At 30.9% G+C, this 115,343-nt stretch carries 105 protein-coding genes, 2 tRNA genes and 1 pseudogene (2 of these 108 cut by a window edge); 29 read left to right on the top strand and 79 right to left on the bottom strand.

What is annotated here, in order from left to right; translation table 11 throughout:
• Positions 1 to 1,780: the 3' portion of a glycosyltransferase family 9 protein gene (locus LX78_RS07975; RefSeq protein WP_109682135.1), read on the top strand. Its footprint begins 317 nt before the window's first position; only the last 1,780 of its 2,097 coding nucleotides appear in the window; its start codon lies beyond the left edge, outside the window; it ends in the stop codon at positions 1,778 to 1,780.
• 21 nt (positions 1,781 to 1,801) lie between these two features.
• Here LX78_RS07975 and LX78_RS07970 read toward each other — a convergent pair whose 3' ends face one another.
• The 17 genes and pseudogenes from LX78_RS07970 to mraZ form a co-directional block, all read right to left on the bottom strand.
• Positions 1,802 to 2,671, bottom strand: a complete 870-nt coding sequence (locus LX78_RS07970; RefSeq protein ID WP_109682134.1) for a zinc-dependent peptidase — start codon at positions 2,669 to 2,671, stop codon at positions 1,802 to 1,804.
• Positions 2,672 to 2,885: 214 nt separating this feature from the next.
• Positions 2,886 to 2,959, bottom strand: a tRNA-Arg gene (locus tag LX78_RS07965).
• Between the two features lies 1 nt (position 2,960).
• Positions 2,961 to 3,143, bottom strand: a pseudogene (locus LX78_RS07960) (GIY-YIG nuclease family protein); the annotation flags it as partial.
• Between the two features lie 55 nt (positions 3,144 to 3,198).
• Entirely contained in the window at positions 3,199 to 3,648 is a 450-nt protein-coding gene (locus LX78_RS07955) for a GatB/YqeY domain-containing protein (protein ID WP_109682133.1), read from the bottom strand.
• 147 nt (positions 3,649 to 3,795) lie between these two features.
• Complete coding sequence (gene ftsZ, locus LX78_RS07950) at positions 3,796 to 5,742, bottom strand: cell division protein FtsZ (RefSeq protein ID WP_109682132.1); 1,947 nt, start codon at positions 5,740 to 5,742, stop codon at positions 3,796 to 3,798.
• Positions 5,743 to 5,833: 91 nt separating this feature from the next.
• Positions 5,834 to 7,141 carry a cell division protein FtsA gene (ftsA, locus tag LX78_RS07945; RefSeq protein ID WP_109682131.1) on the bottom strand — a complete coding sequence of 436 codons (1,308 nt, stop codon included), beginning with the start codon at positions 7,139 to 7,141 and terminating at the stop codon, positions 5,834 to 5,836.
• A gap of 3 nt (positions 7,142 to 7,144) precedes the next feature.
• The gene (locus tag LX78_RS07940) at positions 7,145 to 7,837 is read right to left on the bottom strand and encodes a cell division protein FtsQ/DivIB (protein WP_342766614.1); all 693 of its coding nucleotides are present in this window, start codon (positions 7,835 to 7,837) and stop codon (positions 7,145 to 7,147) included.
• Between the two features lie 16 nt (positions 7,838 to 7,853).
• The gene (murC, locus tag LX78_RS07935) at positions 7,854 to 9,209 is read right to left on the bottom strand and encodes a UDP-N-acetylmuramate--L-alanine ligase (RefSeq protein WP_109682129.1); all 1,356 of its coding nucleotides are present in this window, start codon (positions 9,207 to 9,209) and stop codon (positions 7,854 to 7,856) included.
• Entirely contained in the window at positions 9,209 to 10,312 is a 1,104-nt protein-coding gene (murG, locus tag LX78_RS07930) for an undecaprenyldiphospho-muramoylpentapeptide beta-N-acetylglucosaminyltransferase (protein WP_109682128.1), read from the bottom strand. Before murG ends, murC begins: the two co-directional genes overlap by 1 nt.
• A gap of 17 nt (positions 10,313 to 10,329) precedes the next feature.
• Positions 10,330 to 11,523: an FtsW/RodA/SpoVE family cell cycle protein gene (locus LX78_RS07925; protein ID WP_109682127.1), complete on the bottom strand. Its 1,194-nt coding sequence runs from the start codon at positions 11,521 to 11,523 to the stop codon at positions 10,330 to 10,332.
• Positions 11,524 to 11,555: 32 nt separating this feature from the next.
• Entirely contained in the window at positions 11,556 to 12,893 is a 1,338-nt protein-coding gene (gene murD / locus LX78_RS07920) for a UDP-N-acetylmuramoyl-L-alanine--D-glutamate ligase (RefSeq protein WP_109682126.1), read from the bottom strand.
• A 46-nt stretch (positions 12,894 to 12,939) separates the two neighbouring features.
• Complete coding sequence (gene mraY / locus LX78_RS07915; protein ID WP_109682125.1) at positions 12,940 to 14,181, bottom strand: phospho-N-acetylmuramoyl-pentapeptide-transferase; 1,242 nt, start codon at positions 14,179 to 14,181, stop codon at positions 12,940 to 12,942.
• Between the two features lie 2 nt (positions 14,182 to 14,183).
• Positions 14,184 to 15,647 carry a UDP-N-acetylmuramoyl-L-alanyl-D-glutamate--2,6-diaminopimelate ligase gene (locus tag LX78_RS07910; protein WP_109682124.1) on the bottom strand — a complete coding sequence of 488 codons (1,464 nt, stop codon included), beginning with the start codon at positions 15,645 to 15,647 and terminating at the stop codon, positions 14,184 to 14,186.
• Positions 15,644 to 17,596 (bottom strand): penicillin-binding protein, encoded by a 1,953-nt coding sequence (locus LX78_RS07905; protein ID WP_109682123.1) that lies wholly within the window; start codon positions 17,594 to 17,596, stop codon positions 15,644 to 15,646. The genes LX78_RS07910 and LX78_RS07905 overlap by 4 nt, the downstream gene beginning before the upstream one ends.
• Before the next feature lie 60 nt (positions 17,597 to 17,656).
• The gene (locus LX78_RS07900; RefSeq protein WP_109682122.1) at positions 17,657 to 17,974 is read right to left on the bottom strand and encodes an FtsL-like putative cell division protein; all 318 of its coding nucleotides are present in this window, start codon (positions 17,972 to 17,974) and stop codon (positions 17,657 to 17,659) included.
• Positions 17,975 to 18,871, bottom strand: a complete 897-nt coding sequence (gene rsmH / locus LX78_RS07895) for a 16S rRNA (cytosine(1402)-N(4))-methyltransferase RsmH (RefSeq protein ID WP_109682294.1) — start codon at positions 18,869 to 18,871, stop codon at positions 17,975 to 17,977.
• Positions 18,858 to 19,325 carry a division/cell wall cluster transcriptional repressor MraZ gene (gene mraZ / locus LX78_RS07890; RefSeq protein WP_109682121.1) on the bottom strand — a complete coding sequence of 156 codons (468 nt, stop codon included), beginning with the start codon at positions 19,323 to 19,325 and terminating at the stop codon, positions 18,858 to 18,860. Before mraZ ends, rsmH begins: the two co-directional genes overlap by 14 nt.
• Positions 19,326 to 19,620: 295 nt before the next feature.
• On the opposite strand from mraZ, the gene LX78_RS07885 reads away from it, so the two are divergent.
• Positions 19,621 to 20,385, top strand: coding sequence for an alpha/beta fold hydrolase (locus tag LX78_RS07885; RefSeq protein ID WP_109682120.1), 765 nt, complete (start codon positions 19,621 to 19,623; stop codon positions 20,383 to 20,385).
• A gap of 48 nt (positions 20,386 to 20,433) precedes the next feature.
• The gene (gene yihA / locus LX78_RS07880) at positions 20,434 to 21,039 is read left to right on the top strand and encodes a ribosome biogenesis GTP-binding protein YihA/YsxC (protein WP_109682119.1); all 606 of its coding nucleotides are present in this window, start codon (positions 20,434 to 20,436) and stop codon (positions 21,037 to 21,039) included.
• On the opposite strand, the gene LX78_RS07875 is transcribed toward yihA, so the two are convergent.
• Together LX78_RS07875 and LX78_RS07870 are read right to left on the bottom strand one after the other, a co-directional pair.
• Positions 21,036 to 22,130, bottom strand: a complete 1,095-nt coding sequence (locus LX78_RS07875) for an ABC transporter permease (protein WP_109682118.1) — start codon at positions 22,128 to 22,130, stop codon at positions 21,036 to 21,038. The genes yihA and LX78_RS07875 overlap by 4 nt on opposite strands.
• Before the next feature lie 6 nt (positions 22,131 to 22,136).
• Entirely contained in the window at positions 22,137 to 24,254 is a 2,118-nt protein-coding gene (locus tag LX78_RS07870; protein WP_109682117.1) for a carboxy terminal-processing peptidase, read from the bottom strand.
• A gap of 229 nt (positions 24,255 to 24,483) precedes the next feature.
• On the opposite strand from LX78_RS07870, the gene surE reads away from it, so the two are divergent.
• The 5 genes from surE to LX78_RS07845 are packed head-to-tail and all read left to right on the top strand — an operon-like array spanning position 24,484 to position 29,256.
• Positions 24,484 to 25,260, top strand: coding sequence for a 5'/3'-nucleotidase SurE (gene surE / locus LX78_RS07865; protein ID WP_109682116.1), 777 nt, complete (start codon positions 24,484 to 24,486; stop codon positions 25,258 to 25,260).
• Positions 25,253 to 25,537, top strand: a complete 285-nt coding sequence (locus LX78_RS07860; protein ID WP_109682115.1) for a hypothetical protein — start codon at positions 25,253 to 25,255, stop codon at positions 25,535 to 25,537. Before surE ends, LX78_RS07860 begins: the two co-directional genes overlap by 8 nt.
• Positions 25,538 to 25,547: 10 nt before the next feature.
• A complete protein-coding gene (lpxB, locus tag LX78_RS07855; protein ID WP_109682293.1) occupies positions 25,548 to 26,663 on the top strand; it encodes a lipid-A-disaccharide synthase in 1,116 nt (371 codons plus the stop codon).
• Between the two features lies 1 nt (position 26,664).
• Entirely contained in the window at positions 26,665 to 27,195 is a 531-nt protein-coding gene (locus tag LX78_RS07850) for a C40 family peptidase (protein ID WP_109682114.1), read from the top strand.
• A 21-nt stretch (positions 27,196 to 27,216) separates the two neighbouring features.
• A complete protein-coding gene (locus tag LX78_RS07845; protein ID WP_109682113.1) occupies positions 27,217 to 29,256 on the top strand; it encodes a ComEC/Rec2 family competence protein in 2,040 nt (679 codons plus the stop codon).
• Positions 29,257 to 29,263: 7 nt separating this feature from the next.
• On the opposite strand, the gene LX78_RS07840 is transcribed toward LX78_RS07845, so the two are convergent.
• The 4 genes from LX78_RS07840 to LX78_RS07825 form a co-directional block, all read right to left on the bottom strand.
• Entirely contained in the window at positions 29,264 to 29,809 is a 546-nt protein-coding gene (locus tag LX78_RS07840; RefSeq protein ID WP_109682112.1) for a thioredoxin family protein, read from the bottom strand.
• A 118-nt stretch (positions 29,810 to 29,927) separates the two neighbouring features.
• Positions 29,928 to 31,712 (bottom strand): peptide MFS transporter, encoded by a 1,785-nt coding sequence (locus LX78_RS07835; protein WP_109682111.1) that lies wholly within the window; start codon positions 31,710 to 31,712, stop codon positions 29,928 to 29,930.
• A 26-nt stretch (positions 31,713 to 31,738) separates the two neighbouring features.
• Positions 31,739 to 33,256, bottom strand: coding sequence for a peptide MFS transporter (locus tag LX78_RS07830; protein ID WP_109682110.1), 1,518 nt, complete (start codon positions 33,254 to 33,256; stop codon positions 31,739 to 31,741).
• A gap of 19 nt (positions 33,257 to 33,275) precedes the next feature.
• Positions 33,276 to 35,507 carry a S9 family peptidase gene (locus tag LX78_RS07825; protein ID WP_109682109.1) on the bottom strand — a complete coding sequence of 744 codons (2,232 nt, stop codon included), beginning with the start codon at positions 35,505 to 35,507 and terminating at the stop codon, positions 33,276 to 33,278.
• A 149-nt stretch (positions 35,508 to 35,656) separates the two neighbouring features.
• Here LX78_RS07825 and LX78_RS07820 point away from each other — a divergent pair, with 149 nt between their 5' ends.
• Complete coding sequence (locus LX78_RS07820; protein WP_109682108.1) at positions 35,657 to 36,979, top strand: hydroxymethylglutaryl-CoA reductase, degradative; 1,323 nt, start codon at positions 35,657 to 35,659, stop codon at positions 36,977 to 36,979.
• Between the two features lie 2 nt (positions 36,980 to 36,981).
• Positions 36,982 to 37,902, top strand: a complete 921-nt coding sequence (locus LX78_RS07815; RefSeq protein ID WP_109682107.1) for a GYDIA family GHMP kinase — start codon at positions 36,982 to 36,984, stop codon at positions 37,900 to 37,902.
• Between the two features lie 52 nt (positions 37,903 to 37,954).
• Here the strand turns inward: LX78_RS07815 and LX78_RS07810 are convergent, their stop codons facing one another.
• The 7 genes from LX78_RS07810 to LX78_RS07780 form a co-directional block, all read right to left on the bottom strand.
• Complete coding sequence (locus tag LX78_RS07810; protein ID WP_109682106.1) at positions 37,955 to 40,081, bottom strand: peptidylprolyl isomerase; 2,127 nt, start codon at positions 40,079 to 40,081, stop codon at positions 37,955 to 37,957.
• Between the two features lie 100 nt (positions 40,082 to 40,181).
• Positions 40,182 to 41,471 carry a hemolysin family protein gene (locus LX78_RS07805; protein WP_109682105.1) on the bottom strand — a complete coding sequence of 430 codons (1,290 nt, stop codon included), beginning with the start codon at positions 41,469 to 41,471 and terminating at the stop codon, positions 40,182 to 40,184.
• On the bottom strand, positions 41,471 to 41,665 hold the full coding sequence (locus tag LX78_RS07800; protein ID WP_109682104.1) for a hypothetical protein: 195 nt from the start codon (positions 41,663 to 41,665) through the stop codon (positions 41,471 to 41,473). Before LX78_RS07800 ends, LX78_RS07805 begins: the two co-directional genes overlap by 1 nt.
• Before the next feature lie 38 nt (positions 41,666 to 41,703).
• Positions 41,704 to 42,258: an LPS export ABC transporter periplasmic protein LptC gene (gene lptC / locus LX78_RS07795; protein ID WP_109682103.1), complete on the bottom strand. Its 555-nt coding sequence runs from the start codon at positions 42,256 to 42,258 to the stop codon at positions 41,704 to 41,706.
• Positions 42,258 to 43,640 carry a tetratricopeptide repeat protein gene (locus tag LX78_RS07790; RefSeq protein ID WP_109682102.1) on the bottom strand — a complete coding sequence of 461 codons (1,383 nt, stop codon included), beginning with the start codon at positions 43,638 to 43,640 and terminating at the stop codon, positions 42,258 to 42,260. Before LX78_RS07790 ends, lptC begins: the two co-directional genes overlap by 1 nt.
• Positions 43,641 to 43,657: 17 nt before the next feature.
• A complete protein-coding gene (locus LX78_RS07785) occupies positions 43,658 to 44,977 on the bottom strand; it encodes an outer membrane protein transport protein (RefSeq protein ID WP_109682101.1) in 1,320 nt (439 codons plus the stop codon).
• Positions 44,974 to 45,705: a type III pantothenate kinase gene (locus tag LX78_RS07780; protein WP_170109822.1), complete on the bottom strand. Its 732-nt coding sequence runs from the start codon at positions 45,703 to 45,705 to the stop codon at positions 44,974 to 44,976. The genes LX78_RS07785 and LX78_RS07780 overlap by 4 nt, the downstream gene beginning before the upstream one ends.
• Before the next feature lie 101 nt (positions 45,706 to 45,806).
• Here LX78_RS07780 and LX78_RS07775 point away from each other — a divergent pair.
• Positions 45,807 to 45,882: transfer RNA gene (locus tag LX78_RS07775), tRNA-Phe, on the top strand.
• Between the two features lie 254 nt (positions 45,883 to 46,136).
• On the opposite strand, the gene LX78_RS07770 is transcribed toward LX78_RS07775, so the two are convergent.
• From LX78_RS07770 to LX78_RS07670, 22 genes are all read right to left on the bottom strand, one after another.
• Positions 46,137 to 46,805: a hypothetical protein gene (locus tag LX78_RS07770; RefSeq protein ID WP_146192551.1), complete on the bottom strand. Its 669-nt coding sequence runs from the start codon at positions 46,803 to 46,805 to the stop codon at positions 46,137 to 46,139.
• 17 nt (positions 46,806 to 46,822) lie between these two features.
• Entirely contained in the window at positions 46,823 to 47,221 is a 399-nt protein-coding gene (locus tag LX78_RS07765; protein WP_109682098.1) for a hypothetical protein, read from the bottom strand.
• 38 nt (positions 47,222 to 47,259) lie between these two features.
• Positions 47,260 to 47,517 (bottom strand): hypothetical protein, encoded by a 258-nt coding sequence (locus LX78_RS07760; protein ID WP_109682097.1) that lies wholly within the window; start codon positions 47,515 to 47,517, stop codon positions 47,260 to 47,262.
• Positions 47,518 to 47,569: 52 nt separating this feature from the next.
• Positions 47,570 to 48,220 (bottom strand): hypothetical protein, encoded by a 651-nt coding sequence (locus LX78_RS07755; RefSeq protein ID WP_109682096.1) that lies wholly within the window; start codon positions 48,218 to 48,220, stop codon positions 47,570 to 47,572.
• A gap of 37 nt (positions 48,221 to 48,257) precedes the next feature.
• Entirely contained in the window at positions 48,258 to 50,021 is a 1,764-nt protein-coding gene (locus tag LX78_RS07750; RefSeq protein WP_109682095.1) for a hypothetical protein, read from the bottom strand.
• Between the two features lie 108 nt (positions 50,022 to 50,129).
• Positions 50,130 to 53,570, bottom strand: a complete 3,441-nt coding sequence (locus LX78_RS07745) for a DEAD/DEAH box helicase family protein (RefSeq protein WP_109682094.1) — start codon at positions 53,568 to 53,570, stop codon at positions 50,130 to 50,132.
• 116 nt (positions 53,571 to 53,686) lie between these two features.
• A complete protein-coding gene (locus LX78_RS07740) occupies positions 53,687 to 55,483 on the bottom strand; it encodes a GmrSD restriction endonuclease domain-containing protein (RefSeq protein WP_109682093.1) in 1,797 nt (598 codons plus the stop codon).
• 32 nt (positions 55,484 to 55,515) lie between these two features.
• Complete coding sequence (locus LX78_RS07735; protein WP_109682092.1) at positions 55,516 to 56,409, bottom strand: SIR2 family protein; 894 nt, start codon at positions 56,407 to 56,409, stop codon at positions 55,516 to 55,518.
• 13 nt (positions 56,410 to 56,422) lie between these two features.
• Complete coding sequence (locus LX78_RS07730; RefSeq protein WP_109682091.1) at positions 56,423 to 57,019, bottom strand: hypothetical protein; 597 nt, start codon at positions 57,017 to 57,019, stop codon at positions 56,423 to 56,425.
• 49 nt (positions 57,020 to 57,068) lie between these two features.
• Positions 57,069 to 57,218 (bottom strand): hypothetical protein, encoded by a 150-nt coding sequence (locus LX78_RS14820; RefSeq protein WP_170109821.1) that lies wholly within the window; start codon positions 57,216 to 57,218, stop codon positions 57,069 to 57,071.
• 166 nt (positions 57,219 to 57,384) lie between these two features.
• A complete protein-coding gene (locus LX78_RS07725) occupies positions 57,385 to 58,605 on the bottom strand; it encodes a restriction endonuclease subunit S (protein WP_109682090.1) in 1,221 nt (406 codons plus the stop codon).
• Positions 58,605 to 60,086: a type I restriction-modification system subunit M gene (locus LX78_RS07720; RefSeq protein WP_109682089.1), complete on the bottom strand. Its 1,482-nt coding sequence runs from the start codon at positions 60,084 to 60,086 to the stop codon at positions 58,605 to 58,607. The genes LX78_RS07725 and LX78_RS07720 overlap by 1 nt, the downstream gene beginning before the upstream one ends.
• Positions 60,087 to 60,092: 6 nt before the next feature.
• Positions 60,093 to 61,379, bottom strand: coding sequence for a DUF2130 domain-containing protein (locus LX78_RS07715; RefSeq protein ID WP_109682088.1), 1,287 nt, complete (start codon positions 61,377 to 61,379; stop codon positions 60,093 to 60,095).
• Positions 61,380 to 61,535: 156 nt separating this feature from the next.
• Positions 61,536 to 62,324, bottom strand: a complete 789-nt coding sequence (locus LX78_RS07710; protein ID WP_109682087.1) for a hypothetical protein — start codon at positions 62,322 to 62,324, stop codon at positions 61,536 to 61,538.
• A 33-nt stretch (positions 62,325 to 62,357) separates the two neighbouring features.
• Complete coding sequence (locus tag LX78_RS07705; protein ID WP_109682086.1) at positions 62,358 to 68,267, bottom strand: DEAD/DEAH box helicase; 5,910 nt, start codon at positions 68,265 to 68,267, stop codon at positions 62,358 to 62,360.
• Between the two features lie 4 nt (positions 68,268 to 68,271).
• The gene (locus LX78_RS07700; RefSeq protein ID WP_109682085.1) at positions 68,272 to 71,301 is read right to left on the bottom strand and encodes a hypothetical protein; all 3,030 of its coding nucleotides are present in this window, start codon (positions 71,299 to 71,301) and stop codon (positions 68,272 to 68,274) included.
• Positions 71,302 to 71,459: 158 nt separating this feature from the next.
• Entirely contained in the window at positions 71,460 to 72,461 is a 1,002-nt protein-coding gene (locus tag LX78_RS07695; protein WP_109682292.1) for a helix-turn-helix transcriptional regulator, read from the bottom strand.
• A 236-nt stretch (positions 72,462 to 72,697) separates the two neighbouring features.
• Entirely contained in the window at positions 72,698 to 73,138 is a 441-nt protein-coding gene (locus LX78_RS07690) for a hypothetical protein (RefSeq protein WP_109682084.1), read from the bottom strand.
• 210 nt (positions 73,139 to 73,348) lie between these two features.
• On the bottom strand, positions 73,349 to 73,642 hold the full coding sequence (locus LX78_RS07685) for a helix-turn-helix domain-containing protein (protein ID WP_109682083.1): 294 nt from the start codon (positions 73,640 to 73,642) through the stop codon (positions 73,349 to 73,351).
• Between the two features lie 97 nt (positions 73,643 to 73,739).
• On the bottom strand, positions 73,740 to 74,510 hold the full coding sequence (locus LX78_RS07680) for a hypothetical protein (protein ID WP_109682082.1): 771 nt from the start codon (positions 74,508 to 74,510) through the stop codon (positions 73,740 to 73,742).
• Between the two features lie 21 nt (positions 74,511 to 74,531).
• Positions 74,532 to 75,830 (bottom strand): site-specific integrase, encoded by a 1,299-nt coding sequence (locus LX78_RS07675; RefSeq protein WP_109682081.1) that lies wholly within the window; start codon positions 75,828 to 75,830, stop codon positions 74,532 to 74,534.
• Positions 75,831 to 76,077: 247 nt separating this feature from the next.
• On the bottom strand, positions 76,078 to 76,689 hold the full coding sequence (locus tag LX78_RS07670; protein WP_109682080.1) for a peroxiredoxin-like family protein: 612 nt from the start codon (positions 76,687 to 76,689) through the stop codon (positions 76,078 to 76,080).
• 160 nt (positions 76,690 to 76,849) lie between these two features.
• Between LX78_RS07670 and LX78_RS07665 the strand changes: the two genes are divergently transcribed.
• From LX78_RS07665 to LX78_RS07610, 12 genes are all read left to right on the top strand, one after another.
• Positions 76,850 to 77,185, top strand: coding sequence for an arsenosugar biosynthesis-associated peroxidase-like protein (locus LX78_RS07665; protein WP_109682079.1), 336 nt, complete (start codon positions 76,850 to 76,852; stop codon positions 77,183 to 77,185).
• Between the two features lie 93 nt (positions 77,186 to 77,278).
• Positions 77,279 to 78,340 (top strand): arsenosugar biosynthesis radical SAM (seleno)protein ArsS, encoded by a 1,062-nt coding sequence (gene arsS, locus LX78_RS07660; RefSeq protein ID WP_109682078.1) that lies wholly within the window; start codon positions 77,279 to 77,281, stop codon positions 78,338 to 78,340.
• Between the two features lie 17 nt (positions 78,341 to 78,357).
• On the top strand, positions 78,358 to 78,858 hold the full coding sequence (locus LX78_RS07655) for a rhodanese-like domain-containing protein (RefSeq protein ID WP_109682077.1): 501 nt from the start codon (positions 78,358 to 78,360) through the stop codon (positions 78,856 to 78,858).
• Complete coding sequence (locus LX78_RS07650; RefSeq protein WP_109682076.1) at positions 78,851 to 79,462, top strand: TIGR04282 family arsenosugar biosynthesis glycosyltransferase; 612 nt, start codon at positions 78,851 to 78,853, stop codon at positions 79,460 to 79,462. Before LX78_RS07655 ends, LX78_RS07650 begins: the two co-directional genes overlap by 8 nt.
• Entirely contained in the window at positions 79,455 to 80,267 is an 813-nt protein-coding gene (locus tag LX78_RS07645) for a purine-nucleoside phosphorylase (protein ID WP_109682075.1), read from the top strand. The genes LX78_RS07650 and LX78_RS07645 overlap by 8 nt, the downstream gene beginning before the upstream one ends.
• A 13-nt stretch (positions 80,268 to 80,280) precedes the next feature.
• On the top strand, positions 80,281 to 81,174 hold the full coding sequence (locus LX78_RS07640) for a sterol desaturase family protein (RefSeq protein ID WP_109682074.1): 894 nt from the start codon (positions 80,281 to 80,283) through the stop codon (positions 81,172 to 81,174).
• The gene (locus LX78_RS07635) at positions 81,164 to 81,877 is read left to right on the top strand and encodes a DUF547 domain-containing protein (RefSeq protein WP_170109820.1); all 714 of its coding nucleotides are present in this window, start codon (positions 81,164 to 81,166) and stop codon (positions 81,875 to 81,877) included. The genes LX78_RS07640 and LX78_RS07635 overlap by 11 nt, the downstream gene beginning before the upstream one ends.
• Positions 81,870 to 82,619 (top strand): TIGR04283 family arsenosugar biosynthesis glycosyltransferase, encoded by a 750-nt coding sequence (locus LX78_RS07630; RefSeq protein WP_109682073.1) that lies wholly within the window; start codon positions 81,870 to 81,872, stop codon positions 82,617 to 82,619. Before LX78_RS07635 ends, LX78_RS07630 begins: the two co-directional genes overlap by 8 nt.
• 112 nt (positions 82,620 to 82,731) lie before the next feature.
• On the top strand, positions 82,732 to 86,184 hold the full coding sequence (locus LX78_RS07625; RefSeq protein ID WP_109682072.1) for a pyruvate carboxylase: 3,453 nt from the start codon (positions 82,732 to 82,734) through the stop codon (positions 86,182 to 86,184).
• A 63-nt stretch (positions 86,185 to 86,247) separates the two neighbouring features.
• Positions 86,248 to 86,694 carry a hypothetical protein gene (locus LX78_RS07620; RefSeq protein ID WP_109682290.1) on the top strand — a complete coding sequence of 149 codons (447 nt, stop codon included), beginning with the start codon at positions 86,248 to 86,250 and terminating at the stop codon, positions 86,692 to 86,694.
• Positions 86,695 to 86,747: 53 nt separating this feature from the next.
• Positions 86,748 to 87,437 carry a glycosyltransferase family 2 protein gene (locus LX78_RS07615; protein WP_109682071.1) on the top strand — a complete coding sequence of 230 codons (690 nt, stop codon included), beginning with the start codon at positions 86,748 to 86,750 and terminating at the stop codon, positions 87,435 to 87,437.
• Positions 87,437 to 88,927 (top strand): cellulose synthase family protein, encoded by a 1,491-nt coding sequence (locus LX78_RS07610; protein ID WP_109682289.1) that lies wholly within the window; start codon positions 87,437 to 87,439, stop codon positions 88,925 to 88,927. The genes LX78_RS07615 and LX78_RS07610 overlap by 1 nt, the downstream gene beginning before the upstream one ends.
• Here the strand turns inward: LX78_RS07610 and LX78_RS07605 are convergent.
• On the bottom strand, positions 88,924 to 89,733 hold the full coding sequence (locus LX78_RS07605) for an amidohydrolase family protein (protein WP_109682070.1): 810 nt from the start codon (positions 89,731 to 89,733) through the stop codon (positions 88,924 to 88,926). The genes LX78_RS07610 and LX78_RS07605 overlap by 4 nt on opposite strands.
• Positions 89,734 to 89,744: 11 nt before the next feature.
• Positions 89,745 to 90,977, bottom strand: a complete 1,233-nt coding sequence (locus LX78_RS07600; protein WP_109682069.1) for a serine hydrolase domain-containing protein — start codon at positions 90,975 to 90,977, stop codon at positions 89,745 to 89,747.
• An 88-nt stretch (positions 90,978 to 91,065) separates the two neighbouring features.
• On the opposite strand from LX78_RS07600, the gene LX78_RS07595 reads away from it, so the two are divergent.
• Positions 91,066 to 92,403: a glycosyltransferase 87 family protein gene (locus LX78_RS07595; protein WP_109682068.1), complete on the top strand. Its 1,338-nt coding sequence runs from the start codon at positions 91,066 to 91,068 to the stop codon at positions 92,401 to 92,403.
• Positions 92,393 to 93,214 (top strand): alpha/beta hydrolase, encoded by an 822-nt coding sequence (locus LX78_RS07590; RefSeq protein WP_109682067.1) that lies wholly within the window; start codon positions 92,393 to 92,395, stop codon positions 93,212 to 93,214. The genes LX78_RS07595 and LX78_RS07590 overlap by 11 nt, the downstream gene beginning before the upstream one ends.
• On the opposite strand, the gene LX78_RS07585 is transcribed toward LX78_RS07590, so the two are convergent.
• The 14 genes from LX78_RS07585 to LX78_RS07520 form a co-directional block, all read right to left on the bottom strand.
• Positions 93,215 to 95,407: an amino acid permease gene (locus LX78_RS07585; protein ID WP_109682066.1), complete on the bottom strand. Its 2,193-nt coding sequence runs from the start codon at positions 95,405 to 95,407 to the stop codon at positions 93,215 to 93,217. It abuts the gene before it with no gap.
• Positions 95,408 to 95,430: 23 nt separating this feature from the next.
• Positions 95,431 to 95,628, bottom strand: a complete 198-nt coding sequence (locus tag LX78_RS15040) for a LapA family protein (RefSeq protein WP_109682065.1) — start codon at positions 95,626 to 95,628, stop codon at positions 95,431 to 95,433.
• Positions 95,629 to 95,634: 6 nt separating this feature from the next.
• Positions 95,635 to 96,081: a hypothetical protein gene (locus tag LX78_RS07575; RefSeq protein ID WP_109682064.1), complete on the bottom strand. Its 447-nt coding sequence runs from the start codon at positions 96,079 to 96,081 to the stop codon at positions 95,635 to 95,637.
• Between the two features lie 9 nt (positions 96,082 to 96,090).
• Entirely contained in the window at positions 96,091 to 96,915 is an 825-nt protein-coding gene (locus tag LX78_RS07570) for a head GIN domain-containing protein (protein WP_109682063.1), read from the bottom strand.
• Positions 96,916 to 97,039: 124 nt separating this feature from the next.
• Positions 97,040 to 97,867, bottom strand: coding sequence for a mechanosensitive ion channel family protein (locus LX78_RS07565; protein ID WP_109682062.1), 828 nt, complete (start codon positions 97,865 to 97,867; stop codon positions 97,040 to 97,042).
• Between the two features lie 13 nt (positions 97,868 to 97,880).
• Positions 97,881 to 98,063, bottom strand: coding sequence for a hypothetical protein (locus tag LX78_RS07560; RefSeq protein ID WP_109682061.1), 183 nt, complete (start codon positions 98,061 to 98,063; stop codon positions 97,881 to 97,883).
• Between the two features lie 4 nt (positions 98,064 to 98,067).
• Entirely contained in the window at positions 98,068 to 98,634 is a 567-nt protein-coding gene (locus LX78_RS07555) for an RNA polymerase sigma factor (protein ID WP_109682060.1), read from the bottom strand.
• A 95-nt stretch (positions 98,635 to 98,729) separates the two neighbouring features.
• Entirely contained in the window at positions 98,730 to 99,509 is a 780-nt protein-coding gene (locus LX78_RS07550) for an RMD1 family protein (RefSeq protein ID WP_109682059.1), read from the bottom strand.
• Positions 99,509 to 99,922 (bottom strand): VOC family protein, encoded by a 414-nt coding sequence (locus tag LX78_RS07545; RefSeq protein ID WP_109682058.1) that lies wholly within the window; start codon positions 99,920 to 99,922, stop codon positions 99,509 to 99,511. The genes LX78_RS07550 and LX78_RS07545 overlap by 1 nt, the downstream gene beginning before the upstream one ends.
• 11 nt (positions 99,923 to 99,933) lie before the next feature.
• Complete coding sequence (locus LX78_RS07540) at positions 99,934 to 100,164, bottom strand: hypothetical protein (RefSeq protein ID WP_109682057.1); 231 nt, start codon at positions 100,162 to 100,164, stop codon at positions 99,934 to 99,936.
• A 12-nt stretch (positions 100,165 to 100,176) separates the two neighbouring features.
• Positions 100,177 to 100,512 carry a hypothetical protein gene (locus LX78_RS07535; RefSeq protein WP_109682056.1) on the bottom strand — a complete coding sequence of 112 codons (336 nt, stop codon included), beginning with the start codon at positions 100,510 to 100,512 and terminating at the stop codon, positions 100,177 to 100,179.
• Between the two features lie 2 nt (positions 100,513 to 100,514).
• Entirely contained in the window at positions 100,515 to 101,489 is a 975-nt protein-coding gene (locus tag LX78_RS07530) for a deoxyhypusine synthase family protein (RefSeq protein WP_109682055.1), read from the bottom strand.
• Positions 101,479 to 102,420, bottom strand: coding sequence for an agmatinase (gene speB / locus LX78_RS07525; protein ID WP_109682054.1), 942 nt, complete (start codon positions 102,418 to 102,420; stop codon positions 101,479 to 101,481). Before speB ends, LX78_RS07530 begins: the two co-directional genes overlap by 11 nt.
• The gene (locus tag LX78_RS07520; RefSeq protein ID WP_109682053.1) at positions 102,410 to 103,810 is read right to left on the bottom strand and encodes a type III PLP-dependent enzyme domain-containing protein; all 1,401 of its coding nucleotides are present in this window, start codon (positions 103,808 to 103,810) and stop codon (positions 102,410 to 102,412) included. Before LX78_RS07520 ends, speB begins: the two co-directional genes overlap by 11 nt.
• Before the next feature lie 422 nt (positions 103,811 to 104,232).
• Between LX78_RS07520 and LX78_RS07515 the strand changes: the two genes are divergently transcribed.
• The 3 genes from LX78_RS07515 to LX78_RS07505 are packed head-to-tail and all read left to right on the top strand — an operon-like array spanning position 104,233 to position 105,924.
• Positions 104,233 to 104,949 carry a hypothetical protein gene (locus tag LX78_RS07515; RefSeq protein ID WP_109682052.1) on the top strand — a complete coding sequence of 239 codons (717 nt, stop codon included), beginning with the start codon at positions 104,233 to 104,235 and terminating at the stop codon, positions 104,947 to 104,949.
• A gap of 39 nt (positions 104,950 to 104,988) precedes the next feature.
• Complete coding sequence (locus LX78_RS07510; protein ID WP_109682051.1) at positions 104,989 to 105,420, top strand: GNAT family N-acetyltransferase; 432 nt, start codon at positions 104,989 to 104,991, stop codon at positions 105,418 to 105,420.
• 9 nt (positions 105,421 to 105,429) lie between these two features.
• On the top strand, positions 105,430 to 105,924 hold the full coding sequence (locus tag LX78_RS07505) for a MepB family protein (protein ID WP_109682050.1): 495 nt from the start codon (positions 105,430 to 105,432) through the stop codon (positions 105,922 to 105,924).
• 3 nt (positions 105,925 to 105,927) lie between these two features.
• Here the strand turns inward: LX78_RS07505 and LX78_RS07500 are convergent, their stop codons facing one another.
• The 8 genes from LX78_RS07500 to LX78_RS07465 form a co-directional block, all read right to left on the bottom strand.
• Complete coding sequence (locus LX78_RS07500) at positions 105,928 to 106,836, bottom strand: pseudouridine synthase (protein WP_109682049.1); 909 nt, start codon at positions 106,834 to 106,836, stop codon at positions 105,928 to 105,930.
• 64 nt (positions 106,837 to 106,900) lie between these two features.
• Entirely contained in the window at positions 106,901 to 107,803 is a 903-nt protein-coding gene (locus LX78_RS07495; protein WP_109682048.1) for a geranylgeranylglycerol-phosphate geranylgeranyltransferase, read from the bottom strand.
• 11 nt (positions 107,804 to 107,814) lie between these two features.
• Positions 107,815 to 108,744, bottom strand: coding sequence for a mevalonate kinase family protein (locus LX78_RS07490; protein ID WP_109682047.1), 930 nt, complete (start codon positions 108,742 to 108,744; stop codon positions 107,815 to 107,817).
• Between the two features lie 28 nt (positions 108,745 to 108,772).
• A complete protein-coding gene (locus LX78_RS07485) occupies positions 108,773 to 109,852 on the bottom strand; it encodes a diphosphomevalonate/mevalonate 3,5-bisphosphate decarboxylase family protein (protein WP_109682046.1) in 1,080 nt (359 codons plus the stop codon).
• Between the two features lie 8 nt (positions 109,853 to 109,860).
• The gene (locus LX78_RS07480; protein ID WP_109682045.1) at positions 109,861 to 110,388 is read right to left on the bottom strand and encodes a DUF1697 domain-containing protein; all 528 of its coding nucleotides are present in this window, start codon (positions 110,386 to 110,388) and stop codon (positions 109,861 to 109,863) included.
• Positions 110,385 to 111,596, bottom strand: a complete 1,212-nt coding sequence (locus LX78_RS07475) for a BaiN/RdsA family NAD(P)/FAD-dependent oxidoreductase (protein ID WP_109682044.1) — start codon at positions 111,594 to 111,596, stop codon at positions 110,385 to 110,387. Before LX78_RS07475 ends, LX78_RS07480 begins: the two co-directional genes overlap by 4 nt.
• Complete coding sequence (locus tag LX78_RS07470) at positions 111,593 to 112,279, bottom strand: glycerophosphodiester phosphodiesterase (protein WP_109682043.1); 687 nt, start codon at positions 112,277 to 112,279, stop codon at positions 111,593 to 111,595. The genes LX78_RS07475 and LX78_RS07470 overlap by 4 nt, the downstream gene beginning before the upstream one ends.
• Complete coding sequence (locus LX78_RS07465) at positions 112,279 to 113,142, bottom strand: acyl-CoA thioesterase (protein ID WP_109682042.1); 864 nt, start codon at positions 113,140 to 113,142, stop codon at positions 112,279 to 112,281. Before LX78_RS07465 ends, LX78_RS07470 begins: the two co-directional genes overlap by 1 nt.
• A gap of 105 nt (positions 113,143 to 113,247) precedes the next feature.
• Here LX78_RS07465 and LX78_RS07460 point away from each other — a divergent pair, with 105 nt between their 5' ends.
• Positions 113,248 to 114,060 carry an SdiA-regulated domain-containing protein gene (locus LX78_RS07460; RefSeq protein WP_109682288.1) on the top strand — a complete coding sequence of 271 codons (813 nt, stop codon included), beginning with the start codon at positions 113,248 to 113,250 and terminating at the stop codon, positions 114,058 to 114,060.
• Here the strand turns inward: LX78_RS07460 and LX78_RS07455 are convergent.
• The 3 genes in view from LX78_RS07455 to msrA are tightly spaced (at most 31 nt apart) and all read right to left on the bottom strand, a layout consistent with a single transcriptional unit that may run on beyond the window.
• Entirely contained in the window at positions 114,057 to 114,305 is a 249-nt protein-coding gene (locus tag LX78_RS07455; protein WP_109682041.1) for a glutaredoxin family protein, read from the bottom strand. The two genes, LX78_RS07460 and LX78_RS07455, sit on opposite strands and share 4 nt — an antisense overlap.
• A 5-nt stretch (positions 114,306 to 114,310) precedes the next feature.
• Complete coding sequence (locus LX78_RS07450) at positions 114,311 to 114,793, bottom strand: peroxiredoxin family protein (RefSeq protein ID WP_109682040.1); 483 nt, start codon at positions 114,791 to 114,793, stop codon at positions 114,311 to 114,313.
• Between the two features lie 31 nt (positions 114,794 to 114,824).
• Positions 114,825 to 115,343, bottom strand: partial view of a peptide-methionine (S)-S-oxide reductase MsrA gene (gene msrA / locus LX78_RS07445; protein WP_109682039.1) — the 3' portion only. Its footprint extends 33 nt past the window's final position; the window shows 519 of its 552 coding nt (coding positions 34-552); the start codon falls outside the window, past its right edge; its stop codon occupies positions 114,825 to 114,827.

Below are 115,343 nucleotides of genomic sequence, written 5' to 3'. Positions count from 1 at the left end.
GAGTTGTTGTAATCCCGATAAGTTTCATATATACAGAAAGTTATTTGCTAATGCAATACTTAACATTTTTCAATCTCCAAAACATTATGAAGCTCACTATGATTTTTATGGTGAAGCTATAAAAAACTATAAAACATATCCTCCAACAGTAGATGTCGATAATCTAAATATCAGTAAAAACAAAATTGATGATGTCATTCCATTTTTTGGAGATTTAAATTATTTGAAAGGAGGAAAAGCATACATAGAATTTGCAGAAAAGCATCCAGAAAAAAAATTTCCTGTTTATGGCAAAAATTATTTAAGACAAATAATTCCTAATAATGTTGAGTTTCATGAACCGATTTCTAATAATGAAGTATTAAATATTCTAGGTCGAACAAAAACTTTTTTTTGCCAACCTGTTTGGCCTGAACCATCTGGTAGATTAGCAGCAGAAGCTTTCCTTTCTGGTTGCAAAATTATTTCTAACGATAAGATAGGAACTTTTTCATTTGATTTTTACCCAGACAACAAAGCAAAAGCCATTGATGAAATGAAAGCTGTATTAGTTGATTTTTGGAAAGAAATTGACACTATATTAAATAACAAAAAACAGAACAAAAGTAAGTCATTAGGAAAAGTTTTGGTTTATAAAAGCTATGGTGGTTTAGGCGATATATTCTTTGCAATTCCAGCAATAAATAAATTAGCCAATGTTTCAGATAGTTTAAGTTTTGCTGTTGCACCAAGATTAGTGCCTTTTTTTTCTAAACACCTAAAAAACATATTAGTTATAAACGAAGAGGATGCAAAGAAGCAAGAAAATATATTTGACAACATATATGAATTAGGTAATTACCCAGCTTTTAGAGGTTTTGATTTGCCTCATGCACTAAAATACCCAACCCACAAAAAAGTAAAGCAACATGCTATACAACATTATATAGATACAGTTGCAAAGCTGCATATTGAGATAAGTAGTGAATATTATGGTTTTCCATATTTTGCAAAAACAAAAACAATAACTAAGAAGCATTTTGTAGTTCATCATGGTGCAGGATTTTTATTAAAAATATGGCCAACTGAAAAATATGCACAACTAATTGAAAGATTAGCCATTATATATCCACATTTAGATTGTAAGATAATAATGGGACCTAATGATCCTGAAATTAAATCTTACTTCACTAAACCCATGACACATGTTAGTTATATTACTGGTGGAATGGATGACGTTGGAGAAGCTTTATCTGGTGCATTGTTCCACATTGGTAATGATGCTGGAATTACACATGTTGCTGGAGCCTATAATATTCCTACAGTAGGTATTTATGGCCCAACTGGTCCTGGAAGTTGGGGAAGCTTTGCCCAATACAACGAATTGATATGGGGCAAAAAAGGTGTGTGCAACATTAGATGTAATTACGATGTTATCTTGAATTGCGAACATAAAATTTGTTTAAATTCCGTAACTATCAACAGGGTTCTTGAAGCTCTTTACAAAGTGTTACAAAAAGCCTATTCTAATGAAGAATCTATTTTAAAAACAAACCCACAAGCTACACTGGATTTTGGCAAAAACGATTGTTTGATAAAACTTTACGACAACGAATTTTTATTGGAATATCATAACAAAAACATGAAGTCTCAAGTTGAAACACTATTGAAAGATGAGGAGTTAATAGATACAAATGATGAAAACATAAAATTAGTGTTGGACGTTTTAAAACAACAACACATTATTTTTATTATTCCTAATTTCAAAAATCACAATAACGTATGTTGTCAAGAAATATAATAGAAACACTAAATATTTCAATTAATATCCAGAGAAATTGAAATTTAGCATTTGTTTTACCAGACCATAAATTTTAGGAAAATACTTTTTAAATTCATTAGGAGATTCAATAAAGGTTTCTAAAATAACGGCTAGCAACTCAAAGTCGTTAGTAAATGCATAATTTCTTAAATATTCGGAGTGAACCAAACGAGACCTCAAGCTATCGTTATTTGAAAGTAATTCTCTCAGTTCGTTGAAGGTATCCAAAAATATAACCGAATTTATATCGTTTTGGTATATACTGTTAAAATGAATGGCATGTGCAAACTCATGAATAGCCAGATTTAATTTATCGTCTTCTATTCTAAATCCATCCATAAAATTATCCCAAGACAACACCAATGTTTTTAGATTCACATGGAATTCCCCTTTGTGATAATCATCATTTACGGTTGAATAATATTGGGTTGGATAAACTATTATTGTTTTTATGGATTTAATAATATAATCCCTAAAACCAAAGGTAAGCATAACAGCAGTTGCAGAAATCAACACTTTTACTTCATCTGTAATTAAAAACCCATCGTTACCCACAAATTGTTTCTGTTTGATAAAAGCAGCTACCCTGTGTTTAAAATAAGCTCTTTTTCTTTTATTCAATCTATTATAAAAGGTAAATTGTTGTTTTAATATGCTTTCTTGCTTTGGCGATAACTTGTTTAAAAAGGGGTAGAAATAAATAAATACAGGACGTTTTGTTATAAATATAGAGCCCATTTCAATACCATCGAAAACACTCACAGCTATTTGTCTCAACCATATTGAAACAATAACAAGTAAAAACCCAAGCAGTACAACTAAAATAAATAGTCCTATATAATAATCTTGTTCTGGGGCAATTAAAAGCATGGTACGAAATTCTAATCATACAATAATAGAAAAAAATAAATTGAAAAAAAGAAAAAACGGCACTTACAAATTCAAGCGAATTTACTTACATAGCGATATTTAGAATTAACTTCGCTTTACCAGTTGACCCTTTAAAGCTAGGCTTAGAAAAAAAATTCCTAAACTTACAAATTCAAGTGAGCTTGATTTGACGATTAGGAATTTTGTTTATTCGTGACCTCGAGAGGATTCGAACCTCCAACCCTCAGAGCCGAAATCTGATATTCTATCCAGTTGAACTACGAGGCCATTAATAACTAATTATTTTTCCATTCAAAAACTCTCTCCCACTTCCAGTTTTAAAATACTTTTCACGAAGAATTGCTTCTGGTTTTGTTTTAAAAGTTTCAAAGTAAACTAATTTCCAAGGTAAATACCCTTTTGTAGATTTAGTTTTTCCTGCATTATGTTCTTTTAAACGCTTTTCAACATCGTCGGCGTGACCTTTCGACTGCGTTCAAGGTGACACAAATTATTATATTAGGAAATTAAGATAGCTTCCCTCTAACAATATTAGAAATGGTCTTCCCATCTGCTTTACCAGCTAATTCCTGACTTACTATCCCCATAACTTTTCCCATATCTTTCATGCCTTCTGCCCCAACACTTTCAATAGTCATAACAACTACTTTTTCTATTTCTTCTTCCGTTAGTGCTTCAGGTAAAAATTGATTGATAACTTCTGCTTCAGCTAATTCTGGAGCTGCTAAATCTTCACGACCTTGTTTTAAATATATAGCAGCACTATCCTTACGCTGTTTTACTTGTTTCTGTAATATTTTAAGCTCTTGCTCTTCAGTTAATTCTTCTTTAGCTCCACTTTCTGTTTGAGCTAATAATATAGCAGATTTTACAGCTCTTAATGCTGTTAATGCTGTTTGATCTTTAGCTTTCATGGCTTCTTTTAAAGCAGCCATAACCTCTTGTTGTAAACTCATTTTTATATTTTTTGGAAAGCACGAAGATACTAAGAAAAAAAAGATTCTTCTTTTAAGTGAGTTTTAAAAATTAGAAAACCTCAAAATTATCAAAGTGATAATTTGAGGTTTTCAAGAAGCTTAAACACTAAACTTGATCGCTATTAATTAATCTACGTTATCGTGTAAAAACGAATTATTACTTCTAAATTGTAAATCGTCGTTATCATCTGTACTAATACTTGTTCCAGACATACTAGATTCAGATGAATGCTGTGTTTCGTCTAGATTGATTCCTTGGCGTTTATAAGCTGGAATTTTTTCTATATCGTCAATTTTTGAATTATTGAATTTATAATTAAAATCTTTCATCTTACGTCTACGCTCTTCAGCTCTATCTTTTAGCAATTCTGAAATAGGCGTATTCATTGGGTCTATTTCTTCAGTTGCTGCTTCAGACTCTTCTTGATTAATAGTTTTCTTTTCGAATACTATTTCCTTGTCCAATTCTTCTGCAATTTCTAGAGTCTGTTCCTGCTTTTGCTTTTTATTAATTCCAGATTCTATTTCAATATAATCGTCAAGTGCATATCTGGTTTCTCCATGTTCGTTAGTTTCTGTAACAGGTATTAGCTCTACATAGTCGTTTACAGGAATTTTTTTAATGTTTTCCTCTAAATCATGTACTACAAAATCATCATCTTTATTTTCGATAGTTGATTCGCTTATAGGCATATCGAAAGTTAGAGTTATTTGTTGTTCTTCTTCATCTAATTCTAATGGTTCTTCCTTTTTTGTTTCAGATTGAATTTCAGTAATAATAAAATCTTCCTCTTTTACAGAATCCAGAACTTCATCATAAACAACATTAATATTTCTTATTAATTCTGAAGTAGGAATTAATTCATTTTCATTTGAAATATTTTTCTGATTAGTAAATTCATCTAGTTCTGTTAAATCTAAAGTATGTTTAACAATAGGTGTTTCATTTTTTTCTTCTAACTCGATATTTGGAGTTATAATAGCTGGAGCTTGTTCCTTTTTTGATAAATCTTGTTCAAAAGGCTTGTCTTCTTCTAAAGCATGAATTACTTTTTTTGCTTCTGTATTAGATATTTCGTCTTGCTGATCGATATTAAAACCCGTTGCAATAATTGTAACAGCAATAGACTCTTCTAACGATTCGTCTTCACCAACACCCATAATAATGTTAGCTCCATGACCTGCTTCGTTTTGAATATGGTCGTTTATTTCACCTATTTCATCAATAGTAATTTCTTGAGAACCAGAGACAATTAGCAGCAATACATTTTTGGCTCCAGTTATTTTATTATCGTTTAATAAAGGTGAATCTAATGCTTTAGAAATAGCCTCATGAGCTCTATTTTGTCCAGAAGACATTGCAGAACCCATTATAGCTGTTCCACTATTGCTTAATACTGTTTTAGCATCGCGTAAATCGATATTTTGTGTATAGTGATGTGTAATAACTTCTGCAATACCACGAGCAGCAGTAGATAGCACTTCGTCTGCTTTAGAGAAACCAGCCTTAAAACCTAAATTCCCATATACTTCGCGAAGTTTGTTATTATTTATAACTACAAGAGAATCTACAACATCTCTTAATTTTTCTACACCAATTTGTGCTTGTTGAATACGCATTTTTCCTTCAAACTGAAATGGCATTGTAACTATTCCAACAGTTAATATGTCTAAGTCTTTAGCCATTTTAGCAATTATTGGAGCAGCTCCTGTACCAGTTCCTCCTCCCATTCCTGCAGTAATAAACACCATTTTGGTATTTGAATCTAACATACGTTGAATGTCCTCGAAACTTTCTACAGCAGATTTCTCTCCAATATCTGGATTTGCACCTGCACCTAAACCTTCGGTTAAATTTAAGCCTAATTGAATTTTGTTTGGGACACCACTATTTTGAAGTGCTTGTGCATCTGTATTACAGATTACAAAATCTACTCCTTTTATTCCTTGCTGGAACATGTGATTGATAGCGTTGCTACCTCCACCTCCAACACCAATAACTTTGATGACATTTGATTGATTTTTAGGTAAATCAAATGAAATACTACTTTCGAATTCTTTGTTGCTGCTCATGAATTTCGGGTTTTAATGATCTATTACTTTTTGAGATATTATAAATATCTATTTGGATTAATTTTATATACTTTTTTTTTGATTTTTAGAATTACTCTGCGTTATCTAAAAAATCTTTCACTCTTTCTGTTAATTTATCTAAGAAAGAACGTCTTTCTGGTTTTTGCTTTGGTTCTTCTTCAACTTCATTTACTATATCTTCAATAACCTCTTCTTCTACCTTTTCTGCTCTTCTTCTTTCTTGTCTTTTTAAACCATCCATAACTAGTCCAACTGCTGTGGCATAGAGAGGGCTTGTAATTTCATCGTCACTATCTCCAGCCAAATGCTCGTTTGGGAAACCAATTCTGGTATCCATACCAGTTATATATTCTACTAGTTGTTTTAAATGCTTTAATTGAGCTCCACCTCCAGTTAGTACAATTCCAGCAATAAGTTTCTTCTTCTGCTCTTCGTGACCGTAATTTTTTATTTCTACGTATACTTGCTCAACTATTTCTACTACTCTAGCATGAATAATTTTTGATAGATTTTTAAGAGTTATTTCTTTTGGATCTCTACCTCTTAAACCAGGAATAGATACAATTTCGTTTTCTTTATTTTCTCCTGGCCATGCAGAACCAAATTTTATTTTTAATAATTCGGCTTGTTTTTCAATTATTGAACAACCTTCTTTTATGTCTTCTGTAATAACATTTCCACCAAAAGGTATAACAGCTGTATGACGAATTATGCCATCTTTAAATACTGCTAAATCTGTAGTTCCACCTCCTATATCAATAAGAGCTACACCAGCTTCTTTTTCTTCCTGACTTAAAACAGCATTAGCTGAAGCTAGTGGCTCAAGTGTAATGCCTTCTAAATTTAATCCAGCACTTTTAATACAACGTCCAACATTTCTAATAGATGACACTTGTCCAACTACCACATGGAAATTTGCCTCTAATCTGCCTCCATACATACCAATTGGCTCTTTAACTTCGGCTTGACCATCTACTTTATATTCTTGTGGTAATACATGGATTATCTCTTCTCCAGGAAGCATAACCAGTTTATGTACTTGATTTATTAATCTCTCAATATCTTCTTCATCTATAACTAATTCAGAATTTGGTCTGGTTATATAGTCGCTATGTTGTAAACTTCTAATATGTTGACCTGCTATTCCAACAGTAACATCTTCAATTTTAAATTCAGAAGCTGCTTCTGCTTCTTGAGCAGCAAGTTGTATGGACTGAATTGTTTGTGTAATGTTATTAACTACACCTCGATGGACACCAAGACTTTTAGATTTTCCTATACCTAAAATCTCTACTTTTCCATATTCATTTTTACGACCAATCATGGCCACAATTTTTGTGGTTCCTATGTCTAATCCTACTGCTATATTGTTTTCCATAGTTTATATTTTAGTACACACAACCTGACTTTCAAACTGTAAGTTTACATTCGCATAATTATTAAGAGATTTCTCTTTTAACGCTTTATTATAGAATGCTTTTAGATTCATGATTTTCTTGTCTAAATTTTTCAAACTTCCTAGTTGAACTGTAAAATTGTATTGTCTAAATTTTAAAAAAATTGTATTTTTTTCTGTTTGATGAATTTCAATAACATGTTTTTTTAAAAATTCATCTTCATTTACTTTCTGTGCTATTTTAAAAACATTTGCTAAATTATTTTTTTCAATTTGTCCAGTTACAAGAGGCACTCTAGCAGTATAATTTGATGACAAAGGCATATAAGTTCCCTGATCATCGATATAATATGATGCATTTGTACGTACTCTTGCTATAGGTTTTTTCTGTTCAATTTCGGCTGTAAGTATCCCATTTACTGATAAATGCACTTGAGCCGACTTAACCATTTGATTAGAATTCAGGGCAGTTTCTAATTCATTCAAATCTAAAGTTTCTTTCGACTTATTTTTAGCACTTTGATTTTTTTGTATTAACAATTTACTAACATTCTCATGTGTTAAGAAAAGGTTGTTATCTCCTTTGAATTTAATAACAGGTTCAGACACTTTTCTTTCAATATTTTTTACTGTTGAAAAAGCATATAGAAATATTACTATTCCTAGTAAACCAATCATTTTTATGTAGTTCCAATTAACTCGCAACACTTAAAGCTTGTTTTATATGTTTAACTTCTTCTCCAATATCTCCAGCACCAATTGTCAATATTATTTGTGCTTTGCTTTCTTTTATTTTTGAAATAATCTCAGATTTATTTATTAACTGTTTGTTATTGTTTTCAATTTTATCTAATAACCATTTCGAGCTGACACCTTCTATTGGTAGCTCTCTAGCTGGATAGATTTCTAATAATAAGATGTTATCGAACTTTGAAAGACTTTTAGCAAAATCGTCTGCAAAATCTCTGGTTCTACTAAATAAATGTGGCTGAAAAATTGCTAAAACTTGCTTTTCAGGATACATTTCTCGAACAGCCTGATGTACAGCATTTATTTCTTCTGGATGATGTGCATAATCATCAATAAAAACTAAATCTTCTGTTTTAATATGATAAGAAAATCTACGCTTAACTCCTTTGTAAGATGCTAAAGCTTTGGCGAGCTGCTGGTGAGGGCAACCATACTCTACAGCCATCGCCAAGGCTATTAATGCATTCGACAGATTATGTCTACCAGGTAGGTTAAATTGTAAATTTTCAAGTGTTGTTTTTGGTGTATTTACATCAAAAACATAGGCACCTTTTTCTATTTTTATATTTTGAATTGCATAGTCTGAACTATCTTCAATTCCATAAGTAATTCCTTTTAAAGGCAATCCGTTTTTAACAAACAGTTTACCGTTTTCCTTAACTCTTTTTGAAAAATCTTCAAAAGATTTTACTAATTCTGAAGCATCACCATAAATATCTAAATGATCTGCATCCATTGAAGTAATGCAAGCTAAATCTGGCGAAAGAGTTAAGAATGATCTATCAAATTCATCTGCTTCTACTACAGAAACTTCTGTTCCATTTAATATTAAATTTGAATTGTAATTTTCGCTGATACCTCCTAGAAAAGCTGTTACAGGAACGTTGCATTCGTTAAGCAGATGTCCTAAAATACTTGTGGTAGTAGTCTTTCCATGAGTTCCAGCTACAGCTAAACAGTATGTGTTTTCGGTAATTATTCCTAAAATTTGAGACCGTTTTAAGACTGTAAAACTTGGTTCGTTTTTAAAATAAACCAACTCCATATTATCTTTTGGAATTGCAGGTGTGTAAACCACCAAAGTGGTATCGTAATTTAAAAATGCATCAGGAATATTAGCTACAGAATCTTTAAAATGAACTTGAATACCTATAGATTCTAAACCATCAGTAATATCTGTTTGGGTTTTATCGTATCCTGCAACACGTTTATTTTTTGCATGAAAATATCTGGCCAAAGCGCTCATGCCAATGCCACCAATTCCAATAAAATAAACGTTATGTATATTGTCTAAATTCATTAATTCTTTAATAGCTTTTCTATTTCGTCCACTATTTGTTTTGTAGCATTTACTAATGCTAACTTTTTTATATTTTCACTTAATTCGTTTTGCTTTTCAACAGATAATATTAATTGCGAAAACTTATTTTCGAAATCAACTTCTAAATCGGCTTCTTTTATTAATAACGCAGCATTTTCATTAACAATAGCCATGGCGTTTTTTGTTTGATGGTCTTCAGCCACATTTGGTGAAGGAATAAAAATAACCGGCTTACCAACTATACATAATTCTGAAACCGAACTTGCTCCAGCTCTTGAAATAATAATATCTGAAGCTGCATAAGCAAAATCCATGTTATTTATAAATTCATGAACCTGAACGTGTTTGGTATTATTATATATTTTATACTTATCGTAATACAACTTTCCACATTGCCAGATTACTTGTATATTGAGACTTAGTATAAAGTCGAGTTCTTTTTCAATTAACTCGTTAATGCGTCTAGCTCCTAAACTTCCTCCTAAAACAAAAAGTGTTTTTTTATCTTTTTCAAGAGCGAATACTTTTTTAGCTTCATCTCTTTTAGAATCGATATCTAATAAGCCTTGTCTTACTGGATTTCCAGTTTTAATAATTTTGCTTTCTGGAAAGAAACGCTCTAAACCATCATAAGCCACACAAATTTTACTGGCCTTTTTAGATAATAGCTTATTTGTTATTCCAGGAAAAGAATTCTGCTCTTGTATCAAACTAGGAATTCCTTTTGAAGTAGCCACTTGCAACAATGGACCACTTGCAAATCCTCCAGTTCCAATAACTACATTTGGTTTAAACCTTTTGATAATTTTTCTTGCTTTAAACAAACTATTTATAAGTTTAAAAGGAAAGCTTAAATTCTTTATAGTAAATTTTCGTTGAATTCCAGAGATCCAAAGACCTTCAATCTGATAACCAGCTTGAGGCACTTTATCCATTTCCATTCTATCTTTAGAACCTACAAATAAAAATTCGGCATCAGGATAACGTTGCTTAATTTCATTAGCAATAGCAATGGCTGGATAGATGTGTCCCCCAGTTCCTCCTCCTGATAAAATAATTCTATATTCCTTTTTATTTGACACTTTTAATCTTTTATATTTTATAAAGCTTCCGAAAGAATTTCTAACGGATTGTCTTCTTTATCTTCTTGTTCTTTTATTTCTTCTCTTTTTGCACTTACACTTAAAATAATTCCTAATGCTAAGCAGGTCATCCAAATTGATGTTCCTCCACTACTTATTAAGGGTAAGGTTTGTCCAGTTACTGGAAACAATTCTACGGCAACTGCCATATTTATTAATGCTTGAAATACAATAGGCAAACCAACACCTAGCACTAATAGCTTACCGAAAATGGTATCTGCTTTTTGCGATACAATTACAATTCTAAATAGCAACCACAGATAAAATATCATTAATACAAAACCTCCAATTAAGCCATATTCTTCAACTATAATAGCGTAAATAAAATCTGAAGAGGATTGAGGTAAAAAATTCTTCTGTATACTTTTTCCTGGCCCAACACCTTGAATGCCTCCAGAAGCTATAGCAATTTTAGCTTTTTCAATTTGATAATCTGCTTCTGTATCTCCTCCATCTGAGAAATTTTCAATTCTACTCATCCAAGTATCAACTCTATTTGGCATGACATCTGGAAATGCTTTTGCTATTAAAACAAAAAACAGAAGCGCTACTATACCAGTTCCAATAATAACTGCTAAATATTTTATTGGATATCCACCTAAAAAAACTAACATAACAACCATTAAAAACATGATTGCAGCTGTTGAAAAATTAGCTGGAAGAATAAGGATTAAAACAAGAAACACTGGTATCCAAAGTGGTAAAATAGATTCTTTAAAAGTAATTTCTTTATCTTTTATTTTAGACATATATCTTGCCACAAAGACCATTAAAACAACAAAAGCAAATGTTGACGTTTGGAACGACATGTTTACTAATGGAATTTGTATCCATCTACTTGCATTTGCACCTTCTATAGTAGTGCCTTGTAACATAGTAATTACCAATAACACTAAAACAACAGGAATTAATACTATAGACAAACCTCTAAAATATCGATATGGTATTTTATGAACACCATACATAATAGTAAAGCCAAGAAATAAATGCATAAGGTGTTTTAAGAAAAAAGAAAAGGTATTTCCACTTTCACCAACATAAGCTAGATTACTTGCTGCACTATAAACAGGTAGGAACGAGAAAATTGCTAGCAATGCTGCAATTGCCCAAATTAATCTATCACCTTTTATGTTATTGAAAATACCTTTCATCCTTTTAGGACATTAATTCTATTATTTTGTTTTTATAAATTTCTTACTGCATCTTTAAATTGTCTTCCTCTATCTTCATAATTTTCGAATAAATCGAAGCTTGCACAAGCTGGAGACAACAACACATTATCGCCTGCTTCAGCTAACTTATAAGCTATTTTTACTGCTTCACTCATATATTGAGTTTCAATAATAACATCTACCATAGAGCTAAAATTTTCCAATAGCTTTTCGTTATCCACACCAAGACAAATAATAGCTTTTACTTTTTCGTTAACAAAAGGATATAATTCTTGATAATTATTTCCTTTATCTTGACCTCCAACTATCCAAACTGTTGGCGCATCCATACTTTCCAATGCGTAATATGTTGCATTTACATTAGTTGCTTTCGAGTCGTTTATATACTGAACTTTATTGATTTTCAATACATTTTCTAATCTGTGTTCAACTCCATGAAAATTCTCTAAACTCTCTCTAATTGTTTGTTTTCTAATTCTTAATAAATGTGCGACTGTTGAAGCAGCCATGGCATTTTTAATATTGTGTGTTCCTTGTAACGCTAAGTCCTTTGTTGACATGTCTATTTGGTTGTTATCTATTGTTATTTTAATATTATCATTTTCTAAATACGCGCCATTTTCAATTTTTTTCACTAATGAAAATGGTAATAATGTGGATTGAACTGGGTGTTTATCTAACCAATCTAAAATGACTTGATCGTCTGCATCGTAAATCAGATAATCTTCTTTTGTTTGATTTAAAGCGATTCTAAATTTTGAAGCGATATAGTTTTCAAATTCATAATTATATCTATCTAAATGGTCTGGAGTAATATTTGTAATTACTGCTATATATGGTTTAAAATCAACAATATCATCTAACTGAAAACTGCTAATTTCTAACACATAGTTTGGGTAATTTTTTTCTAAAATTTGTTTTGCAAAACTGTCTCCAATATTACCAGCCAAACCAACTTCTAATTCTTGAGTTAGAATATGATGCGTTAATGAAGCTGTAGTTGTTTTACCATTACTTCCAGTAATTCCAACAATTGTTGCATTGGTATATTTAGCTGCAAATTCAATTTCTGAAACTACTTGAATGCCATTTTCTCGAATTTGTTTTACCAAAGGCGCTTTATCTGGAATTCCTGGACTTTTCATTACCACATCTGCATTCAGAATCTTTGATTCTGTATGGGTTTCTTCTTCCCATTCAATCTCATTATGTATAAGAACTTCTTTATATTTCTCTTTTATTATTCCTTTATCTGAAACAAAAATTTCAAAGCCTTTTGCTTTTCCTAAAAGCGCTGTTCCAACACCACTTTCTCCTCCACCTAATATGACTAATCTTTGTTTTTTCATTTTTTTATATTTTGAGATGCTTCGACAAGCTCAGCATGACAAAACTCTATCTAATCTTCAAGGTCACAATTGAAATAATAGCTAACAAGATTCCAACAATCCAAAACCTAGTAACTATTTTACTTTCATGATATCCTGATTTTTGATAGTGATGATGTAAAGGAGACATTTTAAAAATGCGTCTTCCTTCACCATATTTCTTTCTGGTATATTTAAACCAACTTACTTGCATAACCACTGATAAATTTTCAGCTAAGAAAATACCACACAACACAGGTATAAGCCATTCTTTTCTAACTGCAATAGCAATTACAGCTATAATCCCTCCAATAGTCAAACTTCCAGTATCTCCCATAAACACTTGTGCTGGATAGGTATTGTACCATAAAAATCCAATTAAAGCACCAACAAAAGCTGCTATATATATGGTAATTTCCTCAACTCTCGGGATATACATAATATTGAGATAGTCTGAAAAAATGATGTTACCTGAAACCCAAGCAAAGATGCCTAATGTAAGTACTATTATTGCTGATGTTCCTGCTGCGAGGCCATCGATTCCATCGGTTAAATTGGCTCCATTTGAAACTGCAGTTATTATAAAAATGACAATTGGAATAAAAATAATCCAAGCATATTTTGCCCAAGCTGGATTGACCCAAGAAATAATATCAGCATAATCAAACTCATTAGATTTTACAAAAGGAATGGTTGTTTTGGTTGAGCGTTCTTCAGCTTCGAAAAGCTTTGAAGGAGACACATTCGCATCAGCAGCTAATATTACTTGCTGTTGCTCTATTGGCAACTTTTCTTTAAGTGTTACATCTGGATGGAAGTATAGTGTTGTACCAACTATTATTCCTAATCCAACTTGACCAAGCACTTTAAAACGTCCTTTTAATCCTTCTTTATCTTTTTTAAATTTTTTAATATAATCATCAATAAACCCAATGGTTCCCATCCATAGTGTTGTTACTATTAATAGGATTATATATATATTTTCCAGTTTCGCTAATAATAATACTGGTATAAGTGTCGCGAGAATAATGATGATTCCTCCCATAGTTGGAGTACCAGCTTTTTCTACTTGGCCTTCTAAACCAAGATCTCTTATGGTTTCTCCAACTTGTTGTTTTTGCAAAAATCTAATAATCCGTTTACCAAATATTGTAGAAATAAGCAATGAGAGAATTATTGCCATAGCAGCTCTAAAAGTTATAAAACCAAAGAGTGATGCTCCAGGAATCTGAAATTGCTTTTCTAAATATTCGAATAGGTAATACAGCATAGTTATTTTTGTAATTGTTTTAAAAATTCTTGTACTATTTTATAATCGTCGAAGTCAAATCTCTCTCCTTTAATTTCTTGATACGTTTCATGACCTTTACCTGCAATTAGAATAATATCGTTTGGATTTGCCATCTGGCAAGCCGTTTTTATAGCTTGTTTTCTATCTGTTATCGAAACTATTTTTTTGAAATTTTGTGGCTCTATGCCTTTTTCAATTTCATCAATAATGGTTTCTGGAACTTCGTTTCTAGGGTTATCGCTTGTAATGATTACTTTGGTACTTAAAGCAGAAGCAATGTGTCCCATTTTAGGACGTTTTGTTTTATCTCTATTTCCACCACAACCAAAAACAGTAATTAATTCTTCGTTTTTAGTACGAATACTATTTATGGTTTCTAATACATTTTTTAAAGCATCAGGTGTATGTGCATAATCAACTATAGCCGTAATTTTTTCATCTGAAATGAAATATTGAAATCTTCCATCTACACTTTCTAATTCACTTATAATTCTTAAGTTTTCTACTTTCTCAAGACCTAATAATTCAGCAGCTGCATAAATAGCCAGTACATTATAAGCATTGAAATTCCCAATTAATCTAGTCCATACTTCACTTTCATTTATTTTAAGCAACAAGCCATTTAACTGATTTTCTAAAATTTGTGCTCTATAATCTGCATAGCCTTTTAAAGCGTATGTAATTTTTTTCGCTTTTGTATTTTGAAGCATAACCAAACCATTTTTGTCATCTACATTTACTAAAGCAAATGCTGAAGCAGGTAGGTTATCGAAAAATGATTTTTTGACATCTCTATATTCTGAAAATGTGTCGTGATAATCTAAATGATCGTGAGATAAGTTTGTGAATATTCCTCCTTCAAAATGTAAACCTTCAGTTCTATTTTGATGAATACCATGAGAGCTTACTTCCATAAAACAATAAGCTACTCCTTCATCATTCATTTTCTTTAAATATTTATTAATTGTTAAAGAATCTGGTGTTGTATGCGTGGCTCTGTATTCTTTATTATCAACCATAATTTTTACAGTTGATAGCAAACCGACTTTAAAACCAGCTTTTTTAAATAACTGATATAACAATGAAGCTATGGTTGTTTTTCCATTTGTTCCTGTAACACCAACAAGCTTTAAATTTGTAGAAGGGTTCTGGTAATAGTTGGAAGCCATAATAGCTAACGCTCGTGAAGAACTATCTACTTCTATATAAGTAATTCCTTCTTTAATATTATCTGGTAATTCTTCACAAATAATTGCAACAGCTCCTTGACTAATTGCTTTATCAATAAATTCATGACCATTTGAAACGGTTCCTTTAATAGCTACAAATGCATCCTTATTAGAAATATTTCTAGAATCAAAATCAATATGCTTTATAGACACACTAGTACTACCAACAACTGCATTGAGGGTTACCTTATATAATATGTCTTTTAATGTCATCATGATGCTTGGATAACAACTGTTTGATTCTTTTTTATTTTTAATCCTTTATCAAGAGATTGAGACTTTACTGTTCCAACACCTTGAGATTGTACTTTTAAACCCATGTTTTCTAAAAGCGCTAATGCATCCATAAGTGGCAAACCAACTACATTTGGCATAATGGTTTTATATGTTTGGGCTGTTTTAAAATAACTATCAAACTCTTCTTCAACCTCTACATCTTTTACCTTTAAAGATTGAACTTCATCTATAATTGGTGTGTCTGTAAATATTTTTTGTGCAATTCGCTTAAAAACAGGACCAGAAACATCTGCTCCATAATATCCTTTTTTAGTACTAGGTTTATGAATAATTACAATACAAGAATATTTAGGGTTTTCGGCTGGAAAATAACCAGCAAAAGATGATACATATCGTGGATTTTCTTCCCAATCGTCCATCCAATATTCTGTTTTTGCAGTTCCAGTTTTTCCAGACATTGAGAAATAAGGTGAGTACAACGATCTTCCTGTACCACGAACTACAACATTTTTAAGAATCTCTTGTGTTTCCTTTATAGTTTTATCTGAACAAATTTTATTATTAATAATCGCTCTATCAAAAGTTTCTATCTGCTTATTTAATTCTCGTACTTCTTTAATAAATGTTGGTTTTACCATGACGCCATTATTTGCTATGGCATTATAAAACGTTAATGTTTGCAATGGTGTTAATCTTAAATTATAACCATATGCCATTGAAGGCAACGCATTTTTACTCCATAATTTATGCCCAGGCTCTGGAATTACTGGCTGACCTTCACCTAAAATTGGAAGTCCAAGTGGCTGGTTTAAAGACCAACCTTTTATTCGATTAATGAATTTTTTTGGGTTTTCAGAATAAGCCTCATCAATTATAGTTGCCAATCCAATATTTGAAGACACTTCAAGTGTTCTTGCTGCTGAAATTTTACCATAGCCTCCATGTTTTGAATCGTTTATAACGCGTCCATAAAATGTTTTACGACCATTTCTTGTGTCTATTATGGTAGATGTATCTACCACCTTGTCTTCTAAAGCAGCCATTAACGCCATGACTTTAAACGTAGATCCTGGTTCGTGAGACTCACCAACAGCATAATTTAATTTCTCGTAATAGTTACCTTTCTCTGTTCTTCCTAAATTAGAAATTGCTCTAATTTCTCCAGTAGCAACTTCCATAACTACCACACAACCATGATCAGCTTCATAATACTCTAACTGCTGTAATAATGCATGATGTGCTATATCTTGAATATTAACACTAATGGTTGTGTATAAATCATATCCATCTCTTGGTTCAACTTGGTTGTAATCTGCAATTGGTTTCCATTGTCCTTTACCAATTTTCTGTTTCAACCTTAAACCATCAGTTCCTCTTAAGTACTTTATACCATAAGCACCATCAATTCCTGGTCTGGTTACATTTCCATCTTCATCGAATCGCTCATATCCAATGGTACGTTCTGCAACGCCTCCCATTGGATGCTCTCTTTTTGTTGTTTGCTCTACAATAAGCCCTCCTTTATAAGCACCAAGATTTAATAATGGGAAATTTCTAATTCTTATATAATCAGAATAGCCAATATCTCTTGCTAAAAGATAGTATCTGTTTTTATTAGCTCTAGCTTTTCTAATTTCTTTCTGATAATAAGACGATGGTTTTCCTGAATATTTTGAAAGTGAATCTGATAAAGGCTTTAAGTATTTTTCGAATCTTGCTGTAGAAGGAGTAATTGCATCGATTCTTATATCGTATTTTGGAATGGATGTTGCCAATAAATTTCCATTTATTGAATACACATTTCCTCTGTTTGCAGGAATCACTACGTTTTTAATAGTGCGTTCATCTGCTAATTCTCTGTACTTATCTCCTTGAACAAACTGAATACTCAAAAGTTTAAACACAACTGCTAGAGCGAAGATGAACATACATCCTGCTATAAAATACAATCGGTTTAATATGTTCTTCTCGTTTACTGCCAAGCTGAACTAATTTTGAGATTTAACTTTAATTTTTGTTGGTGGTATCTCTGAAATGGCCAATCCTTTTTCTTTCATTTTCAGTTCTACCATTGACTCTTTTTTGAGCTCCATGAGTTTTTTCCTGCCATCTACAAATGCTGAACGCAATTCTTTAGCTTCGTTATTTAATCTGGCTATTTTATGTACTTTTTTATCTGCACTATGCGAACTAGCAATCATTACAAATGCCAATGAAGAAACAAAAAGAATCATGCGCCAATTCTTAAATGCATCATCATTAACTAGAAATGTTCCTTTTAATATGTTTAAAATCCCTTTCTTCATTTATAACTTTTCTGCTATTCTTAATTTGGCACTTCTTGCTCTATTATTTATTTTAATTTCTTCTTTACTAGGCACTATTAATCCACCTACTTTTTTTAATGGCACTTCGAAATTTCCAAAAACATCTCTTTCTGGCTCTCCTTCAAACATGCCATTTCTTATAAATCTTTTAACCAGTCTATCTTCTAGAGAGTGATAAGAAATAACACTTAATCTTCCTCCTTTTTTTAATAAGTCTGGTGTTTGCAACAGAAATTCTTTTAGAACTTCTATTTCTTGATTTACTTCAATTCTTATAGCTTGATATATTTGTGCCAACACTTTATTTTCGTGTTTTGGTGGCAAAAATTTTCTTAATACTTTTTTTAATTGATCACTTGTTTTTATTGGCTCTACTTCTCGATTAGCAACAATAACACTTGCCATTGCAGGTGCAGATCTTAATTCGCCATATTGCAACAACACATTTTTAAGCTGTTCTTCATCATAATCATTAACCACATGGTATGCAGACAGTTTGCTTTGTTGATTCATTCGCATATCTAAATCTGCTTCAAACCTTGTAGAGAAACCCCTTTCAGCAACATCGAATTGATGAGAAGAGACTCCAAAATCGGCTAAAATGCCATCAACTTCTTTAATTCCATAAAACCTTAAGAACCTTTTTGTAAATCTGAAATTTTCATGGATTAGGGTAAATCGTTCATCTTCAATTTTGTTTTCTAAAGCATCTGAATCTTGATCGAACGCAAATAATCTTCCTTTATCTCCAAGCCTCTTCAAAATTTCTTTGCTATGTCCTCCTCCACCAAAGGTGACATCGACATACACGCCATCTTCAACAATATTTAAACCATCAACAGATTCTTTTAATAAAACTGGATTATGATATTCCATGCTCATCGTCTTGTCCCATAACATCTTCAGCTAAATCTGCAAAGTCTCCTGTTGCATCATCTATAGCTTGTTCGTACTTATCTTTATCCCAAATCTCTACAATGTTAATTGCAGCCGAAACCACAATCTCTTTTGAGATATCTGCAAAAACCACTAAATCTTTTGGAACTAATAATCGACCTGTAGCGTCTACCTCTACAACTTTAACTCCTGCTGTAAAACGTCTAATAAAATCGTTGTTCTTTTTCTTAAAACGATTAAGCTTATTAACATTCTGCATCAAAGCTTCCCATTCCGCCATTGGATACAACTCCAAACATGGCTGAAAAACTGCTCGTTTTATTACAAACCCATTTTGCAAAACAGGAGACAATTGCTTTTTTAACGCAGCAGGAAGCATAAGCCTTCCTTTAGCATCTACTTTACATTCGTATGTTCCTATTAATGAGTTCAAAGGGTTTGGTTTTCAATTTTGTGTTTAAGTTTCAAATATATTGAAAAATATACCACATTTTACCACATTTTACCACTTTGTTGATAAATTTTCGATTAACAGCATGTTAAATTCGATTTTATATAACATTTAAGGCCTCTAAAAACTCAATACCAATTGATTATAACTTTTAAATAAACTTATTTACCTAATGTTGATATCTCATTAATAAAGCTTTCTAACACCAATAAATTAATATGGATATATTATGAATGATTTGACTATATTTGTTTTTATTGTAAAGACATAACAATTAATGGCGCATAGATTAAAAAAGGAAAAAGATTATAGATATATTGAAGTTGGAGAAGGCACACCAATAATTGTGTTGCATGGATTAATGGGTGGATTGAGTAATTTTGAATCTGTTACTAAGCACTTTAGCTCTATTGGTTACAAAGTAATTATTCCTGAATTACCTATTTACACGATGTCTTTACTTAAGACAAATGTTAAAAGTTTTGCTAAATATTTACATGAATTTATAGAGTTTAAAGGGTTTGATGAAGTTATTTTATTAGGAAATTCTTTAGGTGGACATATTGGGTTATACCATACAAAACAATATCCAAAAAAAGTAAAAGCTTTAATAATAACTGGAAGCTCAGGATTGTATGAGAGTGCTATGGGTGGAGGTTACACGAAACGAAGCGATTACGAAGTAATAAAAAAGAAAGCTCAAGATGTTTTTTACAATCCTGAAGTAGCTACAAAAGAGATTGTTGATGAAGTTTACGAAACTGTAAACGATAGAAATAAACTTATAAAAACTCTTGCCATTGCTAAAAGTGCTATTAGACACAATATGGCAAAAGATTTACCTAAAATGAAAACTCCTACTTGTATTATTTGGGGGAAAAATGACACTGTTACTCCTCCTGAAGTAGCAGAAGAATTTAATGAATTATTACCAGATTCTGAATTGTTTTGGATTGACAAATGTGGCCATGCAGCTATGATGGAACATCCAGACGAATTTAATGAAATTTTAAGTAACTGGCTTAATAAGAAAGGTTTCTAAAATAGTAAAATCCTTAAAAAGAGATTCCAACCTTCATAGAAATTTATTATGGAAATAAAATCGGCAGAATTTGTAATGAGCAATTCTGATGTTGCTAAATGTCCAAAAAATCTTATTCCTGAATATGCATTTATTGGCAGAAGTAATGTTGGCAAGTCTTCACTTATAAACATGCTTACAAGCAGAAAAAGTCTTGCTAAAACGTCTGGAAGACCTGGAAAAACACAGCTTATTAATCATTTTCTTATAAATAATAGCTGGTATTTGGTAGATTTACCTGGCTATGGTTACGCAAAAGTTTCGAAAAGTGCTAAAAAGACATTTCAAAAATTTATCACACAATATTTTAGTTTTCGAGAACAATTAGTTTCTGCTTTTGTTTTAGTAGATATAAGGCATAAACCTCAACCAATAGATTTAGAATTTATGCAATGGCTAGGCGAAAATGGCATTCCGTTTTCAATCATTTTTACAAAAGCAGATAAATTAAGACCGAAAGCTATAGAAAATCATATTGAAGATTATAAGAATATCCTTCTAGAAACTTGGGAAGAGATGCCTAATTATTTTATTACATCTTCTTCAAAAGATATTGGCAAAGAGAATGTTTTAAAATACATTGATGATTTAAATAATAATATGAAGATTAATTAACTCTTCACATCTAAAGCATCACGCAAGGCGTTACCAATAAGCATAAATGCCATAACCAAACTCATAATACACAACCCTGGAATTAAAGCTAAATAAGGTTTTCCTAGAATAATATAATTATAATGATCTTTAATCATGGCTCCCCAACTTGCCATTGGTGGCTGAGCTCCTATTCCTAAAAAGCTAAGCCCACTTTCAATTAAAATGGCTGCTGCAAAATTAGCTGCCGAAATAACTATAACTGGCGCCATAATATTTGGCAATATGTGTTTGGTTATTATTCTAAAATCATTAAACCCTAGAGCTCTTGCTGCTGTTACATATTGCATTTCTTTGACGCTAATAATTTGACCTCGAACAACTCTGGCCACTTCAACCCACATAGTTAAACCTACTGCAATAAACACTTGCCAAAAACCTTTGCCTAAAGCTAAAGTAATTGCTATTACTAGTAATAATGTTGGAATAGACCAGGTTACATTAATAATCCACATAATAAAAGCATCTACTTTTCCACCAAAATATCCAGCAATACTTCCCATAAAAATGCCAATGACAAGAGAAATAAAAACAGCAACAAAACCTATAAAAAAGGATATTCTTGCTCCAACCAATATTCTACTTAATAAATCGCGTCCATATTTATCTGTTCCGAAAAGGAATGTTTTTTCTTGAATTAAAGAACTTGCATTAACTCCTTGAAAATTGGATAAATGTATTGATTTTTCAGCTCCTTCAAGACCATCTGAAGCATATTCGGTATAAAATAAAGTTTCACCTGTAATTTGATAAGTTGAGATTGGAATTTCGGTTTCTGTATTTTTTTTTCCAAAAAACAGCTTATCAATAAAACTTTGATTGTTTTCTATGGAAGATGGCAAAATTAACATTTGCACTTTAAATCCTGGCTTTTTAGAATGAATGGCTAAATGCATCTGATTGGCATGCTGCGAATTATCTGGAGCAAATGCATATGCAAAAACTGAAATGACGCCTACTAAAACAATAAACCAAAAGCTAAAAACGCCCAAAAAATCTTGTTTGAATTTTTGGAGCGCTAATTGACTTAATGAGCTTGAGTTTTGACTCATTTATTATTATTCTTTGATTGTAGTAGCAACTTTTTTAATGGAATAAGACATTTTTAAATCTTCAAGCACATTAATAGCTTCTTCAATATATACATCCTGACTTAAACTTTTATGCCATCTATCTCTCTTTTCTTTTAAAATGGTGTCTGATAAAAACATTTCTTCTTCATAAGGTAAAGACTTGAAAGTTAGATTAGTTTGATAATCAGAGATTTTTTCGAAACGTTTTGCTTCTTCTTCATTTAAATCTAACTGAGCTTTATATTTATTATAATTTAAGGAATGAATATTTTCGTCCATTTTTGTTTTAATCCATTTCGCATTTTCACCAATGAGTTTTAATTGCTCATTATCACTCATTCTTTTTGTACTGTTTTCAATGGTTTCATTATAATCAAAATAACCATCCCAGAATGTGTAATCTACAGCCTCTATTTTATCCCATGGTAATGGATTTTCCTGATCTTTTTCGCCAATATCTATAAAACTATATCTATCTAAAACAACAACATCGCTCTTTACACCTTCTAATTGGGTTGAGCCACCATTAATTCTATAAAATTTTTGAGTTGTTAACTTTAAAGCTCCTAAATCGCCATTTTTATTATTACGAACCATATTGTTCAAATCTAAAAAGTTTTGAACAGTTCCTTTTCCATAAGTTTGTTTACTACCTATAACAATGGCACGTTTGTAATCTTGCATAGCAGCTGCTAAAATTTCTGAAGCTGAAGCAGATAATTCGTTTACTAAAATTACTAGAGGACCATCCCAAACAATAGATTTGTCTTTATCTTTTAATACTTCTTTAGGCTCTCCTGTTGCTCTAACTTGCACTATTGGGCCATCTTTAATAAACATTCCAGCAATATCTACAACAACTGGAAGTGAGCCTCCACCATTATTTCTTAAATCTAAAACCAGACCTTCCATGCCTTCAGCTTTTAAACGCTCTATTTCTTGTTTAATATCTGAAGCTGCATTTCTACTCTTATAATCTTCAAAATCTACATAGAATTTTGGTAAATTAATAACTCCAAAACTTTTATCGTCTTTTACCACAATAGATGATTTAGCATAAGTTTCTTCAATTTCAACTACATCTCTTGTAATGCTAATATCTTCAATTGTTCCGTCTACTTTTTTAACAGTTAAAACAACCGTTGTTCCTTTTGGTCCTTTAATAAGTTTAATTGCATCGTCTAAGCGCATACCAACAATATTTACTGGCTCTTCTTCTTTTTCCTGACGCACTTTCATGATAATATCTCCAACTTCTAATTCATTTCCACGCCAAGCTGGACCTCCAGAAATAAGTTCTACAATTTTCGTATTGTCCATACGCTTTTGCAGTCTAGCTCCAATACCTTCTAATTTACCAGACATTTGCTGATTGAAGTTTTCTTTATCTTCTGGTGCAAAATAATTGGTGTGTGGATCAAATTCTTCAACTATGGAATTAATGTACATAGAGAACCAATCTTTTCTTTCAAGGTCACCTATGTAATCATTATAATATAAATCGATTGATTTTAACGTTTCTGCACGAGCTTCTTCTTCAATTTGTGTTAAAGGTTTCTTTTCTTCACTTTTTTCTTGTTCAATCATCAAATCGTCATAATTAACCAAATTTGAGAACTTTAATTGTTGTCTCCAACGATCTTTCATTTGTTTTTTATTCTTAACATAATCCATATTCTCATAATCTGAATTAAATTCTTCATCAACAGAATAATCGAAAGGTTTATCTAAAACTTCTTTATAGATTGCTTTAGATTCTTCAATTCTTTGAACCAGTCTTTCATGAGTTAAATTAAAAAAAGAAATGTCGTATTCTTTTAATTGATCATCTATAAGAAATTTGAAATTCTCAAATTCTTCAATATCAGATTTATAAAAATATCTTTTTAATGGATCTAATTGATCTAGATAATCTGCATATACTTCAGCAGAAAAATCATCATTAATCTCTTTAGGATCGAAATGACCTCGTTGAAGTACATAAGTTATTACTTGTATTAGCAATTTATCTTTATCTGGATCTTGGAACGTTTTGGTTGTAAAACTGCAGGATGCGAATGCCAATAAAAGCACTAACATTAAAATCTTATAATTCCTTTTCATAAATCTTATCATGTTAATTTATTAATGTATTGTAGAAGTAATTTGATTTGAGCTATAATAATACATAAAACGCAACTACAATTCAAAAAGTATTTCAATTTATTTTACTAAATTAAAGAAAAAACTATGCCAATAATATCAATTGATACTAATTTTTTGTTAAACCAGATAAATTAATGGGTTACGTAGGAAATTATGTATTTTAGCAATGTTAATTTAATTTTTATTTATGGCTAAAAGACCACTTATTTTAGTAACTAACGATGATGGCATTACTGCTCCTGGAATTAGAGCTTTAATTGAGGTTATGTTAGAACTTGGAGATGTTGTTGTTGTTGCTCCAGATAGTCCACAAAGTGGCATGGGACATGCTATTACAATAAACTCTATGCTACATTTAGAGCGTGTGTTTATAGACAATGGCAAACAAAAGGAATATAGCTGTTCTGGAACTCCTGCAGATTGTGTAAAACTTGCAGTAAAAGAAATATTGGACAGAAGGCCAGATTTATGTGTTTCTGGTATAAACCATGGTTCTAATTCTTCTATAAATGTAATATATTCTGGAACTATGAGTGCTGCACTAGAAGCTGGAATAGAAGGAATTCCTGCTATTGGATTTTCACTATTAGATTATAACTACAATGCCAATTTTAATGCTTCAAAAAAATATGTAAAAAATATTGCCAAAAATGCATTAGAAAATGGAATTCCTAAAAACGTGGTACTAAATGTCAATTTCCCTAATTTGCCTGAAAAAGAACTTAAAGGCATTAAAATATGCCGTCAGGCTAAAGCAAATTGGGAAGAGGAATTTGATAAACGTCAAACGCCACAAGGAAAAGATTATTATTGGTTAACTGGAAAATTTGTGAATTTGGACAATGGAAAAGATACAGACGAATGGGCTTTGGAAAACGGTTATATTTCTGTGGTCCCTGTGCAATTCGATTTAACAGCACATCATGCCATATCCAACTTAAATACATGGAATTTTAATGATTAAAAAAGAAATATTTATAGGTTTTATTATAGGAATTATAGCAAATGCTATTGGGCTTTATTTTGCTGCTTTAATTTTTGGAAATGGTGACGATTTTTTAAACGTATTAAGCTCTGCTTCATCTGAAGGTATTCTGGGTAAACTTATTAGTTTAGGTGCCATTTTAAATCTGGCAGCTTTTTTTATTTTTATAAAAAAGAAACAAGATTATCGTGCAAGAGGTGTGCTTTTAGCAACTGTAATTGTTGCTATTTCAACTTTTGTTTTTAAATTTATATAGAAATATTTATATGAAATACTATATAATTGCTGGAGAAGCCTCAGGAGATCTACATGGATCGAACCTTATGAAAGCACTCAAACAAGAAGATGTTAATGCAACTTTTAGATTTTGGGGAGGCGACTTAATGAGTGAAACTAGCAATACTTTAGTAAAACATTATCGTGATTTAGCATTTATGGGTTTTGCTGAAGTGATTATGAATTTAAGAACAATAGCTAAAAATCTTTCATTCTGCAAAAAAGATATTGAGGCTTTTAGTCCTGACGTTATTATTTTTATAGATTATCCAGGTTTCAATTTAAGAATTGCCAAATGGGCAAAACAAAAAGGTTTTAAAACACATTACTATATTTCTCCCCAAATTTGGGCATGGAAAGAAAACCGAATTAAAGCCATTAAAAGAGATGTAGATAAAATGTATGTTATTCTACCTTTCGAAAAAGATTTCTACGAAAAAAAACACAACTATCCTGTTGAATTTGTTGGCCATCCAACCATAGATGCTATTGCAAATAGAACACAAGTAAATGAATATACTTTTCGTGCAGATTATGAATTAAATGAAAAACCGATAATTGCCATTTTACCAGGAAGCAGAAAACAAGAGATTAAAAAAATGCTCTCGGTTATGCTATCTGTTACAAAAGACTATCCAAACTATCAATTTGTAATTGCTGGAGCTCCAAGTCAGGATTATAGTTTTTACAAACAATTTATTAAGAAAAGTAATGTGCGTTTTATATCTAATAAAACATACGATTTGCTTTCAGTTTCAACTGCTGCTTTAGTAACCTCTGGAACTGCAACTTTAGAAACAGCATTATTTAAAGTCCCACAAGTAGTTTGTTATAAAGGCAATTGGATTTCTTATCAAATTGGCAAACGCGTAGTGAATTTAGAATATATTTCGTTAGTTAATTTAATAATGAATAAAAAAGTGGTTACAGAACTTATTCAGAATGATTTCAATAAAAACACATTAAAAAAAGAACTGGATAACATTCTAGACCCTTATGAACGCGCTAAACTTTATTTAGACTATTACGATCTAGAAAAGAAATTAGGTGGTAAAGGAGCCAGTGAAAAAACTGCTAAATTAATTTACAATTCGATAAAGAACTAGTATGAGAAAAATTACCTATTTACTATTTATTCTATTAACAATTTCAGCCTGTAAATCAACAAAAAACACTAAAAGTAATAGTCGAAAAAGCACAAATACTTCAACGGTTTCAAAGAACACTAATAACCATAGAAACACTGTCGATAATTCTACCATAGAGAATATAATTAAAACGGCAGAAGAATATAATGGTGTTCGTTATAAATATGGAGGTACAACTAAAAAAGGAATGGATTGTTCCGGACTTGTTACTACTGCTTATAACAGTGAAAATATTTCTCTACCTAGAACTACAGGAGACTTAGCAACAACTGGAGATTGGGTAGATGTAAAAGAAGTTAAAAAAGGCGATTTATTATTTTTTGCCACCAAAAAAAACAGCCGACACATAAATCATGTAGGATTAGTTACAGAAGCTAGACCTGGTTTTGTTGAATTTATTCATTCTACAACAAGTAGTGGTGTAATTACTTCAGAATTATCAGAGAAATATTGGTACTTTGCCTTTGTTCAAGCACGTCGTATATTGTAAGATTTTTACTATCTTACTTATGTGAAACTACTTGACTTTGTTATTCTTAAGTTAACTATATGCTTAATTGCAGGCATTCTTTTGTCTAATTACTTTCTCATTTCTTTATTTTATTCGAGTATAATAACAATCTGCCTATTTATTAGTTTAACTGTTGTATACTTCATTTCAAAACCATTACATTTTAAGAATATTTGGTTTGGTATTATTGCATATATAACAATGGTTTCAATTGGAATATTAGTTGTTAATGTTCATAATCACAAAAACTTTGAAAATCATTATTCTAACTTTGATTCCTATAAAAGAAATTCATCTTCATTCCTTACATTAAAGATTATAGACTTATTAAAATCTAATGGTTATAATGATAGATATGTCGTAAAAATTCTAAAAACTGATAGCATTAACACCAGTGGATTAGCACTTTTAAATTTAAAACTTGATTCACTTTCAAAACCTTTTAGTGTAGATGATGTTCTAATTATTCAATCAAAACTCAATCCATTATTTGAGCCTTTAAATCCTAGTCAGTTTAACTATAAAGCATTTCTTGAAAATAAGAATATCTATTCTCAAATATATTCAGACTATCAGTCAATATTTATTGTTAGCCAAACAAAGCATACGCTCTTTGGCTTTGCAGATGCTCTTCGTTCTAACATTAATGAAAAATTAAAAAACTACCAATTTAGCGCAAATGAATTAGCAATTATTAACGCACTCCTTTTAGGTCAAAAAAAAGAAATAAACGATGAAATTTATGAGGATTATAAAAGAGCTGGAGCTATTCATATATTAGCTGTTTCGGGTTTGCATGTGGGTATAATTTTACTGTTTCTAAATTTTATTTTTAAGCCCATAGAATATTTTAAATATGGCCATATTTATAAGATCTTACTAATTATTATTTGTCTTTGGAGTTTTGCTATAATCGCAGGTCTATCTGCTTCTGTTTCTAGGGCTGTTACCATGTTTAGTCTAGTAGCAATTGGGATGAATTTAAAACGTCCTAATAACACAATAAATACTTTAGCGTGTTCTGCTTTTGTATTACTCATTATAAAACCTTCATTTTTATTCGATGTTGGTTTTCAATTAAGTTATTTAGCTGTTTTTAGCATAGTCATTTTATATCCTATATTTTATAATTTTTGGAAACCCAAATATTGGGTTGCAGATAAGCTCTGGCAAGCATTTGTTGTTTCAATTGTAGCTCAATTTGGCATTTTACCAATTAGTTTGTTTTATTTTCATCAGTTTCCTGGATTATTTATAATTTCCAATGTAGTAGTGGTTCCTTTATTAGGTATTATTTTGGGATATGGATTGGTAGTTATTGGACTAGCTTTAATTAATTTATTGCCAGATTTTTTAGCTTTAATATATGGTAGTCTCATTAATTGGATGAATACCTTTTTTAAGTGGATTGCACAACAAGAGGCATTTTATTTTAATGAAATTTCGTTTAACCTGCTTGACGTTTTTGCAAGTTATATTTTTATAATAATGCTCTATCAGTTTTATAAATTAAGAACATTTAAAAATGGCGTATTGGTATTGATCGCTATTATAATATTCCAAAGTGTTCAGATTTATTCAACTTTTCTAAATCAAACCAATAATAGATTTATCATATTTCATAAAAACAGGTATACTTTAATAGGTGCACAAGAAGGCAAGACATTAAGTCTATATCATAACCTAGAAAAGTTTAATAAGTCTACAGATTATATTATTTCTAACTATTCGATAAAAAATAACATTTCTTATATTAAAGAAGATTTAGTTCAAACAGTTTATAAAATATCTGACAAGAAAATTCTAGTGATTGATAGCTTAAGTGTTTTTCGTGTTACTAGTTTCAAGCCAGATTATCTTCTTTTAAGAAATTCTCCTAGAATAAACTTAAAACGAGTATTAGACTCTTTAAAACCTGAACTTATTATTGCTGATGGAAGCAATTATAAATCTTATTTAAAACGATGGGAAAAAACTTGTAAAGAACAAAAAATCCCTTTTCACCAAACTAGTAAAAAGGGAGCTTTTATAATAAAATAACTTATTATTAATTTGAGAATTCTGGAGTAAATGAACTGTAATAAGCTGAAAAATCTTGTTGTGTTTTCATATCAACATGTTCGTTATTTTTAAAAAGTTTTAAATATAATTCCAACTGTTGTGGTGTTTTATAACCAATAACTGGAGATAAAAACTCTCCTTTTTCGTCTAAAAACAATATAGTTGGGTATGATCTTACACTAAAATATGTAGATAATTGATGAGCTGAATTACGTCTATTTGCATTTGCTGGATTATATCCTGGATTTGTAAAGGTATTCCCTTTAAAATTAATAGTTTCGTTCCCTTCAGCATTAAACTTAACAGCATAATAATGTTTGTTTACATAATCTGCAACATCTTTATTTTTAAAAGTATTTTTATCTAAAAGCTTACATGGACCACACCAATTGGTGTAGGCGTCAATCATTATTTTTTTTGGGTTTTTCTTTTGAAGCTCTGTAGCCTGTTCTAAAGTCACCCAGTTAATTTCTTGTGCTGAAATATTTGCAACAAACAAAAAAATAGTAAATACAGATAATATTTTTTTCATAGTAATTTATAATTTCTAACTTAATAATTAAGTTTAGTAGGTTTCAAAAATTGTTCCTAAAATATAAAAAACACTCCAATTTAGGAGTGTTTTCTATTTATTTTAACTATTTATTCGATTAACGAACTCCATGCATTAATTTTTTAAGTAAAGGATTTAATAAAATAGATATTAAACCAACACCAATAGGTATCAAGGTAAATATTAAAAAGAACGTTCCTAGAGAGTATTGTTCAGAAATTTTATCTATCATTCCTCCCATAGTTCCTGCAGCTTTTTGTCCTACAGCAATGGCTAAATACCAAACTCCAAACATAAAACCAATCATTCTTGCTGGAACTAATTTGCTTAAATAAGACAATCCTACAGGTGATAAACATAATTCTCCCATAGTGTGCAATAAGTACGCCAATATTAAGAAAATAATACTTACAGATGCCGTTTTAGCTCCTGAAGGTATTCCTGATGCTCCATAAGATAAAATAGCAAAACCTAGCCCTAATAAAATTAAGCCTATACCATATTTCATAGCTGCACTTGGATTATATTTACTCTCCCACCATTTTGAAAATAATGGTGCCAATGTAATAATAAAGAAAGAGTTTAATATTCCAAACCAAGTAGCTTCAATTTCATGTCCTGTTTCGTTAAATTTATTCACTAATCTAAAAATAACCAAAAACCAGATTCCAGCAAATGCAACTGCCAAAACAACGTTAGATAGTCCAATTTTTTTAAAAGTTTTCTTAGTCAACAAAATTAGCACCCATGTAATGATAATTAAAGGGACTGTTGTTAATAAGGCATCTACTATTTTAAATATCATGGCAGAATCTCCAACTAAGGTTCTATCTGTATAATCTCTAGCAAATAAGGTCATAGACCCTAATGATTGCTCAAAAAATGCAAAGAAAAATACTGTAAAAACACCAAAAATAGATACAGCAATAATCCTATCTCTAACTATGGGTAAATATCGAGCAATACGTGTTACTAATAAGATTAAGAATAAAACTAAAGCTAAAAGCACGATAACACTGGAGCCACTTAAACCACCTACTTCAAAAGGCATTAAACTAGTTCCTTCAATTTTTTCTAAAGGATCATTAAACAGATACAGTAAACCTCCAACAGACGATAAAACAATTAATATTTTATCAAACATTGTAAATGGATTCAATTTTTCTTCAACTCCAGCATCTTCTTGTTCTTTAGGAGCCTCTTCATTGATATTCTGAGGAATTTCAACCACATGTTTTATTGATGGTTTTCCTCCTACATTTCCAAATAAATCTTTAGCCAACCAAAATTGCAACATGCCTAAAAACATGAAAATTCCAGCTAAACCAAAGCCCCAGGACCAACCAAAATTTTCAGCTAAGTATCCACAAAGCATCATACCGAAGAAAGCACCTGCATTAACTCCCATGTAAAATATGGTATAAGCGCCATCTTTTTTTGACTCTTTACCTTTATACATTTCTGAAATAATCGAGGTAATATTTGGTTTAAAGAAACCGGTTCCAATGACAAGTAAAGCTAAACCAATATAAAAGGTTGTAGTAGTTTCTAAAGCCATAGAGGCATGACCTAAAGTCATAATTAAACAACCAATAACTACTGCAACTCTATAACCTGTAATTTTATCTGCAATCCACCCACCAACAATTGGTGTTAAGTATAGTAACGATGCATAGGTGCCTATTAAAGCTAAGGCATGCTCTCTAGGCCAATCCCAACCTGGATTGTCACTTAGAATTGGAGCTGTTAAAAATAACACCAATAAAATACGCATTCCATAAAATGAAAAGCGTTCCCACATTTCTGTAAAAAACAACACAAATAGTCCTGCTGGATGACCAATTACCTTGTCTTTAAATAGATTTTCAACATCTGTATTCATATATAATTAATTTAGTTAGTATATTTTTAGTGTACGTTACCCATTAACTTTTTCATTAATGGAGAAAATATTAAGACAACTAGTCCTGCACCTAGTGCATATTTTGCAATTAATCCAAAACCATCAGTATAAATAGCTAATGTTTGTAAACCACCTACATTAACGTCTGTGCTTTCTACAGCCAATTGTTTTGAAATAAAACCTACTATTTGAAAAGCATAAGCAGATGATAAGAACCAAATTCCCATCATAAAAGCAACAATTCTTTTTGGTGATAAGTCTGTTATTTTAGATAAACCTACAGGAGACATAAATAATTCTCCAATAGAAATAACTAAATACATAATAAATAGGTATGCAAATGGCACCATTCCATTTTCATCAGCACTACCAGCACTCAAAGCTAATATATAAAAACTTGCACCAGCTAAAACCAAGCCTAAACCAAATTTATAAGGTGTTCTAGGATTAAGATTTTTCTTAGATAGATAAGCCCAAAGTAATGAAATAGGAATAGCTAAAATAATGATAAACATAGAGTTTAATGCATTAGTCTGACTAGCATTAATTAGCGTTAAATCTACATTTCTGGAAGCAAATAATGTAATCACACTTCCAGACAATTCATGGAATCCCCAAAAAAGTGTCATAAAGAAAGTAATTAATACTGCCATGATTAATTTCTTTCTCTCTACTACAGTGGCTTTCATCATGATTCGAATTAGATAAATCAATATAGCAACACCTATAACTTTAAATATGATACTTACAATAGTTTCTTCACCAAGTATAGCTTTGTATTGTGATAAAACATATGCTATAATTGGAACTGCTAAAAACGAAATAATTGGAATAAGCGCCTTTTGAGGAATCCCAAAAACTTTCTTTTCATATATTTCATTATTTGGTGGTAATCCTCTATCTCCAAAAACATTCTTTCTAATACCACTCCAAAAGAAAATAAGCCCAGTTAACATGCCAACACCTGCTAATCCAAAACCATAGTGCCAACCGTATTCGATAGCTAACCATCCACAAAGCAATGGTGCTACAAAGCCACCAATATTAATACCCATGTAAAAAATGGTAAAACCAGAATCTTTTCTAACATCACCATCTTCATACAAAGAACCAACAAAGGTTGAAATATTAGGCTTGAAAAAACCATTACCAACAACAATGAACGCTAAGGCTATAAAAAATGCCATATTATTCTCAATTGCCAAAACAAAATGCCCTATTGACATTAAAACCCCTCCTAAAAATATAGAACTTCTCATTCCAAATATTTTATCGGATACTTGTCCTCCAATAACAGTTGATGCGTAAACTAAAGATCCATAAGAAGCATAAACAACTGCAGTTGCTGCATCTTTATCAATCAAGGCCTTGAAAATCTCTTGAACCATGTACAGAGTTAGTAGGGCTCTCATACCATAAAAACTAAATCGTTCCCATAGTTCTGCAAAAAATAAATAAAATAATCCTTTTGGATGACCAAAAAGTTGTGGTTCTTCTAAATTGTCTAAGTTAGTATCAGGCATTTGTTTTATAGTTCGTTTATTATCCTTTAATCTTTACTTTCTCGTCTTTATTCTCTTTGGTCATATCTCTTTTATCACCTAAAGTATCATCAATAAAATTGGACATCTTGGTAAATAAATGTAAGCGTGTGTTTCCACCATAGATTCCATGATTTTTATCTGGATATATCATCCATTCAAATTGTTTATTAGCTTGGATTAATGCTTCAACCATGCGCATGGTATTCTGTACATGTACATTATCGTCTGCTGTTCCATGAATTAATAAGAAATCACCTTGTAATTTATCGACATGACTTAAAGGTGAGTTTTCGTCATAACCAGATGGATTTTCCTGAGGCGTTGTCATATAACGTTCTGTATAAACAGAATCGTAAAAACGCCAGCTTGTTACTGGAGCTACTGCAATGGCCATTTTAAAGACATCGTTTCCTTTAAAAAGCGCATTACTGCTCATAAATCCGCCATAACTCCAACCCCAAATTCCAATTCTAGTTTCATCTATATATGGTAATTTTCCTAATTTTCTTGCTGCTTCTATTTGGTCCTCAACTTCGTATTTCCCTAATTCCTTTTGCGTAACTTTTTTAAATTCGGCTCCTTTATAACCTGTTCCTCTACCATCTACACAAACAACAATATATCCTTTTTGTGCTAAATATTGATACCAATAATCATTTGCTCCACCCCAACTATTTGATACACTTTGAGAACCTGGACCAGAATATTGATACATAAAAAGTGGATACTGTTTAGATTCATCAAAATTGGCTGGTTTAATCATCCACATGTTTAAATCGTTGCCATTAATATGAATTGTACTAAACTCTTTTTTTGAGGTCTTGTAATCTAACAGCTTTTCAGAAAGCTGGTCATTATCCTTAATACTTTTGATTAAGTTTCCAGATTTCGAATCGTTCAAGGTGTATTCTGGTGGTGTTGAAGCACTTGAAAACGAATTGATAAAATATGAGAAATCTGCACTAAATGAAGCTCTATTGTTTCCTTCACTTTTTGTTAATCGCTCTTTATCTCTTCCGTTAATTTTAACAGAATAAACATCTCTATTTATAGATCCATTTTCAGTAGATTGATAAAATATTTTATTGTTTTTTTCGTCGTAGCCATAATAGCTAGTCACTTCCCAATTCCCTTTAGTTACTTGATTAAGCAACTCGCCTTCATTAGAATAATGATAAATATGGTTGTAACCATCTTTTTCACTAGTCCAAATAAAACTATTATCTTTTAAGAATGTTAAATCGTCTGTAACATCAACATAAGCTTTATCTCTTTCTTCTAAAGCTAATTTAGCTGAACTATTTTCGGCATTAATCATCCATAAATCCAATTCGTTTTGATGTCTGTTTAAGTAATGAGCACTTAACACATCTGGATTATTTGTCCATTTAATTCTAGGAATATAGAAGTCGTTATAGTCTTTATTTACTTTAATTTCTGAAGCTTTATCATTTTTTAAATTATATAAATGAAGTGATACTATAGCATTAGTTTCACCTGCTTTTGGGTATTTAAAAGTATCTTTTGTTGGATATAATTCAGAACCATAAACATCCATTGAAAATTCAGGCACGTTGGTTTCATCGAATCGTATAAAGGCAATTTTATCACTATCTGCATTCCACTCGAATGCACGAACAAAACCAAATTCTTCTTCGTAAACCCAGTCTGTAATACCATTGATTATTTTATTCTTTTCACCATCAAATGTTATTTGAGTTGTTTTTCCAGAATTCAAATCTTTAACAAATAAATTATTATTATAACCATAAGCTATTTTCTTTCCATCTGGCGAAAATGTAGGTTCTTGAATTTTATCTTCAGCAACTAAAGTAACCTGATTTGTTTTAGTATCGAAAATGTAATATTTACCTAAACTAGAGCGTCTAAAAATAGATTCTACATCTGTAGCTAAAAGAATCTGGTTTTCATCATTACTAAAGGTATAATCTGTAAAATAAGTTATGGCTTCAATATTACTTGAGTTAACTAGTGTTTTTACTTTTTCTAAAGTTTTATAATCGTAAACATCTATGGTGGTTGTACCAGATTCTCGATCGAAATTAAGAACTGAATATTGTTGCCCATTTTTCATAGAATGTAAGGCATCCATGCGTTCTGTTCTAAAGGTGCCATCCCATATTTCCTCTAAAGAGATTTCTTTATTTTGTCCAGTTGAAAAAAGAGTTGTTAAAAAACAAAAAAGAAGAAGGTGCTTTGTCAATTTCATTAAAATATTTTTTTAATATAAAATAATGTCAAGTTTACTAAAAAATAAGCAAAAAACAGTAAATATTAACAGTTAAATAGGCTTTTGTATCTTAACTCAAACAATATTAGTACTAAGTACATTATCTTTGTGTTTTCAATGTTATTTTCATGAGTAAAACTATTTCAGGCTTTTCCAAATTATCAAAATCCAGTAAAATTGATTGGATTGTAGAAACATATTTCTCGAAAAATGCTGAAGCTAAACATATTATAAAACAGTATTGGAATACTAATATTAAGCTACAACAATTACACGACGAATTTATAGAAAACACCATTACCAATTATTATTTGCCATTTGGTGTTGCTCCTAATTTCTTAATTAATGGAGAAATGTATGCTATTCCAATGGCAATTGAAGAAAGTTCGGTAGTTGCAGCAGCTAGTAAAGCTGCAAAGTTCTGGTTAGATAGAGGTGGTTTTAAAACAGAAGTGTTATCAACAACCAAAATTGGTCAAGTCCATTTTATGTTTCATGGCAATTATAATACTTTAAATACTTATTTTAAAATTGTTAAACCCAAACTTATTCAAGCCACAAAACATATTACTAAAAATATGGAAAAACGTGGTGGTGGCATTCTAGATATTGAGCTTCGTGATAAGACAGAAAGCATTGAAGGTTATTTTCAGCTTCATGCAACTTTTGAAACGCTTGATGCCATGGGAGCTAATTTCATTAATTCTTGTTTAGAGCAATTTGCCAAAACCTTTAGAGAAGAAGCTCTAAATTATGATGGTTTTTCTGAAAATGAGAAGACTATTGATATTGTTATGAGCATCCTTTCAAATTATGTTCCAGATTGTTTAGTTCGTGCAGAAGTTAGTTGTCCTGTTAAGGATTTAACTGAAAACCCATCCATAAATCCTGAAGAATTTGCAAAGAAATTTATTCAAGCCGTTAGAATTGCAGAAATAGAGCCATATAGAGCAGTAACACATAACAAAGGCATTATGAATGGTATTGATGCTGTTGTTCTTGCAACTGGAAACGACTTTAGAGCAGTTGAAGCTGGTGTTCATGCTTATGCATCCAGAAATGGTAGTTATAGTAGTTTAACTCATGCTAAAATTGAAAACGATAGATTTTATTTTTGGATTGAAATACCTTTAGCTCTTGGAACAGTTGGTGGCTTAACCAGCTTACATCCATTGGTAAAACTAGCTTTAGAGTTATTACATAATCCTACTGCAAAAGAACTCATGCAAGTAGTTGCTGTTGCAGGTTTGGCTCAGAATTTTGCTGCCTTACGCTCTTTAACAACCACCGGAATTCAAGAAGGACACATGAAAATGCACTTAATGAATATACTTAATCAGTTTGATGCAACTGATGATGAAAAAAAGACATTGATAGATTATTTTAAAACACATACTGCTACACATAGTTCTGTTGTGGATGCCATTAAAAAATTAAGAGTAAATAAATAAAAGTGAAAGAATTCTATAGTAACGGAAAATTATTGCTCACTGGAGAATATGTGGTTCTTGATGGTGCTTTATCTTTAGCTATACCAACAAGTTATGGGCAATTTTTAGAAGTTACTTCTATTGATAAACCGAAGATAACATGGAAGAGTTTAGATTTTGAGAATCATGTTTGGTTTGAAAGTGAATTTGATATTAAAAATAATAAGATTACTGCGTCGCTTACTCCTCGCAATGACAACGACAAAGAAAAGCGTCTGTTGAGAATACTTCAAGAAGCTAAAAAGCTAAATCCAGAATTTTTAAATAGTCATTTAGGTTTTGAAGTTACTAGCAAGCTCGACTTTCCACAGAATTGGGGTTTGGGTTCTTCATCTACTCTTATAAATAACATTGCCAATTGGTCTAAGGTAGATGCTTACAAATTACTAGAACTAACTTTTGGTGGTTCTGGTTACGATATTGCTTGTGCTCAATATAATTTTCCAATAACCTATAAATTATTTAATAAAAACAAAAGGAGTGTTGAAAAAGTTGATTTTAATCCACCTTTTAAAGAGTCGCTTTATTTTGTTTATCTAAACAAAAAACAAAATAGTAGAGATGGCATTACACATTACAAAGCCAGTACATTAAATAAAACTGAAGCAATAAAAGAGATAAGTGACATAACGTTAAAACTTATTAATTGCTCAAAAATTTCTGAATTTGAAATGCTAATAAATAAACACGAAAACATTATTGCTAGCATTATTAAGCAAGTTCCTGTAAAAGAAAAATTGTTTGCAGATTTTAATGGTTCAATAAAAAGTCTTGGAGCTTGGGGAGGCGATTTTGTATTGGTTACTTCTAAAGAAAATCCGAAAGACTATTTTAATTCTAAAGGTTATCGGACTATTATTCCTTATTCCAAAATGATAAAATAAAAAAAAGCTTCACATATTTTGTGAAGCTTTTTTTATAAATATACTTAAATGCTTATTGAACTGTATTAGCTCTATTGTCTTCAATCTCTGAAGCCTCTTTTAATGCATTATATAGATTTGTATTTACATTGCTTATTTTAGCTGTACCAACCTGGTTAGCAAAACCTTGATAGTTATCTAATTCTGCAGCTGGTGTCTTTTTAGTAACTTGAACCATGTAAACGCCTTTTTCACCTTCAATTAATTTAGAAGTTTCACCTTCATTTAATCCAAAAGCAGTTCCAACAACAACACCTTCTTTTCCAGCTCCTGAAATAGTTGGGTTTTTCATGTTAATTGCTAGAGATGTTTTTACTGTTTGTCCTTCAGCAGCTGCTACATCTTCTAAAGTTGTTGCAGAGATTCTGTCTTTTATTAATTTAGCTTTCTTTTCCTTTCTAATTGCTGGCAATGCAGTAACAGATGCTTGTTCTGTATTCATTAAACCTTCAGCAAATTTTGCTGTAATTTGTACAATTGCGTAACCTCCATTTAAATTGAAACGTTTAGTATCACCTACTTCTGTGTTTTCTTCAAATGCCCAACGAACAATAGATCTTTGGTTACTTAATCCAGGTATATTTTCGTCTAAAGCTTTAACGCCATTTACAGGACGTACAACATAATCTTTTTCTTTAGAAGCTTCTTGAAAATCTCCTTTATCGATTGCTATTTCAAAATTTGAAGCATCTCTAAATACTTGATTAATGGTTGCTTCAGAAGGCTCAATAATTCTAGCAATAGTCCCAACTTTTATAGCACGTTGTGGATTTTTTTGACCTTCGATTTCTATAATGTGAAAACCAAACATGGTTTTTACAACATCCATATCTCCTACATTATTTTCGAAAACAAAATCTCTAAATTCTTCTACCATTGTTGGGTAAGTAAAGTAATCATAACTACCTCCCTTTTCAATACTTCCTTGGTCTGAAGAGTAAGTTGTTACAAATTCTGGAAATCTAGATTTATCTGATTTTAAAATAGTTAATAAACTATCTGCTGTTTTTTTAGCTTGATCTTCGGTTTGAGTAACTTCAGGTTGAGCACTTGCAGCTCCAACATAAGGAATTAATATATGTCTTGCTTTAACAGAGTCTGGCATTTGAACAACGGCAACCACTTTAGATAATTTAAAGTGAGTTCCGTCTTTATAAGGACCATATACCTCACCAACATTCATTTTAAAAATTGTGTCAGCTATTGCAGCTGGTAAAGCCGATTTAAATACAAAACGATCTTCAAATTTAATATCTGAATTCGAATTGATAAAAGTCTTATTATTCTTTACATGCGCAAAACCTTTAACAGTATCGTTATTTTTAGTTACCTCGTTATAAACCACTTGGTCATTTAACAAATTAACTAAGTCTTGTTTAATGTTATTCTCGTCTTCAACAGTAGCAACCTCTTTAAATTCTACATATTGAAGGTCTCTTGTTGCTTCAACTTCGTATTGTTTTTTATGCTTATTTATATAAGTAGAGATTTCAGATTTAGAAACAGAAACTGTACTATCTTCTATAGAAGTATATGGAATTTGAACGTACTTAATGTCAACAGTCTCATTTTCTAATGTATGCTCTAATTTCCCTTCAGCTAAAGTTCCAGACATACCAGCTTTAACCATATTAAAATAGTCTTGTTGTAAAGAGTTTACTGCAATACTATTTTCGTAATCTATCCATTGCTTATATGCAACTGCAGATGTTTCTTTTAAATTAGCGATGTATTCGTTTAATTTATTTTCATCAAAAAGACCAGCTTCATTTTGAAATTCTGGACTATTTGCTAAGTTAGTTCTTAACAAATCTCTCATTTGATCTTTCTCAACAGTTAGACCAAGTTCTTCGAATTGTGTTTCTAACACAGCTTGTCTTACTTCTTGATCCCAAACTCTGTTCATTGCTTGCATGTTGGTTCCATTTGGCCCAAGCTGTCTTTGTGCTGCTTCTACTTTTCCTAAAAAGTCTTCACGAGAAATGTCTTTTCCGTTGATAGTAGCTACAATGTTTTGAGATTTTCCTACTAATGCATCTGTATTTCTAAACAAATCTCCAATTACAAAAGAGAATAACGCTAACGCAATCACAATGATTAAGAAGAGTCCACGTTGTCTAATTTTATTTAAAACTGCCATTTTTTATTTCTATAAATTATAAATTATCGTGCGCGAAAATACCATTTTCTATTTAATAATAAAAGTAGAATGACGCATTAATTCTATTAAGGTTAGGAATTTAGTCGGAGTCTAATATTTTAAGTTCTACTAAATCGATTTTAGTATTAGAAACTTCGAGAATTGTAAAAAGAAATCTATCTATTTTAACAATTTCGTTTTGTTGAGGAATTTCCTCAGTATAATCGACTATTAAGCCTCCAAGTGTTTCGTAGTTTTCGCTTTCTGGTAGATTTATCTTAAAGGTTTCGTTTAGGTAATCAACCTCCAGCCTTGCTGAAAACTTATATAAATCGTCTTCAAGTTTTTCTTCTGTTAAAACAATTGTATCGTGTTCATCTTCAATTTCACCAAAAAGCTCTTCAACAATATCTTCAACGGTTAAAATACCAGACGTCCCACCATATTCGTCTAAAACTACAGCCATACTTTTTCGCTTCTTAATTAAAATACTTAAAATGTCTTTAATTAGCATCGTTTCTGGAACAAATTCTACTGGAACCAAGATGGATTTAAGGTTTTTTGGTTTTTTAAAAAGCTCGAAAGAATGGACATATCCCAATATATCATCTATAGTTTCTTTATATATTAAAATTTTAGAAAACCCAGTTTCTGTAAAAAGTCCATTTAAATTTTTTGATGATTCGGTAACATCTACAGCAGTAATTTCAGTTCGAGGTATCATAACCTCTCTTGCTTTTACTTCTGAAAACTCTAGGGCATTTTGAAAAATTTGAATTTCGGTATCTATATCGTCATGTTCTTCTACAGACTCCATTTGTTCACTAATATAATTGACTAGTTCTATTTTTGAAAAAACTAACTGTATCTGGTCTCCTTCGGTTTTAAAGAATTTTTTAAGAACAAAATCTGAAATCCAAATAACAAAATCTGAAATAAAAGTAAAAAACACATAAAACACATAAGCAGGAATTGCTAATAGTTTTAGAAATGAATTAGCATAAATTTGAAAAAATACTTTTGGTAAAAATTCTGCAGTAATTAAAATAATAATTGTAGAAATAATAGTTTGAGTTAAAAGACTAAAATCTACCAGTAAAAAATTAATAACGTGAGAACTTGAAGGAAGAAACGTATGAAACCAATCTACTAATAAATCTCCCATAAAAAATCCATAAATAACCAATGCAATATTGTTTCCAATAAGCATAGTTGCTATAAATTTAGATGGCCTAACAGTTAATTTGGTTAGTACTTTTGCAAGAATGCCTTGTTGCTTTTTTTCTATTTCTATGTGAATTTTATTTGAAGACACATAAGCAATCTCCATTCCTGAGAAAAAAGCAGACAAGATTAATGATACTATAATAATAATGACATCTGGGTTCATTATTTATTATCTCCTTTATTTTCGAATTTTTTGTTGAATCTCTTTCTAAAGAAAAACATAAAAACTGCTGCTCCTGCTAATAATAAAGACGTATATTCTATAGTACTAGATTCTATATATTTTGAAATAACATCATACAAGAAGATAATTGCAAACAGCAAATAGGCATATTGAAAAAACTTAAATATTTTCATTTGAATCGTTTAAAAAATGATTGTGTAAAGATACTGAATTATTCGTCAAGTGTAATGATACCATCAATTTCTAAAACTTCAGCTTTTGTAAATTTTACATCGGAATCGAAACCTTTACCATTTATAACATCTTGGCCTGTTCTAAAGGTTACAGGTTTGTTGGTAAAAAGCCATTCTCTGTTTTGGTCGTAGTAAAGTTGTTCTGCAAATAAGGTGTCTTTATTTGTTGAAGAAAGCACCACATTGCCTTGTAAATCTATAATTCCTGTTTTGTCGTAAACAATGGCATAATCTGCAATGACATTACTTTTTTGGTTTTGCTCGTCGAATAAATCTAAATCTATGCCATCTGGAAATTCGTTAAAAACAAAATTTCTATTAGAATAATCTAACATTTTAGGGCTTTTTAAATTGGCAGTTACACGACCAGAATCTGTGTATTTTAAATCTATATGTTCTGCAACACCAATAGGTTCGTTTTCTGATATACCTATTTTTTTAACTTCTTCGAAGTTGTTTTTACATGAAAAAAACATAGTCACAGCAATTGCTGTGACTATGTAATTAGTTTTATGTAAAAATGTTTTAATCATTATAAACTAGGTACTGTAACACTAGCTCCAATCCAACATCCAATATTGATTTTTTGCCCAGCATTACCTTCGCTAAAAATCTCAGATTTTTGTGGCGCTTTAGCTCTATAACTAGCTGCCGATTGCGCTGCTGCACTTGTTAAAGTTGGATCTACACGTCCTGCTTTTTCAGCTTCGTCTGCTGCTAACCAAAATACAGCTCTTTTATTAAAGTTTGTATCTCCACAGTTATTTGCGCTTCTATTATACATATCTGCAATTTTTAAATGTGGTCTTCCATTTGATGGATTGAACTTTAAAGCATTTCTAAAGTAACCTCTAGCAGGCCCATAACTTCCTTTCGCTTTTAATTTATCTCCAATTTTTTCATAAAGCTTCGCTTTCTTGAAACTATCAGATTCTAAACTAATTGCTTGTTCGTAAAACTTAATAGCTTCAGAAGTTTTCCCTTCTTTGTCTTTTAAGATTCCTAAGTAATAAGCTGAATTAGCTGAAGGACTTAAATTATGATATGCATTTACTAATTTAAAGAATAACGGATCGTCTGTACATTCTTTAGCAGACATATTACCTGCAGCTCTTTGTAACCAAACAGCATTTGATTTATTTGCTTCAAAATCTTTAGTATATAATGGAATTAGGTTTTCACAATTAGCTCTTGAACCTAATTTACTATCAATACTTCCGGCTATTTGATCGTAAGCCTTTAAATAACTTTCATAATATTTTTTATAACTTTTCTCTTTACTAGTTAATGCTGTACCTGCATCTTCTTTTTCAATAAGCGCATTTAAACTTTCAGAATAGTTACCTACTTCTTGTTCTACTTTTTCTACAACATCATCATATTTATTAAACAATTCTGAAGCAGATTTTTCTCCAGCATCATATAAATCTACCATTAATGAAAAATAAGTATAAAGAGATTTAGGATTAGTAAAAGTATCTGGATCTGATTTATAAGCTGCATCAAAACACGCATATAATTCTCCATCTGTTTTCTTTAACAACTCTTTATTATCATACATTAACTGACAAGCTTTTGCAGCATACTCACCTGTTGGAGTTTTACTAGCAAAATGTTGACTACGCTCTTCCCATAGTTTCATTAAATCGTTTAAGTAAGCAACTTTTTCGGACCCAGTAGTATTCTCAATTTTATAATCTAAAATATCCTCACCATAAGTATATATAGCTCTGTTTAATTGTGGACATTTAGTTCTAACTTTCATCCAAGTATCAAATGCAGCATCATAATTTTTTGCTTTTGCATATTCAGAGAATATAGACAAATTAGTCATACATTCTTCGTCTTGTTGTGCGTTAACAACATTGAATCCTAAAAACAGCATAAGAGCTAATAATGTAATCTTTGTTTTCATAATATCAAGTTTATTGTTTAATTAAATTTTCTTTTTTGGAACCATCTATCATTAAATGACAAACTAAGTTGGAATTTTATAAAATTCTCTTGAATAAGATTTTGATTGGTTGTTCCTTTTTTTCCAAACTCTACTCCAAAATTTGCATTAGAGAATGCGTTCCCTATTGGTAAACCTACTCCAAAAGATATGCCAAACTCATTTATAGCTTCGTCATTAATATTTAACCCAGTTTCTTCGAACCTTATTCCTGCTCTATAAACAACTCTTTTTAAATAGCTTGAAAAAGAATTATAATCTGGTATAAAAAATCCACCTAGTGAAAAAGAAGATGCATTTGTATATTTTACATTTCCTGCAGAATCGCTTGATTCGTATAAAACGTTTTTAAATTGACTTGTATTTAACAACGTATATTCTAATCCTACAAACCATCTGTTAGGCTGGCCTATTCCTGTGCCAACTGAAAGTTTTGCTGGAAGAGCTAACTCTGTTTGTTTTAAATTTTGTGCAGCAAGATCTGCTTCTATTGAATTAACAACATACTCGTCTCCATTAGAAGCATTAATTGTAATTGTGTTGAAAGTTCTTGAGTTTTTAGAAGTAAGATTCGTTTTTGGTCTATAAGTTAAACTTGACGTTAATTCAAAACCATTTGCTAAAACTGTTTTGTAAATAGCTCCAAAATTTAATGTTATACCTGCTAAATCTGAATTATTATCTTCTCTAGTTTGGTATTGAGCTAAATCACCTTCGTTTGTATAAACATACTGAATAGTATTATTTTTAATATTACCAAAGTTAAAACCAAAATCAACACCTAAGCTTAATTTATTGTTTACTAAATATCCTAAAGACGTATAAGCTTTATTTACACCACCTTTTCCTCTAAATTGACTGTAGAGTTCGCTATCATCATTTAAAGTTTCTAGTTTATAACCAACCGAAGTATAGGGAATAAGCCCAAGCCCAAGCCCAAATTTACCAATTGGGAAAGACATAGCTATATAATCTAAAGTGGTTGAATTTACTTCATCTGTCCCATTGTCACTTTTTAATTTCGCATTAGTATGACCTCCACCTATTGCAAATTTAACAGGTCTAGATTCATTATTATAAATGGCTAAATTTTTTGAAGCGTAAGAAGCTGGATTGCTTAAATTAACATGGATACTATCTGAGTATACAGTTATTCCTCCCATACTTCTATTTTCAACTGTTCCTTTAAATTTTAAGCTACCTATTCCGTAAAAAGAATAAGGAGAAGCAGTTCCTTCCTGAGCGTAACTTTGAATTGCAAACATTGCAATAAAAACTAATACAAGTTTTTTAATCATTCGGCTTTATTAAATTGTAAAATATGGTTCAATCCTTGTAAAAGGAAATTTGAGTTGGCAAATATGCTACTTTTTAATTGTTTAGACAAAAAATTAGCGTCTCCACCTGTTAAAATAACTGTTAAATCTGAATATTTATGCATATATTGATTAATTGCTCCTTCAATTTCGCTTAAAACACCAAAAACAACGCCTGAATGAATGGCATCTCCTGTCGTGTCTCCAATAAAGTGTTCAGGTAATTTTGTTTCTAATAACGGTAAATTAGCTGTTAAATTATTTAAAGATTTATAACGCATTCTTATTCCTGGAGAAATAGCTCCTCCTAAATAAGTGTTTTCCTTAGATATAAAATCGAATGTAATACAAGTTCCAGCATCTATTACAAGTACATTTTTTTGTGGAAACAGTTTTACAGCTCCACTAACTAGAGCTAATCTATCTACACCTAGGGTTTTTGGAGTCTTGTATTTGTTTTGAAATGGTAATTTTGTTTCTGAATCTAAAACGAGAACATGAATTGATTTTTGAATCAATTTGTAGTCATCTTTATTTAAATTCCCAACAGACGAAATAATACAATCTTTAATTTTACTGTACTTTTTCAGTATATTCTTAAATTCTTTTTCGAAATTAAATACCTCTGTTGAAGTTTGAAACACAATCTCATCTTCCTGAAAAACAGCAAACTTAACAAATGTATTCCCTACGTCTATTACTAAATCCATACTTATATTAATGGCTGTAAATTTACAAAACCATTTTTTATTTATTTTCTTTTGGCGAATAATAAAAATGAATATATATTTGCATCCGCAATTATGCGACTGGTGCCTTAGCTCAGTTGGTAGAGCAATGGACTGAAAATCCATGTGTCCCTGGTTCGATTCCTGGAGGCACCACCAAAAACCCCTGAAAACACAGTGTTTTAAGGGGTTTTACTTTTTTTAGTGACAACATAAGTGACGACATACTCATTAAATTTCACGCTTTTACGATAAGAGCTTTTTTAAAGATCCACAGAATAATTGGCCATATTATAATAACAATGCATCGTTCTTTATTGCATAATTGCTCATTTTCATCTTTTTCAAAACTATTTTCTTGAATATATGCGTCAATTTCAGAAGACAGAAACTAATAAAAGTCCCGATAATTATTAATCAGGCTTAAACAAATCTATTATTCTCTCCAGTTCTTTTAAAAATTCTGTTTCTTTTGTTGAATCGATAAAAATACAATCAGTAATGTCTGCATCTAGCACACCTTCACCTTGTGCAGAATATAATCCAAATGTTCCATCTAAAAAAACAGGCTCTCGAAAAAGCTTCCCATCTAATTCAAACCATTTGTTAGTAAAATCAGATAATGCTTTAGAACACACTATTTCATGAAATTCACTGTATTCATCTTTAACAAAATCAGCACCTATTTCAATTAAATCATTCTTTTGAGGTTTTGAGTTGCTCGGATTTTCATATTGAATTAAATCTCTCTTTTTATTGATTTTTCCATCAGGAATATTCTTATCAAAGAAACTTTTAGCATGGCCATAACTGTCTGGCATTTCGTGATTGAAATATTCATAATAGTATCTTTTTACAAATTCCACACATTGATATTCTAACCCAATATTATATCCATTTTTTGTATTTCTTTTAACTACATTTCCTACGTTACCATTGTAATAGACGTAAACGCCATTTAGGCTATCAATTTTTTGACCTGTTTCAAAATTATGGATCAATCTTCTAATATTTGTAGTTTTATATACTATAAAGCCACTAATTAAAAGTAAAATGATAATTATCTTTTTCATAACACTCATGGCCTATGTTTAGTGACTTATTTTGTTATAATTCTGGGATCAATTAATTCTGAATTTTCAAACATGATTGTTTCGTCCATATATTCAATAACAACTCTATTTTGTTCAAATTTATTCATCAAGGAATTGGTTAAATTTTCAATCTCAAATTTTAGTATTTTCACTTCTAAAGGGAATTTCGGATAGTTTATGAAATTTAAATTTAGATGTGGTTCGACTTGACCACTTAAAACAATCTCACAATCACTTAAAGAAACGCTTAAAATAACATCTTTTTCTTTAAGTAATTGATTTTGATAATCTTGTATGAATGTAATTATTGCCGATTTATTTATTGTCTTTTGAGTATAACCTATTTCAAGTCCTAAAGTGACTTTAGCGGAAAAAGGTTGTATAGCTGTTTTTTTTAAATTCATATCGTTTTTTTTATAAATGTAGTAGGTTCTTTAATGATCTAAATTTCTTTGATTATTTTACAATTTACAATTTTGACTTTATTCGTATAAGACATGGAATTTTCATGGCCAATTTCGCTATAATCAATTTTTCTTCTTATGAGTTCTTCCCTCATTGCATCCATAAATCCTTGAATAGCAAAATTGAAATACTTAATACCAACTTTGCAGTTAAATTCTTCAACTAATTCATTGTCAGTTAAATTTTTAAATTGCTGGAGGTATTTTTGTTTGTACTGGGATGAGTTTGTGATCATTGGATTTGATTTAACTTATTATATATGTTTTATTCCCATTTGGATCTATCATCTATTCTAATAATGCGTCTATTTTTGTAGCTAAATAGCCCTTATGTTTTTTCATTCCGAAAATTACTTTATCGCCTCTATGCTCGATAATCTTTGGTTCAAATTTGAGTTTATGTGGCTCGTGCTTTTCAAAGTATTTAATTAGAAGCATTTGATAATAACCAATAGAAAACTGTGGTTGATTTTCTAGGCGCCATTCCAGATAAGTTTCCCAATCTTCGATTTCTCTGTACCAGACAAAATTACCTTCCCGGGTAATTATACTTCCAAGCCATTCTACATCTTCCATTCCAGGGATATCTTTGTCTAATAATGGTGAAACATATCCATTTGCACCTTTTATGAGTTGTTCATATCCCAGGACAAAATCGTCATATTGCTTGAAGCCTAGAGGTTTTAAGGTTGTATAAATTAAATGATGTAGTCTGTCATGTGGTTGCACCATTTCATTTAAAATATATAATTTCCCATTCGTTTTTCCCCACAGATTATACTTGGCTACAAAATCGGCTAAATCGCCAAATTTTTTGTTGATGCTATCAACATTAAATATTAGATATGAAAATTCTACATTAAGAATTTCCTTATCTGAATAATGTATATACATTTTTGTTTCTTCCATATTAATTGGTATTCCTTCTTTGGTCTTCATCTCTAAAAATAAATATTAAACAGAGTATTAATTACAGTTATGCTGCCTCGTTATTATCATACATGGAATTGTTTTGTACGCTTGTCTCTTGATTACGCCATTCTTTCTTTCCAGATTGAATGATTTTTATTCCAGTAAAACCTAAGGTATTACGAACATCATCGCAAGGGTAATTGCTGATTAAAATTCCATATTGATATTGGATTTTTTTAAAGAAGATATTTCCAAAATCTGAAGCTAAATTGCATTCCCAGTTTTTATATACACGATTACTAGCTTGATTATAACCAGAAGCTATACGTACCGTTACTCCTTTCTGATTGAAGCGAACCCCTTTTGTAGAAACATTGTAAAAGGTTGATTCGAAATAATCCAGTAGGCGATGGTAAGCATCGTTATCAATAAATGACAGAGCCTCACGGCCTTTTTCACTTAATAGTTGCTCATAGGTCCATGTTTCTATTTGTTCAACAGGGATGAATGAACCTTCCACTTGTGTTTTTACAAACTTTGTATGTGTGCTCAAGCCTTTCACATTGTTGTTTAACAAGTTGTTACGCCATTCATCATCAGCAAAAATCTCCCAGTCTTGTTCAAATTGTGCATAATGTTCTAAAAGACCTCTACTCGCCATCAATTTGAAGTTCCGGTTAGCATGGTATCCGCAGAAACGACCAGTGATGCCTTGCGCACCATTAGCTAGTTGTTTATCTCTTGGTTCAATACCGAAACGAACTTTCTCTTTAAGAATGCCTAAATCTTTACCGGCTGTAAGTGCTTGTACAATTATAAGAACTACTCGTTGCCCTCTTTTTAGAATTAAATCTGAAAGCTCTTTTATTCCTTCATTAATACTAAAGTCACAAGCTACATCTGAGCCAATAAGAATTGTAGTACACTTATTTTTATATTGCTTTTTCAACAATCTCCTTAATTCAATTGCTCTTGAAGTATTTGATTCTCTTATGATGCCCAATCCACTTTCAAACGTGTTTAAATAGTTTACATATTCTTCAGTTTTTGGATGAACATTGTAGATCTCCTCACCATCAACATCTTGTGCTTGAATTGGTCTAAATCCTTCAGGAATATCTTCAATAACATTATCTTCTAGCATTTCAGAAATTCCATAATATTCTGGTGGACGAACCCCAACAATCACATCGACATCTGTGGCTCCTGTAAATTGAGCATCTAAAATATCATAAGGGGTTGCACTAACTGCTAAAAGTTTAATATCTGGAATACGACATCTTAGCTCTGCAAAAAAGGCTAACTCGAAAGAAGACTCTACACCAGAACCGTATTGATCCTCATCGCGAACTATCAATTGCACATCATATTCATTTACGATTTTGTGAGGATTCGGATGATTAAAGAAATCACTCATTTTCATAACCTTTAATACAGAAGGTTTCATATCACCAGAAATACAATCATAATATTCACGTTCTAACACACGGCAATTTTGGTCGTATAAGTCTGTATCTCTCATACTCGTTACAAATAAAATAGACTCAAATTCCTTAATTAGACCTATTGCTGGTAATACGTAATTACATAAAAAGTAAATAGTCCCAGATTTTCCACTTTGCATTGAAGCAACAAAAGCCATGTTTTGATTTCCTTCTTTTACAGAAAGTCCTATACGTAAGGCGTTAATAATTTGGTTTGGAAAAATCCCAGTTCTTTTAGAACTTCGTAACGTATCTACGATGTTATCTTCAAGGGATTGAGGTGCGTCTAATTGCTGAAGAAGTGTTTCTATTTCAGCATTCCAGAAATTTTGATATGAAGTCATAATTACAGTATTTAAGATTTATACTGCAATGATACAATAGAACTATGCAGTGTAATCGCACAGTTTAAAATCATCTTTAAGTTTTAATGGGAAAGCTCAATTTAATGATTAGCCAATATTTCCATTCACATTATCAATAATCGAAACGATTTTTCTAACATTATGATCGTCAAATAAACCAATGATACCATCATCGCTTGCTTCATTAAAAGGTGGTTGTGTCAATAGCTTTTTATCTAATGTACCGTTATGGTTTAGGTAGTTAATTAGAGTTTGTATAAAAGTTATTTGAACTGGTTTTAAATTTTCATCTTCAATAAAGTTGGCAAACAGCATATTAACCGTTTCAATATCTAAGCCTACTACGCTTCTAATGAATCTACCTAAAGGCTGTTCTCCATATTCATTCTGGTATTCCTCTTTTGTTCCTAATTCTTCATTAAATAAAAATGTTTCTAAAAGCTCTAGTTCTTTAGGTGTAATTGGGATGTTTTTATAAAGCTTATCGATTACCAAATGAGATTTGTTTTTTCTAATAAACGACTCTACTCTATCTTTATAGCTTTTTAACCTAGAATAGGTTGGCATAATATCTATTTCCTTTACCTTATGTAGTTGTATCTCATCTGCAAAGTCTGTGTACACAGTATTTACCTGTTCTTTTTCAATAAACTTTAATAAATCTCTTAATTCAACTCGTAAATTTTCTGCAATATTGACATTCGTATTTCTCCAAAACTCTTCTTCTTGAATCTGCCTAATTAAACCAAGTTTTTCATTTACTTTTGGGATATTTCTTTTCTTATATAGGTTTTTTGCTATGTTGTAAATTTGCTTGACATAAGTTTCTTCAGCCTTTTTATTGCCAGAAAGGATGACTAATTGAAAGTTTAAAACAAGCAAATCGAATCTTTTAGCTAATTCATTATCTTCTTCATTATAAGCTCCAAGACCAGAAAGATTTGCACTTAAATCATGGACATCTCCAATGCTTAAATTATCCCAACGATTTCTAATTTTAAATTCTGTAACCAAATTCCAATGCTTTCTGACTTCAAATCTATCTTGATTAAGATTACTAATAGCATCATGCAACTGATTGGTATAATTAACAGCCAAAGCATCTTCTTCTTGTGTCGATTCTGGATTATCTCTAATGGTCATTAACACATTTAATTTAGCTTCAAATATTTTTTCAGATAATGATTTTGAATTAGTGGCTTTAATACCATCTGGAAATTCATTAAAAAAACTAAAATTATCGCAAATATCGAAAATCATGAAATACTCCTTATCCATACCAGGACCAAACAAATCAAATCTTAACCTAGTACCACGTCCAATCATTTGCCAGAATTTAGCATAGGATTTTACCTGTTTAAAAAACACCAAATTGACTACTCTAGGTGCATCTACACCTGTATCCATCATATCTACTGATACTGCTATTTGTGGTTCTAATTCTTTTTTGTCTTCACAAAACTTTTCTAGAATGTCTTGTGCTTTGGATTCGTAATTATCAATTACTCTCAAAAATTTACCTGACCATTCTGGATAATTTTTATTAAATCTATCTTCAATAAAAACAGCATGTTTGTGATTTTTTGCAAAAATTATAGTCTTGCCAAGTTTATCACCACCTTCAACTTTTATTCCATGGTTCATTAGATAATCCAATACTACATCAACAGTTTCATTATTAAACAAAAACTTATTTATAGCTGATTTACTAATTTCAATATCTTCTTCGTCACCTGATGCACCATCTATAAATGTTTCTTCAAACTTTAATTTATCTGCTTCAGATAGCTCACTGTATTTTATCCCTTCATGTACAAATTTCACTGGTACATCTATGGCTTTAGGTGGTACCAAAAACTTGTCTTGAACGGCTTGATTTAATTCATAAGCAAAGGTTGGGTTGTCATCTTCAATATTAAATAATGAATAGGTATTATGATCAATATCTTTTTTGGGCGTTGCTGTTAAACCTATTAAAATGGAATCAAAATACTCGAAAATGGCACGATACTTTTGATAAACAGACCTATGAGCTTCATCAATGATTATCACATCGAAATGACCTGCACCATAAAACCTGCCATCATCATTTTTCAAGCTATCTATACGGTTCATTATGGTTGGGTAAGTAGAGAAAACAAGACGTGTTCCATTATCCTCTTTTTCTTTAGTTAAGTCAATAGCACTTAAATGAGGCACATGTTCTTTAAAAGCATTTTTAGCCTGTGTAACTAAAGCATTTCTATCTGCTAAAAATAATACACGTTTTGCCCAATTACTTTTAGTTAACATATCTACAATTGCAGCAGACACTCTAGTTTTACCACTTCCAGTTGCCATAACTAAAAGTGCCTCTCTATTTTTTCCTTTTAATTCACCCTGATTGGTCACTACCAAAGCTTCTGCAACACGCTTTATTGCCTCTAACTGATAAGGTCTTCCTGATATCTCTCTATTAACTTGAAACTGCCTTAAATCCTTTCTAGTACTCCTACGCTCAATAAGATATTGAAGCTCATCTTTAGTATAAAACCCACTTACTGGACGTTCAGGATAAAACAAATCATCCCATACGTGCGTGTCAAACCCATTGGTATAGAAAACGATTGGGCGTTGCCCTGTCATTTGTTCTAAACAATTGGCATATAAAAAAGCTTGATGCTTTCCCTTTTTAGGGTCGTGAAGTGTCTTTTTAGCTTCTACTACTGCTAAAGGCATTCCGTTGTCATCCCACAGCACATAATCTACATATCCTATTCCTGAAGGATTAACAGATACAGGCATTCCAGTGACTTTATATTCTAAGTCTCTACCTTGTTTCAAATCATCCCAACCAGCTTCTTTAAGCAACACATCAATAAATAACTTTCGTGTTTCAGTTTCAGAAGTTAACATTGGTACAACCTCTTCAAAATCCACTTCAATCTGACGCTCTACTTTACGCTCTTTTAATTCCTTTTGTTGTTGCTCAACTTGTAATTTTAGCAAGTTGTTTTCCTTTTGCAGTTCAATGGCTTTTTCAAGTTGCTGCTTCTTTTCAGACAACAACTTTTCAATAGCATCAGATTTTTCCTGAAGTTCTTTTGATGTTTTATCATTTACTTCTCCAGTTGGAATAAGCGCTTCATTAAACATTGGTAGAGTGGGACTTTCTTCATTGTAATTAATCCCAACAAATGATAATAATCTAAATACACTTCTAAGACATATAAGAGCCTCTTTGTTATTTACTCTTTTACCATGAGCAGCAGCATTCCCAATCTTTCTAACTAATGTTAACTCGTTAAGTAAGGAGTCTTTTATATCATGTTTAAAATCATCATGATACATTAAAGCAGCTAATGTTGTGTCGTAAGGTCTTTCATAATCTGGATCATTATCATACAACCAATTTACCGTTAACTCTAATACTATCCTACATTGTAACGCAGCATATTTAGGAGCTTTAAACACATACTTTTCTGCCTCGACAGATTGCTTGTATAGCTCTGGGAAATCTGCTTTAATAAAATCAAAATTATTTTGCATAGACTTAATTTAGGACAAACATAGTTCTTATGTGTGCAGTCTTTGTGCACATATAATATCAGCTATTACATACTTAAGGAGTGTTAAATATAAATAATGCATTTGTTTTAACCACTTTAAAGACTAAAATAATAGTCTTTCATTTTATTTGCCATTAACTTTCTTCTTGATAAAAGAAACTCGTCATAACTATCAATATTCATTGTAAAAATAACTTCTGGAATACAGTTCTGAATTAAGTTTGTTTTCAGTTCACCTAACTCATTTATGCCTCCATACTTTAATAAACCACTATTACACTGTTCTAATATCTCACCGAAATAGACATTTGGTGCTTTTGCCCCAACTTTAATATTTACTTCTTGTTGCATATAAACATAGTTGGCAATTTGATTGTATTTCCCTCTAGGTAATCCAGCATTTTTCAGATAGTTTCTTGGAAAAATATGATGTATATCTCCTCTATACGTAATTAAATCACCGACTGTGATTTCTTTTGATAAGAAGCCTTTATCATTAGCTCGAATTTGACTTGCTAGATATACATGAAAATAAGGGCTACTTGTTACTGAGGTATTTAAACTTTGAACTAACGAAGCATTCCAAAAGGCTTCTGATAACTCTCCATCTTCCTTCTCTTTTAAATAATCCTTAAATGACTTCAATTCAATTTGTCTTATATCGAAATCAAACATAGATTCTGGTGAGCCAGAATAGCGACCAGTTAATACAGAATATGCATACCACTTACGAACATAGGTTTCTATATTCGCTGGATTCTCACCTTGTGCTTTTAATTTTAGATACACTATATAGGCAAAGTTTATAGCATTTTGAGAACGAATCATCTTAGATGAAATGAATCCAGCAGATTTAATAATCATAACAAAACGTTTGAAGTTTGTTTCATTCATGAAATGATATACACCATCAGACAATTTCTTAAATGATGCTTCTGCAATTTCTTCCTCATACGTTCTAGTTTCAAAGTTTCTCCCAGAAAGTAAGCTAACTAAATCTGATAGCTTACCTCTATTGAACTGTGTTGTAAAAGCAACTCTCAAAACATCTGTATACTTTGGGTCATACAAATCTTCATTTTCATTTTTCAACCATGACATCTTTTGGAAATAATCAGTTTTAGAAAAGTCTGTATCATGGTCTGCAATAAACTGATAAAACTCTGGCGCAACAGCTAAATGACTAAAGTAATCTATGGCTTTACGTAGTTCTTGACCTCCATAAGTATCATTAGCAGCTATCTTACTCATTGCAAAGTCCGCTTGACTTAAAATAACACCCTGTGAATTAATACGAATAAATATCTCAGTTACGGTTTCTATATCTAACTCCCCATCGAGATCTATTAAACCAATTTGTTTTTTTGCTAAGTTGAACAGTTTGTTAATGGCACTAACAATATCATTTTGGTCTAAATCTGGGTTATTATTTATAAAGTCATTAGTAAAATTAAAAGAGTTTATTTCTCCACTTAGCACTTTTGATATGTCTGGAATCCATTGTTTGTCTTTAACAATTACTGGTGTTTGCACAGCGAACTTTTCTTTAATAGGATTAAAGGCTATTTTTATTTTAATACGCTTGTAATTTTTGTCAATAACATAGTTCCCTAAAATAGCAGCTGTTAGTGCAGTAACACGTTGTTGACCATCAATTAGTATCTTTTTACCTTCGGAAGTAGAGCCATCTTTAAGTCTAATATTTGGATTTCGCCATGTAATAATATAGCCAATTGGGTACCCTTGATACAAACTGTCCATGAGGTCACGTACTTTAGCTCCATCCCAAACAAAAGGACGTTGGATTTCTGGAATAGCTATTTCACCACTCTTAACCCAAGCTAATAGGGTTTCTATTAGATGTTGATTGACGTTATATTTTTGTATGTCCATACTTAAAATTTATTTAGAGTGGGTTTAATTTATTAATCCAATCTCAAAGCCTTTTCATAAAACCCATCATAGTCTTTATCATTCACTTTGATGACTTTACAATTAACGCTATAAGCCTTTAATAAATCAATTAAATTACTGTTTTTCTTTTTGGAAAAGGAAGGTAATAAAAAGTTAATCTTGTTATTAATTATAATGTTAGGATCAGATATTATTTTTTGGTTTCTATACGCTAATAGCCACCAAAGAGGATACTCCGTAAATGACATTCCTAACCCAATAATATTTATATTATGTGTGAAAAATAATTCAACCCAAGATGGGTTATTATGTTCTGTACTATTCTTTAACCCATTGAGAAACAATTCAGCCCTCGATTTTACTTTAGTGGCATAATTTATATAATGTCTAAAACCCAGTAATAAAGATCTAGAATCCGCTTGTTCACCATGTATATGCCACACCCTATTTGTGGGTGTCTTTTGGAATCTATAAATACTATAATAATACTCTAGTCTATTAATAGGATTCCTTTTCCAATTATAATCTAACTCTTGCTCAATTAAATAGTCATAATTTGTAGTTAAGATTTCGCAATTGCGTACTCTTTCAACTATCGAATATCTATTATTAGGCTTAATTTTATCAATTTTAGATTTAATAAAACTTTTCACATAACCCTCATTACTATTACCATTCCTTAATGAATAATTCACAATCTCATCATAAACCATAGGAAAAGGTTTCTCCTTAATATTAGAAACTTTATTATCTGCAAACCTATCGTTTAGATCATTTAATAAGTTCTCCCACTTATATCTATCCTCAATACTATTTAACGTTCTGTTAATTCCATTACCAAAAAGGTAAGCCTCCTTATTTACATAAGTTTTAATTGCATTTTTATTTTTGGTTTTATTTTCCATTATAAATTACTTATTACCAATCATCATCTTCTTGATCCTCTTCTTCACAGTCTGAACACAACTCATCACCTGCAAACATAAACGCATCATATTGACCACAACGACTGCATGTTTTATCTATCCTATCTTGGCAATCATCACAATAATCATCATACTCATATTTTGAAAAGCCACACCTTGGACAAGTGACAGCAGCTATCTCATCCTGTATGTCATTTTCAATTTGGTAACCATCATCAAATGAACATTCTGAACCTGTTATTTGAATTTCAAATTCTCGTCCATCATACAATGTAATAGAGCAATAACCATCTTCATCTAATTCTTCTGAAGAAAACTCACTACTATCGAGCCAACCACTTGAAAAAGATATTCTAATCACTTCATTATACTCTACATCTACATTTAACGTGTAATTATTACTAAAACCAGTATCTGGATTATAGTAATCAACATCTGCACAATAAGTGTCATCTGGATAAGCTTCCTCATATTCATTGTAATATCTTTCTGAATCATTGCTATAATTATTAGATCTAGACGTTTTCTTTTTACATGATTGAATAGAAACTACAAGCAGTATTAATAAAATTAATCTAATTATTCTCATACCAGCTCTCCTTAAAACGCCTTATGTAAAAGACTGTTAAACATTTTTTTTAAATTTTTAAGCCTTCTTTAATTGCTTTTAATTTTCTTCTTCTTTCCTCACCTCCCCATTTAGATTCATCTTCAAATAAAACATTATGACCAACAACAAGCAAAGTATTAATATCTATACCTCTATAATACTGTCTAATTAAATCCACATTCTTTGTGGTTATTTCACAGCAATATTCAAGCTCGTTAAGTTTGAATTTACGTTGGTCTAAACTCTTTCTGCGTTTTTATTAACCTCGCTGTGGCTATATTTTGGAAAATAATGTAGTAGTACTGCCTTAATATTTTCTAATGTCCTAGGATAAATGTCTGGTCTCATATTAACTCCCCTTTAAACGCCTTTTGTAATAGGCTATTAAACAATTCTTCACTTTTTTGTAGACTTTGTTGTGCTTGAGCTTTTTGGGCTTCTATGGCTTGAACGCGTTCTGCAAATTGGTTTTGTAATTCGATTGGTGGTATTATTACTTCTAAATCAGTTAACTGTTTTTTAGTAATAGCCTGCATTATAGCTCCACCACCAGAACCTACACCTAATAATTGATTTTTTACATTTTCAGAGATTAAAAAATGATTCAAAAACAGTGGATTTAATTTATTAATTAAAGGTCTTAAGATAGAAACATGCTGATTTACCCTAGCTGGTAAAACATCATTTGGAACAATTGTACTACGACAAATTGAAGCTCCAGTAATATTAAATAACACGTCATTTTCTTCAACAATTACGTTTTTTAATTTATTTGCTTGTTCATCACTAATATGAGCTAAATTCTTATACTTAAATTTATTATCATAAATATTTAAACTTCGGATTAGAGAAATCCCTTCTTCTCTATAAGATTCTTTGCCTCCTCTTGGCGTAGAACCACTACCAATTTTACTTGTAATTTTAACTAAAGGTTTATGTTCCCATCCTTTCGGATTAGCAACAGGATCCCCAAACATATCCAAAAAGAAGGATTGGGTAAGGGCATCATACTTTTCTATAAGTTGTTTATCCAGTTGGTGTAATTTGTCTGCTTCATCTAAAATAGCTGCTATCTTTTTTTGGGTGTTTAGTGGTGGAAGTGGGATTGAATTATTTAATATTTCTTTTTTTCCAACATTGATCTGTAAACCTCCTCCTGCAAACTTTTTATAGTAGCTTTTATTTATTGGTCTATTCAAAGCATACTGTAAAAAAGGAATGTGAACTTTTGAATTATCTTTTACAATCAATTTACCAACTCGTTGATTCTGTAATAAATTTTTCCCATTTGTTCTTACAATAGTTGGGACACCTAATATTTTAGGATCGCCAGCTAAATCTGTCATTGCAATTACTATGTCTCCTTCTTCAAGTAAATAATCAGAATATAATTCGACAAAATCATCAGGTAAAAATCTCTTATTATGTTCGAGATCAAAATTTCCACCAGGACGAATACTACTCATTCTACAACTTAATGTATTAGAGCTATCCACATAGTCTTTAGACTTAAATGCAAAACCGTTTTTTAAATCACAAATTTCATGAAGTTTAACTAAATCCATTAATTAAATAGGTTTTCTAAAGTTAATAATGCATTTGTTCTTTCTTTGTCCAAATCTTTTATAGCTTCAATAATGTCTTTAGGCGCATCATATTCAATTTCTTCATATACCATTTCTTTGTAGCGGTTAATGGATAAGTCCCAATCGTTACCCTTAATTTCATCAAAAGGCACTAAAAAGCTATGGTCTGTTCTGGCTCTGTCTATTTCAGCTTCTAAATTTTTATAACGCCCAAGAATATCTGGTATATCATTTTCTTTAATTTCATTACGCTTATCATCTAAACTATAACCATCTGCTTTCATATCGTAAAACCACACGTTATCTGTTCCACCAGAATTGGTTTTGGTGAAAAATAAGACTGCTGTACTTACGCCTGCATAGGGCTTAAACACACCACTCGGCATAGAAATTACTGCTTCTAATTTTTGGTTGTTTACCAACTCTTTACGAATACTTTTGTGGGCATTAGAGCTACCAAACAACACACCATCTGGTACAATTACAGCTGCACGACCACCTACTTTTAAAGTACGTAGCATTAAGGACAAGAATAGTAATTCTGTCTTTTTGGTTTTGGTGGTTTGTAATAGGCTGCTTTCTACCTCATCATAATCTAAACTACCTTTAAATGGTGGGTTTGCAAGAATTAAAGTATAAGCATTCTCTACATCACCATTAGCTTCACTTAAAGCATCCTTACCAACCAACACAGGTGTTTCCATGCCATGTAATTGCAAGTTCATAGCTGCAATACGTAACATGGAAGGGTCAAACTCGGTACCATGAAACATGTTAGAATTAAAATGTTCCCTAAAGGTTTTGTCTTGAAACCAGTCGTTATGGTTGTTGTAAATATATTCTCCTGCACTTACCAGAAATCCTGCTGTTCCACAGGCTGGATCACAGATAATATCATCTTTTTTAGGCTGCGCCATAGCTACCATCATGTTAATAATATGGCGTGGTGTACGGAATTGCCCATTAGTGCCTGCTTCTGCAATTTTAGATAGCATGTACTCGTACAAATCTCCTTTTGTATCTCTATTATCTAAAGGTAACTGATCTATTTGCTGAACCACTTTATCTAAAAGTTTTGGAGATTGTATCATGAAGATGGCACCTTTCATAAACTTGGCAAATTCTCCACCTTCAGCACCAATGGTTTTCATGAAATCAAAGGCTGTGACATCATTAAGCTCACGTTGTGGTCTGGTAAACAGATTGAACATCACTTCTGGATCTTTATTTTTAAAGTTACTCCAGCGTAAGGCACTTTGATCCTTGGTGTAAATAGGGTTTTCCATAGGAACACCTAAAAGATTAGCCTTCTTTTCCATAAGAATCTGTTTGTCGTCTAACTGCTTAATAAAGATTAAGTAGGTAAACTGCTCAATTACTGTAAGTGGGTTAGAAATGCCTCCAGTCCAGAAATCGTCCCAGATTTTATCTATTTTGCTTTTTATTTCTCCTGTGATCATATCTTATTAGTTGCTAGTCGTTTTTAAGTTGTTAAACTTTTCCTTCATGGTAGGGTTGCCATGGGTTAATTTCTTTATTGTTAAATCGTCTGCTTTATTATTTGCCAAGCGTAAATTATTTACAGACGATAATAATGCTTCTTTGGTTTTTTGTAGATGATCCATGGTTTTATCTATTTCCTTTATAGCTTCTCCAAACTGGCGACTTGCTAAATCGTAATTTCTTGCAAAGCCGGTTTTAAAATCATTTATTTTGTCCTCGAAATGTGTAATATCTACATTTTGATTTCTAATAATACTTAACTCTGATTTATATTCCAAAGACTTCATTCCTGCATTTCGAAGCAAAGTAATTATAGGAATAAAAAATTGTGGACGCACCACATACATTTTATCATATTTGTAGGATACGTCTACAATCCCGGTGTTATAAAACTCGTCATCTGATTCTAATAAAGAGACTAATACGGCATATTCACAGCCTTTATCTCTTCTGTCTTTGTCTAGTTTTGCAAAAAAATCTTCATTTTTCTTTTTGGTTGTCGTTCCATCATTTTCATTCTTCATTTCAAACATAATGGAAATGATTTCGTTGCCGTTTTCATCTTTTTCTTTAAAGATATAATCGCCTTTAGTTCCTTTAGAAGCATCATTGTCTTTTTCGAAATATGCTTTTTGAAAGGCAGAGGATCTTAGCTTGTTAAATTCGGTTTCGCAATGTTGTTCCAGCGTTTCACCAATCATTTTGGTAGATAGCTTTTGCTTGTAGTCCTTTAAACGCTCTATTTCTTCGTCCTTTAATTTTAAGTCTTTAGCAACGTGATCTAATTCTCTTCTAAAATCTTCTTTTAAAGATTTTTCTAAATTCTCTTTTTCAGACTCTTTGAGTTTCACATCATTGACCAGCTGGTTCTTTTGTTTTTCAAGCTCATTTACTGCGTTTTGAAGTTCTAATTTTTTTTCAGTTTCTGTTCTGTCAAGTTTAGATTGCAGTTCTTGAATTTGTTTTTCTTTTTTAGAAACCTCATCGACTAGCTCTGATTTGCTTTTATGTTTTAATGTTTCTATTTCACTTTGTTTTTCTGCCAACTTTTGGCGGAAAGCAATATTTAGTTCAGATTCTTTTAATAGCAAAGCAGATTGTTTTTCTTTTTGAGCAGTTTCCAAGAGATTATTTAATTCGTCTTGAAATTGCTGGTCTCTGACTTGTTTTACGATATCTGTATAAACACTATCATCTACTTTAAAGACTTCTTTACAGTTTGGGCATTTTACGTTTGTATTCTTATTCATAACTAACAATTAAGGTTAATAATAGTGTAAAGATAAGGTAGAGGTGTGCGAGGTTGTTGCATAGTTAGATGTTGCCTGATCGTTGTTACCAAAAACGAATAAATTTATTTTAAATTTTGAATACTATTAGCCTACTATTGAGTAATATTTATACTTTCAAATATCTAAGATTTTCATTTCGACATGATCAAATGCTCTAAATAATGATTGAACATTTTCTACGAACTCTTTTAAACCCTCTATATTATAAATTGGATGCTTGGAATCAGGATTAATATAAATAACTTCACGGGAGTGTGCGACCCAATTTCTTATTGTTGTTATTTTTTTTAGATTAACATCCCTCTTATCTAATATATTGGCATGATAGGAGAACAGTAATAAATCTCTTAAATAAAAAGCTTCAAATATATTAGAATTAAGAATTCTAGATTTACCACTTTCACTTTTATAATATTCAATTTTTTCTAAGAAAAAAGTACTGTTTAAAGATTCAATCTCAAAATATTCCAAAACATCTTCATTTTTCTTTCCGCATTTCTCTAATAGTTTTCTTACGTTTTTCTCGAACTTTAATAGTAATCTAAATAATTCAACATAAAGTTCATTATTGTTATAATCAACAATATGAACAACGGCTTTTATCATGCCTCTATCCATAACAAACATAACTTCATCATGGTTACCATTTGTAAATTTCCTAATTGTAGATTCACTAAAAATGAGGTCGTGGGGATAACAAATTAATTCTTCAGGTATTTTTTTAATTAGTTCAAATTTATTACCGTTTAATTTATAACAGCTTCGTCTATCTTTTCCAGGTAAATATGAAATATGATTTAGTTTACAAAATGAAATTAGATACTCATCATTAGTTTTCTCATAAAAAATTATATCACGGACACATATTGAACTTATTGTTGTGTATTTAATCGGTTCTAACATGAATTTAGTTTAATTTATAAATCTAATTAAAAGTTACTCACCCACAAAGCTCAAATTGTAAATAATGTCATGATCTACATCTTTCCTAATTTCAAAAGGTGTGTTATCATAAGTCATTTCATCAGAAGCTAAATACTTCATTGGTTTGAAGCCATGAGCGATACCTCCATCTATTCTACATTCAAAAGACATATTATTTGATTTAAAAATAAAGTACCTGTAATGAGGTAAACCCTTTTTTTCTTCTACTAAAACATTAAATGAAGCTTCATTTGAAAGCTCATTTAAATCATATTTATAATCTTCTACATCGGCATAATTATCGATAATATATCTAGGATGTCTATTCCTTTCAAAGGCTCCTTGTTCTAAATAAACTTTGAAGTTTTTTATAGAGATATGTGATTCTTTTTGAAACTCTTCGATAAACTGAAGTAATAATCTTAGCGAAAATTCAGATTGGTTATACTTATCATAATAAGACACAGAAAACTCTTGATTTTTTATTTTAGAAAGAAACTCTGAGGCATTACTAAGATCTCCTATCATTATTTTAGCCAGTGAATTGCTAAGACTCCGAAACGGGATTTTATTATATCTTGATTGAAACAGTTTTAAATTGGTTAAATCTGGAAGTTTTACGTCTGAATAAGTCTCCCATATGTTTTGTTCCACTTTATAAAAAGTATCATTTAAGTTTAAGGCCCAAAACTTATCTAAATTTGAATAATTGGCTTTGGAAACATAACTTACCACTTTATTATTATTTAATTGAATGGACAAGTGTACCGGATAGAGTGCTTTTGTAGCAGTGTTGTTTTGTTTTAACCCATATTTATGGAACAACATGTAAATTGATAATTTGTCTTGAGTATTAGAATATTGGATATCTCCTTCTGACACTAAGTTTACATTGGAGCAATTTCTTTTAATATTTTCTAACCATTTTAAGTCTTCCAACTCCCAGTCTGACAAACGATCATTGATGTGGATGTTTATTGCTTTTATTCCAAAATGATAATCCATACGGGAAATCTCACTAGCTAGATTTCCAAAAATACTACTTGCTTCGGGATTTATCTCTTTTAAGTCGACTGGAACCGTACTTTGTAGTGCTAATTCTATCCATGTATAGGCTATTTTTCTATCTAATTTATCTAAATGCCATTGGGTTGATCTATCCACTAAACATTTGGTGCAAGCCGACTGGCAATCGCAATTTTTCAAAACATTGTAAGCTTCTCTTAAGATTTCTTCGGTGTACATTGCGAATTGTGATGCATAACCTGCACCACCTTTTGCAGAATCGTAAATAAAGATGGTTCGATAGTTATTATAACGCTTTACCCCAAAACCTAATTCGTTTTCATTAATGGCTAAATAATTTGCGAGAGTTTTGGTAAATATGACACCTAATGAGTACATAAGTTTTTCATCATTAACAAAAGTACCATTGCTGTTTTTTAAACGAATTTCAGTAAAGTCAGTTTTTAAACGACTACCAAGAATAATTTTTTCTCGAATACTTGTTGCAGTACAGCTATTTTCATCATTTTCATTCCTGCCACCCCTTAAACGTTTATGTCCCAGAAGTTCATTATGTGAAGATTCTACACGTCCACAGTCTAAGCATAAGCTATAACCTTCACCTGAACCAGTATTATAGAAGAGGATTTCGGAGTTTTCCTGGTCGTTACTCATTCTAAAATCTAAATAAGTACTTTGGTCATTTTCCCAAGGCTTAATGTTTAATAATAGGGGTTCTAGATATTGTACTTTAGATCTTTCTGAAATTTTTCTTGAAGGTGTTTGAAACAAGTCGACAGCAAAACCTACCGGCTCCACAAGCTCAGTAAATCGACTTCTTTGTCCTCCTAAATCTACACCCATAAAACTATGTTGCGCTTCACACTCTGGACAAGTTTCGGCTTCATTATATGATTCTGTTCGTCTTTGATATCCACAATGGCTACAAGCTTGAATTAAGGTTCTTGAAGCAGAATCACCACGTGAGTTCTTCAGGATTATACCTGCTGATCTATAATTAAGGCCATCAATAAGTATGTTGTTCCCTGGTGCAAATTCTGTTAATGCCCGCTCACTAGAATAACTTGGGTTATCAACTGTATAATTTCTACCAATATCTTTTATGGTGGCTTTTTCAAATTCTACTATCCCTGTAGGCAAACCAGCATTTGGCAAAAAGCCTTTCTCAGATAAATAGGATAAAATAAATTTACGTTCAAATTGTCTTTTACGATAGGATACTGCTTTATAAGCGGGGCTGTTATTTCCAAACTCAGCTTCTAACTGTTCTAACTTAAGATCATAAGCCTCTAACTGACTTTGTACATCTGAAGCTAATTTTCTGAAGTTATCAGAAACTAAATGATTTAACTGTTCAGCACTTACGCCTTGTAATGGTGTGTCTTTGACAATTCTATTAAATGATTCTTTATAATCACTTATTACTATTATATTTTCTAACCAATTAAGAAATGTTTCACCAGTAGTAGGTGTTCCTGTAAAAAAGAAATTCTCTAAATTATCCTTTACATTAAGTCCGCGATTTTCATTGTCTGCATGACGAATAAAAATACCAAACAATAAAGAATTAATATGTCTTTCGACAATGGTTTTACTGTCAAACTTTAAATTTGGGGCCGCTATCTCATGATCTAATGCCCATTTGGGGTTATTCATGGTGCGTAAGCCAATAGGGTTAGGTGCACAAAATGTTAATGCCAAGGATTTATTTTCTGAGCGACGACCTGCTCTACCAGTTCTTTGTAAGTAATTGGCTGGCATAGGAGGTACATTACTCATGACCACAGCTGATATACCTCCGATATCAACACCCATTTCCATGGTTGTAGAACAACTTAAGACGTTAATTTCCCCTTTTTCAAATTGATCTTCCAACTGTTTGAGACGATCTGTTCCCTGTTGTGCTGAATGTTCTCCTGCTAAATATAATGGATTGTAATTAAAAATCCGCTCATGTAAATCATTCCACAATCCTTTGCCACGTGCTTCGACACTGTTAGTTTCGAGCCAATTATCTACTAATTCTTTTTCAATCGATACGTTATCTTCGTTTAAATGATGTGGATAAGGAAACACAGGAAATTGATTATTAGAGGTTGTATCTATATGATAATGACTTATGTTTTCTGGTGATAAAACACCTTTTATCCAAGGAGAATAACCTCTAAACACTTTATCTAACAATCTTTTCTTTACTGGGCACAAGTATTCAACACCTGCAATTTCAAATTTAGATTTATCTACAAGGTTTATTTTATATCCTCTATTATCTTCCGTTAAAAGTTTCGATCTAAGTACTGCCCATATTTTATTAAGCAACTCATTTAATTCATCTTCTCTATCTCTTGTGATTTCTTCTTGTGAATTCCATCCCAATCCAGCACACAATAATAAAACCAAGCGAGATTGGGTAAAACTTTTACGATTATATTGTGGCCATGTTTTGGCATTTGGTTCATCTGAATTAGGAGGGAAGATTAAATCTGAACGATGAAATGATGTTGAAAACGTATGTAATGTGGGTTCATAAATATAATGAAACGAAGAGCGAATAATATAATCTGTAGCTATCTTTAATAAGTCTTTCCATTCTTGTAAAACAATACCCAATCTTTCTGCTTGTTCTGGTAATGTTACATTATCCAAGGCTGGATATACTAAGTTTACCAAGCCCAAATTTTCTAAAGAACGTGTTCTTGGGATTCTGCGTGCAAATTGATCGAATAATAGAGAGGTCGCATAGGTGCGATTATCTATGACAAAGTTTTCACCTTTAGCTGCTTTAGAGAATAAGGTTTTAAAATCTTGTTTAATAACAATCCGTTCTATCAAATCTGTCCATGAAGAACGACTAGTAGCATTAGCATCTTGGCCACCTTTATTAAGTTGATTATTTATATTTTTAATTTGCTCTTCATATACACCTCTCATAAATGGCATAGAAGTCTCTAATTGTGTAATTAGAGTTGCTCTGGCTTCAAGAAGTTCCTCGTTATTAGCATTTATTCTATTTTCATTCATCCTTCCTAGCAAAAAATGATATACCTGATATCGTATCCAATCACTTTCACTATCTATATTTATTAATGCTGATATTTTAGCTGTGCCTTGACGACTATCGGTAAAAGAAATATATTTTCTTCCTTCGTGTAAGGTTAATGTAGTTTTATCTTTAGCAACTTGAGTTTGATCTAAAATAATATCAGATAAAATTCTATTGGTGAATGCTGAAGATATACGGAAATGCATTGGTTTTGTATTGTGAGAATTACAATGTGGACATCTCTCATTGTCTGTCATTAACCATTTTTCTCCAGCCTTTTTAAATCCATTAGAATCTATTTCAATAGGGGATAAATCTTGATTATGATATTTTTTATTTGCCGTATTTCTTACCAAAAATACAGAGCTATCTATTGCTGTCGGGTCTTCTTGGTCTTCCGAATCTTCATCTTCATTATCCATTAGAAATGCTTCATGACCAACACCTGCTTTTTGTCTGATAAGACTATGAGGTTTATTTTCAAAGGTGGTATTAATTTTTTCACCTTCTAACATCATATTTCCGCAGGAATTGCATGCTACCAATTCTAATAAGGGGTATCCACATTTACACTCTTTACCCGCAATAGTGTACATAGTACCTAAAGCTATTTCTGGTTTTTGATTTTTATGTTCATTACATTCTGTATTTGTGCACACATAAACACCACCGACTCCTCGAATAAAGAAATGACCACGAACAGGCAGAAGGTTTTCTTCATTTACTTTTGTATCAGCCAGGATGTCCATAGCCTCTAATTGATCTAACTTATTTGGAAGGTTAAGATATTCACCTATTTGACTTTGACTAATAGCATTGTTTTTTAAAAATTTCTCACGGATTATTTTGATATTATTTTTAGATAACGTATTTGATAATTTTGGAATATCGGTATCGTCAATTTGGTTATTAACTCGGTTACCCGAGATTAATTCAATTTGATCTTCAGAAATCCCACACATTTCAGACATAAACTTTTTTAATTTGCCTCCATCTCCACTACCAACAGTTGCAGAGGTAATAGCAAATCTTAAATTATTAATATCTACCCCAAAGGCATCAGCAACTCTTCGAATTAGAAGTGCCATTTCTGCCGCTTTTGATCCTGTTAGGGTGTGTGCTTCGTCTAGGAGAATCCAACGTAATTTTCCTTGAGAATTTTCTAATATGGGAACATCAGCGTTTCTTACTAACATGTATTCCAGCATTGTAGGATTAGCAAACAAAATTTGAGGAGGTGTTTCTCTAATTTGCTTTCTTGAAATTAATTGCGGAAGCGCCTTATTTCGTGCAGAGTTATCAGCCGTATTAGGGGTATCTCCTGTTAATAAAGCATAATTAATTCCTCCAAGAGCAGAGCACCAGGCATGCATTCGTTTTCTCTGACTTGCAATAAGAGCATTAAGAGGATATAAGAAAATAGCATTTACACCTTCTTGATTTCTACAATTCTCATAAATATCATGTAAAACAGGTAACATAAAGCACTCCGTCTTCCCCGAGCCTGTTCCAGTTGTTACAGCGATTGATTTGTTTTTATTAAGGAGCATATCCCAACTTTTTAGCTGGTGCTTATAAGGTTTTCTGTCTTTAGGAAATTGAAATTCTGGATCCTTAATCTTATCTAAGGCGTTAATAAAATGTTGTTTAAAAACGCTTGTTGTTTCACCAAAAGTGACTTGACCTTGTTCCCAAGGAAATGTATTTTGAAAAACAGCTTCAGCCATAATAGGTTCTTCGGCCAACAAGAATTTAAAATAATCTTGCATTTCTTTATCGCCTGTTGCCCAAAGTGATAAAATAGAGTCAGTTAGTCTGTTCTCTGTTTTGGAATAAAATTCTTTGAAATTCATGAATTTAGTTGGTATTTAAAACGTGTAAAATAGTCTCATTATAAAAATTAGGACTTATAAATTGACTGTATTGTATATTTCGTCTGATTAAATTTCCATAAGGAAAGTCTCCCCATATTGGATGTTCAGCAGATGAATTCTTAATAGATTCTGCTACTGCAATTGGTGATTTAACTAATAATCGTACTTGTTTATGTTGGTCTACTGGAATACTATAATTGCTAGTTGTTGGAGGTCTCAGCCCTGGCAGTTCTTTAAGGACTCTTTCTCCTAATTTCGCTCTAAGATCATTAATTCGCATATGGGATATTGCCGGGAACTTAACTGAGCTACCCATCATAGAGCGAAATATTTTATCAAAACCATTTTCCTTCATATATCCAGAAATCAATGCTATAAAATGTTGGTAATTTATAGGCTCTACTTTATAAAAATCAAATATTTCATTTAAAGAGCTATCCCAGTCATCTTTTGCAATCCAGTGGAAACAAATACCTAAATCTTTTTCCATTTCAGGAATATCTTTTTGCAATAATGTTTCTTGATCCCCTTGGTTAACGCTAATAAATAAAAATGCTTTAGCGGCAACCTTTGAACTTGAAGTAAGGGCTCTAAATTGATCGAAGGTAGAAAAGGGAATATCATATCCATTTTTAGAGCAAATGGTGAATAAGTCTAAAAGTTGCTTCCAGATATCGGCATCAAATGAACTCTCCAGGAGTTGTTTTCCGTATGTTTTAATCCTTTCATCTGGTTTTAACCCTTCATCAATTGGATCCATATTTATAAATCTAGGCATTAATTGGTTGCCATCTTCTTTAGATGATATGATGATCCACTGTTTAACGTACTCATGGGTAGGCACTTTATAATAAGCAGCTTCTTTAATTAATGGAATTGCCGATACTTCCTTGAGCCTATCATTCATCGGGATTGCAAATAATTCTAATGTATCGTTTGAATTTAATAGTTCTACGACTCCTTCTCTAGGATTAATTTCTAAGGTGTGTGAAAATCCAGATAACTCATAATTTTTTATTAGGTTACCTTCTCTTAATTCTAAACATATCCTGTTTCTATGATCCATAGCATCTGCCAAATAAAACAATCTGACCATTTCATCCCGATACGCTATTAGAGGTTGATAAGCTGGTATGATAGATTTCGAGATTTTAACTTCTGAATTGACTTTATTTTTTAAGGATAAGATAGATTCTCTTCCAGGTGTTGTTAATATTCGTAAACCAAATAAATTTCTTAAAGAGAGTCTTTCATTTTCATTTATAATATTACCATCTTTATCTACTAATGTCATGCCTTGGAAAGGTGACTCCATTTGGAAATGGAGCTTCCTTTGAGTTCCTATACCTAATGAACCTTTAACCATAGGAGGTATTTTAAAGTACTCTGTATTTAGCTTTAAAGTAAATTGGTTATTTTGGTTTCTAACATTAATTAGATTGGTTTCAACTAAATTAATGGCCATTCCTGACAAACCATTGACAGTTATTAATGCTTTATCAATTGTTGTTTCAGTATGTTCTATAGATAATTTACCTATATTATAAATCAAATCATACACCTTTAATCCATTGGCCTCAATTTTAATATCAATACAACCCAATGGTAAGATTTTAACTTCAGATAATTCTTGCCAGACCAAACCAGTTCTATTCGATTTTATCCAAACTTGATATTTGGATGGTGGAATGATTTTATTACTCGCATCATAAACAAAAATATTAAATTTATCCCTAACCACTGGCATATTGGATGTTTGCATCCATTGAGGCTTTCTATTCTCAATTGCCCAATCGAATGACTCAACATCACTTAAGTATTTTCTTTGTTTGCCATTTTTTTTAATTTGTACTTCGCCTTCAAATTCGACCCAAAGCATTTTATCTCCAAGAACTTCAACTATTTGTGAACCAGATTCTGATTCCCAGCTTATAGGCATCAAAATAACTGCGGATTTATCTGTACTACCATTTCCTTTTATTAGTCGCCATTCACTTTCAGAATATTTAGACCAAAGGGTCGGGTTGTCAAGTGATGGATTGATTTGAATAAAATCATGAATAGTTGTTTGTTTACCATCCGCAATAACATAGGTATTTGGCAGACTATCATCTCCATCCCAATTATGATTTTCTTGGTTAAACCAATCCGTTTTATAGCTACCAGAATGCAATCTTTTAAATACACAGATTAGCTTGTCATTAAGATAAAATTGATATTCACTTTCGTCAATTTCGATGCCCAGAATATTAGCTAGCCCCTCTTTGGTATAAACTGATGCTAAACCGAGAGTAAGATGAATATGTACTTTTTCATCTATTTTACTCATTAACCAATAGTTTTTTGGCTTGGTTAGTCTTGTTTTTCTTTCTAATTGATTTGCACGAATCTTTAATTGACTAGAAATACTCTTTAAAGTATCATCTGAATTTAACAAATCATCATAAACACTTTCTTTATTAAGAATAGAGCGAACTATTTCAAAACAATTCTCATAAATGGTATCATTTCTACTAGTTACAGGTAAGTGGTTTATGATATGTGGCTGAAAAATAAAGTCCTCAATAGTTTCTGGTTGCTCTTCTAACACGGCTAACAGAAAATTTAAATACCCTCCTTGATTTGCACTAATATGAGTTAAAGGCAAGCCTCCTTGAAGAAGCAATGTCTTAAATCGCAACGTATTTTGTTTAACAATCCATTTAAGACCTAGCATTTGACCGCCTTTCTTTGCTATTTGATAAAACTCATTATAATTATAGTTGTATCTTATATTGCCCCCAATAGATTCGAAAACACTTTCTTTATTTGGACTTCCTCCATTATAATTACGTTTCCACCATTCTGCATAATACAAAGCAGCATCTCTAGCATCTATATAATATGGTTTTGCATAACTTAAGGTTTTACGCAACTCTTGAAAATCTGGTTCGGTTAAAAAATACCTCCATAAAGGACGACCATCATGTGATGATAAATGGTTTGTAACAAGTAGTTTTTGGAAGTAAGACATATTAAGTATTTAACAGATTATATTTTTTAATTCACGAAATCTTCTCTCTCGACAATTACATCCTCACTTAAAACAGTAATAATAGTAGATGTTCTAGTTAATAGTTTTGATATTATAATGACAAACATAAAAACTAACTATGCTATAAAACTGCATAGTTATTTATTGTAATTCTGATACATTACCAAAGAATGTTCTCTTAAATGCACTTTTAGCACTTCAGGCTCTAACACTTGAACATCTTTTCCATAAGACAACAACTGTTGTACTAACTCTTTATTAATTATTGTGTTAAACCATACTTGGTCTTGCTTTTCTTCTTCAAAAAACTCTTCATAATCGGGATGAAAAGGTTTCGTGGTAAAGAATTTTTTTCTTCCATTAAAAAACTGAATTACAACACGTTCGATTTCAGCATTTTTTGGACGTACCACACCTACCATTGACCTAAAAAAATCGTCCCAATCCGTTTCGGACTCGATAAACTCTGCATCCTCCAGAATATTGAAATCGATTAATCTTTCATCAAGAGGAATACTCCATTGAGATATACCTTCGGTATTATTAAGCCCAAAAACAAACCATCTTCTATTATATTGTTTTAATAAATGTGGGTGAAAGTGGTATACTTTTGGGGCACTATCGTAAAAACTCTTATAAGTAATTTGTAGGACCTGTTTTTTCTTAATTGCAAGGTATAATGGCTTTAAATATTTAATCCCTTTATATTCTTCGTTTTGGTCGTAAAACAAGATTTTTGACGCATCAGTTTCTTGTTCTTCTTCATCTTGAAATTTTATTAATGCTTCTGCTAGTTTGTTATATTTTGGATGATTCTCAAATCGTTCTAATAGTTGTTGTGCCGCGTAGATTAAGTTTAGTTCTTGCTCTAAAAGTGGTCGTTTAGCTATTGAAAAGTTAGGATCTGAGTATTTTAAAATTCTAATATTATCGGGTAATGGTGCTGCAAAACCATTCACTTTGTTTCTAAATACTTTGAGGTCTTCTCGCAAGGTTCTCTTTGAAATACTTTCTCCAGTGTAAGATTCAGAAATTCTATTATTTACATATTCTAACAATTCATCAAAACTATATGATTTGTTACGAAAGCAATAGTCTAGAATATTATATCTTAAATGTGCGTGTGTACTATTTGCCATTTTATAAACTTTTACATTTAATAATTTTAAAAACAAACTAAATCTTTCATCTTTAGCAAAAAGATAAAAAATTTCACATGTGTAAACAGAAGCTTAAAAGATTACTAGCTTTTCTTCTAAATGTTGTATAAGTATTTTTATTTGAGTTATTATCAAAACATTAAAAATATAACATTTACAGAACAATGGGTTATGGGATTCCATAATTTTCAGAATTATTTACCCTTTTATAAATACTACCTGCTCTTCATCCTTAAAATGAATTTAAGGCTATTAATCTCCTTTTTTAATTCTTCAACATCACCTTTGGTAGCAGGCAAAGTTTTAGGAAAAAATATTTTCTGTGTAGTATAAATTGCAGCATCCGCAGTTGCAGAACCGATTGCTGCACTACCAATATCAGATGCATTTATACCTTTAGTTTCATTTTGGTAATCTACCAAAGAATTTATTTTAGTTTCTAATTCTTGGATTTGGTTATTTAGTAAAACTGGAGCCATTAATTTATCTTGCTCGTCGTTTTTGTCTTGCTCTTTTTTATAATGTCCAGAAATGTATTTGTATTCATTTCTTTTATAACTTGCTTTTGTTTTACAACTCGTTGTGCAGTACACATGATTACTTCTTCTTGACTCGAATGACTCATAACAATGCTTACAATTTTTGATTCTTTTCATGATTTTGTGGTCGATTTGGTTATTAATACGTTAAATAAGGTTTAATTTAACCTTTTACTACTTTCTTAAATTTTGTTTATGAAGATTCCTCACGATCGCTTTGCCCTATCGTTTACCTTAAGTAAGCAGTGAAAAAACAATTTACAGGCATTTAAATCTGTATACCATTCCCAATCAACTAACTCACGGTAAAGCATTATAAATCCTTGTCTAACCATTAAAATCTTGTTTTATAAGGTTTGAATAAATATCACTTTTCTTTAAGTAAACTCTATTACCTAAACGATAACTGGGCAGGATGCCCTCTTTTCTCCAATTCCAAAGAGTTTGATTGGAGCATTTTAAAATAATTAAGGCTTCTTCTAAAGTAAGCAGTTCTTCTTCATTTTTTGAAGGATGATACTTATCAAAAAACTCCTGAAACTTATTGTCAACACCTTTTAAGATATTTTCAGTAAGCTCTTCAGGAGTTGTCTGATAGAAATGTAATGGTTTTGTGTTCATTTGGTATAAATTTGGTTTATACCTACAAAATTACCACTATACCCTTGTTTTTCAGATATTTAGGAGTATACGCCGGTATATATACTCCTTGCTAAAATTATGTATATTCAGTAAATGGTATACTAAATCCAGCACTGTCAAATGACTTTCTTGCTTGAGCATGTTTTTTACTTCCACTATTCAAATAAATCTCTATAGATTTTGATGAATTGCAATCTTCTACTGAAAATGCCTTTAATAAATCCCTTGAAAGACTTGAGCAATTAATCTCTCCACGATATTTTTCAGCCTCAATATATCCCTTATCAATTAATTCTCTAATAATTATTCCTAAATTAGCAGGTCCAGCAATCCACTTTAATGGTTTTACTTCCCTTTTATCTATATATTCTGTAAGGAATGATGTAATAATTTCAGCTCTTTTACTTATATCATTTTGAAGACTCCCGAATGCTATATAATGATTTATAGTGCCATAATCATATGTTGAATTATGAATCACACCTTCACTTTCTACAAATCCATCTTCTAATTTAATTTCATCGTGGTAACCCCCACCTTCAAAACTGGGTATGGAAAACTCTACTATCTCTCTAATTTTTGGTATAATCTTATATTCCAAAATTGAAAAATAAGTGTCTGGATTGTCACAATAGTCAAATTGGTATTGGAGAAAATCTTTGAGTTCTAGAATATCTATTTCAATCAATAATTCTCTTGTAAAATATTTGAGGTAAAAGTCATCAACTAATTTAGGTTCATAATAATCGTAATTCTTTAATTCAAATTTATTAGCTTCATAGTTCCTGTCCTTTTTTCTTTCACTATAATGTATTTCATCTACAGCGAATGTATCTTTGTAATTCATAATTATATTTAGGGTTAAAATTTATTTATTAAAAAATGCACTGTCAGCTATTTTGACAGCACGTTCTTGTGGAGTTACTTTTATGTATTTATAAAATTCACGTTCTGTAGAATGCCCACTGATAGCCATAATATCTACAGTTGGCATTTTGGACAAATAGGCATTTGTACAAAACGACCTTCTTGCTGTATGAGAAACAATTAGAGTGTGTTTTGAAACAGTTTCTGTAATTTTTTTTCCTCCACTTGTTTTCTTTACTGTTATTTGCTCGTTTATTTCTGCTTTTCTACCTGCCTCTTTTATGTATTCATTAATATCTGGGTCATTTAGTATTCGAGGGGGAAGCCCATTGTATCTATCCTTCATTATGGCTTCAACACGAGGATGAATTGGCACATAAACAACCTTATTGGTCTTTTGTTGTTTAAACTCAAATACTCTTTTGCCATTGAAAGTTTTAATTTGGTTTTTGGTTATCCCATTATAGTCTGATACTCTCTGACCAGTATAGTAGCCTATCAAAAAAATATCTCTGGCTAATTCCCAATCTTTAGTTTTAGACAAGTCAACCTTATAAAGAGCATCTATATCTGATTCTGTTAAGTAAATTGAAACAGTATCTTCAGACAAGGCTTTAAACTCTCTATGTCTATATTTCAAATTGCTATTTAAACCATCTTCCGTGGCTCTATTCAATAATGTCGTTAAGTTTTTTATGTGTTTCCCAATGGTATTTACAGAGTAGTTGTTTTCCTCTAAATGCTGGACAAATGAATAATAAAATTTTAAATCGATATTATCAAAATCTAAATTGTATTTAACTTTTTTATTAAAATCTCTCAATCTATTTACTGTTTGTTTATAAGAACGAACAGTAATTGGACTTAACTTAACAGATTGAATATTTTTTGCTTGATTCTCTCTCTTTTCAATATAATCATCTGCAAATTCAAAAAAGGTCGTATTTGGCTTTTCTTCCTTTTCATCAACTTTTCGTATTATCTTTAACAATAAAGATTTTAATATGGTTTTATTCTGTCTCTCTACCTCCTCTAAATTAGAAACAGCCTTTGTAAATTGAAAAGAAAAATCTAATAAGTCACTGTTTACTTTTTCTCGATTCTTTATAGTTGATAGCGCTCTAATTCTTTGGTTTGATTCATCCCAATTTTTAGGGTGAACTTTATACCCAGTAGCAAACCTAATACGATTATTTCTTCCGTAACTATAGTCTAATATTATAGCAGTTTCTTCTTTTATTTTAGGATGCCTTAATATATATTTGACCGTCCCTGAGGTAGATTGAATTGCTTTGTTCATATTTAATTAAGAATATCTGAATTTAAAAAGTGACAACAAAAGTGACAACATAACGTTTAACTATTGTTATAACAATATTATAAAAATTAAATGAAACAGCCCGTATATATTGCAAATAAAGAAGACCTACATAAAAACACATAAAATGACATAACATGATATATAGCAAAAAGTGGTACTGGAGGCACCACCACAAAAAACCCGAACAAATGCTCGGGTTTTTTGGTTTCTATAATTTAAATAATCTTTATAATTCTGACTTCAGAGCCTTCAAACTGGCAAGTAGTAATTCTGAACTTAAACGAGTAGAATAATCTGGGTTTATATATTCAAACAAAATTTTACCTTTTGCATCTAAAATAAAAACAGCCGGAACAGGTAAAATATCAGTTGCCTCTTTATTAGTTTTCTTAAAAATATAACCTTTTGCCTTTTCTGGTGTTTCAAATCCAATACCAATTGCTTGTATTAATGTTGCACCTGAATCTGAATATATTTTATAATTTAACTTATCATCCTCAACTGTTGGCTTTAATGATTCTAAATGATCTGGACTTATTGCAATTATTTGATACCCTAAATCAATAATTTCTTTTTCTGTTTCAGCTAAACTCGATAATTGATTATTGCAATAAGGACACCAACCTCCACGATAAAAAACAAGAACAGTCGGTTTCTCTTTAAGAATATCTTGCAGTAAAACATTTTCTCCTTCAATATTTAAAAGATTTGCTTCAGGAAATTGTTCTCCAATAAGCAATGGACTAATGTCTTCAGCATTCATTGGCACTTGAGCCTTAAGGTTTGTTGTAAAATTTAAAGTGATAATAGTAAATACGAATAATAGATTTCTGGTCATAATGATTAGTTTTAATAATTTGTCAAATTTCTACATCAATCCTTACAATTAAAGTAATTTATAAATTCAATAGATTTGTTTCATGCTTTTTATGTAAACTTTAATAAATAGCTTCGACTTAATTCTGTACATTCATCCCTAATAAACAATAAATAGAAACATGCAAAAAACATATTACGATCCAGCCGATTTAAAGAAATTCGGTAAAATATCTGAATGGAATGAAGAATTAGGTTCTAAATTCTTCGAATATTACAATTCTGTTTTTATGGAAGGCAACCTTTCTGAAAGAGAGAAATCACTTATTGCCTTGGCTGTATCACATACTATACAATGCCCTTATTGCATTGATGCTTATACAGGAGACGGCTTGCAACGTGGCATTACTAAAGAAGAAATGATGGAAGCTTTACACGTAGCTGCTGCTATTCGAGGTGGCGCATCTTTAGTGCATGGTGTTCAAATGATGAATAAAGTGAATAAATTAGAAATGTAAGCAGACTGTTGATTTTACTTTGTAAAATCTTACAAGTGGCTATCCTGAGCGTAAACGAAAAACCTATTCAACAATATAGAAAGCACAAATCTTATAATGATTAAATCCCTACATAAACGCAAAAGCGAGCTTGCAAATAGCAACAAACAAGTTGAGTTTTTATCTAATGGTATTTTTAAAGGTGGCGAACTAGCCACTTTCAATACTAAAATAGCTGAAACAAATCAGTTCCCTTTACGTCCTAAGAAATTAGAAATTCTTCAAATTAATTTGGGTTATATGTGCAATCAAGTTTGCGAACACTGTCATGTTGATGCAGGTCCAGACCGAAAAGAGATTATGACAAAAGAAACTATGTTGCATTGTCTGGACGTTATTAAAACAACCAATGCTCACACTTTGGATTTAACTGGTGGAGCACCAGAAATGAACCCTAATTTTAGATGGTTTGTAGATGAAGCTTCTAAAGCTGGTATTAAAGATTTTATTGTGCGCTCTAACCTTACCATATTAAGAGCGAATAAGAAATATTACGACTTACCTGAGTTTTTCAAAAACCATAATATTCATGTCATCTCTTCAATGCCACATTGGACTAAAGGAAAAACAGATAAACAAAGAGGCTCTGGTGTTTTTGACAAATCTATTAAAGCACTCGAAGAGCTAAACGCTATTGGCTATGGCATGCCAAATAGTAGCTTAAAATTAGATTTAGTTTATAATCCTTCAGGTGCATTTTTACCAGGTAATCAAGTGGCTTTGGAAAAAGATTTTAAAAAAGCATTACATGATGATTTTGGCATCCAGTTTCATAATCTATTTGCTATTACTAATCTACCTATTAGTAGGTTCTTAGACTATTTAATTGCTTCAGAAAATTATGAAGACTACATGTACGCTTTAGTAGAGGCTTATAATCCTGAAGCCGTTAAAAACGTGATGTGCACCAATACCATTTCGGTAAGTTGGGATGGATTTTTATACGATTGCGACTTCAATCAAATGCTTGAATTGCCAGTGAGTAGTAAAGTAAAACACATAAGCGAATACAACGAAGAACAACTCCAAGAGAGAACTATAATAACATCTCAACACTGTTATGGGTGCACTGCAGGAGCAGGAAGTAGCTGTCAAGGAAATATCATTCCTGCATAGGCAGGAATCTCATAATCATGAAAAAAACCATTACATATCTATTAATTTTTTTCTCTGCAATTCAAACTGGATTTACGCAAGAATCCTTAGAAGAATTGCTTAACAAATACAATACTAGAAGTGTTCCATATATGTCTGTTGAAGAATTAGCTATGCCCAAAACACATGCTATAATTTTAGATGCTCGCGAACCTAAAGAATTTCAGGTTAGTCATATAAAGAGAGCCATAAATGTTGGTTATAACGAATTTGATTTAGCTGAAACAGCAAAATTAATAACAGATAAACAACAACCAATCGTTGTGTATTGTTCATTAGGTATTCGTTCAGAAGATATAGCCGAAAAGCTATTAAAAGCAGGCTACACCAATGTTTTTAACTTATATGGAGGTATTTTTGAGTGGGTAAATAAAGGCTTTTATGTTTATAACTCAACTGCTATTAAGACCGAAAATGTACATGCATTCTCAGCAGAATGGAGCAAATGGTTAATTAAAGGAAATAAAATATATGAGTAAAAACTTAATAATGGTTTTTACTCGAAATCCAGAATTAGGAAAAGTAAAAACCAGATTAGCAATAACAATTGGTAACAATTCGGCATTAAAAATTTATAATTACTTATTAAGTCATACAGAAAAAGTTATCAAACAAATAGATTCTGATAAAATTATTTATTATTCGGTAAAAGTCAGAAATAATGATATTTGGGATGATTCAATTTATAAGAAAAATTTACAAAAAGGTAATGACTTAGGTCTTAAAATGCAAAATGCATTTAAAGATGCTTTTGAAAATAATTATTATAAAGTAATTATAGTTGGTAGCGATTTATTTGATCTAAAACCAGAACATATTACTAATGCTTTTAAAAAACTTGATCAGCATGATATAGTTATTGGACCAGCACTAGATGGAGGATATTACTTAATAGGAATGAACAAATTACATTCGTGTATTTTTAAGAATAAAAATTGGGGAACATCTACTGTTTTAAAAGACACATTAAAAGATTTACAACATCTTGACGTTTTTCTTTTAGAAGAATTAAACGATATTGATACTTTTGAAGATCTAAAAGACAATAAAACACTTAAAGAATTAATTACAAAAAATGAATAAATACATAAAAGAAACAGCCGAATATCTAAATGAAAAAGGATTTTTAGCTCCAGAAATAGGCATTATTCTAGGAACTGGATTAGAAAGATTAATTGACGATATAGACATTCTTGCAGAAGTTAGCTACAATCACATTCCTAACTTCCCAACAGCAACAGTAGAATTTCATAAAGGTAAACTCATCTATGGAGATTTAGAAGGTAAAAAGGTTGTTGTTATGCAAGGTCGCTTTCATATTTATGAAGGTTATTCGCTTCGAGATGTAACATATCCTGTTCGAGTTATGGAAAATTTAGGCATCAATACTCTTTTAGTTTCAAATGCATCTGGAGCCATCAATAGTAATTTCAAAAAAGGAGAATTGATGTTAATTGACGACCATATAAACCTTCAAGGCAGCTCTCCATTAGCTTTTAAAGGCGTCGAACTTTTAGGCGAACGATTTACAGATATGAGTGAACCTTATAATAAATCTTTAAACCAAGCTTTCAAAAAAATTGCAAAATCAAATAATATCACTTTACACGAAGGCGTTTATGCAAGTGTTGTTGGACCTCAATTAGAAACCAGAGCCGAATACAGAATGTTGAAAATTATAGGAGCAGATGCTGTTGGAATGAGTACAGTTCCTGAAATTATTGTAGCTAATCATTTAAATTTAAAAGCTGCTGCTGTTTCAGTTTTAACAGACGAATGCGACCCAGACAACTTAAAACCTGTAAATATTAGTGAGATAATTGCTATGGCAGGAAAAGCAGAACCAGAAATGATTATCTTATTTAAAGAATTGATAAAGACACTTTAGTTAAAACAATCTTATGCAAAAATACCTTGAAATAATAAAAAACTCCTACAGTGGTTACTGGAATTATCTCAAAAACGAGATTATTACCATAAACCATTGGGATAATTATTTTTATGGGCTTATTTTAATCTCGCTATTAGTATGGATTCTAGAAATAGCTTTCCCTTGGAGAAAAGAGCAATCTATTTTTAGAAAAGATTTTTGGTTAGATACCTTTTACATGTTCTTTAATTTCTTTTTATTAAACCTTATTGTTCTTATAGCTTTATCTAATACTGTAGCCGAATTTTTTAATGACATCTTAGCATCATTTAATCTTTCAATTTCTAGTTTTCAACTATTAGATGTAGATAAACTACCTAAAGTTTTAGGCTTATTCATCTTTTTTATAGTGGCAGATTTTGTGCAGTGGAATACTCACAGATTATTACATCGTATCCCGTTTTTGTGGAATTTCCATAAAGTACATCATTCAGTTAAAGAAATGGGGTTTGCAGCACATTTACGCTATCATTGGATGGAACCTGTAGTTTACAAAACCATATTATATATTCCACTAGCTATTATTGGTGGATTTGATGCACAAGACGTTGCTATTATTCACTTCTTCAATATTACTATTGGTCATTTAAATCATGCTAATTTAGGTTGGGATTATAGCAAATTAAAATACATTTTTAACAATCCTAAAATGCACATTTGGCATCATGCCAAAAAGCTTCCAAATCATGTAAGATATGGTGTAAACTATGGAATTACTCTAAGTCTTTGGGATTATCTTTTTAAAACCAACTATATACCTCACGATGGAAAAGACATCGAGTTAGGCTTTAAAGGCGATGAAAAATTTCCAAAAGATTTTATTAGTCAAGAATTATATCCAATTAAATTTAAACATGAAAATTAGACCTTTATTAATTCTTATTTTTATTACTTTTTTAGCTGTTCTACAATCAGCAAAAGCACAAACAGTAAATTATAATTCTTGGAATAGTTTTCTTCAAAAGCATGTAAATAATTATGGTGAAATCAACTACAAAGCCATTACATTAGACAAACAATTGTTGCAAACTGTTTTAGATGAGTTCTCAAAAAATCAACCAGATAATTCTTGGACTAAAAACGAGACTCTAGCTTATTGGATAAATGCTTACAATGCTTTTACAATCAAACTTATTATTAATAATTATCCTGTTAAAAGTATTAAAAACATAAAAAAACCTTGGGATCAAGAATTTATTCCAATTGGCGAAGACCTTATGACTTTAAATGAAATTGAGCACGACATTCTTAGAAAAATGAATGAACCTCGCATCCATTTTGCTATTGTTTGTGCATCCATATCTTGTCCTAAATTATTGAACGAAGCTTATATTTCTTCAAAATTAGACTTGCAATTAACTATTGCTACCGAAGAGTTTCTTCTTGATACAAGTAAAAATAGACTCTCTCAAAACGACCTGAAACTTTCTAAAATTTTCAAATGGTTTGCTAAAGATTTTACACAAAATGAAAGTCTAATTGATTTCTTAAATCAATATTCAAATATTTCTATTTCTGAAAATGCAAAAATTAGTTATCAAGACTATAACTGGAATTTAAATGAATAGAATCTCTATCATTATTCCAATTTTAAATGAGGCAGAAAACATTGAAAATTTGCTAGGCCATTTAATTATTAATTCCAATCCTATAAATATTTCAGAAATTATTGTAGTCGATGGAGGTAGTACAGATGGCTCTCAGGAACTTGTTAAAACTTTCCGGTCAGGTCGAGCACAGTCGAAACATAAAACAAACCTTTCTACTGAGCTCAATGTGAATCCAATACAACTTTTAAACTCCCAAAAAGGAAGATCGAAACAAATGAATCTTGGAGCAAAAACAGCTCAAGGAGATATTTTATACTTTCTACATGCAGATTCTTTTCCCCCTAAAAACTTTGATCAATACATAATTAATGAAGTAGAAAAAAACCATTTTGCAGGCTGTTTTAGATTACAATTTAACCATACACATTGGTGGTTACAATTAGCCAGTTGGCTCACACAATTTTCCTGGAGAGCCTGTAGAGGTGGCGACCAAAGTCAGTTTATTACTAAAAATTTGTTTCATGAAATTGGTGGTTATGATGAGAAATACACTATTTATGAAGACAACATTCTTATTAACGAGCTTTATAAACGCAACCAATTTAAGGTCATTAATAAAAAACTATTAACTTCAGCAAGACGTTATGAAAAACATGGCATTTGGAAATTACAATATCATTTTTGGACTATTTATGTAAAAAAATGGTTTGGTGCTTCAGCCGAAGAACTTTATAGATATTACAAAAAAAATATTGCTTAAATCTTGTTAATAAGCTATAACTTTCTGATTAAAAAATCATTGCTTAATTAAATTGCGTTTGCTACATTTGTAGCGAACATTCGCTAACAGTTTTCAAAACACACAACTATATATGGAAATCAAAAAAGTACTTGTTGCCAACAGAGGAGAAATTGCCATTAGAATTTTTAGAGCCTGTACAGAAATTAATGTTAAAACTGTTGGTGTATACACCTACGAAGACAGATATTCTTTACATAGATACAAAGCAGATGAATCTTACCAGATAGGCGAAGACAACGAGCCTTTAAAACCTTATTTAAATATAAACGAGATTATTAAAGTCGCCTTAGAATGTGGAGCAAATGCCATACATCCTGGATATGGTTTCTTATCTGAAAATGCGCAATTTGCTCAAAAATGTGAAGACAATAATATTATTTTCATTGGTCCAAAGGTATCTGTTTTAAAATCTTTAGGAGACAAAATTACTGCGAAAGAAGTAGCAGTTGCAAACAACATTCCAATAATACGTAGTAACGAGAAACCTCTTAAAGATATTGAAACGGCTTTAAGTGAAGCTAAAAAAATTGGTTATCCAATCATGCTAAAAGCTGCTTCTGGAGGAGGAGGTCGAGGCATGCGTGTTATAAGAAAAGCTGAAGAATTAAAAGGCGCCTTTAACGAAAGTAAGCGTGAAGCATTAAATGCTTTTGGAGACGACACGGTTTTTCTGGAAAAATTTGTTGAAAATCCAAAGCACATAGAAATTCAAATAGTTGCAGATAAATTCGGAAATACTGTTCATTTATTTGAACGAGATTGTTCGGTACAACGTCGTTATCAAAAAGTAATAGAATTTGCGCCTTCTTACGATTTAAAACAAGAAACAAAAGATGCACTTTATCAATATGCTATTGACATTTGTAAAGCTGTAAATTATAATAATATAGGAACAGTCGAATTTTTGGTGGATGACGATGGCTCTATCTATTTTATAGAAGTAAATCCACGAATCCAAGTAGAACATACAGTAACCGAAGTCGTTACAAATATCGATTTAGTAAAAACACAATTATTTATTGCTGGAGGTTACAAGTTAGCAGATCAGCAAATAAAAATTCCAAATCAGGAAGCAGTAAAAGTTACTGGTTATGCTTTACAATGTAGAATTACAACTGAAGACCCTCAAAACGATTTCAAACCAGATTATGGCGAAATAACCACTTACAGAAGTGCTTCGGGTTTTGGTATTCGTCTAGATGCTGGATCAGTATATCAAGGAGCTATAGTCTCTCCTTTCTTTGACTCTATGTTAGTAAAGGTGACTGCAAATAGCAGAACTTTAGATGGAGCTTGTAGAAAAGTGCGTCGTGCATTAGCAGAATTTAGAATTAGAGGCGTAAAAACCAATATGTCTTTCCTTGATAATATTTTAAAGCACGAAACCTTTAGAAAAGGAGACGTTACTGTCAATTTCATTAAGAAAAATCCAGATTTATTTATTTTTAAAGCTCCTAGAAACAGGGCTACAAAATTAGTAACTTATTTAGGAGACGTGATAGTAAACGGAAATCCTGATGTTAAGAAAATAGATCCAACAAAAAACTTTGTAAAACCTATAATTCCAAAATATAATCCAAACGGAAGCTATCCTGAAGGCACCAAAGATTTGTTATCGAAATTAGGTCCTGACAAATTTTCTGAATGGTTAAAAGCTGAAAAGAAAATACACTTTACAGACACAACCATGCGTGATGCGCATCAAAGTTTATTAGCTACTAGAATGCGAACTTACGATATGCTTAAAGTAGCCGAAGGTTACGCTAAAAACAATCCAGACATTTTTAGCATGGAAGTCTGGGGAGGAGCTACGTTCGATGTGTGTTTCCGTTTTTTACAAGAGAATCCTTGGGAACGCCTACAATTACTACGTAAAGCCATGCCAAACGTGTTGCTTCAAATGCTAATTAGAGGTTCTAATGGTGTTGGTTATACTGCTTATCCAGATAATTTAATTGAAAAATTTGTGGAACAATCCTGGGAAAATGGCGTGGATATTTTCAGAATTTTTGATTCTTTAAACTGGATGAAATCCATTGCACCATGTATTGAACATGTTAGAAACAGGACGCAAGGCTTAGCTGAAGGCTCGATATGTTATACTGGAGACATTTTAAATCCTAAAAACACCAAATACAACCTAAAATATTACACAACATTAGCAAAAGATATTGAAAATGCAGGCGCTCACATTTTAGCCATTAAAGACATGGCAGGCTTGTTAAAACCTTATGCAGCATTAGAGTTAGTTTCGGCCTTAAAACAAGAAATTAATATTCCTATTCATTTACACACACACGACACGTCTTCTATTCAATCTGCAACTTATTTAAAAGCTATTGAAGCAGGTGTTGATGTAATAGATGTAGCTCTTGGTGGTTTATCTGGATTAACATCTCAACCTAATTTCAATTCGGTTGTAGAAATGTTAAAATTCAATGACAGAGAAAATCCTTTAAACATAGATTCCTTAAACGAGTACTCAAACTATTGGGAAACTGTAAGAGACTATTATTATCCATTTGAATCCGGTTTAAAAGCAGGCTCAGGCGAAGTTTTTAAACACGAAATTCCTGGTGGTCAGTACTCTAATTTAAAGCCACAAGCTCAAGCTCTTGGTTTGGAAGATAGGTTTCATGAAATCACGAAAATGTATGGAGATGTCAATATGCTTTTTGGAGATATTGTAAAAGTAACACCAAGTTCCAAAGTAGTTGGAGATATGGCTCAATATTTAGTAAGTAATAACTTAACCGTTCAAGATGTTTTAGAAAGAGGCGATACTATTTCTTTTCCTCAATCTGTAGTGAGTTTCTTTAAAGGAGATTTAGGACAACCTGTTGGTGGCTTTCCAAAAGATCTTCAGAAATTAATTTTAAAAGATGAAAAACCATATACAGATAGACCAAACGCACATTTAGAACCTATAAATTTTGAAGAAGAATATAAAGCCTTCAGAAAAATATTTGAAAAAGATTTAAGCAGACCTATAAATATTACAGATTTCTTATCATATAAACTCTATCCAAAAGTATTTACAGATTCGTATAACAAACATTTGAAATATGATAATTTAATGAATCTGCCTACTAAGAATTTCTTTTATGGTATGGAAAGAGGTGAAGAAATAATTGTTGAACTAGACAAAGGGAAAACGCTTTTAATTACTTTAGATTCTGTTGGAAAACCAAATAAAGATGGTATGGTTACAGTATATTTTAAAGTAAATGGACAAGGAAGATCTGTTCAAATAAAAGATGCTTCAATTAAAATTGATAAAGTTGAACATGTAAAAGCAGATAAATCTAATCCAAAAGAAATTGGCGCACCTTTACAAGGTTTACTCTCAACCATTTTGGTGAAAAAGGGAGAAAAAGTTAAAAAGAATCAACCTTTGTTTATTATTGAAGCCATGAAAATGGAAACCACAATAACTGCAAACGAAGCTTCTACAGTAAAACAATTAGTTTTAAAATCTGGAGTTATGGTAAATTCGGAAGATTTGGTGATATGTTTAGAATAAAATTACCATGTTAAATGAAAGGTCTGCCTGTTTTAAAAGACCAACTTTTAAAATATGCAACCTATGAAATCTGAAAATATAGAAAACCAAAAAGAACCAAATATTTTTAAATGGGCCTTTAAATTTGCTGCGTCTGCTGGTATTGCTGGCATTTTATGTTGTGTCGCGCCTGCAGTTCTTTTTATGTTTGGATTAATGGGAGGCGTTTACGCTATTTCTTTTGCAGATTTCTTTTATGCTGAAGATGGTTCTGTAGGATTAGGCTCTTGGATTTTAAGAGGTGTTGCAGTAATTATTGGTATTTATGGAATTTACTTGTACAGAAAAAAACAAAATCAATGTTCTGTTGACCCTAAACGCAAAAAGAAGAACATTATTTTGGTAACAATTATCACTATTATTCTTGGTGTTGGTATCTTTTTATCATTAGAAAAATGGTCATCGTGGTATTTCGATAAGCATATTGTTCCTGCACAACAAGAAGAATATCGAAAAATGAAACAGGAATAAGTTGATTGATTTAATTTTCAATTTATAGTTTTGTATCCACTTCTTGAAAAATTATGCCCAATATAAAAGTTATTATTCCAGCTTTTAACGAAGCCGATTCTATTGCCAAAGTAATTCATGACATTCCTGAAATTGTTGATGAAATTATTGTAGTCAATAATAACTCAACAGACAACACAGAAAAGAATGCAAAACAAACAGGAGCAACCGTTTTAAAAGAAAATCGTAAAGGTTATGGCTATGCTTGTTTAAAAGGAATGAATTATGTTTCTCAACAAGAAAATACACCAGATATTATTGTGTTTCTAGATGGCGATTATAGCGATTATCCCGATGAATTAAACAAATTAATTAAACCTATTGCTGAAGACAACGTCGATTTTGTAATTGGAGCTAGAGTAAAACAACTTCGTGAACAAGGCTCCATGACAAAGCCTCAAATTTTTGGAAATTGGCTAGCAACTATTTTAATGCGTCTTTTTTTTAAATCAACTTTTACAGATTTAGGCCCATTTAGAGCTATTAAATACAATAAGTTATTGGCTCTTAACATGGAAGACAAAACCTATGGATGGACAGTTGAGATGCAATTAAAAGTTATAAAACAGAAAATGACATATATTGAAATTCCTGTAAAATACAGAAATAGAATAGGTGTATCTAAAGTATCAGGAACTGTAAATGGGGCTGTTATGGCTGGCATTAAAATATTGGGTTGGATTTTTAAATACAGTTTAAAATGATGCTATTAATATATATTATTATCGCTATTTATACCATTACTCTACTACTAATATTTTTATATGCATTAGCACAACTCAACTTACTTTCTAATTACCTATCGGCAAATAAAAACAAAGCTAAAGACGCCAAATTTAATTTATCAAATCCAAATGAAATTCCTTTTGTCACCATACAACTTCCAGTTTATAACGAAATGTATGTCATGGAACGTTTATTGGAAAACATTTCTAAAATAGAGTATCCAAAAGATAAATTAGAAATTCAAGTATTGGATGATTCAACAGACGAATCTTTTGAAACTACAGCAATTCAAATAGCATTGCTTCAAACAAAAGGATTGAACATTACACATATTTTCAGAAAAAACAGAAAAGGCTTTAAAGCTGGAGCTCTTAAAGAAGGTTTAGAAGTTGCAAAAGGAGAGTTCATAGCTATTTTTGATGCCGATTTCCTTCCAAAACCAAACTGGTTAAAAGAAACCATCCCTTATTTTAAAAATGAAAAACTTGGAGCTGTTCAAACACGTTGGAGCCATTTAAATAGAGATTATTCAGTTCTAACAAAAATCCAAGCCTTTGCTCTTGATGCACATTTTACTTTAGAACAAGTTGGCAGAAACAGTAAAGGACATTTTATTAATTTTAATGGGACAGCTGGAGTTTGGCGTAAAGCCTGTATTCTAGATGCTGGAAACTGGGAAGGAGACACGCTTACTGAAGACTTAGACTTAAGCTACAGAGCTCAACTTAAAAACTGGGAATTCAAATATTTAGAAGATGTAGAGACTCCAGCCGAACTACCAATAATTATTAGTGCTGCACGCTCACAACAATTTAGATGGAACAAAGGTGGTGCTGAAAATTTTAGAAAAATGGCATGGAAAGTGGTTTCAAATAAAAACATTTCAGTTAAAACGAAAACACATGGACTCTTGCATTTATTAAACTCTACCATGTTTTTAAATATTTTAGTTGTTGCAGTTTTAAGTATTCCCATGTTATATATTAAAAATGAATACGCACATTTAAAACCATACTTCTATGTCATGAGCTTTTTTGTAATAAGCTCTGTTATATTCTTTGTGTGTTATTGGTTTATGTACAAGAAAATATATGGTAGTGGTTTAAAGAATTTTGTACAATACATCATTATGTTTTTTACCTTCTTCTCAATAGCCATGGGCTTTTCTTTACATAACTCTATAGCAGTACTTGAAGGATATTTTGGAAAACAAAGTGACTTTATTAGAACACCAAAATTTAATATCAACGCATTATCAGATAACTGGAAAAACAATAAATACCTCAATAAAAACATTCCTTCTCATGTGTTTTTTGAAGGTTTTCTTTGTCTATATTTTGCTTTCGGCATGTATTCGGCATTTATAGTTGGAAATCAAGGAGGCGATTTTGGGTTATTCCCGTTTCATCTTATGTTATTCCTTGGATTTGGCTTTGTATTCTTTAAATCTTTAACTTCTAGAGTTTAAAGTTTTGTAATATCAATTTTAAAAAGTTCAGCAGCATTTTTCCAAAGAATTAATTCTTTCTTTTCATCTGCAAGTTCTAATTGATCCATAAACTTTAAATACGATTTCATATTAGAAATTGGCCAATCTGTTCCATATAGCAAGTAGTTTGGATCTCCAGCATAAGTTATCATTTCTTCAATTTCCTTTTTCATATAACGTTCAAACTTATCGGAGAAATCTCCTAGAACTAATCCTGAAATATCTGCGTAGACGTTTTTGTTTTTATAGACAACTTCCATACAGTCTTTAATCCATGGGTTTCCAACATGGCAAATAACTATTTTTAAATCTGGATAATCTACTGCTAAATCGTCTATATGAATAGGATGTGAATATTTCACTTTACCTGTTGGAGCATAGGTGTCTCCAGAATGAAACATAACAGGAACATCATATTCTATAGCCATTTCATACCAAACTTTCAGTCTGATATTATTAGGATAAAATGGTTCATATCCAGGGTAAAACTTCAAGCCTTTTATCAAGCCTTTTTCAAGATATTCGCCTATTTCTCTTATATCTCTATGATTATAATTAAGATAACTAATACCTGAAACTACACCTAGATTATTTCTTCCCTTAATAGCCTCAACAACCTGTTTTGTACTTGGTCTATGCTCGTTAACTTTGTAGGATGATAAAACCAACGAATAATCCACTTTGTTATCTAACATGGTTTGTGAAAGTAGATTTAAACAATCTTCAAGGGATACTACTCGATCTTCATGGTAATTGTTAATGTGAGTGTGTACATCTATAATCATACGTAATATATTTATTCAACAATACTATTTATATCCTCATCGTTTCCAAAATATTGAAATGGTAAAGCAATGGCTCTAAAAAATTCTAAATGCGCAAAATCGTTACTTGGTACAAATGCTTTATCGTTATATTTTGGATTAGCTGACAATTTAACAATTACTGTTTTTGTAAGAGGATTTACATAAATATATTGTCCATAAACTCCCATGGCCATATATTCTCCATAATCACTTTGTGGAATCCACCATTGGTATCCATAACCTAAAACATCTTCTCCAGGTTGCACATGTGCACCATCTGGAATTACAGACGCTTCAACCCATTTTTTAGGAATTATTTGTTTGCCATTAAATTGACCTTCATTTAAAAATAAAGTGCCTAATTTGGCGTAATCTCTTAAGGTTAAATTTAATCCACCAAGAACCATTTCCATGTTTTCACCATCAAGCAACCAATAACCATCGTACTCCATCCCAATTGGGTTATAAAGTTTATCTTGCATGTATTCGGTTATGGTTTTTCCAGTAGCACGTTTAAGAATCATTCCCAAAACATGTGTATTGATGCTTACGTAATGGCAAACGGTTCCTGGTTCCAATTCACGTTCTAAACTTGCTGCAAATTTATCCTGCGAATTTCCCATGGCAAAACCTCTTCCCCAACGATTAATGTCACTGAAAAAATCGGCATAATCTTCATTAAATTTCACTCCTGTAGACATTTGAAGCACATCTTTAATTCGAACACCTTCATAAGCTGAACCTTTTAATTCAGGCACATAAACTTCAACGGTTTCTTCAATATTTTTTATATCACCTTCTTCAACGGCTATTCCCATTAAAGCTGAAATAACCGATTTTGCCATAGACCATGAAATGTTTCTAGTAGCTTCGGTATTTTCCAAATAGTAATTTTCGTAAACCAAACTATCATTTTGAATAACTAAAAGTCCTGTTGTCCAAGAATCTTCTAAAAAATTTTGGGTACTGAATTCATTTCCTTCATATTGAAAACTTTTAGGCAATTCTAATAGTGCTCCTTTTGGATACACAAACTTTTTGTTTGGTGCTATCATAACTGCTACTGGCCAAACAGAGTCGAAAGACCTGAAATTTGTTACAATCTGGTCTTCATCAAAAAGATGCATGGTTAAATTTAGCATTTTGTATTTTGGATAAAACCAAATACTAAAAACAACAAGTACAAATAAAAGTACTAATCCAATTTTTTTCCAAGTTTTCATGATAATATGGGATTAAAAAACAGTTTGTAAGATACTATCAAAAAAGTATTTTACTAAGTGAATTACCTATTTTATTTATCTTTGATTGATGCTATTGAATACAACCTTTTTAAAACTTCATAAGATTCCTCTTGCTTTAGCTATAACCAGCATCTTTTTCTATTTTAGTTTTGCATACGATTTACAAAGAACAGATTCAATTAATCTCATTTCCTTGTATGTAGCACTGTTTTTCTTGTTCTACAAACTGGTTCAAGTAAGTAAAAGCAATTTGAAATTTTTAACGATTTTAGCTTTTTTGTGTCGTGCTGTTTTTATTTTGGCAATTCCTAACCTCTCACAAGATTTTTACCGTTTTATTTGGGATGGACGTATGATTTTGGAAGGCATGAATCCATATCTCTTTACACCAGAATCTTTTATTATAAAAAATGAATTCCCATTTCCTCAAGCTGAAGAATTATATAAAGGTATGGGGAATTTGAGCGCTAGTCATTATACTAATTATCCACCATTAAATCAGTTATGCTTTGTAATTGCTAACATGTTTTCTGGACAAAGTATTTTAAGCTCAGTTGTTGACCTTCGATTGATAATTATTGCTGCCGATTTTGGTACGCTTTACTATGGGAAAAGACTTCTCGAAAAACTACATCTTCCTGCTTATTATATTTTTTGGTATCTTTTAAATCCGTTTATTATTATTGAACTCACTGGAAACCTTCATTTTGAAGGTGTAATGATATTCTTTCTAATTTGGAGTTTGTATTTATTACAAACGAATAAATGGAAACTGGCTGCTGTTATTTTTTCACTTTCAGTGTCCATTAAACTTATCCCACTTATATTTTTACCATTACTTTATAATAAGCTAGGTTGGAAAAAAAGTTTCTTGTTTTATGCCATTGTTGGTATAGTTACCTTACTCTTATTTGCTCCTTTTTATTCTTCAGAATTTATTTCTAATTATACCAATACAGTTGGTTTATGGTTTCAGAACTTCGAGTTTAATGCGAGTTTCTATTATTTAGCAAGAGAAATTGGATATATACTTACAGGCTACAATCAAATAGCCATTATTGGTTTATTTTCTGCTGGCTTGGTTTTTATTTTTGTGATTGGGCTTAGCTTATTCAGAAAAAACCACTCATTACAACTACTTATTACAGCAATGCTTTTTGCTCTATCTTTCTATTATTTTACTGCAACAACTGTTCATCCTTGGTATATTGCGACACTTTTAATATTAAGTATCTTTACCAATTACAAATTCCCATTGGTATGGAGTTTGGTAATTATATTAAGCTACTTGGCCTACACAAATACAAACAACTCAGAAAACTTATGGTTTATTGGTTTGGAATATATTATAGTTTATAGTGTATTTTTGTATGAATTTGTAAAAAAGAAATCTATTGAAAATTAATTTTTATAAAATATTAAGACGTTTAGTTAGAATTGTTGCAACCCTTTCTATACTCTATGTACTATCCTTAGTTTTTGTATACTTTAAGCAAGAGCGCTTTTTCTTTAACCCTAAGCAATTGGCTAAAGATTATAAATTTGAATTCAAAGAGAATTTTGAAGAGCTTAACATACCTGTTGCCAAAAACACAAACTTGAATGCTGTTTTGTTTAAAGCTGAAAAACCAAAAGGTGTTATTTTATATTTACATGGCAATGCTGGAGCCATCCATGATTGGGGAAAACGCGCACATCTATACTTAGAAAATAATTATGATATTTTGTTTGTAGACTACAGAAATTATGGGAAAAGTGATGGTGAATATTGTAATACAGACGAGTTGTTTAGCGATATGCAAAAAGTGTACGATTTCACAAAAACCCGTTACAATGAAAATGAAATTGTAGTCTTAGGATTTTCTTTAGGCTCAGGATTAGCAAGCTATTTAGCATCAAAAAATAATCCGAAAATGCTAATATTAAATGCACCATATTATTCTTGGAAAACATTAATTTCAGAAGAAATTGCACCTCCCATTCCAGAATTTATTATTAAATATGATATTCCTTCATATCAATTTGTGAAGCAAGTAACTTGTCCGATTAAAATATTTTATGGTACTCGAGATTTCTTAATTCATCCAGACACTAATGCTAAAAAACTACAAGCTTTACAACCAAATAACATTACAGTTTTTGCTATTACTGATGCTGGACACAATGGATTGCATATAACGAAACAGTATTACGAAGATTTAAAGAAGATTTTATAATTATACTAATGCATTTTCATTTAAGCTATCTAAACAATAAATTGCTGAAATTCTTGTCGTATTTACCATATCTATCATCTCTTTAATACTTTTTCCTTCTTGAATTTGAAAAATATTTATATCAGAAATATTCGATTTTAAGAGTTCAGCTTCCATGTCCAACTGATAATGTTCTATTACAGAATTAACGGGAAAACGAACTAAGTCATTCAATAATACAATGTCTTCTTCTTTAGTAATTCCAACATGATCTAAAGCTACTTTTACTTTAATTCTCCCTCTCCAATTTTTCTGCAATAATAAAGAAGTAAGAATTGATAAATCGTTATTATCAATATCGAATGTTGTTTTCCAATTTGAAGGGAAGTTTTTTAACCATAGAGTAATATCTTTCTCTAAAGAAAGACCAACGTTTTCAAATGGCACATACAACAATACACTATATTTATTAAGCTTAGCAAAAGCTATTAAGTTTTGATACGTGCTATGTAAAGCCTTATTTCCATTTACAGTTAAAAATAATGAGTTAGGTTTAAAAAAAGCTGCATTTAAAGATTGCATACTTATTTTTAGAGATTCTGAAAGGTCGTCTCCACTAATAAAGGTATAACTTGTTGCTATATTTTGTTTTTTTAAACGCTCACTAACATCTGGTAAAAACACATTTAATTTATCTTCCATGTCCTTATCATAACTCTTTACTGCTAGAAATTTAACCGAACCTTTTGGAGCAACAATACTTTCAATAAGTTTAAAAGCACTTCTAATATCTTTTGGCGCAGTAACTGGAATTAACAAGTCTGGTCTCCATGAACGCACTTCTCTATTTGGGCTTAATTGCGTTGTTTTTTTAGTAGACCACTCTGCTAAGGCCGTAAACAAACCACTTCTTGAATCGCCAGCTTCAGATTTTAGTTTCTTTTTTACTAAATAATAATAGAAAAAAACAATTAAGATAAAAGATGCCAAGGCAACAGCTGCATTAATAATAAACATAACTGTTAAGGATCCAAAAGCTCCTATTAATGGAACAATCAATGGGATTTTTAGAGTTGGCCGAAAACTTGGCAACGACAACGACTGCTCAATAAGTGCTACTATATTTACCATAGCATAAGTTATCATGAAAAACATAGTTATAAGAGGTGCAATTGTATTCAAGTTTCTTAAAGACAATCCAATTATTACAACAACAGCAGTAATTAACATGGCATTAAAAGGTTCCCCTTTTTTATTAGTTTTTGATAAAAAGTCACTTTTAGGAAGTATTCTTTTTTCGCCTAATGCCAATAAAATTCGAGGTGCTCCAACAAAAGAACTAAGCGCAGATGACAAAGTTGCTCCCAATAAACCAGCTAATACTATTGGAGCGTAAAATGCTTTGTCTATAAAAACATTGTAATTTTCCAGTAACTCCTGTGGTGTTGCTAAAAGTGCAGCAACAAAAACTAAGGCCATATAAACTATCGTGGTAATTATTACAGCACTCAATGTTCCAAATGGAATATTTTTTCTGGGGTTTTTTAAATCTCCAGACATATTTGCTCCAGCCATAACACCTGTAACTGCAGGAAAAAATACTGCAAAGACAAGCCAGAAAGATGTACCACTAAAATTATTTTCTTTTGAACCTTGAAAATCTCCAAGCCATACAAAATTATAATTGAGTTCGTTTACAAATAATCCTCCAACTATTGATGCAATAGATAGTATTATGATAGCCATAATAACATACTGTATTTTAAATGCAAAACTGGTACTAATAAATGCAATTATTAAAACCAGAGCAAAAACCAAACTATCTAAAATAAGAGGTGCTATTTCAGGGAACATAGCTTCTAAGCCTTCTCTAAATCCAAAAATATACATAGCAACTGCAATTGCTTGAGCAAAGAAAAAAGGAATGCCAATGGCTCCACCAATTTCAAGACCTAAAGATTGAGAAATTAAACTAAAGGCACCACCAGAACCAATACGAATATTTGTTGTAATACTAGATAAAGATAACGCAGTAGATAACGTTATAGCTACAGCTATAACTATAATTAGTAAAGCACCAAGTATTCCAGCATTCCCTACAACCCAGGGATGCCGTATATACATAATAACACCTAAAATGGTTAAAAAAGTTGGTGTAAAAACACCAGCCATAGTACCAAATTTTTGAATTGGATTACTTTTTTCTGATGCCATTTCAAATTTGTATTAATGTATAATTATTGCTTTCTTTTTTTTCTATAGGTTATTAGTACTCCTGAAATAAATCCAATTAAAAAACAACCTAGAATAACTAAAACTCTTGACATTGAAATATCGAACATTAAGAATTTAATAGTTACTACCTCTGTGTTCTGAATAGTAAAAATTACCACTAATAAGATAAGAATGATGGCTAATATCGATTTTGCATTCATAATTTCTTAATATCCTATATTTACCATATAAGGTTTCGACCATTTTGATGCTCTTGCAATTGCTGGTACTATAAACGCTAATACTTCTATTTTTTTTGCGTAATGTGCTTTTTGCTCATTCAGAATACCTAATTTTAAAAAAATATCTTTTTTAAAGTTAATATTTTTTTTGGAAGCGATTAAATCTGCTTTGTAAGTCCCTAAAAAATCATCACTACTATCTTCAAACGCTATAGGAAGAATATCACTATCATCCCAATTAGTAATTAATATAGGTATATCTATCTTACCATGTACATCATATACAAAAATGTACAACATATATTCCATTTCTAACTTTAAATCTATATCATGAAATTCAATATTAACATCTACAGTCAAGTCACTTTTATCATCTCCAATTACAATCAAATCAGGAACATTTGTCAACTTAACATCTATTATCTTAGCCATAATTTTAATTTATTTTTTTAATATTTGTGATTTATCACTTAACCCTTCAATTGTTATATCTGGATTACCATAAACATGAATGAAACTTTTGCCTCTAGCATAAATACTTAACATTTTACTCACATAAAGATAAATTTCTGAAGTATTTGAAGCATTTAATTTGGCATTGGTAGCCTTAAGATTTTTTGCATTTATGTCTGAAGAACCTGTTATTATAACACTTAAGTTTTCAACACTACCTTCTATCTTCATATCTGCACGTTTATTTACAGTAAGACTTAAATTATCAATAGACAATACACCTTTTAAGTACGCATTTTCATTAATAACCATTTTAGAATCTTGTCCTTTAAATTTAATTGTGCCATTAGAGCTTCCATCCAATTGAAAATAACTATTATTAGCATCAATATCAAGATTAAATTTGGCATAATTAGAACTATTAAGAGTGAAATCTACTAAATTGAATTTATTCTGCCCCTCTATTTCAGTGCTCTGATTAATAGTTAGTTTCTTTATATCCTGAAAAGTGACATAAATTTCAAGCTTTTTACTAGAAACAATTTTATGAGATGTATAAATTTTAAGAACGTCATCAATAACATCTAATTTAATAACTTCCACTAAATTGGAATCTGTATTAAGGTGATAGCCATTTGAGCTAGTTTGCATAAGAAATACTTCCAAATCATCTGTTACTTCTATTTGCGAGAAATTCTCTAGGTTCATATAAACATCCACGACATTTTTATTACCTTTAATCTTTTCTTTTTTTTGTGCAGAAATACAAATAGTAAACATAATTGTTATTGGAAGAAAAAAATATTTCATCATTTTATTTTAGAGGGTAATTTATTTAAAAATATTATGGGAATTGTTTAACAATAATTAATCAACCAACTTTTGCTATAAAATCTTTATCAATTAAAATCAATTCCCATTTTTTTAGTTATTAATTTTAGTCTTTAATTTCTACTTCACTTTCTGCAACTTCTTTTATAGGAATTACAATTTTACCAGTTTTTGTTTTTAATGTCATACAGATATTATTTATTGAAGTAATTTCACCTTCTATATCTCTAATTTTTAGAACCTGTCCTATTTCGTAATTTTTTCTTGAATAAAATGAATAGAGTAAATTTTGAATAATCTCTTTAGATCCAAATCCAAATGCTAAAGCAAATGCTAGTAAAAATGCACCTAGAATTATTGTGACATTGTTTGTAATAATACTAGTATCTATTCCAGCTTGATTAAGTGATGTAATAGTAATTATAATAGCTATAATATAGAACACTAAACCGCTAATTGCTTTTGAACCACTTAAGTCAAAAGACTCAAATACTCCAGAAATTGCTTTTCGTACAAAATTGGCTATATAAATCCCAATCATAAATAATGCAATTGCACTAAACAGTTTTGGTAAATATCTTAAAAGGTTTCCAATTTCATTTGAAACCACACTCCATTTCATGATATCTGAAGCAATTATCAAAAAGATTAAAAACATTATAAATTTTACAAATCCTAAAATGATTTTTGATAGTTTAAATTTGAAATCCAAATCTCCAAAAAATTTAGTGTCATTAATTTTATCTGTAAGTTGATCAATTTTAGCAACTCTCATTATTTTATTTAAAACATAAATAATGAATTTTGTTATAAGCCATCCAAAAAGCAAAATGAACAATGCTCCAAAGATATTTGGTAACATATCAGCAACTTTAGTACTCATATTCGCTATTGAACTAAATAACATGTCTTTCCAATCGTTTACTGTTTCCATATTTATATTGTTTTTATTTGCTTTCTTTATTTTTTTTGTCTTTTAAAAAACTTTTAGCTACTGAGGCATAGTTTGATGAAAACAAGCCTGTTATATCCATTAAAAGCTTTATTCCAGCAATATCACTCATCACCTTTCCTTTTAAATGCTCTGGAGCTTTTTTATTTTGCTCTATTTTTTTAAATGGGTTTTCCATACGTTTAAAGATTATTATATATTTCTACAATCTTTGCTTTGGCTCTTTTAAGTCTCATTTTTACTGCACTTTCACCTATTTCTAAAACAACCTCCAAATCTTTAATAGTTAAATCATCTTGATATTTAAGAAGAAGAATCATTTTATCTTCTGGATTAATTAATTTTAATGCTTTTTGTAACTTTTTAACTTTAAGCTGGAATAAATTATAATCGTCTGTATCAATTAACAAATGATCATATTGCTCTGAATTAACAGAATTTTTTTCAATTTTTTTTGCAGTATTCCTATTTATGTAATTAACACAAAAGTTATAAGTAAAAGCATATAGCCATGTTGAAAATTTAGATTCGCCTCTAAACATTGAAAGTTTTGTATACAGTTTTACAAAAACATCTTGAGTTATATCTTCCGCTTCATGTTCAGATTTTGAAAACCCATAACATTTGTTATAAATTATATGTATATACCTATCATAAAGAATTCCGAATAATAATGTATTCTCATCCTTTACAATTTGACTTACAAGCTCTTCATCTGTTAATTGAAGGTAACTTAAATCAGTTTTCAAATTTTCTATTATTAGTTATATTATTTTGACACAGATATATTCGATAAGTCACAATTTTATTTAAAAAAAATCTAATTATATAAGTTTAAAGAAATTTAGAAGAATATTTTAGCGATTATTAAATCAACAACTTCTATAACTATTAGAATAATAATTACCCATTCTAATCTACTACTTTCCTTATGATCCATGATATCTTTAAAAAGCTCAAGATTTTCTTTTATAATTTCTATTCTATCGTGGATTAGTCTGTATCTATCTTTTAGATCGAAAGTTTGTTTTAATTCAGAATTTAACTTGTTAAGCTGTTCGTTTTCCCAGGTAATTTCTGGTGAATCGAAGATATAAAGGTTTTCAGAAATTTTGTTTTTTATATTAAGTACCTTACCTATAAAACGTTTTAACTTATTTCCAGAAATATCTAATTTACCTTTTTTTTCAAGATATTTAGTATGTTTATTAGTTTCAATTAAAAGTTCTTCAGTAATTTTAGAATAGTCATTTAATGCCACAGATTGAGATGTGTTTAACATAACCAAACGAATCATCTCTTTATTTAAATCTGGTAAGATTACGTTATCGAATTGGACTTTTAAGGTTTGTGGCTGTATGACAATAAGAATTTCCTCAGAATTTCTCTTAGTAAAAAAAGTATCACAAAATGGCTTTATTTCTTTTAAAACTATTTCAATTTCAGCATTAGTCAAGTTAAAAAAACAGACCATACCATAATGAAATATATAAATAAATTTTTCAGGAGAACTTTTATAAAAAAGCTCGTCACTATCTTGAAACAACAACTGCCAAGATAATTGTTGTTTACTAGCTTTTATTTGGATAGTGTTTGCTACTTGATAAGCAACAACCTTATACATTAGGTCTTGAATATGTTTTTAGAATCTTTAAAGCATTTAAATTCTAACATATAATCGTTTGGATCTTTAATAAAGAAAGATGTATGTTCTCCAGATTTATTGCTTAAAAATGTGGTTTTTTCTACAACTTCTAAATCTAGATTATTAAGCTTAGAATAGATGTTGTTCCACGTGTTTTCGTCTACAATAATTCCAAAATGAAATGAAGGTAGAATTTTACCTTCAAACACATAATTAGGACTATTAAAATTGAATTTTTCGGCTTTTATAAACGTTAATTGATGTCCAAATAAATTTATATCTACCCAACTTTGGGTATGCCTACCAGTGGTTGCGCCAATACTGTTTTTGTAAAAGTTTTTAGTTTCTTTTACACTTAAACATGGTAATGACATGTGAAAAGACGTGTTCATAACAATATGTATTAGAGTGGTTTTAAACTTTCTACTCTGTAAATTACAGAATCTTCATCATTTTTATCATAAACTTCTATGAAAGTTATTTTAAAAGATTTATTAATTAAACTCTCATCATTTATTAAATCGAATTGTTTTAAAACTCTAGGGAGGACTTCGTCGAAAACTAGCTCCTCTCCATTTTCAAACAAAAAGGTAAAAAATCCATTTTCGTAAGATAAAAATTCGGCTTCTCTCATCACATTACATGATTAATCTTTGTCATCGTCTTCTTCATCAACTTCATCTTCAACTTCTATTTCTGGATCTTGTACAGCTTCTGGATCATCTTCTGCAAAATCTTCATAATCATCCTCATCATAATTCTCCATGGTAACGGCTAATTTGGTACTTACCTTAACCAAATATTTAGTGTCGTTGGTTGTTACTTCTACAGCTTCAACAATTTCATTATTGGCATTTTTAAATGAAATTATCTGGTCTTCATCATAACCATCTGGATATTTCTCTACCAATAGAGCTAAAATTTCTGGTGTTAACTTTTTAAAATCAACAATTACGCGTTTCAGATTGTCTTTTTTATTCATAATTACATGTCTAGTAAATAAGCAAATATAAGAGGTGCCACAATTGTAGCATCACTTTCTATAATAAATTTCGGGGTGTTTATATCTAATTTTCCCCAAGTTATCTTTTCGTTAGGCACTGCTCCAGAATACGATCCATAACTAGTTGTAGAATCACTTATCTGACAGAAATAGCTCCAGAAAGGTGTTTCTGGTCTTTCCATATCTTGATATAACATTGGCACAACACAGATTGGGAAATCGCCTGCAATTCCTCCTCCAATTTGGAAAAATCCTACTCCTTTTTTAGAGTTTTCTGTGTACCAATCTGCTAGAAAGGTCATATATTCAATTCCAGATTTCATGGTACTTGCTTTTAACTCTCCTTTAAGCACATAGCTTGCAAAAATATTTCCCATAGTACTATCTTCCCAACCTGGACAAATAATTGGTAAATTTTTCTCTGCTGCTGCATACATCCATGAGTCTTTTATATCTATTTCGTAGTATTGTTCAAGAACTCCAGAAAGTAATAATTTGTACATGTATTCATGTGGTAAATAGCGTTCTCCTTTTGCTTCTGCGTCTTTCCAAATTTTTACAATGTGTTCTTGTAAACGTCTAAATGCTTCTTCTTCTGGAATGCAAGTGTCTGTAACTCTATTAAGTCCTCTCTCCAGCAAATCCCACTCTTCCTGAGGTGTTAAGTCTCTGTAGTTTGGCACTCTTTCGTAATGTGAATGTGCCACCAAATTCATAATATCTTCTTCTAAGTTAGCTCCAGTACAAGAGATTATTTGTACTTTATCTTGACGAATCATTTCGGCAAAGATTTTGCCTAATTCTGCAGTACTCATGGCTCCTGCCAGAGACACTAACATTTTAGCTCCAGAATTTAATTGATCTTCATATCCTTTTGCTGCATCAACTAAAGCTGCTGCATTAAAGTGTAAATAATATTTTTCTATAAAATTTGAAATGGCTCCTTTAGTACTCATCGTCTTCGTTGAATTTTGAATTATTACTTTTATTTACGTTTGAATTGTCAAATGAGTTGTCATATTCATCTTCCACACTTTCATTTTGAAATTTATAACTTAACATTTTATAATACAATTTTGCAGCCAAGAAATCTGAAGATTTATCAATTTTATTAGGACAAAGTTCAACAATATCGAATCCAACAACGTTTTTCTCTTCAAAAATCTGTTTTAAAAAGTCTAATGTTTCGTACCATAATAAACCACCAGGTTCTGGAGTTCCAGTACTTGGCATTATGGAAGGGTCGAAAACATCTAAATCTATTGTTATAAATACATTGTCTGTCATTTGGTCAATAGCACTATCTGCCCAAGTATCGTCTACTGCCATTTCATGAGCAAAATAAGTTTTCTCAGTATCCATAACGGTAGTTTCCATAACATCCATAGAGCGAATTCCTATTTGTAGCAGGTTTGTATTCTGACTGGCTTCGTATAAGGCACAAGCATGATTGCATTTAGAACCATGATACTCGTTACGTAAATCTGCGTGAGCATCTAATTGTACAACGGTTAAATTATCGAAACATTCGTTAAAAGCTCTAATAGTACCAATTGAAATAGAATGTTCGCCACCAAAAGCAGTAACAAATTTATTTCTTTTTATATACTTTTTTGTTGCTTGATGCACAGCATCTACCATGGCTTCTGGCGAAGAATTTTCAGTAACAGCATCGGCCAAATAAACACCTTGCTGATACACTTCTGTACCTGTTTCAATATCATAAAGTTCCATGTTTTCTGATGCATTTAAAAATGCTTCTGGTCCTTTATCTGCTCCTTTTTGCCAAGTACTTGTTCCATCATAAGGAACAGGTATTAAAACAATTTTGGAACTTTCTAGTTTTGAATATTCTTCTTCAATTCCTGCATACGTTTTATTGCTCATGGTAACCTAATATTTTAAGTAAGTCTTCACTTTTTTGTTGTTCGCTAAATAATTTTGTTGAGATGTTTCCATCTTCGTCTTTGTCTATTAATATGTGTTTTGGAGATGGAATTAAACAGTGTTGCAAACCTCCAAATCCACCAATGGTTTCTTGATATGCTCCTGTGTTAAAGAATCCAAGATACAAAGGTTTTTCTTTACTATATTTTGGTAAATAAATAGCATTCATATGTTGTTCGCTATTGTAATAATCGTCACTATCGCAGGTTAAACCTCCTAACAAAACACGTTCGTAACTATCGTTCCATCTATTAATTGGCAACATTATAAAACGCTTATTAATAGCCCAAGTATCTGGCAAAGTTGTAATGAAAGACGAATTAATCATATTCCATTTTTCACGATCGTTTTGTTGTTTTTGATAAAGTACTTCGTAAATAGCTCCTCCACTTTCACCTACTGTAAAGCTACCAAATTCCGTGAATATATTTGGCACTGGAACCTCTTCTTGTTCGCAGAATAATTTGATTTGATTAATAATTTCATCAACCATATATTCGTAATCAAAATCGAAGGCTAACGAGTTTTTAATTGGAAATCCTCCTCCAATATTTAAACTATCTAAAGATGGACAAATTTGCTTTAAACTAGTGTATACCTTTAAACATTTAGACAGCTCATTCCAATAATAGGCATTATCTCGAATACCTGTATTGATGAAAAAGTGAAGCATTTTTAACTTTACTTTTTTATTGTCTTTAATCTGTCTGTTATAAAAAGGCACAATATTTTTGTAACCAATTCCTAATCGAGATGTATAGAATTCAAATTTTGGCTCTTCTTCTGAAGCAATACGGATACCTATATTATACTTGCCTTTAATTTCTTGAGAAAGCAAATCTATTTCTTCGTAGTTATCAATAATTGGAATGCAATTTTTATGTCCATTATTAATTAATCTAGCAATATTAGTAACATATTGAGCACGTTTAAATCCGTTGCTAATTACAAAGGTCTTATCTGTAATTTTTCCTTCTGCTTTTAAGTTTTCAACTATGTCGATATCGAAAGCAGAGGACGTTTCTATATGTATGTCGTTTTTTAAAGCTTCGTTTAAAACATGTTTAAAATGTGAGCTTTTAGTACAATAACAATAGTGGTATTTCCCTTTATATTTATGTTTTTTAATGGCTTTTGCAAACCAATGTTTTGCACGACCAATGTTGTTTGAAATTTGAGGTAAATATGTAAATTTTAATGGAGAGCCATACTCTTCAACTAAACCCATTAAATCTATATCGTGAAATTGAAGATGCTTGTCTTCTAATTTAAATTCTTCTTGAGGAAAATAAAAAGTTTGATTGATTAAATCAATATATTTTGTATTCATTAGGTGTTTTTAAATTGTAAATATTCTAATATTTTAAAACTAAAAGTTTAAAAGTAAACAATAATGAGTACAAATCAAATTCGAATTTGACTTTGTGTGGTAGGCATAAAGCCGAAGTTATGCTGGCTAGCATAAATAGGAGTTAAGGAAGTTAGCTCTAAAATTCGGTTGCTTAATCTATAAGCTGCTTTTGAATTTAACTTCCTAATTTTCAAAAGCCCGAACATAAAAACATAGTTCAATTTGTTCAGCTAATAACAGTGCAAAAGAAATACTTTTTTTTATAAAACTAACTTTTTTTAAATATTTTTTTAGCCTTTAGTTTTATAGATATATGTTGTGCTTATTTCTATAACTTCCCTCAAGTTTTTCAATACTTTTTATTGGGTAATTAAGTATATTTGAATGCCTAAAATCAAACTATGAAGCCTATCTTAATAACATTACTATTATTCTCAACCGTATGTTTTTCACAAAAACAATATGAATTTGATTACCTAATTGAATACGAATTAGCTTTATACAAGGAAGATTCAATAAAAAAGAAACACCATCCGATTAGAGAAAAAGACGAAACAATAAAAAGATATTACTTAACAAACTCTAAAAAAAATAATTATCTAGCTATTGTTACCGAATTAGATAGCTTAAATTATAACATAATTTTTAAAGATGAAGATGGAATATATTCAAATGCCCATTTTCTAAAATCTGATCTGGATATAGCAGAATATATCAACATTGAGTGTCAATATGTGCGTAGGTATCGCAATCCATATAAATACCAAATTAACAACTATGCTTTTAACATATTAAACGACACTCTTATTAATGGAAAGACTTATAGCATGTACAAGTTAGGTTTGATAAAACCTAAGAAAGCTAAACGAAAAAAAATTGGAACTAATTATTATATTATAGATAAAAAAACCAATTTTCATTTACCTATTTTCAATTTTTCAACTGCTTACGAAGAATGGAAAGACAATAAAAACCTACCTAGTGGCATTTACTTTGAAAAGTATTATATTGATTATTTAGGTAATATAACTTCGAGAGAGAAATTGGTGAATTTTTGGAAAATTGATAAAAAAATTATTATTCAAGAAGAGTGTGACTATACAAATAAAGAGTTCTAAAATCGTTTTGGATCGAATAATAAAGTTAAAATTAACAAAATGATTAGAAAACATAAAGAGCAAGACCTTGAACAAATAATGAACATTTGGAATGATGCATCAGCATTAGCACATCCTTTTCTTACTAAAGAGTTTGTTGAAAAAGTAGCGTCTGATATGAGGCATCTTTATATACCAGGTTCACAGACTTGGGTATTCGAACAAAACAATTCAATTATTGGATTTATTAGCATGATAGAAAATGAAATTGGAGGACTCTTTGTCTTACCAAATAATCATTCAAAAGGAATAGGTACAAAATTAGTTGACTTTGTTTCTAAAGAAAATAATGTGTTGGAAGTCGAGGTTTTTGAGAAAAATACTATTGGAAGGGCTTTTTATAATAAATATGGTTTTAAACAAATCAAGCAATATGAACATGAAGAAAGTGGAAATACTGTTTTAAGGTTACATACAATAAAGACACTTTAATTATTAGCAATGAATAAAGTGCTTACACATATAAATAATACCATTTACGAGAAATGTTCTTTGCAAATATCTGAGTTTTTAAACGAGCCTGAAAGCAGAGAATATGAAGCATGTAGGTTTACTTTAAACGGATTTCATATTGTTTGTAGAGATGCCAAAATAACTCCAAAAAAAATAGGACAGTTTGTAACTTTCTGGAAACGTAATAAAAACGGAATTACAGAACCTTTAAATGAAAAAGACTCGATTGATTATTATGTTATTAATGTTATTAAAGAAAGCAAACTGGGTCAGTTTATATTACCAAAATCAATTTTAATCGAAAAAGGAATAGTCTCATCTAATAAAAAAGTTGGGAAAAGAGGTTTTCGTGTATATCCATCTTGGGACATTACTAATAATAAACAGGCAAAACAAACGCAAAAGTGGCAACTAAATTATTTTATAGAGATAGATAGCAACACCAACTTAAAACATGTAAAAAATTTATATGGTATAGAATAAAACCTATAACATTTTTAGAGTATTTAATTCCTGCTCAGTAAGATGTTTCCAATGTCCTCTTGGAATATCCTTTTTAGTAAGATGTCCTATAGCAACGCAATCTATACTTATAATTTCGTATTTTAATTCGTCGAAAATAGTTCTCAAAATAGTGTTTCCTGTATTCTTAATTTTTAGACCAATTTCTTTTTTTGAGGCTCCATCTATATAACTAATTTCTTCTACAGCAATATGTTTACCATCTACTTTAAAACCTTCTCTAATTTTTTTAAGATCTTCAATTTTTAAGTTCTTATCCAATTCAACTTGAAATAAACGTGGTACTCCATTTTTAGAATTGGTGAATTTTTTGGTTATAGTTTCATCATTAGTAAACAATAAAAGTCCTTTAGAGTTTCTGCCCAAACGACCAATTGGTTTTATTCTAGATGATGTAGCATTTGCCACCAAATCCATAACAGTTCTACCTTTTCCTTCTGCAGTTGTAGTTGCAAATCCTTTTGGCTTATTTAATAAAACATAAGCCTTCTTTTCTGGATTTATACGAGTTCCATCATATCGAACCTCATCTTCCAGTTTTACTTTGTAACCCATTTCAGTAATCACTTTCCCATTAACGGTTACAAGTCCAATAGCAATATGTGCATCTGCTTCTCTACGTGAACAAATCCCAGAATTAGCTATGTATTTGTTAAGACGAATCTCATCTGGATTCGACTTTTTAGCAGAAGCCTTTTTCTCTGTTTGAGGCTTACTTGCAGAAAATTGTTGCTTTTTAATAGGCGAATTTCCTCTAGAATAACTTTTGTTATGAGATGTATTGCCTCCACGACCTGCTTGGTTAGCTCCTTCTTTCTGCTGTCCTCTTCCTGAAGATTTTCCTTTACTACTGCTACCTTGATGTCTGCTCATGATTACTAATTTTATGCAAAGATACAGAAAGACTAATTGCAATCAAGCAACTAAATTATAAATCTTAAATTCTGTTTAATAGTAAGTCTACATTGATAAGAGTAATACTAAAAACTCCAGCAACAATTATAAGTTTTAAGATATTATGCAAAATAAGGTAATGTGTTTTGGATCTGGATTTCCATAATAGAAAAATAAATATGAGCAAAAATAAAATACTGAAATAAAAATAGTAACTCATGTAGCCAACATTAAAATAATTAACCAATAAATATGTTGGAATAAGAGTTAAAACCGTTAAAAAGGTAAGCATAATTTTAGAAACTTTTTCACCATAAACTATAGGAATTGTCTGATAATTTTGAGCTAAATCTCCTTTTATATTTTCTAAATCTTTTGTTAACTCTCTCATAGAAATAATTAAAAAGAGAAACATAGCATGTACAAAAACTACGGTTTCGAAATTTTTATAATAAATAAAAACGATAAAAAAAGGTGTGATAGTTAATATGGCTGAAGTTAAATTACCAATAAACGGTAATTTTTTTAATTTATGTGAATAAAACCAAATACCAAAAATATAGATAGAAAAGAAAATAACTGCTCTAAAAGAGACATAGCTAGATAATACAACAGCAATAAAATTTAATACAAAATAGAAAGATAGTTTTGTATTTTGACTAACTAATCTATCTAACATCGATTTTTGTGGTCTATTAATTAAATCTTTTTCTGAATCGTAGAAATTATTTATAATATAGCCACCTGCAATTACTGCTGAAGATGCTAAAACAAGCATTAATAAATTAAGATCTAAAACAACTTCCCTTAATGGTTTATCGTGTGCTAAAATGTAAACGGAAGCTAAATATTGAGCAATAACAATTATTAAAATGTTATAACCACGTACCACAGAAAACATACTAAAAAACTTTAGTAAAATGTGTTTGTGTTTACGCGAAAGCATCGTTAGAAAGATTAGAAGTTATAGACAACTTCCAATTTGTAGTCTTTAAGAGATTGTTTTGCTTTTTCAATATCTTCTGTAAAGCCAAGAATATAACCTCCTCCACCAGAGCCACAAAGTTTCAGGTAGTATTCGTTTGTTTCAATTCCTTTTTTCCAAAGTTCATGAAATTGCTGAGGAATCATAGGTTTAAAGTTATTCAAAACCACTTTAGATAGTTTCTTTGTGTTTCCGAATAGGGATTTTATATCTCCTTTTAAGAAGTCGTCTACACAAGCATCTGTATGTTTAATAAATTGATTTTTAAGCATTTTTCTAAAGCCTTCTTGCTTCATGTTTTCCATAAAAATACTTACCATTGGAGCCGTTTCTCCAGTAATACCACTATCTAATAAAAATACGGCATTTTTACCTTCTGTATTTTGCGATGGAATTCCAGTAGCTTCAATATTATCTTTAGAATTGATTAGAATTGGAATACTCAAATAACTGTTTAATGGATCTAACCCTGAAGATTTTCCATGGAAAAAAGATTCCATCTCAGAAAAAATAGATTTTAAATTCAATAATTTTTCTCTAGTTAAATTTTCTAAAACTGTAATTTTATTGAACGCATATTTGTCATAAATTGCAGCTACTAAAGCACCACTACTACCAACGCCATAACCTTGAGGAATTGAAGAATCAAAATACATTCCTGCATCCACATCATTTTGTAATTTTTCAATATCAAATGTCACTAAAGACGCATCTAACCCCTTTAGGTAAGAAACAAAACGTTTTAAACTTTCGTTAGATTTCAAGGCAACTTCAGACGTATTATCTACAGTTTTTAAAGCACCATTATAAAAATTATAAGGTATAGATAAACCTTTGGAATCTTTAATGATGCCATATTCTCCGAAGAGCAATATTTTAGAGTAAAAAAGTGGTCCTTTCATAGAAAATTATTGATTTGGAAATATAAAGTTACAATTGTTTTGCATCAAAACCAATTCTGTCGCAAATATATTGTTCGTTTTGACAATATGCAACTAATTCATTCTTAATGAATTCTAGAATTACTTTAGCTTCTTTTTTTGGATAAAGCACGTGTACATTAGCTCCTGCATCTAAAGTGAAACTTATATGTAAACCTGTGTCTTTTCTAAAACTCCAGATTTTATTTATTATTTCAAGCGTATTTGGTTTCATTAAAATAAAATAAGGCATGCTTGTCATCATCATAGCATGTAATGTCAATGCTTCACTTTCAATCAATGCTATAAATTGATTTAAATCTCCAGATTCCAAAATAGTTTTTAGTGTTTCTAAGTTTTCATGTGCTTGATCAAAACGATTTTTTGCAAATGGATGGTTATGCATTAAATTATGACCAACTGTACTACTCACTTGCTTTTCGCCCTTATCAACTAATAGAATGGTGTCTTGATATTCTTTAAAATTCTCATGAACTTTATAAGGATATTTAATTCCAAATAGATCTGTACTTCCTGTAATAGAATCTGTTTTTCCCCAAACAATTAAGTCACCTTCTATACTTCTAGAAGCACTTCCAGAACCTAGTCTTGCTAAAAAGGATGCTTTTTGGTTGAAAAATACATCTGATAATTCTGGATTTAACTCTTTTTCTATACTCATTAAACACAAAGCCAAAGCACTCATACCTGATGCAGAAGATGCTATTCCGGAACTATGTGGAAACGTATTTGAAGTCTCAATTTTAAAATAGTAATCTCTTAAAAAAGGTACATATGATTCAATTCGTTCAAAAAATGTTTGAATTTTAGGCTTAAAAGCATCCTCCTTCTTTCCATCTAAAAACACATCAAATTCAAAATCTGTTTTATTTTCTTTTAATGTATAGTTTAAAGTTGTAATAGTTTTACACTCATTTAAAGTAAAACTAATGGAAGGGTTTTCTGGAATTTGATTCTTCTTTTTTCCCCAATATTTCACCAAAGCAATGTTACTTGGAGATTCCCAAGTTACTTTTCCATTTTCAATCTTAGAATGATATACCTCTGGAATAAAATCTTGTTCTGTCATGTTGTAAATTAAGTTGACAAAGATAATAACTTTACCATTGTGTTATAATTTCTTGCTGTTGCAAATGTGTTTAGCTTACGCTCGAAAAAATTTGCATTGAATTTAGCCTGACCAAAACCTTTCTGGCAGTAATAATAAATACAATCGTCAATAATTTCATATTCCTCACCATCATAAACTTTTTCTGAAGCCACTTTTACTAAATCATCTTCTGGTTTTTCATGAAGCATCATAAAGTAACTTGCTTTCTTTTTTTCTTCTGAAAATGGGCAATTATCAAAAATTCGTTTCAAACCCTGTCTTGTATTTGTTAATACAGACACTTCAAATCCAAAATGAGCCATAATAGCTTCCTGAATTTTATTTTCTATTATATTTTTATTTTCAGAAGATTTTAAAATCACATTACCACTTTGAATATAGGTTTGCACATCTTCAAAACCTGATTTAGTAAGTAGCTCACGCAATTCTGCCATTGGTACTTTTTTGTGTCCACCAACGTTAATGCCTTTTAAAAGCACGATGTATGTTTTCATTTTGAAATTGTTTTAGCAACAATATAGGCTCCTGTCCAAGCATTCTGAAAATTAAAACCTCCTGTTACTGCGTCTACGTTGATAACTTCTCCAGCAAAATAAAGATTATCATGTAATTTACTTTCAAAGGTTTTAAAATTAATTTCTTTTAAATCAATTCCTCCAGCAGTAACAAACTCTTCTTTAAACGTGCTTTTTCCATCCACTTTAAAAACAGCTTGTGTTAATTGTGCAGCTAAACTTTCTAATTGTTGCTTATTTAAATCTGCCCAACGTGTTTCTTTAACCATGTTAGATGCTAAAACTAATTTATGCCATAAACGCTTTGGCAGTTCAAATTGAGTTGATTTATAAACTGTTTTTTTAGCTAAATTCTGCTTTAACTCTTTTAATGTATCTAAACAATCTTCAAATGATTGTCTGATAAAATTTATTTCAATTTCAAATTTATAATTACGTTTAGCTAATTCAATTGCTCCAAAAGCAGATAGTTTTAAAATGGCTGGAGCACTCATTCCAACATGAGTGATTAACAAAGGGCCTTCGCTCCATAAATGGGTTCCTAAAACTTTAATGTCAACATTTTGAGCTACAACTCCAGGAATATCTTTAATACGTTCGTCTTTTATATTAAACGTAAAAAGAGAAGGGATAGGCTGAGAAATAGTATGCCCTAAATCTTCTAACAAGTTCCATATTTTAGGATTGCTTCCTGTGGCTATTACTAATTTTTCTGATGAAAACTCGTCTTGAGAAGTTTCCAATTTCCATAAAAACGCTTCTTTCTCAATTGATTTTACTGCATGGTTATACAACAACTCAACGTTGTATTTCTTGGCTTCATTTAAAAAACAATCTATAATGGTTTGAGATGAATTTGATTCAGGAAACATTCTACCATCTTCTTCAATCTTCAAAGGCACGCCTCGTTTTTCAAACCACTCAATGGTATCTCCTGTCATAAACTGATGAAAAGGACCTAAAAGTTCTTTTTCTCCTCTAGGATAATTCAATATTAATTCTTGTGGAATAAATTCAGCATGAGTAACATTACAACGTCCACCACCAGAAACTTTTACTTTTTGAAGACCTTCTTTTCCACGTTCTAAAATGGCTACTTTTAGTTTAGGGTTCTGTTCAGCAATATTTATAGCTGCAAAAAATCCTGCTGCTCCACCTCCTACTATTATGACATCTTTTTTTATCATAATCTATCTGGCACATCAGAAATTATTCCATCCACTTTGTAGCTTTTCATCCTTTCAATGGTTTGCTTATCATTTACTGTCCAAGTATATACTTTATAATCTTCTGCTTGTGCACGCTTAACATTTTCTTTAGTTAACAAAGCAAAATTAGGATGAATGGCTATGGCATTTACTGTTTCGGCAAACTCCAAAGCATCATCTACATTTGCTTTTGTTAAAACACCTAATGGAATATTATTGTCTATTTTAAAAACGGCTTCTAATTCGTGATGTTGAAAACTAGACACTATAAAATTATTATAATTCCATTCTTTTTCTTTGATGTATTTCTGAATAACATCACAAGTTTTTAAAGCAGTATATTTCCCCTTTAATTCAATATTTAACAAGCATTTTTTATCTATTACGTTTAAAACTTCTTCTAAAGTTGGAATTGAAAATTCTCCATTAACTTTTAATTGTTTTAATTCTGAAAGTGATAATTTTCCTATTTCGCCAATTCCATTAGTCATTCTATCTAGAGTTAGATCATGAAAAACAACCAATTCTCCTGAAGCACATAAGTGAACATCTATTTCTATTCCATCTACACCAAAATCAAGTGCTTTTTGAATAGATTCAATAGTGTTTTCAGCAACATATCCTTTTGCTCCTCGATGTCCTATTTTTAAAATTGTACTCATTAATCTTTTGGTCTCATCAACCCTTCTTGTGCTACTGAAGCAACTAATTCTCCATCTCTTGTATAGATGTTACCTCTTGCAAACCCTCTAGCATTAGATGCATTTGGAGATTCCATAGAAAACAACAACCAATCGTTAAAATCAAAATCTCTAAAATACCACATAGAGTGATCTAAACTTGCTGTTTGTGTATTTCCCCAATGTGCTTTACTAGCATGAGGATTTAGTGCCGAAACTAAAATATTATAATCGGAAATATAAGTTAATATTTGTTGTTTAGTTGCTAAATCTAAAGTGCTAACATCTCCTTTTAATTTAAACCAAACATCGCTAAAAGGTGGCAAATCTTTTCTGTCTAAAGGATTTACAATCTCGGTTGGCTTAAACTCAACTGGTCGTTCAATTTCTAAAAAAGATTTAACATGCTTAGGAAGAAAATCTCCAAATTGATTGTACATATCTGTCCAACTTAATAGTTCCTCAGGTTGTTTCATTTCATCTTTCATTTTCATCTGATGGTTATAACCTGATTCTTTCTTATGAAAAGAAGCCGACAGAATGAAAATGGTAGTTTCGTTTTGGTGAGCAGTAACTCTTCGAACAGAAAAACTTCCTCCATCTCTTACAATACTAACATTATAAGTAATAGGTAATTTAAGATTTCCAGCTTCTAAAAAATAAGAATGCATAGAATGTAAAATTCTTCCGTTTGTTATGGTTCTACTTGCTGCATTAATAGCCTGAGCTAAAACTTGTCCTCCAAACACATTAGGACTTCCAACAGATTTACTCATACCATTAAATTCGGTATCGTTTATCTTTTCTAACACTAATAGGTCTAGCAGGTCGTTTACTGATGTCATATAAATAGAGTTAAATACTTAAATTTATCAAAACTATTAAATTCATTTTTGGGTTTGCATATTTTTTATAATTAGTTTTGAAGGATGCCTTATTTCAAAAAAAATATGAAGTTTCTACCTTTATGTACTTTAGCTTTAATACTAACACTAACATCTTGCAAATCAGATGGATTAAATACTATTGCAAGTTTACCATTATCATTAAAAGAAGTGTCAGCTGCTGAAAAAACACCATTCTCAAATCTTATTTGGATGATTGAAGATTCTAGAAACAATAACACCCTTTTTGGTTTAAACGAATCTGGAGAAGTTATTAAAGAACTACATATTACTAATGTTGTAAATAATGATTGGGAAGATTTAACAAGCGATTCTATTGGTAATATTTACATTGGAGATTTTGGCAACAACAAAAAAGAAAGAACATCTTATTATATATATAAAGTAAAAAAACCAAATGAAAACTCGCATAATACAACTGCTGAAAAAATTACTTTTAGGCTACCAGTTAAAATGAAACAGGAAAATTTTGAAGCATTTTTTATTTACAATAATCATTTCTACATTTTTAATAAAGAGAATAAGAAAGGTAGAATGTATAAAGTTCCAAATCTTATTGGCGAACATGAAGCTGAACTTGTTACAGAATTTAGACTAAATGATAAGAACAATAAAATTACTTCTGCTGATATTAGTGACGATGGTAAAACCGTCGTATTACTAAATAAAGACAAGATGTGGAAAATATCTAACTTTGAAGGAGATGATTTTTTTAATGGTACAATAGAATCTATTGACTTTAATCATCTAACTCAAAAAGAAGGCATCTGTTTTAAAGACAAACAAACAATTTATATTACTGATGAGCGCATTGGCATAATTGGAGGGAAAATCTATACTTTTAATCTAAGCAATTAATTTTCTAACCATTTATTTAAATCTTTATCTGTTGGATTTCGCAGTTTTTTATTCCCGATAACTAAAGTTGGAAAATTAAGTTTTCTATTGCTGTATAGGTTACGTAAATCCTCAGCAAAATCCTCATTCTTTTCTACATCAAAAAAGGTGTACTTTAATTTTTGTGCCTCTAAAAAAACTTGGTCGTATTTAGTTTTATGGCACCTTTCGGTACCATAAAGTTTAATTTCCGTTTGTCTTTTCATAATATTTACATTCCTCTTAAAAAGGTAATAGCTGAATCTACATTTAGATGAAAATCAGCAAATACTATATTATCATGTTTGTCAATAAATATAAACCATGGTGTTCCTCCTGTTTGGTAGTTATTCATAATAGTGGAGCGTGATTTACCATCTTCTCCTGCATCATGGCCAAAAGGAATTTTTAATTTATATTGTTTTTGAGTCTCTATTATTTTGTCATACGTATTTTCGTTATGACCTTCAAAAACAGTTTGAATAGCTAGAAATATTACATTTTTATTACTTTCTAAAGCTTCAACCATTTTTTTTAAATCTGGTAGCCCTTTACTATGACATCCTGGACACCAACTCTGAAAACAATAAATGACTTTAAACTTTCCTTTATAATCTAAAAGTTTTATGGGTTCTGTTTTGTTTCCGTTAGCATCTATCCATTGATTTACTTTAAATTCTGGAGCCTTAAATACTTCTTGTGTTTGATTTGACATTTTTAAAGTCCTTTCTTTTTTAAAATTAATTTTATTTTACTTCAATAGTCTTTAACTTATCAGCATGTAGTTTACGTAGTTTTGCCAATTTAGGTGTAATAACAAAACTGCAATAACCTTGTTCTTGGTTATTTTTATAATAATTTTGATGGTCTTCTTCGGCTTCATAAAAAATTCCTAACTTACTTAATTCTGTTACAATCTCATCTTTGTAATAAATTGCTATTTCTTTAAGTACTTTTTCAGCAATTTCTTTTTGATCTTGATTATGATAATAGATTACAGATCGATATTGAGTACCTCTATCTGCTCCTTGACGATTCAATGTAGTCGGATCGTGAGTTGTCATGAAAATAATTAAAATATCTTCATATGAAATTACATTTGCATCAAAAGACACTTGAACCACTTCAGCATGACCAGTTAATCCAGAACAAATTTCTCTATAAGTAGGTCTTCCTGGAGCAATTCCACCTGTATAACCTGAAATTACTTTTTCTACACCTTTTACTTCTTGAAAAACAGCTTCAGTACACCAAAAACAGCCTCC

Origin of the sequence: Xanthomarina spongicola (assembly GCF_003148645.1) — a bacterium.
Classification (GTDB): Bacteria; Bacteroidota; Bacteroidia; order Flavobacteriales; family Flavobacteriaceae; genus Xanthomarina; species Xanthomarina spongicola.
This window is presented reverse-complemented; position numbering and strand designations above follow the sequence as displayed.

What these genes read in the sequence shown, in the direction of transcription:
- LX78_RS07860 (WP_109682115.1), top strand. Translation starts at nt 25,253, where the DNA reads ATGATTAAAAAAGAAATATTTATAGGTTTTATTATAGGAATTATAGCA.
- yihA (WP_109682119.1), top strand. Translation starts at nt 20,434, where the DNA reads ATGGAAATAAAATCGGCAGAATTTGTAATGAGCAATTCTGATGTTGCT.
- LX78_RS07625 (WP_109682072.1), top strand. Translation starts at nt 82,732, where the DNA reads ATGGAAATCAAAAAAGTACTTGTTGCCAACAGAGGAGAAATTGCCATT.
- LX78_RS07780 (WP_170109822.1), bottom strand. Translation starts at nt 45,705, where the DNA reads ATGGATTTAGTAATAGACGTAGGGAATACATTTGTTAAGTTTGCTGTT.
- LX78_RS07695 (WP_109682292.1), bottom strand. Translation starts at nt 72,461, where the DNA reads ATGGCAAATAGTACACACGCACATTTAAGATATAATATTCTAGACTAT.
- ftsA (WP_109682131.1), bottom strand. Translation starts at nt 7,141, where the DNA reads ATGGAAAACAATATAGCAGTAGGATTAGACATAGGAACCACAAAAATT.
- LX78_RS07925 (WP_109682127.1), bottom strand. Translation starts at nt 11,523, where the DNA reads ATGAAAGGTATTTTCAATAACATAAAAGGTGATAGATTAATTTGGGCA.
- LX78_RS07805 (WP_109682105.1), bottom strand. Translation starts at nt 41,471, where the DNA reads ATGAACCCAGATGTCATTATTATTATAGTATCATTAATCTTGTCTGCT.
- LX78_RS07940 (WP_342766614.1), bottom strand. Translation starts at nt 7,837, where the DNA reads ATGATTGGTTTACTAGGAATAGTAATATTTCTATATGCTTTTTCAACA.
- LX78_RS07955 (WP_109682133.1), bottom strand. Translation starts at nt 3,648, where the DNA reads ATGAGTTTACAACAAGAGGTTATGGCTGCTTTAAAAGAAGCCATGAAA.
- LX78_RS07875 (WP_109682118.1), bottom strand. Translation starts at nt 22,130, where the DNA reads ATGAGTCAAAACTCAAGCTCATTAAGTCAATTAGCGCTCCAAAAATTC.
- LX78_RS07790 (WP_109682102.1), bottom strand. Translation starts at nt 43,640, where the DNA reads ATGAAAACAAAGATTACATTATTAGCTCTTATGCTGTTTTTAGGATTC.
- LX78_RS07730 (WP_109682091.1), bottom strand. Translation starts at nt 57,019, where the DNA reads ATGAGAATAATTAGATTAATTTTATTAATACTGCTTGTAGTTTCTATT.
- LX78_RS07840 (WP_109682112.1), bottom strand. Translation starts at nt 29,809, where the DNA reads ATGAAAAAAATATTATCTGTATTTACTATTTTTTTGTTTGTTGCAAAT.
- LX78_RS07650 (WP_109682076.1), top strand. Translation starts at nt 78,851, where the DNA reads ATGAGTAAAAACTTAATAATGGTTTTTACTCGAAATCCAGAATTAGGA.
- LX78_RS07835 (WP_109682111.1), bottom strand. Translation starts at nt 31,712, where the DNA reads ATGAATACAGATGTTGAAAATCTATTTAAAGACAAGGTAATTGGTCAT.
- murC (WP_109682129.1), bottom strand. Translation starts at nt 9,209, where the DNA reads ATGAATTTAGACAATATACATAACGTTTATTTTATTGGAATTGGTGGC.
- lpxB (WP_109682293.1), top strand. Translation starts at nt 25,548, where the DNA reads ATGAAATACTATATAATTGCTGGAGAAGCCTCAGGAGATCTACATGGA.
- LX78_RS07670 (WP_109682080.1), bottom strand. Translation starts at nt 76,689, where the DNA reads ATGACCAGAAATCTATTATTCGTATTTACTATTATCACTTTAAATTTT.
- LX78_RS07765 (WP_109682098.1), bottom strand. Translation starts at nt 47,221, where the DNA reads ATGAATTTAAAAAAAACAGCTATACAACCTTTTTCCGCTAAAGTCACT.
- LX78_RS07550 (WP_109682059.1), bottom strand. Translation starts at nt 99,509, where the DNA reads ATGTATAAGGTTGTTGCTTATCAAGTAGCAAACACTATCCAAATAAAA.
- LX78_RS07500 (WP_109682049.1), bottom strand. Translation starts at nt 106,836, where the DNA reads ATGAGCAGACATCAAGGTAGCAGTAGTAAAGGAAAATCTTCAGGAAGA.
- LX78_RS07755 (WP_109682096.1), bottom strand. Translation starts at nt 48,220, where the DNA reads ATGAAGACCAAAGAAGGAATACCAATTAATATGGAAGAAACAAAAATG.
- LX78_RS07465 (WP_109682042.1), bottom strand. Translation starts at nt 113,142, where the DNA reads ATGACATCAGTAAACGACCTGCTAGACCTATTAGTGTTAGAAAAGATA.
- LX78_RS07850 (WP_109682114.1), top strand. Translation starts at nt 26,665, where the DNA reads ATGAGAAAAATTACCTATTTACTATTTATTCTATTAACAATTTCAGCC.
- LX78_RS07610 (WP_109682289.1), top strand. Translation starts at nt 87,437, where the DNA reads ATGCTATTAATATATATTATTATCGCTATTTATACCATTACTCTACTA.
- mraY (WP_109682125.1), bottom strand. Translation starts at nt 14,181, where the DNA reads ATGCTGTATTACCTATTCGAATATTTAGAAAAGCAATTTCAGATTCCT.
- LX78_RS07575 (WP_109682064.1), bottom strand. Translation starts at nt 96,081, where the DNA reads ATGGCTAAGATAATAGATGTTAAGTTGACAAATGTTCCTGATTTGATT.
- LX78_RS07630 (WP_109682073.1), top strand. Translation starts at nt 81,870, where the DNA reads ATGAATAGAATCTCTATCATTATTCCAATTTTAAATGAGGCAGAAAAC.
- LX78_RS07705 (WP_109682086.1), bottom strand. Translation starts at nt 68,267, where the DNA reads ATGAATTTCAAAGAATTTTATTCCAAAACAGAGAACAGACTAACTGAC.
- LX78_RS07595 (WP_109682068.1), top strand. Translation starts at nt 91,066, where the DNA reads ATGCTATTGAATACAACCTTTTTAAAACTTCATAAGATTCCTCTTGCT.
- LX78_RS07685 (WP_109682083.1), bottom strand. Translation starts at nt 73,642, where the DNA reads ATGAACACAAAACCATTACATTTCTATCAGACAACTCCTGAAGAGCTT.
- LX78_RS07810 (WP_109682106.1), bottom strand. Translation starts at nt 40,081, where the DNA reads ATGGCAGTTTTAAATAAAATTAGACAACGTGGACTCTTCTTAATCATT.
- LX78_RS07760 (WP_109682097.1), bottom strand. Translation starts at nt 47,517, where the DNA reads ATGATCACAAACTCATCCCAGTACAAACAAAAATACCTCCAGCAATTT.
- rsmH (WP_109682294.1), bottom strand. Translation starts at nt 18,871, where the DNA reads ATGGAATATCATAATCCAGTTTTATTAAAAGAATCTGTTGATGGTTTA.
- LX78_RS07505 (WP_109682050.1), top strand. Translation starts at nt 105,430, where the DNA reads ATGAATAAAGTGCTTACACATATAAATAATACCATTTACGAGAAATGT.
- LX78_RS07470 (WP_109682043.1), bottom strand. Translation starts at nt 112,279, where the DNA reads ATGAGTACAATTTTAAAAATAGGACATCGAGGAGCAAAAGGATATGTT.
- LX78_RS07520 (WP_109682053.1), bottom strand. Translation starts at nt 103,810, where the DNA reads ATGAATACAAAATATATTGATTTAATCAATCAAACTTTTTATTTTCCT.
- LX78_RS07645 (WP_109682075.1), top strand. Translation starts at nt 79,455, where the DNA reads ATGAATAAATACATAAAAGAAACAGCCGAATATCTAAATGAAAAAGGA.
- LX78_RS07785 (WP_109682101.1), bottom strand. Translation starts at nt 44,977, where the DNA reads ATGATTAAAAAACTTGTATTAGTTTTTATTGCAATGTTTGCAATTCAA.
- LX78_RS07535 (WP_109682056.1), bottom strand. Translation starts at nt 100,512, where the DNA reads ATGAATAAAAAAGACAATCTGAAACGCGTAATTGTTGATTTTAAAAAG.
- LX78_RS07540 (WP_109682057.1), bottom strand. Translation starts at nt 100,164, where the DNA reads ATGAGAGAAGCCGAATTTTTATCTTACGAAAATGGATTTTTTACCTTT.
- LX78_RS07870 (WP_109682117.1), bottom strand. Translation starts at nt 24,254, where the DNA reads ATGAAAAGGAATTATAAGATTTTAATGTTAGTGCTTTTATTGGCATTC.
- LX78_RS07720 (WP_109682089.1), bottom strand. Translation starts at nt 60,086, where the DNA reads ATGATCACAGGAGAAATAAAAAGCAAAATAGATAAAATCTGGGACGAT.
- LX78_RS07900 (WP_109682122.1), bottom strand. Translation starts at nt 17,974, where the DNA reads ATGAAGAAAGGGATTTTAAACATATTAAAAGGAACATTTCTAGTTAAT.
- LX78_RS07480 (WP_109682045.1), bottom strand. Translation starts at nt 110,388, where the DNA reads ATGAAAACATACATCGTGCTTTTAAAAGGCATTAACGTTGGTGGACAC.
- LX78_RS07510 (WP_109682051.1), top strand. Translation starts at nt 104,989, where the DNA reads ATGATTAGAAAACATAAAGAGCAAGACCTTGAACAAATAATGAACATT.
- LX78_RS07450 (WP_109682040.1), bottom strand. Translation starts at nt 114,793, where the DNA reads ATGTCAAATCAAACACAAGAAGTATTTAAGGCTCCAGAATTTAAAGTA.
- LX78_RS07770 (WP_146192551.1), bottom strand. Translation starts at nt 46,805, where the DNA reads ATGAGTGTTATGAAAAAGATAATTATCATTTTACTTTTAATTAGTGGC.
- LX78_RS07905 (WP_109682123.1), bottom strand. Translation starts at nt 17,596, where the DNA reads ATGTTCATCTTCGCTCTAGCAGTTGTGTTTAAACTTTTGAGTATTCAG.
- LX78_RS07700 (WP_109682085.1), bottom strand. Translation starts at nt 71,301, where the DNA reads ATGTCTTACTTCCAAAAACTACTTGTTACAAACCATTTATCATCACAT.
- LX78_RS07735 (WP_109682092.1), bottom strand. Translation starts at nt 56,409, where the DNA reads ATGGAAAATAAAACCAAAAATAAAAATGCAATTAAAACTTATGTAAAT.
- ftsZ (WP_109682132.1), bottom strand. Translation starts at nt 5,742, where the DNA reads ATGAGCAGCAACAAAGAATTCGAAAGTAGTATTTCATTTGATTTACCT.
- LX78_RS07605 (WP_109682070.1), bottom strand. Translation starts at nt 89,733, where the DNA reads ATGATTATAGATGTACACACTCACATTAACAATTACCATGAAGATCGA.
- LX78_RS07490 (WP_109682047.1), bottom strand. Translation starts at nt 108,744, where the DNA reads ATGAAAGGACCACTTTTTTACTCTAAAATATTGCTCTTCGGAGAATAT.
- surE (WP_109682116.1), top strand. Translation starts at nt 24,484, where the DNA reads ATGGCTAAAAGACCACTTATTTTAGTAACTAACGATGATGGCATTACT.
- LX78_RS07665 (WP_109682079.1), top strand. Translation starts at nt 76,850, where the DNA reads ATGCAAAAAACATATTACGATCCAGCCGATTTAAAGAAATTCGGTAAA.
- LX78_RS07655 (WP_109682077.1), top strand. Translation starts at nt 78,358, where the DNA reads ATGAAAAAAACCATTACATATCTATTAATTTTTTTCTCTGCAATTCAA.
- LX78_RS07825 (WP_109682109.1), bottom strand. Translation starts at nt 35,507, where the DNA reads ATGAAATTGACAAAGCACCTTCTTCTTTTTTGTTTTTTAACAACTCTT.
- LX78_RS07820 (WP_109682108.1), top strand. Translation starts at nt 35,657, where the DNA reads ATGAGTAAAACTATTTCAGGCTTTTCCAAATTATCAAAATCCAGTAAA.
- speB (WP_109682054.1), bottom strand. Translation starts at nt 102,420, where the DNA reads ATGAGCAATAAAACGTATGCAGGAATTGAAGAAGAATATTCAAAACTA.
- LX78_RS07495 (WP_109682048.1), bottom strand. Translation starts at nt 107,803, where the DNA reads ATGCTTTCGCGTAAACACAAACACATTTTACTAAAGTTTTTTAGTATG.
- LX78_RS07885 (WP_109682120.1), top strand. Translation starts at nt 19,621, where the DNA reads ATGGCGCATAGATTAAAAAAGGAAAAAGATTATAGATATATTGAAGTT.
- lptC (WP_109682103.1), bottom strand. Translation starts at nt 42,258, where the DNA reads ATGATTAAAACATTTTTACATAAAACTAATTACATAGTCACAGCAATT.
- LX78_RS07545 (WP_109682058.1), bottom strand. Translation starts at nt 99,922, where the DNA reads ATGAACACGTCTTTTCACATGTCATTACCATGTTTAAGTGTAAAAGAA.
- LX78_RS07615 (WP_109682071.1), top strand. Translation starts at nt 86,748, where the DNA reads ATGCCCAATATAAAAGTTATTATTCCAGCTTTTAACGAAGCCGATTCT.
- LX78_RS07740 (WP_109682093.1), bottom strand. Translation starts at nt 55,483, where the DNA reads ATGGACATACAAAAATATAACGTCAATCAACATCTAATAGAAACCCTA.
- LX78_RS07970 (WP_109682134.1), bottom strand. Translation starts at nt 2,671, where the DNA reads ATGCTTTTAATTGCCCCAGAACAAGATTATTATATAGGACTATTTATT.
- LX78_RS07680 (WP_109682082.1), bottom strand. Translation starts at nt 74,510, where the DNA reads ATGAATTACAAAGATACATTCGCTGTAGATGAAATACATTATAGTGAA.
- LX78_RS07475 (WP_109682044.1), bottom strand. Translation starts at nt 111,596, where the DNA reads ATGATAAAAAAAGATGTCATAATAGTAGGAGGTGGAGCAGCAGGATTT.
- LX78_RS07565 (WP_109682062.1), bottom strand. Translation starts at nt 97,867, where the DNA reads ATGGAAACAGTAAACGATTGGAAAGACATGTTATTTAGTTCAATAGCG.
- LX78_RS07585 (WP_109682066.1), bottom strand. Translation starts at nt 95,407, where the DNA reads ATGGCATCAGAAAAAAGTAATCCAATTCAAAAATTTGGTACTATGGCT.
- LX78_RS07640 (WP_109682074.1), top strand. Translation starts at nt 80,281, where the DNA reads ATGCAAAAATACCTTGAAATAATAAAAAACTCCTACAGTGGTTACTGG.
- LX78_RS07750 (WP_109682095.1), bottom strand. Translation starts at nt 50,021, where the DNA reads ATGACTTCATATCAAAATTTCTGGAATGCTGAAATAGAAACACTTCTT.
- LX78_RS07725 (WP_109682090.1), bottom strand. Translation starts at nt 58,605, where the DNA reads ATGGATTTAGTTAAACTTCATGAAATTTGTGATTTAAAAAACGGTTTT.
- LX78_RS07485 (WP_109682046.1), bottom strand. Translation starts at nt 109,852, where the DNA reads ATGACAGAACAAGATTTTATTCCAGAGGTATATCATTCTAAGATTGAA.
- LX78_RS07800 (WP_109682104.1), bottom strand. Translation starts at nt 41,665, where the DNA reads ATGAAAATATTTAAGTTTTTTCAATATGCCTATTTGCTGTTTGCAATT.
- LX78_RS07600 (WP_109682069.1), bottom strand. Translation starts at nt 90,977, where the DNA reads ATGAAAACTTGGAAAAAAATTGGATTAGTACTTTTATTTGTACTTGTT.
- LX78_RS07515 (WP_109682052.1), top strand. Translation starts at nt 104,233, where the DNA reads ATGAAGCCTATCTTAATAACATTACTATTATTCTCAACCGTATGTTTT.
- LX78_RS07530 (WP_109682055.1), bottom strand. Translation starts at nt 101,489, where the DNA reads ATGAGTACTAAAGGAGCCATTTCAAATTTTATAGAAAAATATTATTTA.
- LX78_RS07910 (WP_109682124.1), bottom strand. Translation starts at nt 15,647, where the DNA reads ATGATGACATTAAAAGACATATTATATAAGGTAACCCTCAATGCAGTT.
- LX78_RS07455 (WP_109682041.1), bottom strand. Translation starts at nt 114,305, where the DNA reads ATGAAAAGACAAACGGAAATTAAACTTTATGGTACCGAAAGGTGCCAT.
- LX78_RS15040 (WP_109682065.1), bottom strand. Translation starts at nt 95,628, where the DNA reads ATGAATGCAAAATCGATATTAGCCATCATTCTTATCTTATTAGTGGTA.
- LX78_RS07675 (WP_109682081.1), bottom strand. Translation starts at nt 75,830, where the DNA reads ATGAACAAAGCAATTCAATCTACCTCAGGGACGGTCAAATATATATTA.
- murD (WP_109682126.1), bottom strand. Translation starts at nt 12,893, where the DNA reads ATGAAAAAACAAAGATTAGTCATATTAGGTGGAGGAGAAAGTGGTGTT.
- LX78_RS07745 (WP_109682094.1), bottom strand. Translation starts at nt 53,570, where the DNA reads ATGCAAAATAATTTTGATTTTATTAAAGCAGATTTCCCAGAGCTATAC.
- LX78_RS07570 (WP_109682063.1), bottom strand. Translation starts at nt 96,915, where the DNA reads ATGATGAAATATTTTTTTCTTCCAATAACAATTATGTTTACTATTTGT.
- LX78_RS07635 (WP_170109820.1), top strand. Translation starts at nt 81,164, where the DNA reads ATGAAAATTAGACCTTTATTAATTCTTATTTTTATTACTTTTTTAGCT.
- LX78_RS07710 (WP_109682087.1), bottom strand. Translation starts at nt 62,324, where the DNA reads ATGTTAGAACCGATTAAATACACAACAATAAGTTCAATATGTGTCCGT.
- LX78_RS07620 (WP_109682290.1), top strand. Translation starts at nt 86,248, where the DNA reads ATGAAATCTGAAAATATAGAAAACCAAAAAGAACCAAATATTTTTAAA.
- LX78_RS07715 (WP_109682088.1), bottom strand. Translation starts at nt 61,379, where the DNA reads ATGAATAAGAATACAAACGTAAAATGCCCAAACTGTAAAGAAGTCTTT.
- LX78_RS07560 (WP_109682061.1), bottom strand. Translation starts at nt 98,063, where the DNA reads ATGGAAAACCCATTTAAAAAAATAGAGCAAAATAAAAAAGCTCCAGAG.
- LX78_RS07690 (WP_109682084.1), bottom strand. Translation starts at nt 73,138, where the DNA reads ATGAAAAGAATCAAAAATTGTAAGCATTGTTATGAGTCATTCGAGTCA.
- LX78_RS07830 (WP_109682110.1), bottom strand. Translation starts at nt 33,256, where the DNA reads ATGCCTGATACTAACTTAGACAATTTAGAAGAACCACAACTTTTTGGT.
- LX78_RS07460 (WP_109682288.1), top strand. Translation starts at nt 113,248, where the DNA reads ATGAAGTTTCTACCTTTATGTACTTTAGCTTTAATACTAACACTAACA.